Annotated in this window: 113 protein-coding genes, 1 tRNA gene and 2 pseudogenes (2 of these 116 running past the window's edge); 53 read left to right on the top strand and 63 right to left on the bottom strand. The window is 63.3% G+C overall.

Annotated features, from left to right (window positions below; all coding sequences use genetic code 11):
* On the bottom strand, positions 1 to 36 hold the 5' end (the start) of the coding sequence (locus ACVIN2_RS24415) for a PaaI family thioesterase (RefSeq protein WP_456767511.1). It extends 441 nt beyond the left edge of the window; 36 of the gene's 477 nt are visible here — the first part of the coding sequence; it begins with the start codon at positions 34 to 36; its stop codon lies off the left edge, out of view.
* A gap of 3 nt (positions 37 to 39) precedes the next feature.
* Positions 40 to 468 carry an acyl-CoA thioesterase gene (locus tag ACVIN2_RS24410; RefSeq protein ID WP_456767510.1) on the bottom strand — a complete coding sequence of 143 codons (429 nt, stop codon included), beginning with the start codon at positions 466 to 468 and terminating at the stop codon, positions 40 to 42.
* Between the two features lie 109 nt (positions 469 to 577).
* Between ACVIN2_RS24410 and ACVIN2_RS24405 the strand changes: the two genes are divergently transcribed.
* Entirely contained in the window at positions 578 to 1,126 is a 549-nt protein-coding gene (locus ACVIN2_RS24405; RefSeq protein ID WP_027565649.1) for a TetR/AcrR family transcriptional regulator, read from the top strand.
* Between the two features lie 47 nt (positions 1,127 to 1,173).
* Here ACVIN2_RS24405 and ACVIN2_RS24400 read toward each other — a convergent pair whose 3' ends face one another.
* Positions 1,174 to 1,665 (bottom strand): hypothetical protein, encoded by a 492-nt coding sequence (locus tag ACVIN2_RS24400; protein WP_007615347.1) that lies wholly within the window; start codon positions 1,663 to 1,665, stop codon positions 1,174 to 1,176.
* A gap of 202 nt (positions 1,666 to 1,867) precedes the next feature.
* On the opposite strand from ACVIN2_RS24400, the gene ACVIN2_RS24395 reads away from it, so the two are divergent.
* Complete coding sequence (locus ACVIN2_RS24395; protein WP_456767509.1) at positions 1,868 to 2,149, top strand: PsiF family protein; 282 nt, start codon at positions 1,868 to 1,870, stop codon at positions 2,147 to 2,149.
* A gap of 97 nt (positions 2,150 to 2,246) precedes the next feature.
* Positions 2,247 to 3,332 (top strand): AbrB family transcriptional regulator, encoded by a 1,086-nt coding sequence (locus ACVIN2_RS24390; protein ID WP_456767508.1) that lies wholly within the window; start codon positions 2,247 to 2,249, stop codon positions 3,330 to 3,332.
* Positions 3,333 to 3,335: 3 nt separating this feature from the next.
* Here the strand turns inward: ACVIN2_RS24390 and ACVIN2_RS24385 are convergent, their stop codons facing one another.
* Positions 3,336 to 3,875: a disulfide bond formation protein B gene (locus ACVIN2_RS24385; RefSeq protein ID WP_456767507.1), complete on the bottom strand. Its 540-nt coding sequence runs from the start codon at positions 3,873 to 3,875 to the stop codon at positions 3,336 to 3,338.
* A gap of 155 nt (positions 3,876 to 4,030) precedes the next feature.
* Between ACVIN2_RS24385 and ACVIN2_RS24380 the strand changes: the two genes are divergently transcribed.
* From ACVIN2_RS24380 to ACVIN2_RS24370, 3 genes are all read left to right on the top strand, one after another.
* Positions 4,031 to 4,115 (top strand) — tRNA-Leu (locus ACVIN2_RS24380).
* Between the two features lie 192 nt (positions 4,116 to 4,307).
* On the top strand, positions 4,308 to 4,610 hold the full coding sequence (locus ACVIN2_RS24375; RefSeq protein ID WP_456767506.1) for a hypothetical protein: 303 nt from the start codon (positions 4,308 to 4,310) through the stop codon (positions 4,608 to 4,610).
* A 161-nt stretch (positions 4,611 to 4,771) separates the two neighbouring features.
* A complete protein-coding gene (locus tag ACVIN2_RS24370) occupies positions 4,772 to 5,005 on the top strand; it encodes a hypothetical protein (RefSeq protein ID WP_456767505.1) in 234 nt (77 codons plus the stop codon).
* 62 nt (positions 5,006 to 5,067) lie between these two features.
* On the opposite strand, the gene ACVIN2_RS24365 is transcribed toward ACVIN2_RS24370, so the two are convergent.
* Positions 5,068 to 6,822: a caspase family protein gene (locus ACVIN2_RS24365; RefSeq protein WP_456767504.1), complete on the bottom strand. Its 1,755-nt coding sequence runs from the start codon at positions 6,820 to 6,822 to the stop codon at positions 5,068 to 5,070.
* A 400-nt stretch (positions 6,823 to 7,222) separates the two neighbouring features.
* On the opposite strand from ACVIN2_RS24365, the gene ACVIN2_RS24360 reads away from it, so the two are divergent.
* Entirely contained in the window at positions 7,223 to 7,651 is a 429-nt protein-coding gene (locus ACVIN2_RS24360; protein ID WP_456767503.1) for an Ig-like domain-containing protein, read from the top strand.
* A gap of 32 nt (positions 7,652 to 7,683) precedes the next feature.
* Here the strand turns inward: ACVIN2_RS24360 and ACVIN2_RS24355 are convergent, their stop codons facing one another.
* Together ACVIN2_RS24355 and ACVIN2_RS24350 are read right to left on the bottom strand one after the other, a co-directional pair.
* Positions 7,684 to 8,526: a hypothetical protein gene (locus tag ACVIN2_RS24355; protein WP_456767502.1), complete on the bottom strand. Its 843-nt coding sequence runs from the start codon at positions 8,524 to 8,526 to the stop codon at positions 7,684 to 7,686.
* 76 nt (positions 8,527 to 8,602) lie between these two features.
* Entirely contained in the window at positions 8,603 to 9,517 is a 915-nt protein-coding gene (locus ACVIN2_RS24350) for a caspase family protein (protein WP_456767501.1), read from the bottom strand.
* A 135-nt stretch (positions 9,518 to 9,652) separates the two neighbouring features.
* Between ACVIN2_RS24350 and ACVIN2_RS24345 the strand changes: the two genes are divergently transcribed.
* The 3 genes from ACVIN2_RS24345 to ACVIN2_RS24335 all read left to right on the top strand — a co-directional run bounded on the left by ACVIN2_RS24345 (position 9,653) and on the right by ACVIN2_RS24335 (position 12,558).
* Complete coding sequence (locus tag ACVIN2_RS24345) at positions 9,653 to 9,802, top strand: hypothetical protein (protein ID WP_456767500.1); 150 nt, start codon at positions 9,653 to 9,655, stop codon at positions 9,800 to 9,802.
* A 138-nt stretch (positions 9,803 to 9,940) separates the two neighbouring features.
* Positions 9,941 to 10,624, top strand: a complete 684-nt coding sequence (locus ACVIN2_RS24340; protein WP_456767499.1) for a response regulator — start codon at positions 9,941 to 9,943, stop codon at positions 10,622 to 10,624.
* On the top strand, positions 10,621 to 12,558 hold the full coding sequence (locus tag ACVIN2_RS24335; protein WP_456767498.1) for an ATP-binding protein: 1,938 nt from the start codon (positions 10,621 to 10,623) through the stop codon (positions 12,556 to 12,558). The genes ACVIN2_RS24340 and ACVIN2_RS24335 overlap by 4 nt, the downstream gene beginning before the upstream one ends.
* Positions 12,559 to 12,675: 117 nt before the next feature.
* On the opposite strand, the gene ACVIN2_RS24330 is transcribed toward ACVIN2_RS24335, so the two are convergent.
* Positions 12,676 to 12,957, bottom strand: a complete 282-nt coding sequence (locus ACVIN2_RS24330; protein WP_027565657.1) for a hypothetical protein — start codon at positions 12,955 to 12,957, stop codon at positions 12,676 to 12,678.
* A gap of 235 nt (positions 12,958 to 13,192) precedes the next feature.
* Here ACVIN2_RS24330 and ACVIN2_RS24325 point away from each other — a divergent pair, with 235 nt between their 5' ends.
* The gene (locus ACVIN2_RS24325; protein ID WP_007597470.1) at positions 13,193 to 13,417 is read left to right on the top strand and encodes a cysteine rich repeat-containing protein; all 225 of its coding nucleotides are present in this window, start codon (positions 13,193 to 13,195) and stop codon (positions 13,415 to 13,417) included.
* Between the two features lie 96 nt (positions 13,418 to 13,513).
* Here ACVIN2_RS24325 and ACVIN2_RS24320 read toward each other — a convergent pair whose 3' ends face one another.
* The 4 genes from ACVIN2_RS24320 to ACVIN2_RS24305 form a co-directional block, all read right to left on the bottom strand.
* A complete protein-coding gene (locus ACVIN2_RS24320) occupies positions 13,514 to 14,230 on the bottom strand; it encodes a hypothetical protein (RefSeq protein WP_456767497.1) in 717 nt (238 codons plus the stop codon).
* An 86-nt stretch (positions 14,231 to 14,316) separates the two neighbouring features.
* On the bottom strand, positions 14,317 to 15,027 hold the full coding sequence (locus ACVIN2_RS24315) for a hypothetical protein (RefSeq protein WP_456767496.1): 711 nt from the start codon (positions 15,025 to 15,027) through the stop codon (positions 14,317 to 14,319).
* Between the two features lie 132 nt (positions 15,028 to 15,159).
* Positions 15,160 to 15,408 carry a hypothetical protein gene (locus tag ACVIN2_RS24310; RefSeq protein WP_027514201.1) on the bottom strand — a complete coding sequence of 83 codons (249 nt, stop codon included), beginning with the start codon at positions 15,406 to 15,408 and terminating at the stop codon, positions 15,160 to 15,162.
* Between the two features lie 140 nt (positions 15,409 to 15,548).
* A complete protein-coding gene (locus ACVIN2_RS24305; protein WP_456767495.1) occupies positions 15,549 to 16,523 on the bottom strand; it encodes an NAD(P)H-dependent flavin oxidoreductase in 975 nt (324 codons plus the stop codon).
* Between the two features lie 109 nt (positions 16,524 to 16,632).
* On the opposite strand from ACVIN2_RS24305, the gene ACVIN2_RS24300 reads away from it, so the two are divergent.
* Entirely contained in the window at positions 16,633 to 18,195 is a 1,563-nt protein-coding gene (locus ACVIN2_RS24300) for an AMP-binding protein (protein WP_456767494.1), read from the top strand.
* Positions 18,196 to 18,205: 10 nt separating this feature from the next.
* Here the strand turns inward: ACVIN2_RS24300 and ACVIN2_RS24295 are convergent, their stop codons facing one another.
* From ACVIN2_RS24295 to ACVIN2_RS24265, 7 genes are all read right to left on the bottom strand, one after another.
* Positions 18,206 to 18,979: a thioesterase family protein gene (locus ACVIN2_RS24295; RefSeq protein ID WP_456767493.1), complete on the bottom strand. Its 774-nt coding sequence runs from the start codon at positions 18,977 to 18,979 to the stop codon at positions 18,206 to 18,208.
* A gap of 90 nt (positions 18,980 to 19,069) precedes the next feature.
* A complete protein-coding gene (locus tag ACVIN2_RS24290; RefSeq protein WP_007615379.1) occupies positions 19,070 to 20,038 on the bottom strand; it encodes an NAD(P)H-dependent flavin oxidoreductase in 969 nt (322 codons plus the stop codon).
* A gap of 150 nt (positions 20,039 to 20,188) precedes the next feature.
* Positions 20,189 to 21,589, bottom strand: a complete 1,401-nt coding sequence (locus ACVIN2_RS24285) for an aspartate ammonia-lyase (RefSeq protein WP_211398962.1) — start codon at positions 21,587 to 21,589, stop codon at positions 20,189 to 20,191.
* A gap of 31 nt (positions 21,590 to 21,620) precedes the next feature.
* Positions 21,621 to 22,157 carry a hypothetical protein gene (locus ACVIN2_RS24280; RefSeq protein ID WP_456767492.1) on the bottom strand — a complete coding sequence of 179 codons (537 nt, stop codon included), beginning with the start codon at positions 22,155 to 22,157 and terminating at the stop codon, positions 21,621 to 21,623.
* Positions 22,158 to 22,205: 48 nt separating this feature from the next.
* Positions 22,206 to 22,808, bottom strand: a complete 603-nt coding sequence (locus tag ACVIN2_RS24275) for a YqaA family protein (protein WP_456767491.1) — start codon at positions 22,806 to 22,808, stop codon at positions 22,206 to 22,208.
* Positions 22,809 to 22,853: 45 nt separating this feature from the next.
* A complete protein-coding gene (hisE, locus tag ACVIN2_RS24270) occupies positions 22,854 to 23,255 on the bottom strand; it encodes a phosphoribosyl-ATP diphosphatase (RefSeq protein ID WP_456767490.1) in 402 nt (133 codons plus the stop codon).
* Between the two features lie 115 nt (positions 23,256 to 23,370).
* On the bottom strand, positions 23,371 to 23,742 hold the full coding sequence (locus ACVIN2_RS24265) for a hypothetical protein (RefSeq protein WP_027514210.1): 372 nt from the start codon (positions 23,740 to 23,742) through the stop codon (positions 23,371 to 23,373).
* A 227-nt stretch (positions 23,743 to 23,969) separates the two neighbouring features.
* Here ACVIN2_RS24265 and ACVIN2_RS24260 point away from each other — a divergent pair, with 227 nt between their 5' ends.
* From ACVIN2_RS24260 to ACVIN2_RS24235, 6 genes are all read left to right on the top strand, one after another.
* Positions 23,970 to 25,016, top strand: coding sequence for an ABC transporter substrate-binding protein (locus ACVIN2_RS24260; RefSeq protein WP_456767489.1), 1,047 nt, complete (start codon positions 23,970 to 23,972; stop codon positions 25,014 to 25,016).
* Between the two features lie 89 nt (positions 25,017 to 25,105).
* The gene (locus ACVIN2_RS24255; protein WP_456767488.1) at positions 25,106 to 26,902 is read left to right on the top strand and encodes a glucan ABC transporter ATP-binding protein/ permease; all 1,797 of its coding nucleotides are present in this window, start codon (positions 25,106 to 25,108) and stop codon (positions 26,900 to 26,902) included.
* 202 nt (positions 26,903 to 27,104) lie between these two features.
* A complete protein-coding gene (locus ACVIN2_RS24250) occupies positions 27,105 to 28,553 on the top strand; it encodes a D-alanyl-D-alanine carboxypeptidase family protein (protein ID WP_456767487.1) in 1,449 nt (482 codons plus the stop codon).
* 190 nt (positions 28,554 to 28,743) lie between these two features.
* On the top strand, positions 28,744 to 30,429 hold the full coding sequence (locus ACVIN2_RS24245) for a long-chain-fatty-acid--CoA ligase (protein WP_456767486.1): 1,686 nt from the start codon (positions 28,744 to 28,746) through the stop codon (positions 30,427 to 30,429).
* Positions 30,430 to 30,444: 15 nt separating this feature from the next.
* A complete protein-coding gene (locus tag ACVIN2_RS24240; protein ID WP_456767485.1) occupies positions 30,445 to 30,999 on the top strand; it encodes a DUF924 family protein in 555 nt (184 codons plus the stop codon).
* Between the two features lie 107 nt (positions 31,000 to 31,106).
* Complete coding sequence (locus ACVIN2_RS24235; RefSeq protein WP_456767484.1) at positions 31,107 to 31,592, top strand: redoxin family protein; 486 nt, start codon at positions 31,107 to 31,109, stop codon at positions 31,590 to 31,592.
* Between the two features lie 126 nt (positions 31,593 to 31,718).
* Here the strand turns inward: ACVIN2_RS24235 and rnhA are convergent, their stop codons facing one another.
* Genes rnhA through ispH form a run of 3 tightly spaced genes read right to left on the bottom strand, consistent with a single transcriptional unit; the run spans position 31,719 to position 34,138 of the window.
* Positions 31,719 to 32,183 carry a ribonuclease HI gene (rnhA, locus tag ACVIN2_RS24230; protein ID WP_456767483.1) on the bottom strand — a complete coding sequence of 155 codons (465 nt, stop codon included), beginning with the start codon at positions 32,181 to 32,183 and terminating at the stop codon, positions 31,719 to 31,721.
* On the bottom strand, positions 32,180 to 33,163 hold the full coding sequence (locus ACVIN2_RS24225; RefSeq protein ID WP_456767482.1) for a homoserine kinase: 984 nt from the start codon (positions 33,161 to 33,163) through the stop codon (positions 32,180 to 32,182). Before ACVIN2_RS24225 ends, rnhA begins: the two co-directional genes overlap by 4 nt.
* A gap of 6 nt (positions 33,164 to 33,169) precedes the next feature.
* Positions 33,170 to 34,138 (bottom strand): 4-hydroxy-3-methylbut-2-enyl diphosphate reductase, encoded by a 969-nt coding sequence (ispH, locus tag ACVIN2_RS24220; protein WP_007597506.1) that lies wholly within the window; start codon positions 34,136 to 34,138, stop codon positions 33,170 to 33,172.
* Between the two features lie 253 nt (positions 34,139 to 34,391).
* On the opposite strand from ispH, the gene ACVIN2_RS24215 reads away from it, so the two are divergent.
* The gene (locus ACVIN2_RS24215) at positions 34,392 to 35,087 is read left to right on the top strand and encodes a DUF1013 domain-containing protein (protein ID WP_007597507.1); all 696 of its coding nucleotides are present in this window, start codon (positions 34,392 to 34,394) and stop codon (positions 35,085 to 35,087) included.
* Between the two features lie 187 nt (positions 35,088 to 35,274).
* Here ACVIN2_RS24215 and ACVIN2_RS24210 read toward each other — a convergent pair whose 3' ends face one another.
* From ACVIN2_RS24210 to ACVIN2_RS24195, 4 genes are all read right to left on the bottom strand, one after another.
* Positions 35,275 to 35,535 carry a hypothetical protein gene (locus ACVIN2_RS24210; RefSeq protein WP_007597509.1) on the bottom strand — a complete coding sequence of 87 codons (261 nt, stop codon included), beginning with the start codon at positions 35,533 to 35,535 and terminating at the stop codon, positions 35,275 to 35,277.
* Between the two features lie 112 nt (positions 35,536 to 35,647).
* On the bottom strand, positions 35,648 to 37,582 hold the full coding sequence (locus ACVIN2_RS24205; RefSeq protein ID WP_456767481.1) for a propionyl-CoA synthetase: 1,935 nt from the start codon (positions 37,580 to 37,582) through the stop codon (positions 35,648 to 35,650).
* A 144-nt stretch (positions 37,583 to 37,726) separates the two neighbouring features.
* Positions 37,727 to 39,112, bottom strand: a complete 1,386-nt coding sequence (locus ACVIN2_RS24200; protein WP_456767480.1) for a tetratricopeptide repeat protein — start codon at positions 39,110 to 39,112, stop codon at positions 37,727 to 37,729.
* A 146-nt stretch (positions 39,113 to 39,258) separates the two neighbouring features.
* Positions 39,259 to 40,017: a tetratricopeptide repeat protein gene (locus tag ACVIN2_RS24195; protein WP_456767479.1), complete on the bottom strand. Its 759-nt coding sequence runs from the start codon at positions 40,015 to 40,017 to the stop codon at positions 39,259 to 39,261.
* Positions 40,018 to 40,125: 108 nt separating this feature from the next.
* Between ACVIN2_RS24195 and ACVIN2_RS24190 the strand changes: the two genes are divergently transcribed.
* Complete coding sequence (locus ACVIN2_RS24190) at positions 40,126 to 41,703, top strand: cation:proton antiporter (RefSeq protein ID WP_456767478.1); 1,578 nt, start codon at positions 40,126 to 40,128, stop codon at positions 41,701 to 41,703.
* A gap of 79 nt (positions 41,704 to 41,782) precedes the next feature.
* Positions 41,783 to 42,553, top strand: a complete 771-nt coding sequence (locus tag ACVIN2_RS24185; protein ID WP_456767477.1) for a hypothetical protein — start codon at positions 41,783 to 41,785, stop codon at positions 42,551 to 42,553.
* 159 nt (positions 42,554 to 42,712) lie between these two features.
* Here ACVIN2_RS24185 and ACVIN2_RS24180 read toward each other — a convergent pair whose 3' ends face one another.
* The 5 genes from ACVIN2_RS24180 to ACVIN2_RS24160 form a co-directional block, all read right to left on the bottom strand.
* Positions 42,713 to 43,519 (bottom strand): SDR family NAD(P)-dependent oxidoreductase, encoded by an 807-nt coding sequence (locus tag ACVIN2_RS24180; protein ID WP_456767476.1) that lies wholly within the window; start codon positions 43,517 to 43,519, stop codon positions 42,713 to 42,715.
* A 94-nt stretch (positions 43,520 to 43,613) separates the two neighbouring features.
* Positions 43,614 to 44,027: a DUF1850 domain-containing protein gene (locus ACVIN2_RS24175; RefSeq protein ID WP_456767475.1), complete on the bottom strand. Its 414-nt coding sequence runs from the start codon at positions 44,025 to 44,027 to the stop codon at positions 43,614 to 43,616.
* The gene (locus ACVIN2_RS24170; protein ID WP_456767474.1) at positions 43,988 to 46,099 is read right to left on the bottom strand and encodes a TRAP transporter permease; all 2,112 of its coding nucleotides are present in this window, start codon (positions 46,097 to 46,099) and stop codon (positions 43,988 to 43,990) included. Before ACVIN2_RS24170 ends, ACVIN2_RS24175 begins: the two co-directional genes overlap by 40 nt.
* A 162-nt stretch (positions 46,100 to 46,261) precedes the next feature.
* Entirely contained in the window at positions 46,262 to 47,209 is a 948-nt protein-coding gene (locus ACVIN2_RS24165) for a TAXI family TRAP transporter solute-binding subunit (protein ID WP_456767473.1), read from the bottom strand.
* A 163-nt stretch (positions 47,210 to 47,372) separates the two neighbouring features.
* Positions 47,373 to 47,852, bottom strand: a complete 480-nt coding sequence (locus tag ACVIN2_RS24160; RefSeq protein WP_456767472.1) for a hypothetical protein — start codon at positions 47,850 to 47,852, stop codon at positions 47,373 to 47,375.
* 195 nt (positions 47,853 to 48,047) lie between these two features.
* On the opposite strand from ACVIN2_RS24160, the gene ACVIN2_RS24155 reads away from it, so the two are divergent.
* Positions 48,048 to 48,350: a hypothetical protein gene (locus ACVIN2_RS24155; protein WP_456767471.1), complete on the top strand. Its 303-nt coding sequence runs from the start codon at positions 48,048 to 48,050 to the stop codon at positions 48,348 to 48,350.
* A gap of 152 nt (positions 48,351 to 48,502) precedes the next feature.
* On the opposite strand, the gene ACVIN2_RS24150 is transcribed toward ACVIN2_RS24155, so the two are convergent.
* Both ACVIN2_RS24150 and ACVIN2_RS24145 read right to left on the bottom strand, forming a co-directional pair.
* The gene (locus ACVIN2_RS24150; RefSeq protein WP_456767470.1) at positions 48,503 to 49,717 is read right to left on the bottom strand and encodes a hypothetical protein; all 1,215 of its coding nucleotides are present in this window, start codon (positions 49,715 to 49,717) and stop codon (positions 48,503 to 48,505) included.
* A 56-nt stretch (positions 49,718 to 49,773) separates the two neighbouring features.
* The gene (locus ACVIN2_RS24145; protein ID WP_456769797.1) at positions 49,774 to 50,403 is read right to left on the bottom strand and encodes an NUDIX hydrolase; all 630 of its coding nucleotides are present in this window, start codon (positions 50,401 to 50,403) and stop codon (positions 49,774 to 49,776) included.
* A 64-nt stretch (positions 50,404 to 50,467) separates the two neighbouring features.
* Between ACVIN2_RS24145 and ACVIN2_RS24140 the strand changes: the two genes are divergently transcribed.
* The 7 genes from ACVIN2_RS24140 (at position 50,468) to ACVIN2_RS24110 (ending at position 57,290) form a co-directional block, all read left to right on the top strand.
* Positions 50,468 to 50,893 (top strand): PaaI family thioesterase, encoded by a 426-nt coding sequence (locus tag ACVIN2_RS24140; RefSeq protein WP_456767469.1) that lies wholly within the window; start codon positions 50,468 to 50,470, stop codon positions 50,891 to 50,893.
* A 258-nt stretch (positions 50,894 to 51,151) separates the two neighbouring features.
* Positions 51,152 to 52,162: an aldo/keto reductase gene (locus ACVIN2_RS24135; protein ID WP_456767468.1), complete on the top strand. Its 1,011-nt coding sequence runs from the start codon at positions 51,152 to 51,154 to the stop codon at positions 52,160 to 52,162.
* A gap of 13 nt (positions 52,163 to 52,175) precedes the next feature.
* Complete coding sequence (locus ACVIN2_RS24130; protein ID WP_456767467.1) at positions 52,176 to 53,489, top strand: tetratricopeptide repeat protein; 1,314 nt, start codon at positions 52,176 to 52,178, stop codon at positions 53,487 to 53,489.
* Positions 53,490 to 53,686: 197 nt separating this feature from the next.
* Positions 53,687 to 54,277 carry a hypothetical protein gene (locus ACVIN2_RS24125; RefSeq protein WP_456767466.1) on the top strand — a complete coding sequence of 197 codons (591 nt, stop codon included), beginning with the start codon at positions 53,687 to 53,689 and terminating at the stop codon, positions 54,275 to 54,277.
* A 161-nt stretch (positions 54,278 to 54,438) separates the two neighbouring features.
* Entirely contained in the window at positions 54,439 to 56,295 is a 1,857-nt protein-coding gene (locus ACVIN2_RS24120) for a sensor histidine kinase (RefSeq protein ID WP_456767465.1), read from the top strand.
* A 67-nt stretch (positions 56,296 to 56,362) separates the two neighbouring features.
* Positions 56,363 to 56,710, top strand: a complete 348-nt coding sequence (locus tag ACVIN2_RS24115) for a DUF3088 domain-containing protein (protein WP_456767464.1) — start codon at positions 56,363 to 56,365, stop codon at positions 56,708 to 56,710.
* A 265-nt stretch (positions 56,711 to 56,975) separates the two neighbouring features.
* The gene (locus ACVIN2_RS24110) at positions 56,976 to 57,290 is read left to right on the top strand and encodes a hypothetical protein (protein WP_456767463.1); all 315 of its coding nucleotides are present in this window, start codon (positions 56,976 to 56,978) and stop codon (positions 57,288 to 57,290) included.
* Between the two features lie 58 nt (positions 57,291 to 57,348).
* On the opposite strand, the gene ACVIN2_RS24105 is transcribed toward ACVIN2_RS24110, so the two are convergent.
* From ACVIN2_RS24105 to ACVIN2_RS24090, 4 genes are all read right to left on the bottom strand, one after another.
* Entirely contained in the window at positions 57,349 to 58,620 is a 1,272-nt protein-coding gene (locus ACVIN2_RS24105; RefSeq protein ID WP_456767462.1) for a flavin monoamine oxidase family protein, read from the bottom strand.
* Positions 58,621 to 58,630: 10 nt separating this feature from the next.
* A complete protein-coding gene (locus ACVIN2_RS24100) occupies positions 58,631 to 59,341 on the bottom strand; it encodes a RibD family protein (protein ID WP_456769796.1) in 711 nt (236 codons plus the stop codon).
* 19 nt (positions 59,342 to 59,360) lie between these two features.
* The gene (locus tag ACVIN2_RS24095) at positions 59,361 to 60,035 is read right to left on the bottom strand and encodes an FABP family protein (RefSeq protein WP_456767461.1); all 675 of its coding nucleotides are present in this window, start codon (positions 60,033 to 60,035) and stop codon (positions 59,361 to 59,363) included.
* Positions 60,036 to 60,194: 159 nt separating this feature from the next.
* On the bottom strand, positions 60,195 to 60,401 hold the full coding sequence (locus ACVIN2_RS24090) for a hypothetical protein (RefSeq protein ID WP_456767460.1): 207 nt from the start codon (positions 60,399 to 60,401) through the stop codon (positions 60,195 to 60,197).
* Positions 60,402 to 60,775: 374 nt separating this feature from the next.
* On the opposite strand from ACVIN2_RS24090, the gene ACVIN2_RS24085 reads away from it, so the two are divergent.
* From ACVIN2_RS24085 to ACVIN2_RS24060, 6 genes are all read left to right on the top strand, one after another.
* A complete protein-coding gene (locus tag ACVIN2_RS24085; protein ID WP_456767459.1) occupies positions 60,776 to 61,921 on the top strand; it encodes a helix-turn-helix transcriptional regulator in 1,146 nt (381 codons plus the stop codon).
* 59 nt (positions 61,922 to 61,980) lie between these two features.
* The gene (locus ACVIN2_RS24080) at positions 61,981 to 63,123 is read left to right on the top strand and encodes a helix-turn-helix transcriptional regulator (protein WP_456767458.1); all 1,143 of its coding nucleotides are present in this window, start codon (positions 61,981 to 61,983) and stop codon (positions 63,121 to 63,123) included.
* A 247-nt stretch (positions 63,124 to 63,370) separates the two neighbouring features.
* Positions 63,371 to 63,916, top strand: coding sequence for a sigma-70 family RNA polymerase sigma factor (locus tag ACVIN2_RS24075; protein ID WP_456769795.1), 546 nt, complete (start codon positions 63,371 to 63,373; stop codon positions 63,914 to 63,916).
* The gene (locus tag ACVIN2_RS24070; RefSeq protein ID WP_456767457.1) at positions 63,913 to 64,560 is read left to right on the top strand and encodes a ChrR family anti-sigma-E factor; all 648 of its coding nucleotides are present in this window, start codon (positions 63,913 to 63,915) and stop codon (positions 64,558 to 64,560) included. The genes ACVIN2_RS24075 and ACVIN2_RS24070 overlap by 4 nt, the downstream gene beginning before the upstream one ends.
* Before the next feature lie 80 nt (positions 64,561 to 64,640).
* Positions 64,641 to 65,225, top strand: coding sequence for an RNA polymerase sigma factor (locus ACVIN2_RS24065; RefSeq protein WP_456767456.1), 585 nt, complete (start codon positions 64,641 to 64,643; stop codon positions 65,223 to 65,225).
* Positions 65,226 to 65,245: 20 nt separating this feature from the next.
* Positions 65,246 to 65,548: a hypothetical protein gene (locus ACVIN2_RS24060; protein WP_456767455.1), complete on the top strand. Its 303-nt coding sequence runs from the start codon at positions 65,246 to 65,248 to the stop codon at positions 65,546 to 65,548.
* Between the two features lie 54 nt (positions 65,549 to 65,602).
* Here ACVIN2_RS24060 and ACVIN2_RS24055 read toward each other — a convergent pair whose 3' ends face one another.
* Both ACVIN2_RS24055 and ACVIN2_RS24050 read right to left on the bottom strand, forming a co-directional pair.
* Positions 65,603 to 66,103 carry a TspO/MBR family protein gene (locus ACVIN2_RS24055; protein ID WP_456767454.1) on the bottom strand — a complete coding sequence of 167 codons (501 nt, stop codon included), beginning with the start codon at positions 66,101 to 66,103 and terminating at the stop codon, positions 65,603 to 65,605.
* Between the two features lie 2 nt (positions 66,104 to 66,105).
* Complete coding sequence (locus ACVIN2_RS24050; protein ID WP_456767453.1) at positions 66,106 to 66,507, bottom strand: DUF2177 family protein; 402 nt, start codon at positions 66,505 to 66,507, stop codon at positions 66,106 to 66,108.
* Between the two features lie 318 nt (positions 66,508 to 66,825).
* Between ACVIN2_RS24050 and ACVIN2_RS24045 the strand changes: the two genes are divergently transcribed.
* The 3 genes from ACVIN2_RS24045 to ACVIN2_RS24035 are packed head-to-tail and all read left to right on the top strand — an operon-like array spanning position 66,826 to position 70,153.
* Complete coding sequence (locus ACVIN2_RS24045; RefSeq protein ID WP_456767452.1) at positions 66,826 to 68,139, top strand: NAD(P)/FAD-dependent oxidoreductase; 1,314 nt, start codon at positions 66,826 to 66,828, stop codon at positions 68,137 to 68,139.
* Positions 68,140 to 68,142: 3 nt separating this feature from the next.
* Complete coding sequence (locus ACVIN2_RS24040; protein WP_456767451.1) at positions 68,143 to 68,925, top strand: DUF1365 domain-containing protein; 783 nt, start codon at positions 68,143 to 68,145, stop codon at positions 68,923 to 68,925.
* A gap of 10 nt (positions 68,926 to 68,935) precedes the next feature.
* Positions 68,936 to 70,153, top strand: a complete 1,218-nt coding sequence (locus ACVIN2_RS24035; RefSeq protein WP_456767450.1) for a class I SAM-dependent methyltransferase — start codon at positions 68,936 to 68,938, stop codon at positions 70,151 to 70,153.
* A 31-nt stretch (positions 70,154 to 70,184) separates the two neighbouring features.
* Here the strand turns inward: ACVIN2_RS24035 and ACVIN2_RS24030 are convergent, their stop codons facing one another.
* Positions 70,185 to 70,433, bottom strand: coding sequence for a hypothetical protein (locus tag ACVIN2_RS24030; protein WP_456767449.1), 249 nt, complete (start codon positions 70,431 to 70,433; stop codon positions 70,185 to 70,187).
* Positions 70,434 to 71,378: 945 nt separating this feature from the next.
* On the opposite strand from ACVIN2_RS24030, the gene ACVIN2_RS24025 reads away from it, so the two are divergent.
* The 3 genes from ACVIN2_RS24025 to ACVIN2_RS24015 all read left to right on the top strand — a co-directional run bounded on the left by ACVIN2_RS24025 (position 71,379) and on the right by ACVIN2_RS24015 (position 74,334).
* The gene (locus ACVIN2_RS24025; RefSeq protein ID WP_456769794.1) at positions 71,379 to 71,723 is read left to right on the top strand and encodes a hypothetical protein; all 345 of its coding nucleotides are present in this window, start codon (positions 71,379 to 71,381) and stop codon (positions 71,721 to 71,723) included.
* Positions 71,724 to 72,090: 367 nt separating this feature from the next.
* Positions 72,091 to 73,623, top strand: coding sequence for an outer membrane protein assembly factor BamB family protein (locus ACVIN2_RS24020; RefSeq protein WP_456767448.1), 1,533 nt, complete (start codon positions 72,091 to 72,093; stop codon positions 73,621 to 73,623).
* Between the two features lie 84 nt (positions 73,624 to 73,707).
* A complete protein-coding gene (locus ACVIN2_RS24015; protein WP_456767447.1) occupies positions 73,708 to 74,334 on the top strand; it encodes a c-type cytochrome in 627 nt (208 codons plus the stop codon).
* Positions 74,335 to 74,349: 15 nt separating this feature from the next.
* Here ACVIN2_RS24015 and ACVIN2_RS24010 read toward each other — a convergent pair whose 3' ends face one another.
* Both ACVIN2_RS24010 and ACVIN2_RS24005 read right to left on the bottom strand, forming a co-directional pair.
* Positions 74,350 to 75,156 carry an ankyrin repeat domain-containing protein gene (locus ACVIN2_RS24010; protein ID WP_456767446.1) on the bottom strand — a complete coding sequence of 269 codons (807 nt, stop codon included), beginning with the start codon at positions 75,154 to 75,156 and terminating at the stop codon, positions 74,350 to 74,352.
* Positions 75,157 to 76,034: 878 nt separating this feature from the next.
* Entirely contained in the window at positions 76,035 to 76,598 is a 564-nt protein-coding gene (locus ACVIN2_RS24005; RefSeq protein WP_456767445.1) for a hemerythrin domain-containing protein, read from the bottom strand.
* 1,120 nt (positions 76,599 to 77,718) lie between these two features.
* Between ACVIN2_RS24005 and ACVIN2_RS24000 the strand changes: the two genes are divergently transcribed.
* Positions 77,719 to 78,078: a PRC-barrel domain-containing protein gene (locus tag ACVIN2_RS24000; RefSeq protein ID WP_456767444.1), complete on the top strand. Its 360-nt coding sequence runs from the start codon at positions 77,719 to 77,721 to the stop codon at positions 78,076 to 78,078.
* 325 nt (positions 78,079 to 78,403) lie between these two features.
* Here ACVIN2_RS24000 and ACVIN2_RS23995 read toward each other — a convergent pair whose 3' ends face one another.
* Together ACVIN2_RS23995 and ACVIN2_RS23990 are read right to left on the bottom strand one after the other, a co-directional pair.
* A complete protein-coding gene (locus ACVIN2_RS23995; protein ID WP_456767443.1) occupies positions 78,404 to 81,493 on the bottom strand; it encodes an EAL domain-containing protein in 3,090 nt (1,029 codons plus the stop codon).
* A gap of 147 nt (positions 81,494 to 81,640) precedes the next feature.
* Positions 81,641 to 83,005 (bottom strand): carbohydrate porin, encoded by a 1,365-nt coding sequence (locus ACVIN2_RS23990; RefSeq protein ID WP_456767442.1) that lies wholly within the window; start codon positions 83,003 to 83,005, stop codon positions 81,641 to 81,643.
* A 719-nt stretch (positions 83,006 to 83,724) separates the two neighbouring features.
* Between ACVIN2_RS23990 and ACVIN2_RS23985 the strand changes: the two genes are divergently transcribed.
* The gene (locus tag ACVIN2_RS23985) at positions 83,725 to 83,901 is read left to right on the top strand and encodes a hypothetical protein (RefSeq protein WP_456767441.1); all 177 of its coding nucleotides are present in this window, start codon (positions 83,725 to 83,727) and stop codon (positions 83,899 to 83,901) included.
* Positions 83,902 to 84,093: 192 nt separating this feature from the next.
* Here the strand turns inward: ACVIN2_RS23985 and ACVIN2_RS23980 are convergent, their stop codons facing one another.
* Entirely contained in the window at positions 84,094 to 85,158 is a 1,065-nt protein-coding gene (locus ACVIN2_RS23980) for a glycosyltransferase family 4 protein (protein ID WP_456767440.1), read from the bottom strand.
* 594 nt (positions 85,159 to 85,752) lie between these two features.
* Here ACVIN2_RS23980 and ACVIN2_RS23975 point away from each other — a divergent pair.
* Positions 85,753 to 85,950 (top strand): hypothetical protein, encoded by a 198-nt coding sequence (locus ACVIN2_RS23975; protein ID WP_456769793.1) that lies wholly within the window; start codon positions 85,753 to 85,755, stop codon positions 85,948 to 85,950.
* Between the two features lie 269 nt (positions 85,951 to 86,219).
* Here ACVIN2_RS23975 and ACVIN2_RS23970 read toward each other — a convergent pair whose 3' ends face one another.
* The 7 genes and pseudogenes from ACVIN2_RS23970 to ACVIN2_RS23940 all read right to left on the bottom strand — a co-directional run bounded on the left by ACVIN2_RS23970 (position 86,220) and on the right by ACVIN2_RS23940 (position 90,549).
* Positions 86,220 to 86,951 (bottom strand): hypothetical protein, encoded by a 732-nt coding sequence (locus ACVIN2_RS23970; protein WP_456767439.1) that lies wholly within the window; start codon positions 86,949 to 86,951, stop codon positions 86,220 to 86,222.
* On the bottom strand, positions 86,948 to 87,364 hold the full coding sequence (locus tag ACVIN2_RS23965) for a phage holin family protein (RefSeq protein WP_456767438.1): 417 nt from the start codon (positions 87,362 to 87,364) through the stop codon (positions 86,948 to 86,950). The genes ACVIN2_RS23970 and ACVIN2_RS23965 overlap by 4 nt, the downstream gene beginning before the upstream one ends.
* The gene (locus ACVIN2_RS23960) at positions 87,361 to 88,008 is read right to left on the bottom strand and encodes a hypothetical protein (protein ID WP_456767437.1); all 648 of its coding nucleotides are present in this window, start codon (positions 88,006 to 88,008) and stop codon (positions 87,361 to 87,363) included. The genes ACVIN2_RS23965 and ACVIN2_RS23960 overlap by 4 nt, the downstream gene beginning before the upstream one ends.
* Positions 88,009 to 88,019: 11 nt before the next feature.
* Complete coding sequence (locus ACVIN2_RS23955) at positions 88,020 to 89,015, bottom strand: DUF3618 domain-containing protein (RefSeq protein WP_456767436.1); 996 nt, start codon at positions 89,013 to 89,015, stop codon at positions 88,020 to 88,022.
* Positions 89,016 to 89,550: 535 nt separating this feature from the next.
* Positions 89,551 to 90,015, bottom strand: a pseudogene (locus tag ACVIN2_RS23950) (hypothetical protein); the annotation flags it as partial.
* Between the two features lie 105 nt (positions 90,016 to 90,120).
* Positions 90,121 to 90,306 carry a hypothetical protein gene (locus ACVIN2_RS23945; RefSeq protein ID WP_456767435.1) on the bottom strand — a complete coding sequence of 62 codons (186 nt, stop codon included), beginning with the start codon at positions 90,304 to 90,306 and terminating at the stop codon, positions 90,121 to 90,123.
* Between the two features lie 21 nt (positions 90,307 to 90,327).
* The gene (locus ACVIN2_RS23940) at positions 90,328 to 90,549 is read right to left on the bottom strand and encodes a hypothetical protein (protein ID WP_456767434.1); all 222 of its coding nucleotides are present in this window, start codon (positions 90,547 to 90,549) and stop codon (positions 90,328 to 90,330) included.
* 303 nt (positions 90,550 to 90,852) lie between these two features.
* Between ACVIN2_RS23940 and ACVIN2_RS23935 the strand changes: the two genes are divergently transcribed.
* Positions 90,853 to 91,062: a hypothetical protein gene (locus ACVIN2_RS23935; protein ID WP_456767433.1), complete on the top strand. Its 210-nt coding sequence runs from the start codon at positions 90,853 to 90,855 to the stop codon at positions 91,060 to 91,062.
* Positions 91,063 to 91,194: 132 nt separating this feature from the next.
* On the opposite strand, the gene ACVIN2_RS23930 is transcribed toward ACVIN2_RS23935, so the two are convergent.
* From ACVIN2_RS23930 to ACVIN2_RS23920, 3 genes are all read right to left on the bottom strand, one after another.
* A complete protein-coding gene (locus ACVIN2_RS23930; protein WP_456767432.1) occupies positions 91,195 to 92,382 on the bottom strand; it encodes an extracellular catalytic domain type 1 short-chain-length polyhydroxyalkanoate depolymerase in 1,188 nt (395 codons plus the stop codon).
* Positions 92,383 to 92,386: 4 nt separating this feature from the next.
* A complete protein-coding gene (locus tag ACVIN2_RS23925) occupies positions 92,387 to 92,806 on the bottom strand; it encodes a CopG family transcriptional regulator (RefSeq protein ID WP_456767431.1) in 420 nt (139 codons plus the stop codon).
* Positions 92,807 to 93,067: 261 nt separating this feature from the next.
* Positions 93,068 to 93,274, bottom strand: a complete 207-nt coding sequence (locus tag ACVIN2_RS23920) for a hypothetical protein (protein ID WP_456767430.1) — start codon at positions 93,272 to 93,274, stop codon at positions 93,068 to 93,070.
* Positions 93,275 to 93,502: 228 nt separating this feature from the next.
* On the opposite strand from ACVIN2_RS23920, the gene ACVIN2_RS23915 reads away from it, so the two are divergent.
* Positions 93,503 to 94,711, top strand: coding sequence for a sensor histidine kinase (locus ACVIN2_RS23915; RefSeq protein WP_456767429.1), 1,209 nt, complete (start codon positions 93,503 to 93,505; stop codon positions 94,709 to 94,711).
* Positions 94,712 to 94,856: 145 nt separating this feature from the next.
* Here the strand turns inward: ACVIN2_RS23915 and ACVIN2_RS23910 are convergent.
* The 6 genes and pseudogenes from ACVIN2_RS23910 to ACVIN2_RS23885 form a co-directional block, all read right to left on the bottom strand.
* Positions 94,857 to 95,168, bottom strand: a pseudogene (locus ACVIN2_RS23910) (transposase); the annotation flags it as partial.
* 226 nt (positions 95,169 to 95,394) lie between these two features.
* Positions 95,395 to 95,748 carry a hypothetical protein gene (locus ACVIN2_RS23905; protein WP_456767428.1) on the bottom strand — a complete coding sequence of 118 codons (354 nt, stop codon included), beginning with the start codon at positions 95,746 to 95,748 and terminating at the stop codon, positions 95,395 to 95,397.
* 182 nt (positions 95,749 to 95,930) lie between these two features.
* Entirely contained in the window at positions 95,931 to 96,668 is a 738-nt protein-coding gene (locus tag ACVIN2_RS23900; protein ID WP_456767427.1) for a transporter, read from the bottom strand.
* 83 nt (positions 96,669 to 96,751) lie between these two features.
* The gene (locus ACVIN2_RS23895) at positions 96,752 to 97,555 is read right to left on the bottom strand and encodes a COG4705 family protein (RefSeq protein ID WP_456767426.1); all 804 of its coding nucleotides are present in this window, start codon (positions 97,553 to 97,555) and stop codon (positions 96,752 to 96,754) included.
* A gap of 231 nt (positions 97,556 to 97,786) precedes the next feature.
* Positions 97,787 to 98,188: a hypothetical protein gene (locus ACVIN2_RS23890; RefSeq protein ID WP_456767425.1), complete on the bottom strand. Its 402-nt coding sequence runs from the start codon at positions 98,186 to 98,188 to the stop codon at positions 97,787 to 97,789.
* Between the two features lie 57 nt (positions 98,189 to 98,245).
* A complete protein-coding gene (locus ACVIN2_RS23885) occupies positions 98,246 to 99,034 on the bottom strand; it encodes a COG4705 family protein (RefSeq protein ID WP_456769792.1) in 789 nt (262 codons plus the stop codon).
* Positions 99,035 to 99,248: 214 nt separating this feature from the next.
* On the opposite strand from ACVIN2_RS23885, the gene ACVIN2_RS23880 reads away from it, so the two are divergent.
* From ACVIN2_RS23880 to ACVIN2_RS23850, 7 genes are all read left to right on the top strand, one after another.
* A complete protein-coding gene (locus ACVIN2_RS23880) occupies positions 99,249 to 99,911 on the top strand; it encodes a response regulator transcription factor (RefSeq protein ID WP_456767424.1) in 663 nt (220 codons plus the stop codon).
* Positions 99,908 to 101,251: an ATP-binding protein gene (locus ACVIN2_RS23875; protein ID WP_456767423.1), complete on the top strand. Its 1,344-nt coding sequence runs from the start codon at positions 99,908 to 99,910 to the stop codon at positions 101,249 to 101,251. Before ACVIN2_RS23880 ends, ACVIN2_RS23875 begins: the two co-directional genes overlap by 4 nt.
* 62 nt (positions 101,252 to 101,313) lie before the next feature.
* The gene (locus ACVIN2_RS23870) at positions 101,314 to 102,006 is read left to right on the top strand and encodes a hypothetical protein (protein ID WP_456767422.1); all 693 of its coding nucleotides are present in this window, start codon (positions 101,314 to 101,316) and stop codon (positions 102,004 to 102,006) included.
* 1 nt (position 102,007) lies between these two features.
* Complete coding sequence (locus ACVIN2_RS23865) at positions 102,008 to 102,670, top strand: ABC transporter ATP-binding protein (RefSeq protein ID WP_456767421.1); 663 nt, start codon at positions 102,008 to 102,010, stop codon at positions 102,668 to 102,670.
* Complete coding sequence (locus tag ACVIN2_RS23860) at positions 102,663 to 103,337, top strand: ABC transporter ATP-binding protein (protein WP_456767420.1); 675 nt, start codon at positions 102,663 to 102,665, stop codon at positions 103,335 to 103,337. The genes ACVIN2_RS23865 and ACVIN2_RS23860 overlap by 8 nt, the downstream gene beginning before the upstream one ends.
* Entirely contained in the window at positions 103,334 to 105,985 is a 2,652-nt protein-coding gene (locus ACVIN2_RS23855; protein ID WP_456767419.1) for an ABC transporter permease, read from the top strand. Before ACVIN2_RS23860 ends, ACVIN2_RS23855 begins: the two co-directional genes overlap by 4 nt.
* A gap of 5 nt (positions 105,986 to 105,990) precedes the next feature.
* Complete coding sequence (locus ACVIN2_RS23850) at positions 105,991 to 106,626, top strand: DedA family protein (protein WP_456767418.1); 636 nt, start codon at positions 105,991 to 105,993, stop codon at positions 106,624 to 106,626.
* Positions 106,627 to 107,069: 443 nt separating this feature from the next.
* Here the strand turns inward: ACVIN2_RS23850 and mdoH are convergent, their stop codons facing one another.
* On the bottom strand, positions 107,070 to 109,211 hold the full coding sequence (gene mdoH / locus ACVIN2_RS23845; RefSeq protein WP_456767417.1) for a glucans biosynthesis glucosyltransferase MdoH: 2,142 nt from the start codon (positions 109,209 to 109,211) through the stop codon (positions 107,070 to 107,072).
* Positions 109,199 to 109,797: the final stretch of a glucan biosynthesis protein G gene (locus ACVIN2_RS23840; RefSeq protein WP_456767416.1), read on the bottom strand. The gene runs 913 nt beyond the window's last position; 599 of the gene's 1,512 nt are visible here — the last part of the coding sequence; its start codon lies off the right edge, out of view — the gene reads right to left on this strand; its stop codon occupies positions 109,199 to 109,201. The genes mdoH and ACVIN2_RS23840 overlap by 13 nt, the downstream gene beginning before the upstream one ends.

Raw genomic sequence — 109,797 nt, 5'->3', positions numbered from 1 at the left:
GCGATAGCCCGGGTTCTTCGGCTCGTATGCGGCCATGGCTCAGACCTCCGCCGGCTCGGCGAGATGTCTCAAGGCGATCTCGCGAATGGCGTCCGTGAACGGCACCGATTTGCGCTGGCTGCGGTCCATGTGCACGCCCGTGATCTCGCAGAACGCTGCGATCTCGCCGGTCTCGGCATTGGTCATGTCGTGCCGGAAGCGGATCGATTTGTCGCGGATCTCCAGCAGATGACTGCGGATCTCGACGATATCACCGGCGAGCAGCTCGCGCTTGTAGGTGATGTTCTGCTGCACGGCGGCCATGCCGCGGCCGGATCCGCGCAGATAGCTCGGCGTCAGCCCGAGCCGGGCGAACAGATTCCAGTTGGCCTCGTCGAATTTGCCGACATACCACATGATGTTCATGTGCCCGACGTGATCGCACTGCCACGGATAGACCGTGCCGCGATAGGTCGCCTCCTGCTCCATCGCAATTCTCCCTGGCCTTTTCTGGCTTTAATTGTTGATACGGTAGCGTATCAACCTCCTACCGCGTTAGCAATACGGTACCGTATCAAGAATCGGCGAGGCTTCCTGCATGAGTGACGGCAAAGGCGATGTCTGGGTCGAGGCAGGGTTCACCGAGCTCGCCCGATCTGGGGTCGAGGGGGTTCGGGTCGAGGTGCTCGCCAAGAATTTGGGCGTCACCAAGGGCGGCTTCTACCGCCGCTTCGCCGACCGTGCCGCGCTGCTCGGTGCCATGCTGGAGCGCTGGCGCGAGGGGCGCTCCACGGCGATCGCGCAGCAGACGAGTCTCGATGGCCAGGAGCCCCGTGAGCGGCTGAGGGCGGTGATCCAGCTCTATTCGGAGCGGCTCAATCCGGACGGGATGGCAATCGAGCTTGCGATCCGGCAATGGGCCCGCTCGGACGAGGGCGCCGCAGCAGCGGTGGCGAACGTGGACGCGGCGCGGCTGAAGCACGTCGCCGAACTCTATCGCGCGACCGGCCTCGAGACCGAGGCAGCCGAAGCGCAGGCCTTCCTGTTCTACTGCTTCATCTTCGGCCAGAGCCTGCTGTTCGTCGAGCGCGGCCCGCGCAAGCGATCGCAGCTCGTGGCGAAATCGGCCGAGAAGCTACTGGATTAAAGCAAGAGGCCGGAGCCAGGCTCCGGCCTCTGCGTCGTCTTGAAGCCTCAGGCGGCGCCCTTCAGCTTCTTGTTGCATTCGCTGTAATAGCCGCCGCCCTTCTCGATCCACTTCATGCCGCCATTGCCGTTGGTGGTCTTGTTGGCGTTGTACTGGTCGACGCAGGTGTGCAGGCGTCCCTTGCCGGGGGTCTCCTTGGCGTATTTCGGATCGACCGCGTTCGGATAGATCGCGGGGCCGGCCGGCAGGGTCGGCGCGGCAGCCGGGGCGGCCTCCTTCTTCGCCTGCTTCGGCTCGGCGGGAGCGGCGGGCGCAGCAGGAGCGGCCGCGGTCGGTGCAGCCGCTGGCGTCGCATCCGCGCCGCACTGGGCCTTGCGGAAGTCATTCCACTTCGTGGTGCCGAGCGAGCCGTCCTTCTTGGCGGCCTGGTATTTCGCGCTGCACTCCTGCGAGGTCAGCGCCTGCGCCGGCGCACTCGCCACCAGCGCGGCAAAGCCCGACAGCGCAACTGCACACAGCAACTTTGATTGAATGGTCATCCTTGGTCTCCTCCTTGATCTTCCCCGAGGGAAGTGAACCGAGGATTGCTATCCTAGCGTGCCGCCCGCTCGCGACAAGGAAGCGATGGCTGCTGCCGCCAAAATATAGTGATCCCCCACGTTCGAATTATTCATGTCGCGTTCAGCAACGCCAGCCGACTTTCGCGCCCTTCGCAATTCCCGCAAGATAGAGTGCAGCACAATGACCTTCACCTCCCGCCTCGCCGTCGTCGCTCTCGCCTCGCTGCTCGCCACCGGCACCGCCTTCGCACAGACCGCCGCGCCGGCAGCAAAGACCGACACCAAGACCACTACCGCCCCCGCCGACAAAAAAGCGCCGAAGGAGCACTCGGCCGAGTCACTCGAATGCTCCAAGCAGGCGGATGCCAAGGCATTGAAGGGTAAGGAGCGCAAGAAATTCCGCCGCGAATGCATGAAGGAAGCCAAGGCCGGCGCGACCGCTGCCCCTGCTGATAAGAAGTAAACCCGTCACGATTTTCGCCGGCTTCGGGAGAGGCGCGCGCATTGCGGCATGACGTGGCCGCAATTGTGCGCCTCTCGCTGATTTGCGATAAGGCGGTGTGAAGCAAATCACCGCCTCCCTGCCGTTCGAATGGCCGAGCCGTGCCAAGATCTTGAGCACGGTGGAAACGCTTGTCATCGGCACCGCCGGGGGGCTCGTGTTTCTGCTCGCGGGCCTTCCGGGGGGATTGATCTCGGGCTCCATGATCGCGGTCGGGATCGCTGCGATCGCCGGTCGCCAGCTGACGCTGCCGCCGATCCTGACCCAGACCGTGCTGGTGCTGCTTGGCATTTCGTTAGGGTCGGTCGTCTCGCGCCACCTGCTTCAACAAGTCAGCGCCTATCCGCTCACCATCGGGCTGCTCGCGCTCGCGACCTTCTGCTCGACTTTCGGCTCCAGCTATTATCTCCAGCGCATCCATGGCTGGGACCGCACCTCGGCCTTCCTCGCCGGCAGCCCCGGCGCGCTGTCGCAGATCACGATTTTGGCGGTCGAGCGCGGCGCCGACCTGCCGGGCATCGCGGTGGTGCAGACCATGCGCGTGATCATCCTCACCGCGGCGCTGCCGATGGTGCTGGCGTTCGCCGGCGTCGCGCCCTCTGTCGCGCCATCGCTGACGACGACCATCGCCTCGCCGCTCGACCTCGTCGAGCTGATCGCGGCCTCGCTGGCCGCGGCGCTCGTCCTGCGGCTGATCAAGTTTCCGGCGAGCTGGATGTTCGGTGCGATGATCGGCTCAAGCGTGCTGCATGGCGCAGGCTGGGTCGAGGGCGGCCTGCCGGACTGGGTACGCGGCGTGGCGCTGGTCGGCATCGGCGCCCTGATCGGCAGCCGCTTCGCGCGGATGCGGATCAAGACGCTCGCCGGCCACATCAACGCGGCGCTGGGCTCGTTCGCCGTCGCCATCGCCGTCTCCGCGATCTTCGTCGGCATCGTGGCGCTCACCACACAGGTGAAATTCTCCGACGTCGTGGTCGCCTACGCACCGGGCGCGATGGACGCCATGCTGGCGCTGGCCCTGACCCTGCACATCGATCCGATATTCGTCGGCGCCCATCACCTCTCGCGTTTCGTCTTCGTGACGATCGCGACGCCCGGCATCGTGCACCTGTTCGGCCGGACGCAGGACGACGTGGATGATTGAGCCTCAGCGCTTCGCCGTTGCAACGCATCCCCACGCGGCGATCGCAGCCATCAGGAGCGAGATCAGCAAATTGTAGCCGGCCAGCGAGAGGCCGAGGAAGCGCCACTGCACCTCGTCGCAGCGAACCACCTTCACGGTGTCGAGCCGCGACAGCAGGTCGGTGGCGCTGCCGAGATTGACGACGGGACCGGAGCAGTCGGTCGGTCCCTTCCAAAAACCCCATTCGACGCCGGCGTGATAGGTGCCGAGCCCGGCATTGGCGAGGCTCGCCAGCACAAGGATCGCAAGGCCCGCGAACAGCAGCGGCCTCGGCGCACCGCTCCGCGCCGCGAATGCGATGAGCAGGCCGAGCGGGATCGCGAGGTAATAGGCGTAGCGCTGCTCAAGGCAGAGCGGACAGGGCACGATCCCGAGCACCAGCTGGAAGAACCAGGCGCCCGCGATGGTCGCGGCTGCAATCAGCGTGACCGCGAGCGAAGCGACCAGCGCGGGGCTCGTGGCCGCCGGTTTGAATGCAGGTATTGCGGCACTCTGGGTCGTCACGGCAGCCTCTTTTCGATGGGTCGCTTTCCAAGGCTGTAACCCCGCCCCATGCGGCTGTCGAGAACGGGCGGGATCACTTTGGCGCGGGTTGACCCCGTCCGGTCCATGGCTATAGTCCGCCGGCTTCGCGACGCCCTGTTTAGGGCTGACCGAAGGCCCCTGTGGCGGAACTGGTAGACGCGCTCGACTCAAAATCGAGTTCCGCAAGGAGTGCTGGTTCGATTCCGGCCAGGGGCACCAGCCTTCGCTGCTTCGCAGCTACGGCTTGGCAAGCCGGGCTAAATCCTAGCCATGCGAAGCAGCGAAGGCTGTCCCGCCGAAGCCTTGGCGAAGGCGGACTGGTTCAACGAGTCCAGTACCTCCCCTCCCTAGCAATCGTCACATCCCACCTGTATAAACCGGTAGCTTCTTCCGCAATTCGAAGGAGCTCATATGAACGACCTGCATACGTGGCTTTCGCAACAGCACCACGGTCTGCGCACCTTCCGGATCTTTCAGCAAAAGCTCGAGACGCTCGGCCGCGACGACCCCGAACAGCGCGGCCTGTGCCGTCTGTTGAGCGGTCTCGTCGGCAGCTATGTCGAGGCCTTTGACGAGGCCCCGCTGCCGGTCGAGATCGCCGATGGCGCCTATCAGCGCCTGCTCACGCTGGTCGCGAGCCTCGACCTCGAGGGCGACACCAGCCGGCGGCTCGCGGACATCAACCGGGTTGCGACCTGCGAACTCTGGCAGTGACGAGAGCGGGTAGCCGTACGGCCCGCATCCGCATCCCTGGGGACACTTCGCCAGGAGAGGGCCGCGTGCTTCCCTGCACGAGCCTCCCTCGACGGGTTCGACTTCGCAGAGCCAGTCCCTATATCGTGCGGCAATGTATGTTGATGCAGCGAGCAGCTTCGATGGCCAGGAGACGCGCGACGGAAATGGAAGCCAACGACCTCCCCCGCTTCTTCGTCTGGGTCCGGGGCCTCGAAGGTCCCGAACCGCAGAAATGGATGGCGATGGATTTCGGCGTCGGTGACTGGAAACGGCCGCTCGTGCTCGCCTATCTGGCGCTGCCGGAGGGCGAGCGACACTTGCCGTTGTCGGCGCTGGCCCGGCGCTACCCGCCGCCGCGGGGAGAGCCTTCGTAGAGGAGCCATCCTGGACGGACGCGAGGATCTCGCCGGCCCTCAACCCAGGGCGAGCAACCGTATCACTGGCAATACTGCTTTCCGCCATAGGTATAACATTTGCCGCCTTCGTTGCTGGCCGGAGCAGACGGCGCGCGCGGGCTCGGTTCGTGGCGGGATACCGGCTTTGGTTTCTGGGGCGGCGGATCGGGACGCCGCTGGCATACCCCCTGGGCGTCCAGCACGAAATTGTTGTCACAGACGATCTGGACGCAGCGCTCGCCGACCGCCTTTTGTCCCCTCGCGCAAACCAGCGGACAGATGCGATCGGGCCGGGCGCGCACCGCATCGAGCGCATCGAGGCTTGCGACCTTCACATCGAACTTGGTGCCGGCATAACTGTTGAAGCTGTCGAGCGCCTTTTGCGACGGGGTCGTCCAGGCGCCATCGGCCGCCCCGGGATCGCAGCCGACGCGCTTCAGGTGCGCCTGGAGCAGGCGGGCGACGTCCGCAGGATCCATCGCCGGCACGCTAGTCGGCGCCACGGCGAGAGCAGGAGCTGGCGCGGCGGGCGGGGTCAGAGCGGCAAGCGTAGCCTGGCGCTCCTTCTCGCGCCGCTCCGCTTCGCGCTTCGCCGCCTCGATCTGTTGCTGCGCATCGAGCGCGGCCTGCCTCTTCGCCTGCTCGACCTGAACTGCCGCGTCCTCGGCCTGCCGGCGCGCCTCCGCAACCTGCCGCCGGGCATCATCGAGCTCGCGCTTGGCCTGGTCTGCGATGCGTTGGCGCTCCTTCTCCAGATCGCGCCGGGCTTGCTCGGAGATCTGCTGCGTGGCCCGTTCGGTCTCGCGCGCCGCCTGCTCCTCGATCTGTTTCCTGAAATCGTCGCTCTTCTGCCGGACCTGCTGCTCAGCCTGCCGCTGTACGGCATCGGCGTTCTCGCTGATTTTTTCGGCGGCATCGAGCTTGTCGAGCGCCGCATGCGCAAAGTTGGCATAGATGCCGCTGGCATGAACGGCGAGAAAGGAAAGCCAAGCCTGCTTGGTACCGGCCTGCGCTGCAAGCTCATAATCCCGCCGGGCTCCCGCGTTCGGATCGACCGGCGGCGCAACCGGCGGCACCAGCGCCACGGTATCGCCGCCGAGCGATCCGTAGACGAACGGCTCCTGCCGCCGCCCCGTGCTCTTCAGCACCTCGTCGCGAACCCGGCCAAGCGTCAGGCGAAGGTCGAGGCCCGGCGTCGCCAAATGATTGAGGAGCGCGGTCGCAAACGGGCTATGCGCACCGTCGCCATCGCCAGCGACCGCGCCGGCCTTGGCGGCGAACGCAATCAGCGTATCCGCCGTCGCGGGCTCGATCTTGGCAAGGCCGCGGTTCATCGAACGCGTGGCGACACTGCGTGTCATCCGCTCCGCAAATGGATTGTCGCGGCAGGCATCGAGGATGACGAGCCGCAGCCGCTTCGCAGGGTTGATCGCCTGGAGAATCCGGTCCAGCGGGACCGCCTCGTCCTCGACGTCGAAATCGCTCTGCAGCCTGGCGTCAGCCGGAATCAGGAAATTCGCGCCGTTCACCTCGATGCCGTGACCGGCGTAATAGACCACGGCCATGTCGGAATCTGCGGCAACCGCAGCAAAATCGCGCACCGCCCGCCGCATCTCGATGACGCCGAGATCCCGGCGCAGCTCCACGATATCGAACCCCATGCGCTTGAAGACGTCGCTGATGGCGGCCGCGTCGTTGTCGGGATTGGCCAGCCGCGCGACGCTTTGGTAGTTGGACACGCCAAGGACCAACGCCACCCGCTTGTCGGCCTGCGCGGTCGACGCAGCGACCAGCATCCACAAGACCGATAGCGCCAGCCGGCAGGCCAACCGGCTCGAGCGCAACGTTGGGACTGAAGGGCTCAATCGGACCATGATGCGGGCTTCGTTCCACGCTTCGGCAATGGGCTGCAATCTGTATGAATACTATTTCGGTAGCGGTCCGCCCTCAGGTCTGTGCCATCGGTCACATATCAGCCCGACCTTCAGGCGGGTCGCCGCCGCGCCGCGTCCTGCCGGCGACTCCCTGCCCGAAATGATAGTGGAAGGGGCATAGCATTGGGAAGCCGTCCTGCAACCTTCCGGGGATACTTGCCTCCCCCGGGCGCTTAAGCTTCTATATCGGCATAAATCGCTTTGCTTCATTGGCCGCCAAGGGGTTTTCAGACAAGGGGTGTTCAGAATGATCCGTCCTTTCATGACAATTGTGTTGTCGCTCGCAACCTCCGCCTCGTTGCTGCTTTCCGACACTGCGAGCGCCGACAAGATGCGCCCGGGCTACAAGAGCTACCAAAACGCTCACGGTTTGAATGCCAACACCGCTTGCCGTCGCCCGCATTTCAACATCTGCCAGGGTTGTAATGTCGTCATCCCGATGCGGGTCGCGCAGGATCGCGGTTGCGGATTCAATTTCCAGTCGCTGGGTCCGTTCGTGGGCCAGGACGTCGTCGTCGCTCCGGCGAACGGGTCTTACAGCCTGGTCAACTCGACAAAGGCTGTGTACCGGCCGAACTCCGGCTTTACCGGCAGCGACCGCTTCGAGAGCCGTCTCTACTTCGAGGACGGTGCCGGCAAGCGCACGTTCCTGAATCTGAAAGTCAACGTCAACGTCGTTCCCAGCCTGTGAGCTGCCGAGGCACCGTGCCCTCGGCACCGGTCTCAATCGCCCTCACAGCTGCCTCCGCATGAATCGGCTCCGCCGGACGGACGTGCGCGACCGCGCGGGCTCGGCTCGTGGCGTGATACCGCCTTCGGCTCCTGGCGCGATACCGCCTTTGGCTTCTGCGGCGGCGGATCGGGACGCCGGCGGCACACGCCCTGAGCACCCAGCACGTCATTGCCGTCGCAGACGATCTGGACGCAACGATCGCCTTCTGCCTTTTGTCCCTTGGCGCACACCAGCGGACAGACACGATCGGGCCGGCCGCGCACCGCATCGAGCACGTCGAGGCTTGCAACTTTGACGTCGAATTTGGTGCCGGCGTTTCGGTTGAAATTGTCGAGCGCCTTTTGCGACGGCGCCGTCCAGGCACCGTCGGTAGTCCCGGGATCGCAGCCGACGCGCTTCAGATGGGCCTGGAGCAGGCGTGCAATATCCGCTGGATCCATTGCCGGTACGACAACCGGCGCAGGGGCGGGCGCAGCCGGCGGAGTTAGCGCGGCGAGTGTGGCCTGTCGCTCCCGCTCGCGCTGTTCCTGTTCGCGCCTTGCGGCCTCGATCTGCTGCTGCGCGTCCAGCGCGGCCTGCTTCTTCGCCTGCTCGACCTGAAGGGCCGCGTCCTCGGCCTGCCGGCGCGCCTCCGCAACCTGCCGCCGGGCATCGTCGAGCTCGCGCTTGGCCTGGTCGGCGATGCGTTGGCGCTCCTTCTCCAGATCGCGCCGGGCTTGCTCGGAGATCTGAAGCTTGGCCTGTTCGGCCTGGCGCGCAGCCTGCTCCTCGATCTGCTTCTTGGCGTCCTCGTTCTTCTGCCTCGCCTGCTGTTCGGCTTGCCGCCTCAGCAAGTCTGCGTTTTCACGGGCCTTCTCCGCCGCATTCAGCTTGTCGAGGGCCGTATGAGCAGACGTAGCGTAGGGGCCGCTACCGTGAACGCCGAGAAACGAGGTCCATGCCTCCCTTGTGCCGATCTGCGCTGCAAATTCGTAGTCCCGCTGGGACTCCGCGTCCGGATCGACCTTTGGGGCAATTTGCGGCACCAGACGCCACGGTATCGCCGCCGAGCGATCCGTAGACGAAGGGCTCCTGCCGCCGCCCCGTGCTCTTCAGCACCTCGTCGCGAACGCGGCCAAGCGTCAGGCGAAGATCGAGGCCCGGCGTCGCGAGATGATTGAGAAGCGCGGTCGCAAACGGGCTGTGCGCACCGTCGCCGTCGCCAGCGCCCGCGCCGGCCTTGGCGGCGAACGCAATCAGCGTATCCGCCGTCGCAGGCTCGATCTTGGCAAGGCCGCGGTTCATCGAACGCGTGGCGACACTGCGTGTCATCCGCTCCGCAAACGGGTTGTCGCGGCAGGCATCGAGGATGACGAGCCGCAGCCGCTTCGCCGGATTTATCGCCTGGAGAATCCGGTCCAGCGGGACCGCCTCGTCCTCGACGTCGAAATCGCTCTGCAGCCTGGCATCTGCCGGAATCAGGAAATTCGCGCCGTTCACCTCGATGCCGTGACCGGCGTAATAGACCACGGCCATGTCGGAATCCGCGGCAACCCCAGCAAAATCGCGCACCGCCCGCCGCATCTCGATGACGCCGAGATCCCGGCGCAGATCGACGACCTCGAACCCCATGCGCTTGAAGACGTCGCTGATCGCAGCCGCATCGTTGTCGGGATTGGCCAGCCGCGCAACGCTCTGGTAGTTGGACACGCCAAGGACCAACGCCACCCGCTTGTCGGCCTGCGCGGTCGGCGCCGCGACCAGGGTCAGAGCAATCGTCAGCGCAACGCGGCCGGCGAGACGCTGCAGGCGGGACATCGGAGCCGGTGGGATCAATCCGACCATGGTGCAAGGCTTCAATCCGTAAGGAGTCCTTAGGCAGGCTCCGGGAAGATTTCGAGGGTCTCCTCCCCTAAGTCAACCCGTCTGTGGCCTATCTCACTTCCCCCGTGCCGCCGTCGGCGTCAGGCCGAACCGCCGGTGACATGGCAGCTGCCGGCGACGCTCGACGTGATCCAGGGGCCGTATCAGCAGTTCTACAAGAACAATCCCGGTACCGCGCGCACTGTCATGCAGCGACTGCCGAGCCCGCCTATGCCGCCGGACAAGCCGGCTGCGACGAAGCAGTAGGCATCGCGTCGGGAACGCCAGAGCGATGCCTTGCGCCCCCAAGATCTTGCGCCCCCATGATTATGGGTGTCGCGGCGCCCGCACCGCGGCTAAACTTGGCCCTGCGCCGCGGGGGACACGCGGTGCAGGGCGATGATCATGACCGAACAGGGCGAGACGGGTGAAGCCATCACCATCCTCCTCGTCGAGGACGACGCGCCGACCTGCTGGCGGCTCCACGATGCGCTGGTCAAGGCCGGCTACGAGGTGCGCAGCGCCGGCACGCTCGCAGAGGCCCGCGCCGGACTCGGCGAGCGGGCGCCGCGCGTGCTGCTCACCGATCTGCGGCTGCCCGACGGCCACGGCGTCGAGCTGATCCGCGAGACAAGGCAGCGCTTTCCCGACACCGAGATCATGGTGATCTCGGCGCTCGGCGACGAGGAGAGTGTGATCTCCGCGATCACGGTCGGCGCCACCGGCTATCTCCTGAAGGATGCGTTCCCCACCGATATCGCCACCACCGTGCGGGATCTGGTCGCCGGCCATTCGCCGATCTCGGCCTCGATCGCCCGTTTCATCGTGCGCAGAACGCAAGGTACCGCGCAGAATGCGGCCGAGCCTCCGCCGGGTCCCGCCCTCAACACCGCAAGGCTCACCCCACGCGAGATCGACATCCTCTGGGGCATCGCGAAAGGTTTCAGCTACGCCGAGATCGCGAGCCATCTCGGCCTGTCCCGGCAGACCGTGCCCGGCCACATCAAGAACATCTATCGCAAGCTCGAAGTGCACACCCGCAGCGAAGCGGTGTTCGAAGCGGTGCAGCAGGGCCTGATCAAGCTGTGAGCGAGATCGCGGCGAAGGCACCGGTCAAACCCGCGCGACGCCGGCTGCTGGTCTCGCGACTCGTGCCCTATCTGCTGCTCCAGGCGCTGATATTGGTCGCGACCGTCCTCGGGCTGCGGCTGCTCCAGCCCAGCGACCCCGACGACTTTGCCCTGAGCGAATTCTCGCTGCGCGAGGACGGCGTGGCGCGTCCCGTGACTTTGCCGCATTTCACGTCGTCACGCTATTCCCTGGCCGACCCGCCGCTCTACACCGGCGCCTTCACGTTCCGCCGCGGCGATGCGGCGTCGGGCTGGTCGGTATTCCTGCCGCGCTTCAGCAACGCGGTGGAGGTCTCAATCAACGGCGTCGTCATCCTGGATTCCCGACGCGATGCCAACGCCAACCGGCCCGACCGCAACACTCCGCAGATCGGGTCGATCCCGTCCTCGCTGCTGCGCGAGGGCGCGAACGAGATCACGGTGCAGCTGTTGGTTTGGGGACCGCTCAAGGGCTTTCTCGACACCGTCTATGTCGGGCCGGATGCGGCCTTGCGCCCGGCCTACGAGACACGCACGCTGATGTTCGTCACGTTGCCCGTGGTGTTCTCCGCCTGGCAATCGATCCTCGCCGTCATCCTGGCGATCATGTGGCTGATGCGCCGCCGCGAGCCGGTTTACGGCGTCCTGGCCGTGGCGATGGTGCTCGGCGTGGTGCAGGCCTTCGCGCCGCCGCCGGTGCCCCCCGTCAACACCTCCCGGCTCGCCGCAGTGTTGCTCGCGTCCGCACCGATCGAGAGCGCCCTGGTCGTCGTCTTCGGCGTGCTGTTCTTCGGCTGGCGCTGGCCGCGTTACGGCATGCTGCTGTTCGCGCCGGGGCTCGTCGTGTTCGGTGTCGGACTGATCGCCGGCCCGCCGCTGCCGCGCATTCTGTTTCTCCTGTTGGGGATTCCCACCGTCGGGCTCTGCCTGCTCCTGATGGCCTGCGTCACCGCTGCCGCAGTGGTGCGGCGGCAGGACGCGGCAAGCTTCACGCTCGGCTGCGCGGTGACCATCGTGCTGATATGCTGGGTCCACGACATGCTGTCGGTGTTCGAGATCGTGACCGACGAGCGCATCTTCCTCTCGCGTCTGTCCTATTCGGCGATGCTGGTCGCGATCGGCGCCGGCTTGACCTGGCGGTTCGCGCGCGCGCTGAACCAGGTCGACAGCTTTGCCGGCCAGCTCGTAACGCGCGTACGTGAGGCCGAGGAGCGGCTGAAGGCGAGCTTTGCCCGCGAGGAGGAGCGTGCACGGGCCGCCGCGCTTGCCAATGAGCGCACGCGGCTGATGCGCGACCTGCATGACGGCCTCGGCGGCCAGCTCATCAGCATCGTGGCACTGTCCGAGCGCGGGCACGAGGGCGCGACCATCACCGACGCCGCCCGTGCGGCGCTGAAAGACCTCCGCCTCGTCATCGACTCCATGGACGACATCGGCGGCGACCTGATGCTCGCACTCGGCTCCTGGCGCGAGCGCGCGACCGCACAATTGCGACCGCACGACATCGCACTCGACTGGCACGTGGCGACGCCGCAAGGGCTGCCGCTGCATCCCGAGCTCAGGCCATGGCATGTCATCCAGATCGTGCGCATCCTCGACGAGGCCGTGACCAATGCGGTCAAGCACGCAGAGGCCCGCCGCATCGCGGTCACCATCGAGACGGTCGACGGAGGTCAGGGACCGTACGGTGTGATCAGGGTCGCGGATGACGGCAAGGGCTTTGCGAACGGTTCTGCGCCGGTCGGCAGCGGCGGGGCCACCGACGCGAGCCAGACCGCGCGGGGCCTTCGCAACATGAGGAGCCGTGCCGCGCGCTGCGGGGCGATGCTCGATCTCGGTTCGGATTCCTCAGGCACGCGCGTGCGGCTGCAATTGCCGCAGATTTTCCCCGACAGCGATGCCGCCGTCGGCTGAAAAGCCCCCTCTCCGAACGTGTGGGACGCGCGGAGAGAGGGACGGGCCGGATGATTTGCCTGCGGAGGACGGGGGGTTCGTCCGCACGGCTCCTTCGCCCGAACTCTTTCGTTGTTCTCAGCGCACGCCCACGCGATTGACCGGACCACCGCGATTCATCGGCGTGCCCGCGCGCACGCCGACACCGGGCGCACCGACCCCGGGTGTCGCCACGGCGACCGCGGCGGCCGGCGCTACCCTCACCGCTGCCGCCGGTCGTACCACGCAGCCTTTGGGTATGCCGACCGTCTTGCAATAGACCACCGCTTGCGCCGGGCTCGTGCCCAGCGACACCATCGCCGAACCTGCCAGCGCCAAAATCGTCAACCCGGCGCTCAGCGCTCCCGCTCTTTTCGACATCTTGCTCTCCTGCTTGCCGTTCGGCGTCCCGATGCAATCACCGGGTCTCGCAGCCGACGTGCAGCCTGAATGACAAAAGACGGCGCGCTGATACATGCCATGAAAATGGGGGTACGGCGGCGGGACGGGCTGGCCGATGCCATGAACATGGCATGGACCCGCGCCCGGCGGTCGCGAGATGGTCCGGCCCGCTTGATCCCAGGCGGGACCAACGACATTCCCAAGGAGGTGTTTTATGAAGATTTCGGTTCTTGCCGTACTGCTGCTCGCCGCTACCGCCCAGACCGCCGCTGCGCAATCCGGTCCGACCCCGCAGGAGCAGATGACCTGCCGAAGCGACGCGAGCAAATTCTGCGCCGAACACATCGGCAAGCCGCCGCAGATGAATGCCTGCCTGCGCGAGAACAAGTCGAAGCTTTCGGACGGCTGCCGCAAGGTCGTGGAGTCGCACGGCGGGTGAGTGGTCGCCGTCCACAGCACAAATCTCGCCGGTGTTGCGTCAGACCATAGCCGTCGATGCGCCCGTCATAGATCGCGCGCGACGGCGAGGACGGACCTAATCGTCGTCGCCGAATAGCCTGATCTGCGGAAAGCCGCCGCGCGGCCGGCTCGGGACCTCGCGCGCATCCGCATCTTCGCGGATGTTGCGCGCGACGTCGTCCCAATCGGTCCGGTCGCGCATCCCACGCGGCTCGCGGGAATCGTAATGACGTCGCTCGGCCCAGCGCTCACGGCGCTCCGTCCGGCGCCGTTCAGACGTGGCCCCCCGCTTGACGTCAGAATCCCTGGCCTTGGCAAAGGCGTTGTCGGGTGGGGATGACGGCTCTGTCGACGCCTGCTGTGCAGCAGGCTTCGCGAGTTGCGGAGGCGATGCCGGCGCTGGCTTGGGCGGCTCTACCGCAGCCGCTTGCAAGGGCTGTTGCGCTGGCTGTTCAGCGTTGGCCTGAGTGGTCTGCGTGCCGGGCTTCGCAGCTTCGGATTTTGCTTCAGGCGTGGATTCGGGTTTAGCGTCGGATTTGGCTTCGGCCTGCGCTGGCGCGGCGACCATGGCGCCGAAGGCTTGCGAGCCGGTGAGATATTGCAAGCGCTCGGATGGCGCGTCCGTCGTGGCGGGCTTGGCGTCAGCGCGTTGCGCCATCTTGCTGGTATCAGGCCCCTGCTTGGGCGAGACCGGATTCATGATATTGCCGGCGACAATGCCGCCGCCGAGACCAATGGCGATGGCTGCGACGATGGTTCCTGCACCGACGAAATAGGCTGTCGAGGCGCGCATTGGTCCACTCCCTCTTTGGAGCGGGCAACGCTTGTCAATTGCCGGATGTTCCCGATATAGCCGCAATTCCGGAAGGAACTTGCGGGTTAGATCTGCTGCGCGACCTTCTCGAGCCCGATGATGCGGGCGAGCTTGCGGACTTCCTCTTTCTGGTCGTCACGCAGCTGGAACAGCAGCGGCATCGCCGCCGACTTCAACTGCTGGACCTCGTCGCAATTGGGATCGATCGGAACACCCTGCACGTTCGGATTGGACAGCTTGTTTGCCGAGATCTTGCGGACAACATTGCGCAGCGCGGTTTCGACCGAGGGCCAGTAATATTCTTGCGACGACGACAACTTCAGACGATCCCTGATGCCCGCGATCTGCACATCGGAGAGCAGCGAATAGGATTTCTGCGGCTGCGGCTTGGCGACGACCTTCGGCTTGGCCGGGACTTCGACGGCAGGAATCTCTGCAGCGGCCGGAGCCTCGTTCACGCTCGCCTTGGGCATCGGGAAATCGGATGGCGTGGCGGCGGCAAACGCTTGGCGCAGCGGCTCGGTCAGCACGGGCATTTGCGAGAGCTTGTCGGCAGGAACCTGGACCGGGTCGAACGCGGCCGAGGCCAGGGCCAGCGTCGGAACCAGACGATCGGCCTTGGCGGCCCGATTGGTTGCAAGCGGCTTGGGTGCCGGCGCCTGCGTGATCATGTCGGCGCTGACGCTGGGCACGCTGTCGCGGCCGAGAATGGCGGTGGTGGCGGCGCCGAGGACGAGGAAGCAGGTCAGCACGACGATGGTGATGGCTTTCGACAAACGTCTCTCCGCAACCGGCTTCAAGTCCACGTGATCACTGCCCGGAAACTGGGCGAAAATTAAGGCTTAACCGTGCCATTGCGACGGCAATCGCGCGGACTACGGCGACATTGCCTAGAAAGCTCAACAAAATCAGGCAGCTATCGCCAGATCGTAGGCGTCCTGGATGTCGGCCACGATCTCCGAGGCCTCCCAGACTCCGCGCGGCTCGACCGATTGCAGCGCCACCGTCCAATTGCCGCCCCGGCGGGTGCGGGGGACGCTGACGATGTCGAAGCGCACATTGCGACACAGCGGGTGGCGGGCCAGCGCATGGGCTACGCGAACACGAATCTCGTCCAGCGAAGCCGCGGTCTTGGCGTTCAGAAAGTCGAAGTCCATCGCCTGTCCCTCTCGGTCCTGATTGGCGGCCGTGAGAGGGATTCTTGCCGGGCGTTGGTTAATCTGCCGTTAAGTGCGGGCCTCTAAGGAGCGCTCGATTAACCGTGAGGGGGCGACGGGCCCTGTCGGTCTCCGCATTTTTACGGGGAGAGGCGGCCACCCGCCTCCCGATACTCCGCGACCGTCCGCGCGACGAGACCGTTGACTTCCATCACTTCGGTCACACCCGATATCGAGTGCCCGCCGCTCCAGATATCGCGCCAGCGCTTTGGGCGGCTCTCGCGTGCGTTGACGTCGATGTCCTTGCCGATGTCGATCGCGCCGCGCGCCGGCAGATCGTCGGGGTCGAGACCGGCCGCGACGATCGACGGTTTGAGCATGCTGGTCTGCAGGCCCGTGAACGCGGTGGTCAGCAAAATGTCGTCCGCGCTGCCGTCGACCAGCATGCGCTTGTGACGCTCGTCCGCCATGCTCTCATGGGTCGCGATGAACTTCGTGCCCATGTAGCCGAGATCGCAGCCGAGCACTTCGGCGGCGCGCAATGCGTGGCCGTCGCTGATGCCGCCCGCGAGCACGATGATGCCATCGTAGAACGCGCGCACCGCGCGGACGAAGGCGAACGGATTGAGCCAGCCGGTTTGCCCGCCCGCGCCGGCGGTAAGCAGCACGAGCCCGTCGGCACCTGCTTCCGCCGCGCGTTCGGCGTGGCGGATCGAGGCAACGTCCGCAAGCACCAATGCACCGGCGTCGTGCAGCGGCTTGAGCACCGGCGTGGGCGAGCCGACCGAGGTGATGACGATCTCAGGCCTGTGGTGCAGCAACACGGCGAGATCCTGCTCCAGCCGTGCATTGGAGCGGTGCACGATCAGGTTTGGGCAAAGCGGCGCGGCCTTGCGGCCGGTTTGATCTTCGTGCCGCAGCAGCCGCGTTTCGATGTCGGTGAGCCATTCATCGAGTTGTTCGGTGCTACGGCAATTCGCGCTGGGGAAGCTGCCGATCACGCCGTTGCGGCAGGCCGCGACCATAAGCTCGACGCCCGACACCAGAAACATCGGCGCGGCAATCAGTGGCAGGGCGAGGCGACCGTGGAAACGTTGCAGCCGATCCGACGTCACGCATGCCTCCCCTCGCGCGGGCTTTGTCGTTCCATCCCGCATTCCCTATGCTAGCGTCGCGGCAAACATTGGCACGCCAGAAGCCGATGACAAAGCAGCGAGGAAACATATGTCCGATCCGCTCCACGCATCGTCGCCGACTTGCGCGCAGGCGCTGCGGGCACTGTCGCGCTATCCGGGCCGAACTGCTTTCGCCTGGCCCGGCGGATCGCTGAGCTATCAGGGCACCATCGACCTGATCGGACGAATCCAGGGCGTGTTCATGCGGCTTGGATTGCAGCCCGGCGCGCGGGTCGCCTTCCTCACCGCGAACCGCGCCGACACCTGGTGCGCCGGCGTCGCCGCGCAATTGTCGCGGCTCTGCGTCACCGGGCTGCATCCGTTGGGATCGCGGGGAGACCAGCTGTTTCAGCTCGAGGATTCCGGGGCCGAAATGCTGGTGGTCGATGCGGCCGCCTTCCGCGATCGCGGCGGCGAGCTCGCCGCGCAGGCGCCCTGGCTCAAGGCGGTCTTCACCATGGGACCGGCCGACTATGGCGTCGACCTGTTGCAGGCGATCGAGAACGAAGGCCATGCCAGCGCGCATTGCCTCGCCGGCCCCGACGATCTCTCGACGCTGAATTACACCGGTGGCACGACCGGCAAATCAAAGGGCGCGTTGCGCTACCACCGCGAAAATGCCGGGGCCGCGGCCGCTATCCTCGCCGATTTCGAGATCCCCGATGGCGCGCGCTATCTCGCCGTCGCCCCGATCAGCCATGTCGCCGGCACGAAGGTGCTGCCGACCCTGATGCGTGGCGGCACCGTGCACATGCTGAAGGGTTTTGATCCCGAGGCCGTGCTGGCGACGATCGCACGCGAGCGCATCAACTTCACATTGTTCGTGCCGACCATGATCTATGTGCTGCTCGATCATCCCGCGCTAGACAAAACCGACCTCTCCTCGCTTGAGCTCGTGCTCTATGGCGCCTCCGCGATGTCACCGAGCCGGCTGATCGAGGGGATCGAGCGCATCGGGCCAGTGTTTTCGCAACTCTACGGCCAGACCGAATGCTATCCCATCTCGGTGTTGCGCAAGGCGGATCACGATCCCAACAGGCCGGAGCTGTTCCTGTCATGCGGTTTCCCGATCGCGGCGTGCGAGGTCAACATCCTCGACGACAACGATCAGGAAGTGAAGACGGGCGAAGCCGGCGAAATCTGCGTCCGCGCTCCACACGTCATGGCGGAATACTGGAAGCGGCCGGACATCACCGCCGAGACGCTGAAGAACGGCTGGGTGCACACCGGCGACATCGCTCGCAAGGACGATCGCGGCTACATGTTCATCCTCGACCGCAAGAAGGACATGATCGTCTCCGGCGGCTTCAACATCTTTCCGCGCGAGGTCGAGGACGTGCTGTCGCAGCATGCGGACGTAGCCATGGTCGCGGTCGTTGGCATCCCCGACGAGAAATGGGGCGAAGCCGTCACCGCTGTCGTCGTCCTGCGCGAAGGCGCAAAACCTGACGCCGATGAACTGATCAATCTGGTGAAGACGCGAAAAGGCTCGGCCCATGCGCCGAAGCAGATCCAGTTCGTCAAGCAACTTCCGATGACCGGCGTCGGCAAGGTCGACAAGAAGGTGCTGCGCGCGAGCTTTTGGAGCGGGCGGGGCCGGATGGTGGGATAGATAGGGTGCCTTACCGCTTCTCGATCACAAGGCTTTGCACGGCGCGGCCGAAATAGCCCTGCCGGTCGGCGAGCCGCGACATCGCAAGCCCGGCGCCATCGGGACCGATCCAGGAATCGCCGTCGAGCAGGATCCATTCGCCGACCGGCTGGCGCGAAAAGCTCACGGTGAGGTCGGCGTTAATATAGGTCCAGGCGCGGAAATCGAGCGACGAGGCGGTGCCGTTGGAAAAATCAGCCGCGACCACGGCGCGCATCGCCTGCGAGAGCGCTTCGCCTGCGATCAGGGGATGGTCGACGCGAAACCAGATCGCGCCGGCGCCGGCCTGGCCGAAGCGGCCGCGCGCGGCGCGCATCGACACCGATCGCACGAACGGACTGGTGGCGGCATGACCGTCCTCGAGCAGCGAGTCCTCCGGCGACGGCAGCGTAACCGGCAGCGCCTTGACGTCCTCGGGCAGCGTCAACGCCTGGCGCTTGATCTTGAGCACGGTGGCGCCAACCACCTGGACGCCGTCGGCGAGCAGCTTGACCCCGCAGAGCTGGATCTTGCGGCCCTCGCGCAAGATCTCGGTCGCGATCGTGAGCGGCGCCACCGGCACCGGGCGCATCAGGTCGATGGTGACGCGCGCGATGTCCATCGCGACAGCCGTCGGAATGCGCTCAGCCGCCCACGTCACCAGCGCGGCCGGCGCCGAACCGTGCTGCATACGCCGGTCCCACGGGCCCGCGGCATCCGGGCTGGTGACGACGCTGTCGCCGTCGACGCGGTAGATGGGGGTCATCGGTTCTCCGTGATGCACATCCGGCGCTCAGCGAGAGCTGTCGTCCCGGCCCCCCATGCGCAATTGCGCACTAGGCCGGGACGACTAAGATCACAACGGCGGATCGACCGCCTCGTCGTATTCCTTCTTGAAGCGCGCGATCATTTCGGCGGCGGGCACGATGCCGTCGATGCTGCCGACGCCCTGGCCTGAACCCCAGATTTCCTTCCAGGCTTTTGGCTTGGCACGCTCGCCGGAGGCATCAGTGCCGAAGTTCATCTTGGAGGGATCGGACGTCGGCAGGTTCTCCGGATCCATGCCGGCGGCGAGAATCGACGGCTTCAGATAGTTGCCGTGCACGCCGGTGAAGAGGTTGGAATAGACGATGTCGTCGGCCGTCGCGCCCGCGATCATCTCCTTGTACTTCTCGACCGCATTGGCTTCCTTGGTGGCGATGAAGGCCGAGCCGATATAGGCAAAGTCGGCGCCGAGAATGCGCGCGGCGCGGATCGCCTTGCCGTTGCCGATCGCGCCCGACAGCGCGATCGGGCCGTCGAACCATTTTCGAGTTTCGGCGACGAACGCCAACGGCGAGATCGTGCCGGCATGGCCGCCCGCGCCCGCCGCGACCAGGATCAGGCCGTCGGCACCCTTCTCGATCGCCTTGTGCGCGAATTTCTGGTTGATCACGTCGTGGAAAACGATGCCGCCCCAGCCGTGCACGGCCTGATTGAGCTCCTCGCGCGCGCCGAGCGACGAGATGATCATCGGCACCTTGTACTTGGCGCAGAGCTGCATGTCATGGTCGAGCCGGTTGTTCGACTTGTGCACGATCTGGTTGACCGCAAACGGCGCCGACGGCTTGTCGGGATGCGCGCGGTCATAGGCCGCGAGCTCTTCGGTGATGCGCGCCAGCCACTCGTCAAGCAGCTCCGGCGGCCGTGCGTTCAGCGACGGAAACGAGCCGACCACGCCCGCCTTGCACTGCGCGATCACGAGATCGGGCACCGAGATGATGAAGAGCGGCGAACCGATCACGGGGATCGACAGGCGTCCCCTAAACAAGGCAGGCATGGACATTGCGGAACGGTCCTCTGTTAGCAGACGCATTGAAGGTTGGGAGCCATACCAACAAGGCAATCTTTCCACTGTCAAGTATTGCGTTTTGGCGCCGTGGAGGACGGCGTTACCGCAATTCCAAGCGGCGGAATTCAGCGCGGGACGACGCCATCACGCAATCAGATCCGGATTGATCAGCCGCTCGAACGAGAACATCTCGTCCCATTTCTCCTGCGTCAGCAGCTTACGCTCGACCACGACGATCTGGTGCAGCGACTTGCCGCTCTTGTAGCCCTCGCGCGCGATCTCGGCGCATTGCTTGTAGCCGAGCAGCGGCTTCAGCACCGTGACGATACCCAGCGAGTTCAGCACCATGTTGCGGGTGTGTTCCTCGTTGGCAGTGATGCCCACGACGCAATTCTCGCGCAGGCTGTTGACCGCGCGCTCCATGGTGCGGATGGAGAAGAACAGCGCGAACGAGATCACCGGCTCCATCACATTGAGCTGGAGCTGGCCGGCGGACGCCGCGAGCGTCACGGTGGTGTCGAGCCCGATGACGAGGAAGCTGGTCTGGTTGACGACCTCGGGGATGACAGGATTGACCTTGCCCGGCATGATCGAGGAGCCCGGCTGAAGCTGCGGCAGGTTGATCTCGTTGAAGCCGGCACGCGGGCCCGAGGCGAGCAGGCGGATGTCGTTGCAGATCTTGGTCAGCTTGCTCGCGGTGCGCTTGAGCACGCCCGAGAGCTGCACATAGGCGCCGGTATCCGACGTCGCCTCGACGAGGTCGCCTGCAAGGATGAAGTCGACGCCGGTGAGCGCGCTCAGATGCCGGACCGCGAGCTTGGGATAGCCGTGCGCAGCGGTGACGGAGGTGCCGATCGCGGTGGCGCCGAGGTTGATCTCGCGCAGCAGCGCGCGGGCCTCGGAGATTCGATCGACCTCCTCGCCCATGGTGGTGCCCCAACCCCGGAATTCGGCGCCGAGCGACATCGGCACCGCGTCCTGCAAATGGGTGCGGCCCATCTTCAGCACGCGCTCGAACTCCCTGCCTTTGGCGAAGAACGCCTCCTGGAGCTGACGCAGCGCCGTCATGTAGCTCTCGAGCCGCAGGATCAGCGCCAGCCGAAAGGCGGTCGGATAGGTATCGTTGGTCGACTGGCCGTAATTGACGTGATCGTTGGGGCTGACGTGCTGGTAGTCGCCCTTCGCAAAGCCGAGCGATTCCAGCGCGAGATTGGCGATCACCTCGTTGGCGTTCATGTTGGTGGAGGTGCCGGCCCCGCCCTGGATGAAGTCGGTGACGAACTGGTCCATCATATCGCCGGCGATGACGCGATCGCAGCCCACGATGATGGCTTCCGCGACCTTGGTGTCCACCGCGCCGAGATCGCGGTTGGCCATGGCGGCGGCCTTCTTGACGTAACCGAGAGCCTTCACGAAGTAAGGCTCCTGGTTCATCGGAATGCCGGTGATGTGGAAGTTCTCCTTCCCGCGGATGGTCTGGACGCCGTAATAGATATCGTCGGCGATCTCACGCTGTCCGAGGAAGTCCTGCTCCGTGCGGCTCATGGGCGCTCCTTGCTTTGCTCGCGCGACGTCCTCAGTTCTGGCACAGCGCGCTGGTGACGAAGGTATCGGTGCGGCAGTCATCCGGTTTGCGTTGCCTGCCCGGAATCAGAACCTTGGCCGAGCACTTTTCCGCGGAATCGGCATTCAGGCTCTTGCCTTCCGTGTAGCCCTTGCTCTGGCAGAGTTTATCGGCGGCGAGCTTGCAGTCGGGCGCTCCATTCGACGAGGCCGGACAGGCCACGCGCCCCGACACCATGGTCGACGGCTTCGCCAGGCGCGACAAATCGTTCATGGTCTCGCTCGGGCTTTTGATCGGCGGCAGGATCGAGGGCAGCTTGTCGAACAGCTTGCCCATTTCGTTGATCAGCCCGGGATTTTCCTCATGCGCCGGCGGCGACGGAGGGGCTGTCGAGGGCGCCGGTGCGGCCTGCGGTCCTTGCTCCTGCAAGCCGAGCGCCGGAGGTGCGGATTGCGGCCATCCGGCACCGCCGGCAACGAGCAGGACCGAAAGCACCGCAAATGTCAGCGTCCCCAGTCGCCGGACCGGAATGCCGGATGAAAGCATCATGACGCCAACCGTAGCCGAACCTGACGCGGTGGCAAAGCGCCTTGGGTGTTAGATCAATTTGACTGCGACGACAAAGCCGAGCACGAGCACCGCGGCGCCGATTGCCACCACCAATCCGAGATGCTTCTCGATCTTGACCCGGATCCAGTCGCCGTAGCGGTTGAGCAGGATCGCCACGATAAAGAAGCGCCCGCCACGCGCCACGATCGAGCACAGGATGAAGAGCCCGATATTGTAGCCGGCAAAGCCGGACGTGATGGTCACGAGCTTGTAGGGGATCGGTGTCAGGCCCTTGAGCAGGATGATCACGGCGCCCCATTCGGCATAGGAGGCACGGAAGGCGTCGACCTTGCCGCCCAGGCCATAGACCTCGATCAGCCAATGGCCGACCGAGTCGAAGAGCAGCGCACCGATGGCGTAGCCCAACAGCCCACCCAGCACCGACGTCGCAGTGCAGATCCCCGCATAGACCCAGGCGCGTTGCGGGCGCGCCAGTGACATGGGGATCAGCATCACGTCCGGGGGGACGGGAAAGAAGGAGCTTTCAGCGAAAGCCACCGCGCCCATGATCCAGAGCGCGTAAGGCTTGTGAGCGGCGTCGATGCACCAATCGTAGATACGTTTCAGCATGGCGCCGCGATGAAGCACCATGGGACGGATTTGTCCATGCCGAGATGGGACCGATTTGTACCAATACTAGTGGCGCTTGCGCGCGGTGCGGCCTTCGAGCGCGACGATTGGCCGCCTGGCGACACGCGGTGACGCACCTTTGGGCAGTTTCATCGCCGACTTCGGCAGCTTCTCGGCGATGCCGAGCATGTCTTCACGCCGCGTCATCTCGCGCCAGACGTCCTCGGGGCGCACACCGGCCGAGGCCCAGAGCACGGTCAGATTGTAGAGCAGGTCGGCGCTTTCCCGGATCACGGCTTCGCTATCGCCGTTGACCGCGTCGATGACGACCTCGATAGCCTCTTCAGCCAGCTTTTTCGCCATTTTTGACGGGCCGCGCTGAAACAGCCGCGCGGTGCGCGATGTTGCCGGATCAAGGTCCCTGGCCGCGAGCACAGCCAGATATAGCCGCTCAAGCGAATCACTCATGTACGCAAAGCTACTCTAAACCCATAGCGGGGACGTTAACGCACGACAACAAAAGCAAAAAGCCGGCCGTCGCGGCAAGCGCGACGGCCGGCTGGTCAACACTTGCTAGCCAAAGCTAGTAGCAAGTCGAAAGGTTACCCTGGCCGCCTTGCGCGGACTGGTACGGGCCGCCGCAACGGTGATACGGGCGCGGACCGATATACGAGTCGCCGCCGTAATAGACCGGACCGTCGTCGTAGTAGACCGGGCCGCCGCCGTAATAGGCAGGAGCATCATAAGCGTAGGCGTCACGAGTCGCTGCGATTGCGAGGCCGGTGCCGATAGCACCGGCAATGGCCGCGCCGGCAAGGGCCGCACCGCCGCCGCCACCATGCCAATGACGGCCGCCCGCGTATGAAGCGGTCGGAGCCATTGCGGTCAGCGCCAGCACCGCGGCGGTAGCGAGAACGGCCTTACGGCCGACAAATCCCGAAAATCTATCAAACATGTCCTGGACCCTCCTTGGGACCTCGAATGGTGCCTGGTGACAGGCTCGTGTCTCTCAAACACCCGCATCCCATGTTGGGTTCCCCTACCCCAACACAAGCTGAACGGGGTTGCGTGATCGTGACGCAACCGCCGCTCATCCGCCGTTCATGTTGGCGCGGACAAGCTTATCGCCAGCCGGCGCTCCGAGCGTCACCAAGCCATAACAACACCGGACCGGCGCGACTGATGTTCGAATTCGCGACAATCGCTCTTCGCGGCCTGCTGGCCGCTGCAATTTCTCTTGCGGCGCTGACTGCGCGCGATGCTACCGCGACCGAAACCGCCGCGCCCTCCATTGCGATCCATTTCACCTTCGACCGCCCGATCGATGCGAGCATGGCGCCGTTCTTTCTTGCCGCAAAGGACGGCAGCTTCAGCGCCGAACGTCTCAACGTCTCCTTCAGCAGCGCGGCCGGATCGCCGGAGGCGCTTGCGCGCGTCGCCAAGGGCGACAGCGAGCTCGCGCTCGTCGACATCAACGAGCTGATCCGCTTCCGCGACAAGGATGCGACACTGGTCAAGGCGGTGTTCGTGCTGTTCAACCGCGCGCCCTACGCGATCATCGCCCGCAGGAGCCGTGGCATCCACCTCCTGTCCGACCTGGACGGCAAGACCGTCGGCGTTGCCGATAGCGATCTGTCGATGCGGCTGTGGCCGGCGCTGGCGCAGCAGAACGGCATCAACACGGCTCACGTGAAATTCCACAAGATCAGCGCCGCGGTGCGCGAGCCGATCCTCTCCGCGGGACAGGTCGATGCCGTCGCCGGCTTCAGCTATCTCTCGGCAGTGAACCTGCGCGACCGCGGCGTACCAGGCGGCGATCTCGTCGCGCTACGCTATGCCGATTATGGTTGCGAGGCCTATGGCTTTGCCGTCGTGGTCAACCCGGCTTTCGCCGCGGCCAAGCCGGACACCGTGAAGGGATTCGTTCGCGCATTGATCGCCGGCATCAACGCGACCGTCAAGGAGCCGGCGCGCGCGGCGGACGAGGCCGCGAGCCGCATTGAGGACGGCGACCGCGATCTTGAGCTGGAGCGCCTGCGCACCGTCCTCGTTGACAACATCCTGACCGACGAGGTCCGCCGCAACGGCCTCGGTGATATCGACCCGGCGCGCATGGATCGCGCGATCGACCAGATCGGGCAGGATTTCAAATTCCGCAAACGACCGGCGGCGGGCGACATCTTCGACGGCGGGTTCTTGCCGCCCGTTGCAGGGCGGTTGATCAACTGAGCAAAACCGGCAGCTTCCGCTATATCTCGCAGCCGATCCCTGATTAGAGTATGGGCTCACTCCGTTCTATCCGCCCGAGCTCCTCGCCCATGCCCATTCTCCGCCTCTACACCCGCGTTCTCGAGCTGCTCGGCAAGGAGGCACGGCTGGGCTGGCTGCTCGCGATCGTCAATCTCCTGCTTGCGGGCTCGCAATTCGCCGAACCGGTGCTGTTCGGCCGGATCGTCGATGTGCTCTCCGGCAAGACCGTCGCAGGCTCCAACTCGGCCTGGCCGTTCCTGGTTGCCTGGGTCGCGTTCGGGCTGTTCACCATCGCCTGCAGCGCGGTCGTAGCGTTGCAGGCCGACCGGCTCTCCCACCGCCAGCGGCAGGCGGTCCTGACGGACTATTTCGAGCACATCATGCAGCTGCCGCTGACCTTCCATTCCGGCACCCATTCGGGCCGGTTGATGAAGGTGATGCTGAACGGCACAGATGCGCTGTGGCGATTATGGGTCGGCTTCTTTCGAGAACATTTTGCCGCGATCCTCTCGGTCGTGGTGCTGCTGCCGCTGTCGCTCTACCTGAACTGGCGGCTTGCAATCCTGCTGTTCGTGCTTTGCATCGTCTTCACCGCGCTGACCACCTTCGTGGTGCGCAGAACTTTCGGCATGCAGATGGAGGTGGAGGAGCACTACAGCGAGCTCTCAGCGCGCGCGTCCGACGCCCTTGGCAATGTCGCGCTGGTGCAGAGTTTCGTGCGCATCGATTCCGAGGTGAAGGGCCTGCGCTCCGTCGCCGACGAGTTGCTAGCGGCGCAAATGCCGGTGCTGTCGTGGTGGGCGCTCGTCACCGTCATCACGCGCGCCTCCACCACGATCACGGTGCTCGCGATCTTCACTTTCGGCATCGCGCTGCACGACCAGGGACTGACCTCGGTCGGCGAGATCGTGATGTTCGTGAGCTTCGCGACGCTTCTGATCCAGAAGCTGGAGCAGGTCGTGAGCTTCATCAACAACGTGTTCATGGAAGCCCCGCGCCTGCGCGAGTTCTTCAACGTGCTCGATGCCGTGCCTGCGGTGCACGACCGGCATGACGCGATCGATGCGGGTCGGCTCTCCGGCCTCGTCGAATTCAACGACGTCACCTTCTCCTATGACGGCAAGCGGCCGGCTGTCGAGGATCTCTCCTTCACCGCGCTTCCCGGCCAGACCATCGCGCTGGTCGGCGCAACCGGCGCCGGCAAGTCGACGGCGATTGCGCTGCTGCATCGCGCCTTCGATCCGCAGTCCGGCTTCATCAGGATCGACGGCATGGACGTGCGCGGGGTGACGCTGACATCGCTGCGGCGGAACATCGGCGTGGTCTTTCAGGAGGCGCTGCTGTTCAACCGCTCGATCGCGGAGAATTTGCGCGTCGGCAAGCCTGATGCCACCGAGGTCGAGATGCGCAAGGCGGCGGAGCGCGCGCAGGCGCTCGAATTCATCGAGCGCAGCGGCGGCTTCGAGACCAATGCCGGCGAGCGCGGCCGCATGCTGTCCGGCGGCGAGCGCCAGCGGCTGTCGATCGCCCGTGCACTGCTGAAGGATCCGCCGATTCTGATCCTGGACGAGGCGACCAGCGCACTCGACGCCGTCACCGAGGCAAAGGTGAATACCGCTCTCGACGAAGTGATGAAGGGTCGCACCACCTTCGTGATCGCCCATCGCCTCTCCACCATCCGCAATGCCACGCGCATCCTGGTGTTCGAGAACGGACGTGTGATCGAAAGCGGAACTTTTGATGAACTCGTGGCCAAAGGCGGCCATTTCGCCGACCTCGCCAGGGCTCAGTTCATGGTTCAGGAGAACGCACGGGCCAGCGTGACAGCGGCTGAGGCTGCCGCGACGGCAGCCAAATCATCTTAGCAAGTCGCCTTGGCAAGTCCCCATCATACCGTCGAAATTCGGCCCATTTCATTGCGGAATACCCCGCTGATGCCCCTATTCCCGACGCACCAGCCGGTATAGGTTTGCGGCGCCGCAAGCGGCGGCGCTGGATTTCAGAACCGAACATCAGATCACGAGAGCCGACCGGAACCGTCGGGTCTCCAAGGACCGGAATCGGATAGTGCACGCTCTTCGCCCGCTGCTTCGTCAATCCCTGTTCAACCTGCTCGCCGCGGCACTCGCATGCGGCGCATTGCTGGCGCCGCGCGCGGCGAGCGCCGAAGCGCTGCTCCTGATCGAGGCCGACAGCGGCAAGGTGCTGCAGGCGGAAAACGCGACCATTCCCTGGTATCCGGCTTCCGTCACCAAGATCATGACCGCCTATGTGACGCTGAAGGCGGTCAAGGACGGCAAGCTCACACTCGACACGATCCTCACGGTGTCGCCGACCGCAGCCTCGCAGTCGCCCTCGAAGATGGGGTTCCGCCCAGGAACGCAGCTTACCGTCGACAACGCACTCAAGATGATGATGGTGAAGTCGGCGAACGACATGGCCGTCGTGCTCGCCGAAGGCGTCGGCGGTTCGATCGACGGCTTCTCGGCGCTGATGAACGACACTGCGCAGAAGCTCGGCATGACGCAGACGAGCTACGTCAATCCGAACGGCCTGCCCGCCGACGGACAGATCACCTCCGCGCGGGATCTCGGCATTCTCGCGCGCTCGTTCCTGCGCGATTTGCCCGAGTACGAGTATTTCGTGCACATTCCGGCTATCCGCTTCGGCAAGCGCGTCACCGGGAATTTCAACAAGCTGATCGGCCGCTATCCCGGCGCCGACGGTTTCAAGACCGGCTTCATCTGTGCCTCCGGTTACAACCTCGTCGCATCGGCCACCCGCAACGGCCGCCGGCTGATCGCCGTCGTGCTGGGCGCCAACTCCGGGACCGCGCGCGCGGTGAAGGCGGCGCAGCTGCTGGAGCGCGGCTTCTCGCAAGACAATCTCACCTGGCTCCGGCCCTCGCTCGGCACCGTGGACAAGCTGGTGCCGGTCGACGCCTCGCCGCCGAACCTGCGTGACGACATGTGCGGCGGCCATCGCAAGCGGCCGGCCAGCGACGATGACGACGCACTGATCGCGACCAATGGCGGCACGTCCGGGTCCGCCTCGGCCACGGGCGGCGAAGCCCAGGTCACCTTCTTCACGGCCGGGCTTCAGCCGCCGCTGATGAAGGCCTCCGAGCTGATGGCCTCGGCCCCGGCGGCGGCCGAGCCCGTGCTGGTCTATACCGGTCCGACCCGCACCGGGACCGCCCTGATCGCAGCGGTCGCGGCCGATGCCGACCAGCAGGCCACGCCAAAGCCGCGTGGCAAGAAGTCGCGCGTCGCCAAAAAGCCCGACGCGGCAGACAAGCCGAAGGATGCCAAGACGGCGGCGGCAAAGCCCGACGCCAAGCCGGTGGCGGCCGCCAAGCCGGCCGACGCCAAATCCGCAGCCAAGCCGGCCGGCACCAAGCATGTCGCAGCCAAGCCCGATGCGGCGGCAAAGCCTGCGGCAAGCGGTGAGCAGGCGGCCAAGCCCGCCAAGCCCAAGGCCGCGACCAAGCCCGCCAAGCCGGCCAACAACAGTTAACGGCCGACGCGAGGCGAGACCGCGCCGCACTTCGCACTTGCGGCAGCGCCGTTTGCGAGGATTCCGGTAGCCACTCCCTGACGTTTGTCTTAAGCCTCGACCGCTTGCCACCCGTTCCGGCAGGCTCGATACTGACGGCAATGAGGCAAGCCCGAGACACAACGGGCTCTGGTCAATGAGGGGAGTTTCCATGGAGCGCATCTGGCTTAAGCAATATCCGTCCGGCGTCCCCGCCGATATCGAGCCGACGCAATATTCATCGCTGGTAGACCTTCTGGAGGAGAGCTTCGCCAAGTTCGCCGACCGCAAGGCGTTCATCTGCATGGACAAGTCGATCAGCTATCGCGATCTCGACCAGATGTCGCTGGCGATGGCGTCCTACCTGCAAGGACGAGGCCTGCAACGCGGCGCCCGCGTCGCGATCATGATGCCGAACGTGCTGCAATATCCGGTCGCGACCGCGGCCGTGCTGCGCGCCGGTTTCGCCGTGGTCAATGTCAATCCGCTCTACACGCCACGCGAGCTCGAGCACCAGCTCAAGGATTCCGGTGCCGAAGCCATCATCGTGCTGGAGAATTTCGCCCACACCGTCGAGCAGGTGATTGCGAAGACGCAAGTCAAGCACGTCATCGTCGGCAGCATGGGCGACCTGCTCGGCTTCAAGGGCGTGATCGTCAATCTGGTCGTCCGCCGCGTCAAGAAGATGGTGCCGGCCTGGTCGCTGCCGGGCGCGGTGTCCTTCAACGACGCGATCTCCGCGGGCCGCTCTCTGGCCTTCAACAAGCCGAAGCTGTCGCCCGGCGACGTCGCCTTCCTGCAATATACCGGCGGCACCACCGGCGTGTCCAAGGGTGCCACCCTGCTTCATCGCAACATCGTCGCCAACGTCCTGCAGAACGACGCCTGGCTGCAGCCGGCGATGGCCGCGCCGCCGCATGTCGATCAACTCATGGTCGTCTGCGCGCTGCCGCTCTATCACATCTTCGCGCTGACGGCCTGCTACCTGCTCGCGGTGCGCGCCGGCGGCTGCAATCTCCTGATCCCCAATCCGCGCGACATCCCGGGCTTCATCAAGGAATTGGCGAAGTACCAGGTCAACAACTTCCCGGCCGTGAACACGCTCTACAACGGCCTGATGCACCATCCCGACTTCAAGAAGCTCGACTTCTCCAAGCTGAAGATCTCGAACGGTGGCGGCATGGCGGTGCAGCGCCCCGTCGCCGAGCAGTGGAAGGCGATCACGGGCTGCTCCATCGCCGAAGGCTACGGCCTGTCGGAGACGTCTCCGACGCTGACCTGCAACACCACGACCGATCCCGAGTTCAACGGCACCATCGGCATCCCCGTGCCCTCGACCTGGATCTCGATCCGCGACGACGACGGCAACGAGATGCCGCTCGGCCAGCCCGGCGAGATCTGCGCCAAGGGCCCGCAGGTGATGTCGGGCTACTGGAACAGGCCGGAGGAGACCGCCAAGGTGATGACCGCGGACGGCTATTTCCGCACCGGCGACATCGGCATCATGGACGAGAGGGGCTACACCAAGATCGTCGACCGCAAGAAGGACATGATCCTGGTCTCCGGCTTCAACGTCTATCCGAACGAGATCGAGGAAGTGATCGCGAGCAACCCGGGGGTGCTCGAATGCGCCGTCATCGGCATTCCCGATTCCAAGTCGGGAGAGGCGGTGAAGGCGTTCGTGGTCAAGAAGGACCCGAACCTCACGGCGGAGGCCCTGGTCAAGTTCTGCCAGGAGCAGTTGACGGGCTACAAGGTGCCCAAGCACATCGAATTCCGCACCGACCTGCCGAAGACCAATGTCGGCAAGATCCTGCGCCGGCAGCTCCGCGACGAGAAGAAGGCGGAGGCGGCGTAAGCGCCTCTTTCGTTCATGACCGACGACAGCAACATCAGTCCGGCCGGCATCCTCGCCTTCTGGCGCGAGGCCGGCCGCGATGCCTGGTACGAACGCAACGACGCATTCGACGCGGAGGTCAGGCGCCGCTTTCTCGCCCTGTGGCAGAAGGCGGTCGCCGGCGAGCTCTTGTCATGGGAGGCGACCGACGAGGGCGCACTCGCGCTCGTCATCGTGCTCGACCAGTTTCCGCGCAACATGTTTCGCGGCACGTCGCAGGCCTTCGCCAGCGACGCGTTGGCGCGCGACGTCGCCCGCGGCGCCATTGCGCGGGGTGCAGATCAAAGGATCGACCCGGTCCTGCTCGAATTCCTCTATCTGCCCTTCATGCATTCCGAGCACCTGCCCGACCAATTGCACTGCGTCGCGCTGTTTCAAAACACCGACAATACCGAAAACCTGAAATACGCGCGTGAGCACGCCGACATCATCCGGCGGTTTGGCCGCTTTCCCCACCGCAACCGTCTGCTCGGCCGCGACACCACACCGGACGAGCAGGCCTTCCTCGACGGCGGCGGGTTCGCCGGCTGATGACATAAAGGTGAAGGGTCCCGCCCTCACCGCCTGCCCTACCGGCAACATTGTGCAGCGCCGCCGCACGGTCTAAAAAGCGGGACCGATTTTCAGGGAGACTGACGATGGCGATCCAGACTGGCGACAAGCTGCCCGACGCGAAATTCCGAGTGATGACGGCCGAAGGCCCGCAGGTGAAGACCACCGACGATATCTTCAAGGGCAAGAAAGTGGCGCTGTTCGCGGTGCCCGGCGCCTATACCGGCACCTGCCACAAGATGCATCTGCCGAGCATCTTCCTCAATGCCTACGCCCTGAAGGACAAGGGCGTGGACACCATCGCCATCGTCTCCGTCAACGACGCCTTCGTCATGAACGCCTGGAAGCGCGACACCGACCAGCGCGACGAGGCCATCTTTCTGGCCGACGGCAATGCCGACTTCGCCAAGGCGATCGGCATGGAGCTGGACGCCTCCGGCAACGGTCTCGGCATCCGCTCCAAGCGCTATTCGATGCTGGTCGAGGACGGCGTGGTCAAGAAGCTGAACCTCGAGGCGATGCCGGGCAAGGTCGAGGTGTCCGGCGGCGATACTCTGCTCGGGCAGCTGTAAGTTTTAGACCCTGCCCTTTCCAAGGATGACGTCATGCCCGGGCTTGTCCCGGGCATCCACGTTCTTGGTCTTGCGCGGCAATGCGTGGATGGCCGGGTCAAGCCCGGCCATGACGAACGGAGAGACCTACTCCGCCACCCGCGCCTGCAACCGCGCCTTCACAATCCCGTCGCGCGCGAGCTGATCGGCGCGTTCGTTCTCGGGATGGCCTGCGTGACCTTTGACCCAGTGCCAGCGGATCTCGTGCTGCTTCAGCGCAGCATCGAGGCGCTGCCATAGTTCGACATTCTTCACCGGCTTCTTGTCGGCGGTGCGCCAGCCGTTGCGCTTCCAGCCGTGGATCCAGCCGGTGATGCCCTGACGGACATATTGGCTGTCGGTATAGAGATCGACGGTGCACGGCTTCTTCAGCGCTTCCAACGCGGAGATCGCCGCCATCAATTCCATCTGGTTGTTGGTGGTGTGGCACTCACCACCGTTCAGTTCTTTTTCCTTGTCGCCGAACTTCAGGATCGCGCCCCAGCCGCCGGGCCCCGGATTTCCCGAGCAGGCGCCGTCGGTGTAGATCGTGACAATCGGAAGCTCGCTCACGCCACCAGCCCTGACGGCAACAGCCCATAGTCGCGCACGCTGGAAACGCTCTGGTGGAAGCGCAGCTTGCGGACATATTCCAGCGGATCCTTCGGCCGAACCAGCGCGCCGGGCGGAACGTTGAGCCAGTCGACCAGCCGCGTCAGCAGGAAGCGCATCGCGGCGCCGCGCGCGAGCAGCGGCAGCGCGGCCTCTTCCGCCTCGGACAGCTTTCGCACACGGCCATAGGCGTTGAGGAAGGCCCGCGCCTTGGTGACGTTGAAGGAATGTTCCGGCTCGAAGCACCAGGCGTTGAGGCAGATCGCGACGTCATAAGCCAGCATATCATTGCAGGCGAAAGTGAAGTCGATGATCCCAGAGAGCTTGTCGCCCAGGAAGAAGACGTTGTCGTTGAAGAGGTCGGCGTGGATCACGCCTTCGGGCAGCTGCGTCGGCCAGACCCCGCTCTCGAGGTAGTCGAGCTCGTGGCTCAGGAAGGCGCGCAGGCCGGGCTGCACCTCGTCGGCCCGCTGTGACGCCGCATCGAACAGCGGCCGCCAGCCCGGGACCGACAGCGCGTTCGCACGCCTGATCGCGAAATTCGCGCCGGCCAGATGCATCCTGGCGAGCCCCTCGCCGACGCCGGCGCAATGGGCCGCGTTCGGCTTGCGCGGCCAGACGCCTTCGAGAAAGGTGATGATCGCGGCCGGCCGGCCCGACAGCTCGCGCAACGCCTCGCCGTCCGTTCCCTTCACCGGCAGCGGGCAGTTGACGCCGTGTTCGGCCAGATGCGTCATCAGCGCGAGGAAGAACGGCAGATCGTTCTTCGCCACGCGCTTCTCATAGAGCGTGAGGATGAACGACCCCTTGGTCGTATGCAGCAGGAAGTTGGAATTTTCGACGCCCTCGGCGATGCCCTTGTAGGAGAGCAACTCGCCGAGATCGTATTGGTTGAGAAAGTCCGCAAGCTCGTCGGCGGCAACGTCGGTGTAGACCGCCATGAAGGTCTACTCGGCGGCGGCTTCGGGGCGCACCTGGCGCGGCAGCGGGAAGAACTCGTTCTCTTCCGCGGCCGAGACCGTCTCCACATGCAACGTGAAGCGCTCGGCGAACGCGTCCATGATCTCCTCGACGATCACTTCCGGTGCCGAGGCGCCCGCGGTGATGCCGAGGCTGGTGATGTTCTCGAACCGCTTCCAGTCGATTTCGGTGGCGCGCTGCGCCAGCACGGCGATCGGGCAGCCCTCGCGTTCGGCGACCTCGCGCAGGCGCTGCGAGTTCGACGAGTTCGGCGCACCGACCACGATCAGGGCATCGACCACCGGCGCCACCTTCTTCACCGCGAGCTGGCGGTTGGTGGTGGCGTAGCAGATGTCTTCCTTGTGCGGCCCGTTGATGTTCGGGAAGCGTTCCTTCAGGAGCGCCACGATCTCCGCGGTGTCGTCGATCGACAGCGTGGTCTGGGTCACGAAGGCGAGGTTGTTGGGGTCCTTCGGGGCGATGGTCTTCGCGTCCTCGGCGGTCTCGATCAGGGTCACGGCGCCGGTCGGGAGCTGGCCGAGCGTGCCCACCACCTCCGGATGATGGGAATGGCCGATCAGGAAGATCTCGCGGCCGCGCTTGAAATGGATCGCGGCCTCGCGGTGGACCTTGGTGACCAGGGGGCAGGTCGCGTCCAGCGAGAACAAATTGCGGGACGTGGCGTCGGCCGGAACCGACTTGGGCACGCCATGAGCCGAGAATACCACCGGCGCGGTGGTGTTTTCCGGTATCTCGGCGAGTTCCTCGACGAAGATCGCGCCCTTCTTCTTCAACCCATCGACGACGTACTTATTGTGCACAATCTCGTGGCGAACATAGACGGGGGCACCGTATTTATCGAGCGCCCGTTCCACGGTGTCGATCGCCCGGACCACCCCGGCGCAGAAGCCACGGGGAGAACAAAGCACGATCTTGAGGTCTGGTTTGGCTGACATTGAGCGATCTCGGGACCGAATCACCTCGCCAAACGGGCGGGAAGCGGTCGATGAATGAATAGGGCTTGGGTACGGTCTTACAGGGACTTCAGAGGGAATTGGGCCCCCTTTCGGGCGCTGTCAAGGCACTATCTATAGCAGAACCATTGCGTGGCTACCCCCTCCGGGCTTATATAGCGCGAATTCCCAGTCATCGCTGATGACCACCGGTTTCGCCTCCAAAGGGGTGGGCGAAGCACAAAGGAGATTTGCCATGAGCAACGCACCTCTGATGCCCAAGGCGACCGCCGTCTGGCTGCTCGACAACACCGCGCTGACCTTCGATCAGGTCGCCGATTTCACCAAAATGCACCCTCTCGAGGTGCGCGCGATCGCCGATGGCGACGCCGCCCAGGGCATCAAGGGCATGGATCCCCTCTCCAACGGCCAGCTGACCCGCGAGGAGATTGAGAAGGGCGAGAACAACCCGGACTACCGGCTCCGCCTCCAGGAGAGCAAGGTCGTTCTGCCGCCGCAGCCCAAGCGCAAGGGCCCGCGCTACACCCCGGTCTCGCGCCGCCACGAGCGCCCGAGCGCCATCCTCTGGCTGCTCCGCAACCATCCCGAGCTCAAGGACGCCCAGATCATGCGCCTGGTCGGCACGACCAAGAGCACGATCGCCAGTGTCCGCGATCGCACCCACTGGAACACCTCCCAGCTGACGCCGATTGATCCCGTCACCCTCGGCCTCTGCTCGCAGATCGAACTCGATTTCGAGGTCGCGCGCGCGGCCAAGGAAAAGCCGATCGACGCAGCCTATGGCGGCGCCACCCTGCTGCCGGCCTCCGAAACCACCAAGAAGGACGAGTACGAACCCGCGGAGAGGTCCAGCGACGATCTCAACGTCGATGCCGTGTTCGCCAAGCTGAAGACGCTCGGCGGCAAGAAGCAGGACCAGGAGGAGGAGTAATCCTTCACTCTTCAGTCGTCATCGAATGCAAGCGCGGCGGGGAAACCCGCCGCTTTTTTTGGGTGACGCAAGAAGCTTCAGCAACCTCGTCATTGCGAGCGCAGCGAAGCAATCCAGATTGTCTTCGCGGAGAGATCCTGGATTGCTTCGCTGCGCTCGCAATGACGTAAAAGATGAAAAGCAGCCTCTACGGCCGGTCCGGATGGTTCAGCATGTATTCGCCGAGGTCGCGCTGGCGTCGGTCGGCGCGGGTGGTCGCGGCGCTGCGCTGGACGTCGCGGTCCTTGCGGCAGGCCACGTATTCGGGCGAGCCGGCCGCATAGCCGCGGCTCTGGCAGACCGCGTCGTCATCGTCGCCGCCCATTGCCACCGGCGTCTGGTAGCGCGCCGAGCAGGCGGAGAGAATGAGGCCCGCAAATGCAATCGCTAGAAACGGCTTCGAATTCATGGCAGGCCCTTCATGCTCATGGTGAGGAGCCCGCGCAGACGCGCGCCAGGCGCGCTCCTCAGGATGAGGATTGAGCGGAAAAATGCGGCCTATTCAAGCCCCATTGCAAACCTCACACCCGCCCCTTCAGCGCATCGCCGATCTCGTCCAGCACCTTGGGGTCCTCGATCGTCGCCGGCATGGTCCAGGCTTCACCATCCGCGATCTTCTTGATGGTGCCGCGCAAGATCTTTCCGGATCGCGTCTTGGGCAGGCGGCCGACGGTGATGGCGAGCTTGAACGCGGCAACGGGACCTAGCTTGTCGCGCACCAGCGCGATGATCTCCTTCTCGATCTCGGCGGGGGCCCGCTTCACACCCGCCTTGAGCACCAGGAAGCCGCAGGGTACCTCGCCCTTGATCGCGTCCTTGACGCCGAGCACGGCGCATTCGGCGACATCGGGATGCGAAGCCAGGATCTCCTCCATGCCGCCGGTGGAGAGCCGATGGCCGGCGACGTTGATGATGTCGTCGGTGCGGCCCATGACGAAGACATAGCCGTCGTCGTCCTTGTAGCCGGCATCCGACGTTTTGTAGTAGCCGGGGAATTCGGTGAGATAGGCTTCCTTGAAACGGTCGTCCTGATTCCACAGCGTCGGCAGGCAGCCCGGCGGCATCGGCAGCTTGATGACGATCGAACCCATGGTGTTCGGGCCGACCGGCTTTGCCGCTTCGTCGACCACGTCGACCTGATAGCCCGGCATCGGCACCGTCGGCGACCCGTGCTTCACCGGCAGCTGGCCTAAGCCGACCGGATTGCCGGCGATGCACCAGCCGGTTTCGGTCTGCCACCAATGGTCGATGACAGGCACTTTCAATTGCTGCTCCGCCCATTCCACCGTCGGCGGATCGGCGCGCTCGCCGGCCAGGAACAGCGTGCGGAACGTCGAGAGGTCGTATTGCCGGATGAATTTTCCTTCCGGATCTTCTTTCCGGATCGCGCGGAACGCGGTCGGCGCAGTGAAGAAAGCGACGGCTTTGTGCTCGCAGATCACGCGCCAGAACGCGCCGGCATCGGGCGTGCCGACCGGCTTGCCCTCATACATGATCGAGGTCGCGCCGTGCAGCAGCGGGCCGTAGACGATGTAGCTGTGGCCGACCACCCAGCCGATGTCGGAGCCGCACCACCAGACCTCGCCCGGCTTGACGCCATACAGGTTGAACATGGACCATTTCACCGCGACGAGATGGCCGCCATTGTCGCGCACGACGCCCTTGGGAATGCCGGTCGTGCCTGACGTATAGAGGATGTAGAGCGGATCGGTAGCGGCGACGGGCACGCAAGGCGCCTGCTTGCCGTCGTTCATCGCCTTGCGGCGCAGGCCCGCCCAATCATAGTCGCGGCCGGGCGTCAGGGCGCAGACGAGCTGTGGACGTTGCAGCACGATGCAGGCCTTCGGCTTTGCGGCCGCAAGCCTGATCGCCTCGTCGAGCAGCGGCTTGTACTGCACGATGCGGCCGGGCTCGATGCCGCAGCTCGCCGACAGGATCAACTTTGGCTGCGCATCGTCGATGCGGGTGGCGAGCTCTTTCGCGGCAAAGCCGCCGAACACCACGGAGTGCACCGCGCCAATGCGCGCGCAGGCGAGCATCGCGACGACGGCCTCCGGGACCATCGGCATATAGAGGATGACGCGATCGCCCTTGGCGACACCAAAATCCTGCATGATGGCGGCGAGCGCCTGCACTTCGGCCAGCAGTTCGGCGTAGGTGAATTTGGTGACGCTATTTGCCAGCGGCGAATCATGGATCAGCGCGATCTGGTCGGCGCGGCCGCGTTCGACATGGCGGTCGAGCGCGTTGTAGCAGGTGTTGACGACGCCACCGCTGAACCAGCGGCCGTAGACCCCCTGCGAGGAATCGAAGATCTTTTTCGGTGGCTCGATCCAGTCGATCTCCTTGGCCGCCTCGGCCCAAAAGCCCTCAGGGTCGGCCAGCGAGCGCGCATAAGCCTCGTGATAGAGGCTCCTTCCGTCGATGTTTCCTTGGACGTTTCCTCGGACGTTCATTCCCGCGCTCCCGTTCCCTTTTATCGCCTGGCATTGACCTTGTGGCAGGACAAACGTCCCGCCATGACAGGGATCAAGTACCGGCCATGTTTGAGGGGTATTTTCCCGGGAACGGGCCGCGGTTCAAGCTGAAAAGAACAACGCTCAGCTATCCATCGCATTCAGCCGCTGCAGCCGGTCCTGCATGACCTTCCTGAGATCATAGCCCGGGCGGCCGAAGCTGGTATTGCGGGTGGCGAGGAAATCGCGCTGGGTGCGGCGGAGGTCGCCGGCCGAGCGGGACCCGGCCGATTTCAGCACTCGCTCGTAGGTCTCGGCGATCTGGCGATCGAGCACGCCCAGCTGCGGATCGGCACAGATCACCTTCTCGACCTCGCGCTTCGCAGTGGCACAATCGAACGACGGGCCATTGCCGGAATTCGCAGCGAGCGGCCGCAACGGCTCGCCGCCGAATTTCGCGATCTCCGCGATCATGGCGCGGCGGCCGGCGGCGGCGTTGTCATTGCCGGGATCGAGCCGCAGCGCGGTCTCGTAGTCGGCCAGCGCCTTCTTGCGCTCGCCCATCTTTTTGTAGAGCACGGCGCGGTTATTGTAGGTCTGCGCGAAATTCGGATCGAGTTTCAGCGCGGCCTCGTAGTCGCTCAGCGCCGCGCCAAGCTCGCCCTTGAGGTGGTAGGAGTCGCCCCGGTTGGTGAAGAAGTTCGGCCGCGGTGCCAGCCGCAGCGCCTGATCGTAATCGGCAATCGCCTTGTCGTACTCGCCCATGGCTGCCAGCGACAGGCCGCGATTGTCGTAATATTCGGGCACCTTAGGATCGAGCCTGATCGCCTCGCCGTCGTCGGCAACCGCCTTATCGAGCTGGCCGAGCTTCTTGTAGGCGGCGCCACGATTGGTGTAGCTGCGCGGCCGGTTCGGATCGAGGCGCAACGCCTCGCTGAGATCGCGGATCGCCTTCTCGTTGTCGCCGCCGAGATAATAGGTCACGCCGCGGTCGGACCAGGCCTGTGCATTGTCAGGCTTCAGCTTGATCGCCTGGTCGTAATCGGCAAGCGCGCGGTCGAGCCGGCGCTGGTTGGTGTAGACGACGCCGCGCAGCTCGTAAGATTCCGAATCCTGCGGATCGAGCTCGATGGCCTTGCTGAGGTCCGCCGCGGCGCGGTTGAGATCGCCGCCGGCCTCGCGGAGGAGATCGCCGCGCAGGCGCCAGGCTTTTGCGTTCTTGGCATCGAGCGCAATGGCGCGATCGATATCCCGCAGCGCCTGCGTGAGGCCGCCCGAGGTCCGCGCATTGGCGTCAGCGCGCACCAGCAATGCCGCGGCGCGATCGGAGGATGGATTTGAGGCCTGGTCAATGATGACGCTGCAGGCCGGGATCAGCTCAGCCGGAGCGGCCTTGCTCCCCATCGCGCAATCGACGCCGGCCGAGGCAGGGGCGACGAGGACGACGCTCATTGCCGCGCTGAGCAGGAGCGAGCGAAACGAGATTTTTGCAAACGAGAGCATTTGCGCGGAAGGATGCGTGCCGCACATGGCATAGGGCTCCGGAACATCAGGCTTTCACCATTGTCGCGGCGGGGAAGCGATGGGTTCAAAATTGAGCCAGTCAGGGGCGCACCAGCGCCCTTCTCACGAGAAGTCGTCATGCCCGGGCTTGAGGTTGCGGAGGCCCTAAAGTTTCAATACCCGTCCACCCCGTTGAGCCGCTGCAGCCGCTCCTGCATTGCCTTCTTCAAATCGTACCCCGGCCGGCCGAACCCGGCGTTGCGGCGGGCGATGAAATCGTCCTGCTCGCGCTGAAGCGCCTTCGCTTCGCCTGCATTGCGGGCTTCGCGCAACACGCGCGCGTTGGCGGCAAAGACCTCACGGTCGAGATCAGCGAGCTCGCGGTTGGCGCAGATCGCCTTCTCGACGGGACGGCGCGCACCCTTGCAAATGAAGCTGGGCTTGCCCGCGACCGCCATCTGCGCGCCGATCCGCTCGATCTCGCGCGCCATCGCCTTGTGATTGGCCTTGGCCTTCTCGTGGTTCGGATCGATCTTCAATGCCGCGCCGAAATCCTGCACTGCCTTGGGCTTGTCGCCCTTCCTCAGCCAGAGCTCGCCCCGCGCGTTGAAGATATCGGCGAGACCGGAATCGAGCTCCAGGGCGCGGCTGTCGTCGGCGATCGCGCGGTCGACCTGATCATGCCGGGCAAACAGCACGCCGCGCGCGATCAGCGCCTTGATCAGGTCGGCCTTCGCCGTCTTCTCGTTGTCGATCACGGCGGCGCAGGCCGTGACTGCCTTGTTGATATCGTCGGCTGCGGCAGCCGCGAGGCACGGCGCGATGTCGACCTGCGGGACCGCGGCCGGTTCGCCGCCGGTCGCGGCATGAGCCACGACGAACGAGAGCGCGAAGAGCATCGCGGCGCCGGACCATTGAATGAGAAAACGCATGCTCGTCACAGTCGGCAAATCTTGGGTGTCAATCTTGAGTTAAGGTCCAGGTTGAGGTCTTGCCTTGGGGCTGCACTATCCATCATACGGCCGGATTGGTGCTAGCTTGTGGCGCCGCTCAAATCGGTTTCGGGGATCAACGTGTCGACATTCGAATGGATCATCGTGCTTCTGCTCGGCGCCGTTGGATTATCGGCGCTGGCGCGGCGGATCAAGGTCCCCTATCCGACCTTTCTCGCGATCGGGGGTGCACTGATCGCCTTTGTGCCGTCGAGCCCGTCCTGGACGCTGGAGCCCGACTTGGCACTGGCTCTTTTTGTCGCACCGGTCCTGCTCGATGCCGCCTTCGACACCTCGCTGCGCGATCTCCGCAACAATTGGGTTCCGGTCTCCACTCTGGTCGTCGCCGCCGTCGGCCTGACCACGGCCGCTGTGGCGTACGTCGCGCACCGGCTGATGCCTGGCATGCCCTGGGCCGCCGCGGTTGCGCTCGGCGCCATCGTGGCCCCGCCGGACGCGGCCGCCGCGGTCGCGATCCTGAGCCAGGTCAAGCTGCCTCACCGCATGGTCAAGGTCCTTGAGGGCGAGAGCCTGCTCAACGACGCGACCGCGCTCCTGATCTATCGCATCGCGGTCGGAGCGATCGCCACCGAGCATCTGGCATGGAGCCAGGTCGCGCCGACCATGGCGCTGGCCCTGGTCGGCAGCGTCGTCGCGGGCCTGGTCGCAGGCCGCATCATTCCGCTGTTCATGGAACGCGTGAAGGAGGCGCCGAGCGCGATCATCGTGCAGTTCGCCACCACCTTCATGGTCTGGATTGCCGCCGAGCATCTCGGTCTCTCCGGCATCCTCACCATCGTGGTCTACGCCATCACCATCGCGCGCACGGCGGGGGCACGCATGCCGGCGCGGCTGCGAGTACCTTCCTATGCGGTGTGGGAGACCATGGTGTTCGTGCTCAACGTGCTCGCCTTCATGCTGATCGGCATGCAGATGCGACCGATCTGGACGCGCCTCGATGCGGACGTGCGCTGGGACTATTGCGTGGCGGCCGCCTGGATCCTGCTCACTGTGGTCCTGGTGCGGCTGGCCTGGATCACGTTCTACCGCACGACGCTACGCACGCTGGTGGCGCACGGCATCTATCACCCCAAGGATCCGAAGCAGGTCGCTTCGGCCAAGGGCGGCCTCATCATCTCCTGGTGCGGCATGCGCGGCCTCGTCACGCTCGCCACCGCCTTTGCCCTGCCGGAGAGCTTTCCGCATCGTGACTTCATCGTCTTCTCGGCGTTTGCCGTCGTGCTCGGCACGCTGGTCGTGCAGGGCCTGACGTTGCGGCCGCTGATCCTGGCGTTCGGCCTCAAGGACGACGATCCCGTCGGCATCGAGGTCGCGCGCGCCCGGGCCGTTGCCTATCGCGCGGCGCTCGACGCAATCGAGGACGATCCGTCGGAGGAAGCGGAAATCCTGCGGCTCGAATATCGCGCCATCCTGATGCAGGCCGACGACGATCCCCATGGCGGCATCACCAACGGCGAACTGCCCGCCGACCCGCTGCGCCGCCGTGGCATCGCGGCCGCGCGAAAGTCGATCTTCGATCTCCGGGCCAGGGAAGTGATCGGCGACGATGCGTTCCATCGGATCGAGGAAGAGCTCGATCGCGCGGAATTGAGCGCGGGAGGTTAAATCTTCTTGACCCCGACAAGGTCCCTGCACAGGTGGCTAGGGGCTTGAACCAAACGCCGCCTCCCCAGACTCATCCCTCATGACGACCCTGATCGACGACCGTCGTGTGCGCGCGCGAGATGCGTCGCCCGCACGATATTTCTATCTCCACATGGCACTGGCCTGCGCAGCCACCGCTTTTCTCGGCTTCGTACCGACCTATTTTGTGCCGCTCGCCAACCGGACACTGTCCGCAAGCCCCGTCATTCATTTCCATGGTCTGTTGTTCTTCACCTGGTCTCTCTATTTCGTGATCCAGACCTGGCTCGCCGCCTCAGGCCGCTTGGTCAATCACCGTGCGCTCGGCATCGCCGGCGTTTCGCTCGCGACCGCGATGACGATCTTCGGCTTCCTCGCCTCCGTCCATGTGATGCAGCATTCCGCAGCGCTCGGACAGAAAGAGGCCGGCATCGCCTTCTCGATCGTGCCGATGAGCGGGATCGCGTTCTTCGCTGGTGTATTCGTGCTCGCGATCATGAACACGCGAAAGCCGGAGATTCACAAACGCCTGATGCTGCTCGCCGCGGTCTCCATCCTCGATGCGGCGATCGCGCGCTGGTTTCTCACCTTCCTCGCGCCTCCGGGACCGCCCGGGCCGCCGCCGGTGCCCGTCACCATCGCGCCAGCCATGGTCGCTTCGCTGCTGCTCGTCGTCGCCATGGTACGCGACTGGCGCACCGAAGGCCGGGTCCACCCGGTCTACATCACCGGCACGCTCGCGATGCTGGCGGTGAAGATCTTGAACTGGCCGGTCAGCGAGACCGCGGCGTGGCATTCGTTTGCCGGCGGGATTCTGGCGCTGGCGCAATAATGTCGTCCTGGCGAAAGCCAGGACCCATTACCCCGAATGCGAATTGTTGAAGAAGCTGGAGCCGGCAGCCTTCGCCAAACCTCTCCCTGTGGTTATGGGTCCTGGATCAGCGCTCGCTACGCTCGCTTGTCCAGGACGACGGCGAATATGGAGCGGCGCCTACGCCCCCGCCTTGCACGTGATCCCGCCGTCCACCACGAGCTCGATCCCCGTCACATATTTCGCTTCGTCCGAGGCCAGGAACAGCGCTGCGTTGGCGACGTCGAAGGCGTCGCCCATGTGGCCCATCGGCACTTGCGCATCGCGCGCGCGCCACATCGCTTCGACGTCACCCTTGGCATAGCTGTTCGCAAGACCTGCGGAATGTTCCACCATCGGCGTCTTCATCAGGCCGGGCAGGATCGCGTTGACGCGGACATGGTGGCGCGCGAATTCGATCGCGGTGGAACGCGTCAACTGGTTCATCCCCGCTTTGCTGACGTTGTAGCTGACATACGAAATCCCGACATGGCGGATCGAGGCGATCGAGGAGATGTTGATGATGGAGCCGCCACCCTGCTTCACCATCACGGGGATGACGTGCTTCATGGCGAAATAGGCGCTCTTGAGGTTGACGCTGAAGACGCGGTCCCAGCTCTCCTCGGTCACTTCGACAACGCTGCCCATCTCGGCGATGCCGACATTGTTGTCGAGCACGTCGACGCGGCCGTAGGCCTTCAGGCACGCCGCGACCATCGCCTCGACCTCGCGCGCGCGAGAGACGTCGGCCGTGAACGCGCTCGCCTGGCCGCCTTCGTCCGTGATGATCTTCGCGGTTTCCTCGGCGGCTGCGCCGTTGCGATCGACGCAAAACACCTGCGCGCCCTCGCGCGCAAAAGTGACCGCGGTGGCCTTGCCGTTACCCCAACCCGGCCCGATCGAGCCGGCGCCCACCACCATCGCAACCTTGCCCTTGAGCCGATCCATCGCGTTTCTCCCTTATTGTTGTTCTTTGTAGCCCGGATGGAGCGCAGCGTAATCCGGGGCCACTGTTCCCGGATTACGCTTCGCTCCATCCGGGCTACGGATCGTTGCAGACCTTCATCGTGGTGACGTTAGCACCAATGGGATGACCGACAATCTCGGACAACGTCCGGCACTTGCCGTCATGGCATAGCCGCCATTCGCCAGCCGCGCCCGAATTGCCCAGCACCACCTCCGGCATCGGCGCGGGCGCGGGCCTCCATTGAAACCAGCCGTCGACGAGGCGCGCCTCGGGCGGCGGCTCCATGCCGGGGCCCGTGCCCTTGACGCGTGCCTGCGTCAGTTCGAGCCCGGCGGAGGTGACGCGCCAGTCCTCCTGCCAATCGACTTTGGCGATCGAATGCGTCCACACCAGCGTGAACGCGGACAGCGCCAGCGCCTTCACGCCTGAGGCTGTGACGAAGCAGAGGCTCACACCGCCTCGACCGGCGCCGGCGGACGCCGACGCCACTGCCACAGCACGATGGCCGCGGCGAGCAGGAAGCCCGCGGTGTCGCTGAACGGGAAGTCGCCGAGCAGGCAGAGCGCGGCGCCGAGCGCGACCAGACGCTCGAGGAACGTCAGCCGCGTGAACAAAAAGCCAATCGCGACCATGCCGAACAGCGCGATCGCCACCAAGGCCTTCAAGCTCGCCAGCGCCACTGCGCCGTAAAAGCCGAGTTTTGCCGCCATGGGATCGCCGGCCTGCAGCATCAGGGCCGGCGAATAGACGAAGATGAAAGGAATGACGTAGCCGGCGAGCGCGATGCGCATCGCCTCCCAGCCGATCTTGTCCGGATTCTCCTTCGCGATCGGTGCTGCCGCTAACGCCGCCAGCGCCACCGGCGGCGAGAGGTCGGCCATGATGCCGTAATAGAACGCGAACATGTGGCTCGCGATCAGGGGCACGCCAAGTTTCGCCAGCGCGGGCGCCGCGAGCGCTGCCGTGATGATGTAGGTCGGGATGGTCGGGATGCCGGTGCCGAGCAGGATCGACAGCAGCATGGTCATGATCAGCGCCAGGAACAGGCTCTTCTCGCCGAGGCCGATCACCCAGCCGCCGAAGATGGTGCCGACGCCGGTCTGCGACATCATGCCGATGATGACGCCGACGATGGCGCAGGCCATGCCGACGGTGATGGCGGATTTCGCGCTTTCGGCCAGCGCATCGCGGCAGGCGCGCAAGGCGGCAAATCCACCGCGCACGAACGCAGTGATCACGATCAATGCGACGACGACGCAGGCGACCGGCACGATCTGAAGGCCGTCGCGCGAGAGCGCGGCAACGACGAGCGCGAGCCCGATCCAGAAGATATAGCGGATCGCCATCGAAGGCGCGCCGGTCGTGATGGCGGTGCCAAGGATCAGCGCCACGGTCAGCGCAAGGCCCATGCTGCCGGCATAGAGCGGCGTAAAACCCTCGAACAGCATGTAGACCAGCGCCGCGAGCGGCAGCACGAGATACCAGCGCGTCACCAGCGCCTTCCAGGCACTTGGAATCTCGGAGCGCTTCATGCCCGTGAGGCCGTGCTTGCCGGCTTCCAGATGCACCATCCAGAAGGCGGAGGCGAAATAGAGCATCGCGGGAATTGCGGCCGCTTTCACGACCTCCGAGTACTGGACGCCGAGCGTCTCCGCCATGATGAAGGCAACCGCGCCCATCACCGGCGGCATGATCTGTCCGCCCATCGAGGCTGTGGCCTCGACGCCGGCCGCGAACGCGCGGCGATAGCCGAACCTGATCATCAGCGGAATCGTGAACTGGCCGACGGTGACGACGTTGGCGACGCCGGAGCCCGAGATCGTGCCCATCATGCCCGAGGCGAACACCGCCACCTTGGCCGGGCCGCCGCGGGTCCTGCCGAATAATCCAAGAGAAACGTCGGTGAAGAGCTGGATCATGCCGGCGCGCTCCAGGAACGAGCCGAACAGGATGAACAGGAAGATGTAGGTCGCCGAGACGTAGATCGGCACGCCGTAGAAGCCCTCGGTGCCGAACGACAGATGCGTGACGATCTGGTCGAAATCATAACCGCGATGGTTGAGCGGCGACGGCAGATACTGGCCGAAGAACCAGTAGACGAGGCAGGCGCCGCACATCAGCGGGAGCGCCGCACCCATCAGCCGCCGCGTGCCCTCGAAGATCAGGATGGCCAGCGCCGTGCCGACCACGAGATCAAGGCGCGTCGGATCGCCGTCACGTGCGATCAAATCCGCATAGAAGATCCACTGATAGAGCCCGCACAGAAAGCCGGCGCCGCCGATCAGCCAGCCGATCGCGCGGCCGAAATCGCTTTTGGCGGTGAAGTTGCCGATCAGGCCGAAGGTGAGGAGAATGAGGAAGCCGACATGGACGCCGCGCACCACTTGGCTCGGCAGATAGTTGAAGGCCGCGACATAAAGCTGGAAGGTCGCGAAGGCGATGCCGATCCAGTACGCGAGCGTGCCCCACCAGCCCGGGCCAAAACCTTCCGGAAAACCGTGCTCGAAATTATCGAACTCGACCTTGATGGGCGCTTCGCTGCCCTCTGCCTTCTCCAGCATTTCAACCCATCCCCAATCGTCGAGCGCTTTTAGCATTGGCACGGTCCATCCGCGCCGTCATGCCCGGGCTTGTCCCGGGCATCCACGGACTTTCTCGCCTGGTCCTGGAACGTGGATGGCCGGGACAAGCCCGGCCATGACGTCCGATAACGAAGGCCGACCTTACTTGATCAGCCCCTTTTCCTTGTAATAGCGGATCGCGCCGGGGTGCAGCGGAACCGGGCTGCCGCTGGCGGCCGTCTCGAGCTTGATCTCCTTGCCGGCCGCATGCGCGTTGGCGAGCTCGGGCAGCGACTCGTAGACCAGCTTTGTCATCTGATAGGCGAGATCGTCCGACACCGCCGAGCTGGTGACGAGATAGTTGATCACGGCCGCGGTCGGTACGTCCTTGTCCTGCCCGGTGTAGGTGTTGGCGGGAATGGTCGCCGCGACGAAGGGCAGGCCGATCTTGTCGACGGTCTCCTTCGGCACCGACACCACCGTGATCGGGCTCGAGGTCGACAGATCCTTCAGCGAGGCCACGCCGAGGCCGGCCGATTGCAAGGTCGCGCCGAGCTGGCGGTTTTTCATGAGATCGACGGATTCGGCAAACGGCAGATACTCGACCTTGCCGAGATCCTTGTAGCTCATGCCGGCTGCCGCCAGGATCGCGCGCGAATTCAGCTCCGTGCCCGATTTCGGCGCGCCGACCGACAGGCTCTTGCCCTTGAGATCCGCCAGCGTCTTGATGCCGCTCTCGGCGGTCGCGACGATCTGGATGTAGTTCGGATAGATCGCGCCGATCGTGCGCAGCTTGTCGAGCTTGGTCTTGAAGCCCGCCTCCTCCTCGCCGTCCCAGGCCGCTTTCAGCGAGTCGCCCAGCGTGAACGCGATCTCGCCGCGGCCCTGCTGGAGCAGGATCAGATTCTCGACTGACGCCTTGGTGGCTTGCACCTGCGTCTTCACGTTCGGAATCTTGTCGCCGTAGATCTTCCCGATCGCGACCCCGAGCGGATAGTAGACGCCGGAGGTGCCGCCGGTCAGCACGTTGATGAAGGATTGCGCCTGCGCACAAGGTGCCGACGCAGCCAGAGCAACAGCCGCGGCCACGCCGAAAATCGTCCGTTTCATGATCTTTTCACTCCCCAAACCGGCCGGGAAGTTGGCCGGATGAGGGGTGCGGGTCAACCCATCCAAAAGTCAAAACAGGACTGCGGTAAATGGCTGTCCTGGCTCGATTTTTGGGGAACCCGGCGGGTGCGGCGAGGTGGCGCAGCCAGGTCGGGTCAGCCCCTCACTGGAAGGTCATGTCCAGGCATTTGGAGATGTCGGAGCCGAGGCCGGAGGAGATGATGATGCAGCCGCGGACTTTCTGCGCGCCGACGTCGGCGGCCCAGACCGAGTAGCCGCCGGGGCCGAAGAAGGAATTGGTGTTCGGTGGCTCGGTCTCGGTGGCGTCGAAATCGTAGTGGCCGTCGGTCTCGAAGATGCGCGGCTTCTTGGTGCAGGCGCCGTCGGTCTGGACGTTGATGACTTCCTTGTTGTCCCGGGTCAGCGCCAGCGAGACCTGGCAACGGAAATATTCCGAGGTCTTGGTGTTGAAGAGGTAAGTGTATGACTTGCAGGTCGCGGTGTTCAGCTTGCCCGGGGCCAGGCCGCGGCTGCACGAAATCCGCTGGTTGTGGCTGAGCTGGTAATCATCGGCCCGGGCGGCCGGCGCGAGCGCCGTCAGCAACAGGCCGGCGGCCCAGCAAGCTTTCATGACGAGGTTCATTCGAATCATCCCCTACCCAATGTTTTTGTCGAATTGCGTTCTAGACGGAAAGCGGAACATAGTCGCGCGGGGACGAAGGGAAAATCACAAACTGCTCGGCAAGACGTGATGCGCTGCGGCGCTTTCGCAAATTGACCCGGAAGCGCCGTTCGTGATTTGTTCAAGCCGGGGCGCCTCGATGGGGAGGATAGGGTGATGGCATTTTCGACAAGGATTTTTCTGGTGACGGCCGTGCTCGGCGCGTTGGCTGCACCCGCATTGGCGCAGACCGCTGCAACACCTTGGGAGCTCAAGCCCGACACCGGCTACGCCTATGACAAGGACGGCAAGACCTTTTCCTACAAGATGGGCACCAGCAACGCCGGCGAACTTCTGAAGGGCGCCAAGAAGGTACCGAAGGGCACGCTGTTCTTCCTCGGCCACAACGGCCAGCTCTACATGCGCAGCGGCCCGTATCTGGAAGGCGACGGCAAGTTCAAGTTCGGGTCGGATCAGTAGGGCGAGGCTGGCGGACGACAGCGCCGCCGCGCCCTCGGTGTCATCGTCCGCGAAGGCGGACGATCCAGTATTCCAGAGATGGTAGTGCTTGAACCGAGACGCCGCGGCGTACTGGATGCCCCGCCTGCGCGTGGCATGACAGCTACCGAGGACTAAAACGCCCCGGCCAGCTCCCGCGCGCCGGCGTTGTTGCTGTTGCTGTCCATCCTCGTGTCCGTCACCGCCAGCAGCTTCGCCACCGTGTTGTGGCGGATCGCGACCGGGTTGCGCTCGTAGCCGCCGCGCTGGAAGAAGTTCGAGGTCGGCACCTGCTCGCGCATCGCCTGCGGCATCGTCACCATGTCGAGGCCGGTGCCGTCGCCGGTGAGGTTCATCATCTCCAGCTCGGCCGCACTGAGCGGGCGGCTATAGCCCTTGGCGCGCGCGAACAGCACCGAGGTGAGCAGCTTGTGGGTCTGCAGCATCGGCCCGATATCGATGTCGAGCACCATGGCATGCATGGCCCAGCCCTGCGCGGTGTTGCCGATCTTCTCGTGCTCCGACCAGGTGTCGGGCACCGATTTGGCATGCGCCACCATTTTCTTCAGCACAGTGAGCTTGTGCTCGAGCGACTGGCGCGCCGGGCCCGAGGTCCTCGCCACCTTGTCAGAAAGCGCGCGGATGAATTCATGGCCTTGTTCGGCCAGCAGCTCGACGCTGTTGGTCGTCAGCAGCTGGTTGTAGCCCATCGCGGTCGAAATGGCGCGCTTGCCGCCATGCTCGATTCCCGCCTGCACGTCGTAACTGCCGGTGCCGCCGGTCTCGAACGCATAGACCCGCACCGCCTGTTCGCGCGTCAGCCCCGAGGCCAGCGCGTAGCGTGCATAGACGCGCTTGAATTCGACCTCGCTGGCCGGCCGCTGTGGCGTGAACTGGTAGAGTTCCTGCGCCGCGCGCAGCAGATCGGCGACCACGGGGATCGGCTTTCTCGTCGGACGGTCCGGGGTTTCCTCCGGCTCCGGATTCACCGGCCGTTTCGGCCCATTGTAGAGCGGCGGATGCTCCAGCACGTAGTCGTCGAGCGTGACCTGCTGGCCGCTGCGCCGCTTGGCGTTGCGACCTTTCCGCTTCTCGGAGATCTGGCTCCAATAGGCGCCGGCTTCCTCGTCGAACGCAGCACGCGCCGCCTGATACTCCTGCAGCTTGCGGCGATATTCGAGCAGGGCGGGCGACGCGCCGCCTTGCGCGAAAAATTGCGACAACAGCTGGGCTTTGGCATTGCGAACGGCCGGCGGCAGCGCGTCGGATTCGCCACCGCGCGCGGCAGGCGCGAGCAGGACGAGCGCGAGTGGAACCAGTCTCACCGCATTTCGAATCGATTGATGCATGCTGCCCTCTTAGCAGGCATCCGGTAACCGTCACGTTAACACGCCGTTTACCATCATCATTTCCAGGCAAACACCGGCTGTTCCAGCTCGGTGACGCGGGTGTGTCGTCCTGCCAGCACTTCGCGGAACTGGTAGATCAGCGCCGCCGTCGGTGCGTGGATCAAGCTCGACTGATGATGAAAGCGGATCACACGGCGCGTGCTCTCGGGGATCCCGACGAAATCGAAGGCGTCGGCGCGCTCGACCGTCGCGAGCGCGATGCGATGGACGGAGGCGACCTCGTCCGGGTTTGGTTTGATCGCGGCACTATCGGCGGCCCAGACCACGACCGGCGTAATCAGATAGCCCGAGCGGGTCGGATAATCATCCAGCGTGCCGAGCACCTCCGCGCCGGTGAGGTGGAGGCCTAGCTCCTCGTCGAGTTCGCGCAGCGCCGCCTCGACCGGCGTCTCGCCGGCATCGCAGCGTCCACCGGGCAAGGCCCATTGACCGCGATGGGCGCGCAAATGAGATGCGCGTAGCGTGAGCAGCAACGCCGTGTCATCGCTCTCGCTAGCCGCAGTCAGCGCAATTGCAACCGCCGCACGCTTCAACACCGCCGGCGCCTCGTCCTCCGGCAGCCGCGTGAAGGCCGCGCAGGCAGCCGCGATATTCCGCCGTGTGGCATCATCGAACGGTCTCATGATGCTTGACTACACCACGTCCGGCCCCGATGAAATGAGATCGCACGACCGCTCGGGAATGGACGACATGACCAATAAGACAGCCGCAAGGCTGAAGGCAGAAGGCTGGACCATTCTGGAGACCACGGGCTTCATGCATCTGATCGGCCCCCTGTGGGAGCGCAAGGTCGACGGCCAATACGAATTCGCACTCGCGACCGAGGACAAGCACCACAATCGCCGCGGCATGGTCCAGGGCGGCGTGATGATGACGTTCGCGGACCGCACCTGCGGCATGACCGCCCGCTACGTCTCCGGCAAGGAGTTCATGGCGACGGTGCAGCTCGACACCCATTTCGTCGAAGCCGGACAGATCGGCGACATCCTGATCTCCCGCCCGCGCGTGGTGCGCGCGACGCGCAGCCTGATCTTCATGAGCACCGAGGTGACGGTGGACGGCCGCTGCGTGGTGATGGCCAATGGTGTGTTCAAGATCTTGAAGGGGCCGGGGTAGCGGTGCTGCGTTCACTGCGCTCCACACATTCCGCCGTCGTCCCGGCCTAGTGCGCAATTGCGCACGGGGGGCCGGGACCCATACTCCGAGGCAAAAATTGCAGCGCGAAGCTGGTAACTCCGAATCTTCGCCAAACCACATCCTGTGGTTATGGGTCCCGGCCTTCGCCGGGACGACCCTGAGGGATTGCTTCACTGCGCTCGCAATGACGGAGTTAGCTGGATATGTTGGTCGCTCCAGTAAAGCAGAGGACAGCCCATGCAATACCGCCAACTCGGCCGCAGCGGCCTCAAGGTGTCGCCGATCTGCTTGGGCACCATGATGTTCGGCGGGCCGACCGATGAAGCCGCCTCAAAGCGCATCATCGCGAAGGCGCACGAGGCCGGGGTCAATTTCATCGACACCGCCGACGCCTATTCGAAGGGCGCATCCGAAGAGGTCGTGGGACGCGCCATCAGCAACAACCGTCACGCCTGGGTGCTCGCGACGAAACTTGCGAACCCTATGGGGGACGATCCAAATCGTGTCGGCCTGTCCCGCCGCTGGGTGTTGCAAGCGGCGGATGAGAGCCTGAAGCGGCTCGGCACCGACCACATCGACATCTATTATCTGCACAAGGAAGACCATTCGACGCCCCTGGAGGAGACAGTGCGCGCGATGGGCGACCTGATCCGCGCCGGCAAGGTGCGCTATTTCGGCGTCTCGAACTATCGCGCCTGGCGCGTCGCCGAGATCTGCAATATCTGCGACCGGCTCGGCATCGACCGGCCCGCGGTGAGCCAGCCCTATTACAACGCCATGAACCGCATGCCCGAAGTCGAGCACTTCCCGGCCTGTTCCTATTACGGCCTCGGTATCGTGCCCTATAGCCCGCTGGCGCGCGGCGTGCTGACCGGCAAATACAAGCCCGACGCGGCTCCCGACAAGGAGACGCGCGCAGGCCGCAACGACACGCGCATGATGCAGACCGAATGGCGCCCGGAATCGCTCCAGCTGGCGCAGGAGATCAAGGCTCACGCCGAGAAAAAGGGCATCACCGCAGGACAGTTCGCTGTCGCCTGGGTGCTGAACTCCGCTTTTGTCTCCTCGATCGTTGCCGGTCCGCGCACCGAGGAGCAATGGGACGGCTACACCGGCGCGCTCGACTATCGCTTCACTGCCGAGGACGAGGCGCTGATCGACAGACTGGTCGTGCCGGGTCATCCCTCGACGCCGGGCTACAACGACCCGGCCTATCCGATCGAAGGACGCCGCGCGCGGACGGCCTGAGCCGGAGACAGGAATGGCCCTCGAAGATCGCTACGGGCTGCCGCTCTCCACCTCTTCGCCCGAGGCGGCATCCGCTTATCGCGAGGGCATCGACCTCATGCTCGCGGGCTGGACCGGCACGGCGGAAACGCTGGAGCGCGCGATTGCGGCCGATCCGGATTTTGCGCTGGCCCATATCGCCCGCGCCCGCCTGCATGGCTTCTATCAGCAAGGCGATCTGGCACGGCAGAAGGCAGCACTCGCGCGCGAGCTCGTGGCGAAACGCGGCACGGAACGCGAGCGTTCGCATGTCGAGACGCTGGCGCTTTCAATCGAGGGCCGGCTGCCCGAGGCGATCGCGGCGACGATGACGCACGTCGAGGCGTGGCCGCGCGATGCATTGGTGCTGTCGCTACCGCTCGGCGCCTTCGGCCTGTTCGCGTTCTCAGGCATGGCGGATCACGACCGCGCGCGACAGGAGCTGTGCGAACGCGTCGCGCATCACTATGGCGAGGATTGGTGGTTCCTCACCATGTACGGCTGGGCGATGACCGAGAACGGCAATGTCAGTCGCGGCCGCGGCGTCACTGAGCGCGGCTTCGAGCTGCGCCGGCAGAATGCCCATGCCGCGCACGCCGTGCTGCATGCGATGTTCGAGGACGGCTCGATCGAAGCGGCCGACCGGTTCGTCGACGACTGGATCCCCTGTTACGACCGCGCCGGGATCTTGCACGGCCACATCCGTTGGCATCAGGCGCTCGGCGCGCTGGAGCATGGCGATGCCGCGCGGGCGCTCGCGATCTATGCCGACGTGCTACAGCCGCAGGCCACACAGGCGCCGCCGCTCAACGTCGTCACCGACGCCGCGTCCCTGCTCTGGCGCCTATCGGCTTACGGCCACGCCGTGCCGAGCGCGCTCTGGCTCGAAGCCGACGCCGCCGCGCAAAAACTGTTTCCGAAACCGAGCCTGCCCTTCGCCGATATCCACATGGCACTGTTGGCGGCAGCGACGCAAAATCGCGAGGCGCTCGCCGCGCGTCTTGCCGTGATCGAGCAGCGGCTCGCCGATGGCAAGCTGCCGGCCGGTCCCGTGGTGCCGGCGGTCTGCCGCGCACTGGCGGCCTTTGCCAACGAGGACTACGCGGCATGCGTGCAAACGCTCACGCCGATTCTCAGTGAGGTCGTGCGTCTCGGCGGCAGCCACGCCCAGCGCGAGTTGATCGAGGACACTTTTATCGTTGCCCTGATGCGCAGCGGCGAGCTGCCCCGCGCCCGCGCACTGCTCGATGCCCGCCTGCACCGTCGCCCGTCCTTGCGCGATACGCGCTGGCAGGCGGCGATGGGGTAGCCTTGCCACGAAAAAAACACCGCCCGGGCGGCAAGTGCCGGCCGGGAATGGGTTGGGCGATCTGGGCGAATCGCCGTTGGGGTGGCGCGGTGGTATTTCAGACGGACTTGGCTGAGCAAACGGGATCGCAACCAATTTGCCGTTCGCTGGTTGTCGGACGGAACTTTCCCGTGGTTCCCTGGCATGTGAGCCTCCCGATGCGCCTCTGCCGACCCATCCTCGCTGTCGCCCTCGTCCCCACCTTCGCCCTCTTGGCAAGCCCTTGTTTTGCCGAGTCTTCCGCGCCGATTCCCGTCAACAATCCACCCGGGCAGCAGACCGCCTTTATCGACTTGCTGGCGCTGATGTCCGGCCACTGCAAGACGTTGAAAGTCGCCGGGCGCACCTTCGCCTGCAAGACGGTGGCCTACGCCCACGGCGACAGGGGCCGGGTCAATTTCACGGTCGCGGTCGACGATCCCGCCGACGAGAATCACGTCGTGTCGTTCTCCGGCGAGAACGGCAAGCGCGCCGACGACAATTCCTATGAGCTGCCGATCGACCGCATGCTGCTCAATTCCAAGGACCGCCCCAAGGTCGACGGCCTGCCGGTGCCGGCCGAGCAGACCTCCACCGGCCTCTGCCGCCAGACCGGCAATTTCGCCGCCAAGAAGGTGACTGACGTCACCTGCTCTGCCACCGACAGCGAGGGCCGGCGCTACGAACTGCTGTTCGTCTCCGACGGCACGCCTGTAAGCGTGCGTCGTATCAGACAGTCGGCGCCGTCGATCCAGGATCCGTTCAAATAGCGAACCTTCTTCGCTCCGCATGCGGGCGAGGTGAACCGCCGCCTGCGCGGCACAGCCGGATCGAATCCTTTCGTTGAAACTTCGGAACCGGCAGGTATGCTCGGATGCGTCCTCATCGAGGAGGCGCCCGTTGCAAACACAGGCAGGCACAGAGTCCAGCAATGCGGATGGTCATCGCGATCAAGCGGCTCCTGATCGTCTTCCTGTTCGCAGCCCTGGCACATGAATGCCCCGCGGCCGACGGTCCGGGGCAGCGCTCGATCCTGGTGCTGGAAGACGCCGACTTTCGTTCGCCGTTCTATTCGGAGATTTTTGCCGGTATCCGCACCGCTGCGAAGGAAAATGGACAGATCCATACCGTGATCTACGGCGAAAGCCTCGATCTCGCCCGCTTCCCGGGGCCGGACTACGAGGAGAGCCTCGTCGGTCATCTCAAGACCAAATACGCGCACCGGTCGATCGACGTCATCGTCTCCATCGGCGTCGCGTCGGCGAAATTCCTTCAGGGGCGCAAGCACGACATCTGGCCGGCTGCACCCGTAGTTTACGGCTTCGTGCCCGATCTGCCCGAGACGCGCGCGCTGTTCCTGCCCGACACCACCGCTATCTTTGCCAAGGTCTCTCCGGCGCAGTTACTGACTGCGGCACGCGCGGTCGTTCCCGACTTAAGTCGCGTCGTCCTCGTTGGCGATGCATGGAAAAATCCACTGACATATGGCCACTGGAAACAGGAATTCGCGGCCACGATACCGGATATCGAGATTATCGATCTGTCCGGGATGGTGCTGCGGGAAGTGCGCGAACGGGTCGGCTCCTTGCCCCCTGGCTCTGCAATCCTGACATCGGCGATGTATTCCGACGGGGAAGGCACCTACTATTTGCCGGCTGCGGCGCTTGCGCGTGTCGCCGAGCGCGCGAACCGCCCGATCATCATCACCTCCGATACATTTCTCGGGCGGACGGGAGTTGGCGGCTTCCTGCTGCTGCCCGAAACCATCGGACGGGAAGCCGGCCAATTGGCAATGCGGATTCTCGGCGGCGAATCGCCGTCGGACATCCCGTCCGTTGCCGGGGACAACGTGAAGCCGATCTTCGACTGGAGACAGCTCAAACTCTGGAATGTGGACGAAACCCGTCTGCCTCCGGGCAGCGAGGTGCGTTTCCGAGAACCGAGCTTCTGGGAGCAGTATTACTGGCGTGTCATGATCAGTGTCGGCGTGGTGCTGGTGCAGGCGACGATGATCGTCATCCTCCTGCGCGAGCGCAGGCTGCGATTCTTGGCGGAGGTCGAGGCACGCCAGCGCATGTCGGAGCTTGCCCACATGAATCGCCTTGCGACCGCAGGCGAGATGTCTGCCACGATCGCGCATGAGCTGAGCCAGCCGCTCGCCGCCATTCTGATCAATGCTGAGACCGCCGAGCAGGTGTTGCAGACACCGGCACCTGACCTCGGCGTGATCAGGGACATACTGGGTGACATTCGCCGAGACGACAAGCGCGCGAACGAGATCGTCGTTCAGGTGCGCTCATTTCTGAAGAAGGCCCGCACAGAGCGGCGCGAGCTCGACCTCAACGCGACGGTCGGCGAGGTGTTTCGGTTCCTTTCCGTCCAGGCCCTGACCTACGACGTTGCGCTCGCGACGGACCGATCGTCCTCGGATATTCGCGTAACTGCCGACAAAGTGCAGCTCCAGCAGGCTATTCTGAACCTGGTCATGAATGCCATCGAAGCGGTGGCCGATCTGCCGGAGGATCGGCGACGGATCGTCGGTCGAACCAGCCTTGCGAACAATCAGGCCATGATCTCGATCGCAGATGCCGGCGACGGCATCCGCACGGAAAAGATAGCCGAAATCTTCAAGCCGTTTTTCACAACCAAGACGCAGGGGATGGGCATCGGCCTCTCGATTACGCGCACGATCATCGAGGCACATGGCGGGCGCATCTGGGCCGACAACGCGCCGACAGGAGGCGCGGTCTTTCATATCAGCCTGCCGCTGGTCGCGGCGCGATCGTGAGTCGAGGCCTTCCGCCCGCCAGACGTCAGCCATCGGATATGATGGTCAGCATGCTTCGGAGCGACCCATGATGCGCGACCGCCTGTTTCTGCTGCGTCCTGGGTTCGAGGACCCGGCCTTTCCTGGACGCCGTTTCTATTGCTGGCATTGCGCGCTGATCGAGGGCCTGCTGGTCTCGTTTCCGCAGCTCGCCGACAAGCTCGAGGTCGAGCGCATCGCGTGGCCACGCCCGCGGCACGCCGTGATCGCGCTGGCCGGCGAGGAGAACCAGTCGTTGCCGCTGCTCGTGCTGGCGTTTGGAGCGACCTCGCCGCACCAGACCGGCAGCCATCAGGGCCGCGCGTTCATTGCCGATAAGGACGCCATCCTGGCCGCCCTCTCCGAACGCCACGGCTTTCCCGATCCGCATCCATGAGGGGGAGAGCGGTCGCGCGATGACGCCGTCGAATCTGAACGGCGAATTTGCGCGCATCGTCGCCACCGATGACGTGATTGCGTCATTCGCGGCAGAGTGATGGCAGAGTTGCGATCGACGGTGGTGATGCGACAATAAATCTCACGAGACGCAGGCAGCCGCGCGAATCGAACGCCACTGAAACTGCGTCGTTTCGACGCCTGCACTGGCCGGAACGCGCCGGCTGACCATGTGTTGTCACACGACATTCAACTGGAGTGATGACATGAAGTATCTCTTTGTCGCGATGGCCGTCGGTGCTGCGGCGCTTGCCGGCGGATCCGCGGCGAACGCGGCCGATCATTCAAGCGCAAAACAGAACGCGCCGGCCGCCCAATCGACCGACATCAGCGCGCAGCACAGGCACCACCATCACGGCTATCGCCATCACTGGCGTCCTCACCACCATCACGGCTATTATCGTCCGCACTACTACGGCTATTATCCGCGGCACCACGGATATTACGGCGGCGGACCATACGGATATTATGGCGGCGGCGGCCCCAGCGTGACGTTCGGCTTCGGCGGCAGCCGCTGGTAAGACGAAAGGCAGCAACACGAAAGGCCCGCGAAATGCGGGCCTTTTTTTGCTCGTCAGCCTATCCCCGCAAGATCATGCCCGCCGTCTGCTGACCGCTCGCCAGCGCCGCTTCGACCGTGCCCATGTCGGCGCCGCGATAGAGCGCCTCGCCGGAGAACAGCACCGGACCGTCGGCGCGAGCGAGGATCGTTTGCGCCTCGCGCGTTCGCGGCGTCGCCCAGGAATAGGCGCCGCGGGCGTAGGGATCGTGCGCCCAGTTTGTCGCAACGGCCGCGATGAGCTCGCGCGCGAGGTCCTCGCGCGACAGGCCGAAGACGGTCGCAAGCGAATCGAGCCCGGCATCGATCAGCGCTTGCGGGTCGAGCTGCGCCAGCGCTGCCGTGCGCGGGCCGCCGAACCATCCGGTCAGCACGGGATGCCGGTTCGGATATTGCGTCCACCACACCGGGATGGCTTGGTCGGTCAAAAGGAAGCTCATGTCCGCGAGCTCTTCCTTGCGCTCGCGCCACCATGGCCGCCCGAAGCGCAGCAGGATTTTTATTACGTTTCCGAAGCCGATGTCGTCGGCAGCCGCCGCCTTCGCCCGCGCGCGGCTCGGCAGCCCGATCTCGCGCAGCAACGGCAACGGAACTGTGAGGATCACGCGATTGCAATTTTGCACGTCGCCGCCGACGCAGCGAACGGCGATCGCAGCGCCCTCCTCCTCGATCGCCGACACTACGCAGCCGAAGCGAAAAATCACGCCAAGCTTGCGGCACTCGGCCGTCAGGAACTCGATCATCGCACCATAGCCGCCCTTGACCCGCGCCTGCGGAGAGTGCCCGCCAGCCATCCATTCCTCGCGCAGCGCCAGCGTGGAGGCGCGCTCGGGATCGGCCGCATCGTAGCCCTCGACCATTCGCTCGATCGCATGGCGCAGCCGCGCGTGCTCATCCCCGGCAAAATGCCGGCGCAGGAAATCGGCGACGGTGAGGTCGTCGTTCAATTCCCGAACCACTGCGTGCAGCTCAGCCTCATGCGGATCGTGGCGATCCTCGCGCACGATGTCAGCGCCGTCAAAGCCCCACCGCTCGCCTTCGATCTCTTGAAGGGATAGCCCGGCCTCCCGCAGCAACGCGCGCGTGACCGGCGCCTCGCCGTGGACGAATTCGGCGCCGCCATCGGCGGGGTAGCCGAACTCCGAAGCGGGCAGCGGATGGATGCGGCCGCCGCAGCGCTCGCGCGCCTCCAGGATCGTCACTGTCCTGCCCGCGCGCGCCAGCTCGCGCGCCGCCATCATGCCGGCCGCGCCGGCACCGACGATGACGATATGCTCTGATGTTGCCGACATCTCGATGCTGCTACTTGCCCACGGCCTGCGGATCGTTCTGGATCAGATAGCGTAGCAGCAGGACGCCGCCGCCGAGATCCCGCGTGCTCTCCAGCGTCATCGCGCTCAGCGGCGCACGCCGGTCGCCGTCGGCGTCCGCGGAATCGAACACGAAGGGCGCGCCCCTGGCGCCGTCGACCGCGGGACTGAGGATCAGGTTGAACTCGTCGATCAGCCCGGCACGCAGGAACGTGCCGTTGGCGACGCCGCCACCCTCCACCAGCAGGCGCTTCACGCCGAGCTCGCGGTTGAGAATGTCCAGCATCAGTGCGAGGTCGATCTCGGGCTTGCCGGCAAAGATATAGGACACGCCCTCGCCACGGAGCCCGGCGAGATGCGAATCGGAGACGCTCTCGGTCAGCACGACGACGATCGGATCGCCGCCGATATCGGAGCGGCCCCAGCCGATCTTGCCCTTCGCATCGAGCACGACGCCATAGGTTTTCGCGTCACGTCGCGCGAACCAGCTTTCGCGCGGAAATTTCGCGTCCGTCGTCGCCGGATAGGGCTCGCCCTTGGCGAACTCCGAGCCGGTGACGCGGCCGATCACCCAGGCATCGCCGCCGAGTTCGTCGTGGATCTTCTCGAACCAGTCCGTCCCTGCCCCCTTCGGGCGCCAGCGGCTCGGATGGGTGCGGCCGTCCAGACTCGAATGCATCAGGCAGATGACGTAAGGCTTCATGCGCATCTCCGGGCCGCGCTCAGGCGACCGGCTCATTGCCCTTCTCACTCCCCGTGGCGCGATCGTTCACGATCACCGCGAGGGGATTGAGCTTTGGCGGCGCGACGAGTTTCAGCGTGTTGGTGTCGCGATGGTTGAACGGCGCGCCGCGCACGAACAACTCGGTCTGGATCAGATAGGTCCAACTGCCGTCGTCGTTGAAGGTGATGTCGCAGCGGTAAGCGTCGGTGCGGAACGCTTGTTCCAGAAAATCAGTCGAGCAGATGCCGTATGCGGTGTCGCCGCGCTTGGCGGTCACGGAGATCTCCTTGTCGTCCGGCCCGGCCTTGCCCGACGCCAGCAGCACCTGCCCGCGGGGGATCGCCAGCGTCTGCATGATCAACCCGGTCGCGGGCTCCCACAACCAGTAGCCGACCTGGTCGTGGAAGGTGATGTCTTCCTCGGGCGTGTTGATATGGATGTGATAGCGCAGCCCATAGAGCAGCTGCGGCCCGTTGGCCTGGGGATCGATCGGGTCCATCCGGATGCGCTCGATGAAGGTCCGCCGCTCCGGCCCCTCCGCCTTCGGATTGATGTCGATACCCTTGTCAGCCTGCCAGCTGCCTGCGAGACGGCGGAGCGGGCCGAGATTGGCAAGGCCGTCGGGCGAGACGTCCTCGGGCTCGGTGAAGATATCGGCGGGAAGGGGGAGCATGGGTGTCCTCGCGTCGTTGCGAGGCAGCCATAGCATGAGAGCGCGGGCGTGGCTCGTTCTCAAGCCTCACAATCGCGAATGGACGTCCGCGCCACGCGCAGACGATCCATGATGCGAAACGGAGCCGAACTCCTCAGTTCGGCTCCGCCGCCAGAATGCTTAGTGGCGGTGGTCGCGGACCTCGGGGTGAGTCCGATGATCCCGGACGATGGGTTGATCGCGATGGTCGCGCACGACGGGCGGGTCGCGATGGTCGCGGACGATGGTCGTCGCGTTCGAGGGTGTCACCACGTTCGCCAGTGCGATCGCTGCGAGAGCCACGAGGATGTAGTTGCGCATGAGTTTTGCCTTTGCTTGGTGGATCACTGCGAGCCACCTGACACAAAGCTAGATTGATCAGCTCGAATGATATGTGTCGTCGATCACCCGGTGATCGATGCGCTGGTCGGCCGAGCCATCGCCCTGCCGGTTTGCAATCGACGTCGCCTCTGCCGCAGTTTTAATCAGACACCCGAGCGTCGGGCTTATGCAGCCAAGGCGTTGACGTTCCGGAATTCGTGAAAATCATGGCCGCTGCCCAAGAGAGCGTCATAAGCATTTGTGTTCGGTGTTCCCGTTGCGCCACGGAATCCGGGTGATAAGATCACTGGCTCAGGATTGTGAAATACACCATAGGCGATGAAGCCACTCCTAAACTAGCGTTCACGTGACGTCCGTTATTTTCAAGTGAGTGGTTTGGAATGCAGCAGGCTTCGGTCGAGAAGTTCTCGGACCTTATCGGCGCGGTCTACGATTGCGTGATCGCGCCGGAACGCTGGACGGGCGTTCTAAATGAGATTCGCACGGAGCTCGGCTTCGCAACCGCCGTGCTCTCGGCATATAGCCTCACGAACATGAGGATCGGAGTCAATGCCGCCTCCGGGACCGACCCTGTCCAGACGATGGCCCAGACCAGCATCGAGTATGCGCCTGATATCGTCGAACTCTGGGGCGGCGTTGAGCGCATCCGGCAATATCCGCTTGGAGAACCGATCATTCGATCCCAGGCGGTCCCAGAGGAAACAGTCCTCAGCAATCGCTATCACCTGGAATGGGCTCTCCCCAAGGGCTTGTTCGACGCCGTCGGCGTCGCCCTCGTTCGCGAGAAAACAATGATCGGCAATGCGACATTCAGTCAGCATCAGTCGGACGGGGCCATTGACGATGCGCAGGTCAGCGGATTGCGCGTTCTCGCACCTCACATCCGCCGCGCCGTGATCATCAGCAATCTGTTCGACATGAAGACCGTGGAAGCCGCGACATTCGCCGCGACAGTGGAGGCCCTATCGGTCGGAGTCGTTCTGGCGGACGACGATTCGAAGATCCTTCACACCAATGCCGCAGCCACAGCCATGCTCGCGGCAAGCGATCCACTTCTGGCTCGAAACGGCCGGATCGCCGTTCAATCGGCGACCACCACCAACACGTTGCAATCGGCCATCGCGCAAGCGGCGAAGGACGAGGCGGCACTCGGCCAAAAGGGTATCGGCATCCCGATCCCCCGCCCGAGCGGAGATCCTCTCGTCATTCACGTTCTGCCGCTGCGACGCGGCCACATGCGGGCCGGCCTGGTCCAGCGCGCCTCCGCCGCTCTGTTCGTGGCATCGGCCTCCGGTCCGCCGCAGCTGCCTCACGATGCTCTCATCCAGCTCTACGATCTGACGCCGGCCGAAATTCGCATCTTCGAGCTCATCTGCGATGGACATACACGCGACGCGATCTCGTCGCAACTCGGAGTGTCCGTCAGCACCGTGAAAAGTCACCTCTTGCATGTCTTCGAAAAGACAGGTTGCCGGCGCCAGGTCGATCTGGTCCGGCTGGCAAGGTCGCTGACGTTTCCGGTGTAGGGAAGCTCGGGGTGATGGCACGCTCTGTCGTCCAGTGATTTTGAAGTGAGTGGTTTGGAATGCAGCAGGCTTCGGTCGAGAAGTTCTCGGACCTCATCGGCAGTATCTATGATTGTGTGATCGCGCCGGAACGCTGGACCGAAGTTCTGGATGAGATTTGCGCCGAATTCGGCTTTGCCACCGGCGCGCTCTCGGTCGCCAGCCTCACCAACATGAAGGCCGTCGTCAATGCGGTGTCCGGCTCCGACCTGGCCCAGATGGCCCAGAACGGCGTCGGCTACGGCCCCGATATCATCGAGCTCTGGGGCGGCGCCGAACGCATTCAGCAATACCCGCTCGGCGAACCGATCGTTCAATCCCAGGCGGTCCGGCCGGACGTCATTTCCAGCAACCGCTATTATCGCGAATGGGCTCTGCCCAAGGGCCTGTTCGACGCCGTTGCCGTCGGCCTCGTACGCGACAGGACGATGGTTGGAAATGCGATATTCAGCCAGCATGAGTCGGCGGGCCGCATTGACGATGCGCAGGTCGACGGATTGCGACTTCTGGCGCCTCACATCCGTCGCGCCGTGACGATCAGCAATCTGTTCGACATGAAGGCGGTGGAAGCCAACACATTCGCGGCGACGGTGGAGGCCCTGACGGTGGGTGTCGTCCTGGCTGACGAGGATTCGAAAATCGTTCACGCCAACGCCGCAGCCGCGGCGATGCTCGCGGCCGGCGATCCGATCGTGGCAAGGCATGGCAGGATCGCGGTTCAATCCGTGGCGACCACGGCCACATTGCAATCAGCCGTGGCGCAGGCGGCAAAGGACGAGGCGACGCTCGGGCAAAAAGGCATCGGCATCCCGATCCCGCGCCAAGGCGATGACCCTCTCGTCATCCACGTTCTGCCGTTGCGACGCAGCCACACGCGATCCGGTCTGATCCAGCGCGCCGCTGCCGCCGTGTTCGTGACGTCGGCCGCCGGCCCGCCGCGATTGCCTCACGATGCGCTCAACCAACTCTATGACCTGACGCCGGCCGAGATTCGCATCTTCGAGCTCATCTGCGAGGGACACACGCGAGACGCGATCTCGGCCTTGCTCGGCGTTTCCGTCAGCACCGTGAAGAGCCACCTCATTCACGTCTTCGAAAAGACGGGCTGCAGGCGCCAGGTCGATCTGGTCAGGCTCGCGAAATCGCTGACGTTCCCGGTGTGAGGCCCAGGGCGAGACGGCGCACGGTCAGCCGGGCCTCTGCGTGGACGGGCCGGAACCTGTCGAAATGATCATCCCGCGGTGATCCAGCGCCTGTCCTCGTTCGTTCCCAGACCCACAGGTCGCTTGTCGAGGCGCTATGATCGCTGCTATCCGAGCTTTAGATGCGCCCATCCGGGCGAAGGCTGGTTTTCCCCGGAGGATTGAAGCGCGGCTGTCGACGGGCACGAGCAAAGGGCCGGACACAAAGGTGGATTGGGCTGATCTGATCGGACGCGTCGCCTCGGCCGGAGACCGGGAGGCCTTCAAGCGCCTGTTCGAGCATTTCGCGCCGCGCATCAAGGGACTGATGCTGAAGGCCGGGTGCAGTTCGGACGAGGCGGAGGAGATTGCTCAAAATACCCTGATCGCCGTCTGGCGGAAGGCAGGCCAGTTCGATCCTGGGACGGCCGGGGCCGCGGCATGGATATTCACCATCGCGCGCAATTTGCGCATCGATCTGTTCCGCAGCAGAGCGCGGGCAGACCGCCTGCGGGGCACCTCTGAGCTTCCCGAGACGCCGGATCCCGCGGAACCCGCGGACGCCGTCATGTCCCGCGTGCAGGACGCCGCGCGGATCAATTCGGCCGTCAAGCAGCTCTCGATGGAGCAATCCATGGTGGTGAGGCTGTCGTTCATCGAGGAGAGGCCGCATCCGGAAATCGCGAGCCTGCTCGGCATTCCGCTCGGAACGGTGAAGTCGCGGATCAGGCTGGCAATGAACCGCCTGAGAGACATATTGGACGAAGAAGCATGACGATCAACCATCATCCACCGGAAGATCTTCTGGCCGACTTTGCGGTCGGCAGGTTGGAAGAAGCCCATCAATTGGTGGTGGGAGTGCATGTTGCAGGTTGCGCACGGTGCGGCCGGTTTGTGCAGGCCATCGAGCAACTTGGCGGTTTGACGCTTGAAGACATTGAGCCAGTGCTGGTCGCATCGGATGCGTTCGAGCAGGTGATGTCGCGCATTCACGATGCTCCCACAGAACGAGCGGCGCGGACTGCCGAGGTCGCTCGCGGCAGCGAGCAGGATGTTCCGGCGGCACTGCGAAACTATCGCATCGGCAAGCGCAGACGCATCGCTCCGGGTCTGAGCATGCGGCCGATCGAGTTATCCGGATCGGGGACGGCGCGGGCATTTCTGCTTCGCTCCGCGCCGGGGACGCGCATGCTCGAACACACACACACCGGCACCGAGCTGACCCTCGTGCTCGAGGGCAGCTTCAGCCACGAGGGCGGCCGGTTCGGTCCGGGTGATTTCGACTATGGCGACGACGAGGTCGACCATCGACCTGTGGTGGGCAACGAGGGCCCATGTGTTTGCCTGGTCGCAATGACGGGCGACCTGCGCATGAACGGCCTGCTCGGCAGGCTGATCGGGCCATTCGTGCGGCTTTGATCCACTCGCCTCCATCTTCCGCCGGGTGATCCGAACGCGAGCCCGGAGCGTTTCGAAGGAAACGCAAGGGGAGACAGGTCATGGCCGGCTTAAGCCTGACACGACAGGCGCAGAGCGAAACATTGCCCGAACTGCTGGCATGCGTTTCGGCGGGCGACACACGGGCCTTCGCAGCGCTGCACGTGCTGACGCGGAGCAGGCTGCGCAGGACTGCGCTCGCCGTCGGAACTCCGCCCCACGACATCGAGGACATTCTTCAGGAAGCCTATCTGAAGATCTGGCGCAACGCGGGTCGGTTCGACAGCGGCCGTGCTTCGGCGATGACCTGGATGTCCGCAATCGCACGGAACACTGCCATCGACCATCTGCGGGTCAGAAGACTGCCTACCTACGAGTTGGACGAGGCGCTGCTGGTTCCAACAAGTGCTGATCAGCCGGCGAGCGACGATTTCGACTACGCCCGCGCCGAACCGATCGCACGCAGCGTGCTGGCTCGTTTGCCGGAAGACCGCCGCAGGCTGGTTGCGCTGGCCTATCTCGAGGGTGAGAGCCGCGCCAGCTTGTCGCGGCGCTTCGGTGTGCCGGTCGGCACCATCAAGACCTGGCTGCACCGAACCCTTCTGGCGGTACGCAAGGACTGCCTTGCCGCATCGGCTGCAGCCTGAAGCAGGCGAGGAACCCGCGCGTGGCCGCAGAGATCATCGAATTCCCCAACCCTGGACACCAGGACCCGCTTGCGTCCTCCGTTGCGAGGCTCGAGCAGATGGTGAGAGAGGTCGACCGTCTGGCAGCCGAGCAGCCCCCGGACGGGCTCGATCAACTGCTCTTTGTCATGGCGCGCTTCGGTGATCGACTGGTCGATCTTGCGCAGCTCGTGCTTGACGACGATGCCAGGCTGAGTGTTCAGATCGCGTTCACCTCGCTCTCCGACAAGATCGCGGCGACCAGAGACGCGTTTGACGAGTGCGACGGAGCGAAGGATCTCTGAATTCGGCGCCACCCTGGCCCGTTCGACGCCATGGAGTCAGCTCTGCGGCCGATCCTAATTGAGACTGAGCAACGAGATGTTCAGCAAGGCCGCAAAACCCACCCAGCCGGCATAGGGAATGAAAAGGGCCGCTGCCAGCCGATCGTTCGCCCATTGACGCCAGATAAAGGCGAGAATCGCAGCGAGCAGCGCAACAATGACGCCGAGCGCCACGTCCATGCGATGAAGCGAAAAGAAGATGGGAGACCATGCAAAATTCAGGATCATCTGCAGGCCCCATAATCTCATCGTCGTTCCGCGCGGCTCCGCCTCGAAGGTGCGGAATCCCGCCACGGCGATCATCAGGAACAGGGCCGTCCAGACCGGTGCGAACACCGCATCCGGCGGATTGAAAGATGGCTTGTTGAGCGCCGCGTACCATGCTCCCGGACGGTTCAGGACCCCGATCAGAATCCCCGCAGCAGGAACCAGAAACAGGAAAGCGGCGCATCGGTACCATCTGCCGCGCTTACGGTCGCCATCGTGCCGCAGCGCCCCGTCGTGCGTCCCATCCATGATCAGTGTGCCATCCTTTGAGCAACGAGAAATCCCGTCCAGGCGCTGACACCGGCGAGGAAGGATCCCCAGCCCACGTCCGCAACAGTGAGCGCCGTGGACCAATTCCTCAGCGTGGCCTGGTTGGTCAGATCGTAGGTGGCATAGGTGAAGCAGCCCAGCATCACGCCGGACGTGAAGGCACGCAGCGCGCCGCCATCCTGCTGAGCCGGCAGCACCGCGAACCAGATCAAGCCGACGGGATACGCCAGATAAAACACTGCAGCAGCGGCGAGGTCGGGCTCCGAGCGCAACATGTCGCCCAGCACCGGCCGGTAAAGCCTCTCAACCATGGTCTTGAGCCAGATCATGTCGAGCGCAACGAAGGTCGCAGCCACCGACAGATATGTAAAAAACAGGCTCATGTCCGGTCTCCCCTCCGGTGTCGCAACCGGTTTAACAAAGGCATCGGCTGTAAACGACGTGAACCCCTCGCTGGATCACGCGGCGCGCTCGTTCCGCCTTGCCCCGCAACCCTGTCAGGCTTTTGAACCAGATCGTGCGACGCCGGAGTTCCGATCATTCCGGCGCCTTCTTGGCGGCGAACGGGTGATCCACGCCGTCCGTTCGAACGTTTCCTCAGTGCGCGTGTGGCCGGTCAGCTATCTGAGCCGGGCGACGGACGACATTGGCCCGAAACCGGATGTTCCGGCCGTCGCTGGTGGTATTGGGGGCGACAAAGCATGCGTTTGGCGGTGATCGGGACGGGAATTGCCGGCAATGCCGCCGCATGGCTCCTGTCAGAACGTCATGCCGTGACCGTCTACGAGCGCGAATTGCGACCGGGTGGACACAGTCATACAGTGCGCGTCGACTACGATGGCGAAGAGATCGACGTCGACATCGGCTTCATCGTGTTCAACGAGCCGAACTACCCGGAATTGACGTCTCTGTTCGCGCACCTGGGTGTAAAGACCGAGGAGACATGCATGAGCTTCGCGATGTCGGCCGACCATGGCCGATTCGAGTGGCGGGGCGGCGGCGAGACCTTCCTGCAGGTCGCCTCCGGCCTGTTTGCCCAGCCGCGCAATCTCTTCTCCCCGTCCTATTTTCGCATGCTGGCCGAGGTCCGACGCTTCAACAAGGAAAGCGTCTCCGACTTGCGGGCCGGCCGGCTCCAGAACCTCACACTCGGCGAATATCTGCGCAAGGGAGCGTTCAGCCCGCGCCTGTTCAGCGATTATCTGGGACCGATGGGGGCCGCCATCTGGTCGTCGCCCTCAGCCGATATCCTCGCCTTTCCCGCGGAAAACTTCATCGCCTTTTTCGACAATCACCGGCTGTTGCATCTGGATCGGCCGCTCTGGCGCACCGTCCAGGGCGGCAGCCGGCGCTATGTCGAGAAGCTCACGGCCAGGTTCAGGGCCAGCATCCGGCTCGGCTGCGCGGTGACGTCGATCCATCGGACCGAGCACGGTGTGACGATCGGCGACAGCCACGGCCATCAGGACTCCTACGACGCTGTCGTGATGGCCTGTCACAGCGATCAGGCCCTGGCGATGCTGTCGGATGCCGACCCACGCGAGAGATCCATTCTCGGCGCGATCCGTTACGCTCCAAACACGGCCTATCTGCACCGCGACCTCAACCTCATGCCGAAACGCCGAAACGCATGGGCATCCTGGAATTTCTTGCGCTGGCGACGCGAAACGCCGGCCCAGAACGACGTCGCCGTGACCTACTGGATGAACCGGCTGCAGGGCATCGACGAAAGCAAGCCGCTATTCGCCAGTCTCAATCCCCCTTACGAGCCGGCGCCTCATCTCACGTTCGGCAAGTTCACATTCGCGCATCCACAATATGACGCAAGCGCGTTTGCCGCGCAGAGGAACCTCCCCGAAATCCAGGGACGCCGCCGTACCTGGTTTTGCGGCGCGTGGACCGGCTACGGATTCCATGAGGACGGCTTGCGCTCCGGCATCGCCGTCGCCGAGGCACTTGGCAGTGCGGTGCCGTGGCGACGGTCCGGCGCGTTGCTGGCGCAGGCTGCTGAGTAGAACATGTTGCAACCGGGCGCTCCAGAACGAACAGCGACCTCGTCTGCAGCCGCGCTCTACCTGGGCCGGGTGATGCACGCACGCATGCGGCCCGTGCACCACAGGTTCGCTTACCGGGTCATGAGCCTGCTGATCGACCTCGACCGGCTTGATGAAGCGGACCGCCAGTCTCGCCTGTTCGGCGTCAATCGCGCGTCAGTCTTCAGCTTTCACGAATCCGATCACGGCAAGCGTGACGGCGCATCCTTGAGCAACCATGTGCGAGGCCTGGCCGAACAACGCGATATCGATCTGTCGGGCGGGCGCATCCTCCTTTTGTGCTATCCGCGGCTCTTCGGCTACGTGTTCAATCCGCTTTCGATCTACTTCTGCTATGGCAGCAGCGGCAATCTTGCGCTGCTGATCTACGAGGTCCGCAACACTTTTGGCGAAATCCATTCCTACATCCTTCCGGTGGAGGACGCTGCTGCCGGCGGTGCCATACGCCAATGCCAGGCGAAGGAGTTCTACGTCTCGCCATTCATGGAGATGCACACGAAGTATCGCTTCAGCATTGCCCCACCCGACCAGCAAGTGAAGGTCAGAATCGTGCAGACCGATGAGCATGGTGCGATATTTACGGCCGCGTTCTCCGGGCAACGTCGCTCGCTGACCAGCCGCTCGCTGTTGGCGATGCTCGTCACCCTGCCACTTCTCACCTTCAAGGTCGTCGCGGCCATTCATTGGGAAGCGATCCGGCTTTGGGTGAAAAATGTTCCTTACGTCCCCCGTCCGAACCAACGCTGAATGTGAAGCCATGGACCTCGCAGCCACTCACCAGACTGCTCGTTTCGATGACGTTCCCTTGCTCGCGCGGCTCGCGCTTCGGCTTGCCTCGCGGCTTAAGCTCGGCACCGTGGATGTTCGTCTTCCCGACGGCAGAACGGTGGTGTTGCGGGGAACGCATCCGGGGCCGTCGGCGACCATCGAGCTCAACAGCTACGCCTTCGCGCGAAGCCTGGTCCTTGGCGGCGATATCGGCATGGCTGAGGCTTACATTCGCGGCGATTGGAGCACACCGGATCTCTCCCAGCTGCTTTACGTGTTCTGTCTCAACCAGGACCTGGTCGACAGCGCCTTCGCCGGCAATGCACTGGTCCGGCTTTGCCGGCGCGCGCTGCATCGGTTGCGCCGAAACACGCGACTGGGATCGCGGCTGAATATCCACGCCCATTATGATCTCGGCAACGAATTCTTTGCGGCCTGGCTCGATCCGAGCATGACGTACTCGTCGGCGTTGTTCTCGCCCGAGGCGACCGACCTCCTCGCCGCTCAACGGCACAAATACGAACAGCTGGCGAAGGCGATCGAGCTGCGGCCCGGCCATACCCTGCTCGAGATCGGCTGCGGCTGGGGCGGCTTTGCTGAGTATGCCGCCAAAGCTTGCGGAGCCAAGGTCTTGGCGCTCACCATCAGCAAGGAGCAGCACGCATTCGCCAGCCGGCGTATCCATGAAGCCGGGCTCGGTGACAATGTCGAAGTCCGGCTACAGGACTATCGCGATCAGGACGGGCAGTTCGACCGGATCGCCTCGATCGAGATGATCGAGGCCGTCGGCGAGCCGTTCTGGCCGACATACTTCAATCAACTGCATCAACGGCTCAAGCCGGGCGGTCTTGCCGGAATCCAGGCCATCACCGTCCGCGACGAGCTCTTTGACAGCTACCGACGGCGCGTGGACTTCATCCAGAGATACATTTTTCCGGGCGGGATGCTGCCTTCGCCGAATGTCCTGCGCTCGCTCGGCGAACGCGTGCAGATGCCTCTGATCCGCGAGCGGGTCTTTGGACAGGATTACGCCAAGACGCTCGCGGTGTGGCGAACGAGCTTCGGCCATGCCTGGACGGACCTGACCTCGCTTGGGTTCGACGAGCCGTTCCGGCGGCTGTGGGAATATTATTTGTGCTATTGCGAGGCAGGTTTCAGGGCCGAAAAGATCGACGTCCGTCAGCTGGTATTCGCGCGCCGAAGCTGACGTCGCTGATGTTTCCGGTGTGAACGAATCCTCAGGCAGCTTCCGACGTTGATCGCGCACGCTGCTCGAGCACGCCGATCGTCGAGATCAAATTGTCGCGTCGCGCGCGAAGATTAAGCGCAAGAAGCGGGTATGTCGGCTGCAGCACGTCAAACACCCCTACTCTCGCTTCTTCCTCGAGAATGTCGGTGTTCATGAGCCGAACGCGCCACCACAAATCGGCGACCAACGCGTCGAGCCGGAGTTCGCCAGCAGCATCAGAACGGGACACTTCCTGCATCACTTGCCTCAACCTGAAACGGCCTCTCTTCCAAGGCCAGACTTTGGTCATGGCTGAGCAAGCAGAGTGCCAGCAGCGGGCGCGCGCGATCTGGTTCTGGAACGGATTGCTGCGCGAGCCGGCTGGTCAAGGCTGGCGCTAGGGAAGTGTTGCCCGTGGAGAGCGAAATGGTGCCCAGGGGCGGACTGGACATGCATCCCAGAACAATCCGCAAAAACAACAACTTACGACAGTGACGGATATGCTGTTTGTACCACTCAAATGTGCTTTTGTCGATCCTACTTGCCCGCAAGCGACCCTCGATCGCCCGTCCCGTACAACGGTCAAACGCTCTGATGCGCCGTAGAGCGCATAATAATTGCCGGTAGCGGGCAGCGCCTCAACGGCTCTGCCACTCAAAAGTGTACGGGCACTGGAGACCAAGCGGATACGGCAGGAAGGCGTCGGCAAAGCTGACAGCTTCGAAAGCTGAGATTTTCAAACTTGGAAACATGAGAGGGCCCCGGTCAATCTCGCCCCAGACCGGCTGCGCCGCGTGAAAGCCGATGTCGCTTCCGTCAATTCCGGATGCTGCGTCGTTTCCCCGGGCGGCATGGGTGGCAGGTCAGATTCGGCGGAGTTAGCCGGTGGAGAAGTGCGCCCTCAAGCTCCTGGACGGAAGCGCCACCGCGCCGATTAAAAGGCCCTCGGGCAAAGAGATCCGAATTTTTCCCACTGTATAGACAGGCCAACGCCAAGACCAAAGAGCGAATGAATTTACCACTCCCAATGCCGGTTGGATTCAGCGTGTCCTCATACCCAGCTGATTCAGCTAACCAGTGATAAGTCTTTGGTTCCTCAGTCGATTCGGCCGCGTGGATCGAAATATTTCCATCAGCGTTGCGTATTTGGCGCCGGCACGATTGCGGGGCTGGCGTGAACTTTTTGTTGTTTACGGGCCTCAGTATGTCTCTCACCAACCTGCTCGTCTCGGTGCTGATCGCGCTCGGTCCTATTGCGGTGCATGATGACGGCCGATACGCGAATTCGCCACTGAAATCATGGTTCGAAGGCCTGCACAGCAAGGACGGCGTTCAATGTTGCTCGGATGCCGATGGCATGGCACTCGCGGACGTCGATTGGGACACCGAGGATGGGCACTATCGCGTGCGCATTGACGGACAGTGGGTGATCGTTCCGAGTGATAGAGTGGTTACTGACGCCAATCGCACGGGCCGGACGATTGTTTGGCCGCAGTACCTCAACGGCAATCCAGTTGTCCGCTGTTTCATGCCGGGAAGCATGACCTGAGTGAATCCGTTGCGCATCTCGCAACGCAACCGCGCGCATATCGCGGTCGCGAACCGCTGAGGAGTCGAAAATAAACAGCACACGCCATCAACTTTGCTTGTCAAACCAGTCTCTCCGGAGTCACAGTTCGATTGCACCGCGCAGTATTTTGGCCGGTTAAAAGCAAGAATAGTTTGGGGCGGAACGGATGAATAGATTTTCGATCGGATACGCCGCGCTACTTGGGTTAGCCTGCACATTGCCAACCCTCTCCTATGCACAGCAGGAGGTAAAGCAAGACTCGATTGGCCCCGTGGGTCAGGCGAACGTCACACCCGTCACACAAGCTCTGCTCAATGGAGCGGACAAAAGCGCTAGCAACTTCCTTTTGACCAACGGCAATTACGCGCAGACGCGGTTTCATCCGGCGAAGCAGATCAACCGCAACAACGTGAAGAACCTTCACGTTGCATGGATCTTCCAAACGGACGTCAAGGAATCCCTGGAGACCTCACCGATCGTGGTGGACGGCGTGATGTTCGTGACGACATCCTACAGCCACGTCTACGCGCTCGATGCCAAGAGCGGCCGCGAGCTCTGGCACTACAATCACAAGATGGGACCCATCACGACCTATTGCTGCGGTCCCAACAATCGCGGCGTCCAGGTTCTCAATGACACGGTTTACCTGGCTACGCTGGATTCGAAGCTGGTGGCGCTGAATGCCAAGACCGGAGACGTCGTCTGGAAGACCGACATTGCCGATCCCGAGCTCGGCTACAGCGAGACGATGGCTCCGACCGTCGTGAAGGACAAGGTCCTGATCGGCACCAACGGCGGTGAATATGGCATTCGCGGCTTCGTCCGGGCCTACGACGCCAAGACCGGCAAGCAGCTGTGGAATTTCGACACCGTTCCGGAGAAGTCGGTCGGCGTCTGGGCAACCAAAGATGCCACCGGCCGCGACATGCATCGCGACATCGCGGCAGAAAAGGATGCGGTCGCCAAGAACGGCGATCCCTACGCAAAGCTCGGTGGCGGCGTCTGGCAAAATCCCGCCGTCGACCTCGAGACAAACCGGATCTACTTCGTGGTCGGCAATCCCTCGCCCGACCTCGACGGCGCTAGCCGGCCTGGCGACAATCTCTATACGGATTCGCTGGTGTCGCTCGATCTCGATACCGGGAAGTATGCATGTCACTTCCAGTACATCGCGCATGACGTCTGGGATCTCGACGCCGTCAGCCCGCCGGTGCTCGTAAACGTGGCGGACAAGAACGGCAAGACCATTCCCGGCGTGATCCATGCCGGCAAGACCGGGCACATCTACGTGCACGACCGCAAGAATTGTAGCCTGATCCGCTTCTCCGAAGCGATGGTGCCGCAGGAGAACATGTGGGTGCTGCCGACCAAGGAAGGTGCGCGCATGCTGCCGGGCGCCAACGGCGGCGTTGAGTGGTCGCCGATCGCGACCGACCCGGGTCAGGGGCTCGCCTACGCGATCAACTTGCATCAGCCCATGCACTACCGCGTCGAAAGCTCGCCGTATCCGAACGGAAAGCTGTGGCTGGGCGGCGCATTCACTGCCATCCCGGAGGAGAAGCAGTCCGGCAATATCACGGCGGTGAACTACAACACCGGCAAGATCAAATGGCAGGTGAAGACACCGGAGCCGATGATCGGGGGCATTCTCGCCACGGCTGGCGGCCTCGTGTTCAGCGGCGAAGGCAACGGCAAGTTCGCGGCCTATGATTCGTCTACCGGCAAGGAATTGTGGAGCTTCCGCGCCGGTGCCGGGGTCAATGCGCCGCCGTCCAGCTACATGGTGGGCGGCAGTCAGTACATCGTGGTCGGCGCCGGGGGCAACACCCAGGTTAACTTCAAACGCGGTAATAACATCATCGCCTTCTCTCTCGATTGAGTACGCAGGCGATATTGTCATGAATTTTGCGAAGCGGGGCCGATCGGGGCCCCGCTTCCATGTTGAGCCTCGATGGATCAGTGAATGAAGTGGTTGCTGAACAGGACGATCCCGGGCGCGATCATGCTGGGACTGGGCACTTGCGTCGCATCAACGATCGCCGCCGCCCAAATCAGGAACGGAGCCAGCGCGCAGCCTGCCCTCCCTTCTGCGATTGCCGAGAAGGTCGAAGTCTGCGCCGGCTGTCATGGGGCCGACGGCAAACCTGTCGACAAGAGCATTCCCATCATCTGGGGACAGCTTCAAGGCTACATCTACATCCAGCTTCGCGATTTCAAGCGAGGCGACCGCAAGAACGAGACCATGCAGCCGATCGCGTCCTCGCTCGAGAAGGATGAGATGATGGCGATTGCCGAATTCTTTTCGCAGAAACCGTGGCCCGATCTTGGCCAGCCGAGGGCCCCGAAAACCATCGCGCAGAAAGCGATCGAGGCCGAGCATTCAGTAGGCTGCACCGGCTGCCATCTGGAAGCGTTTCAGGGCACCGGTACCGTGCCGCGGCTCTCGGGGCAGAGCCGCGAATATCTCGCCAAGACGATTGGGGACTTCCGCACTCGGGAGCGAGGCAACAATCCCGGAATGTCCGACCTGATGATCGCCACGCCAAAGGATGGGCTCGCAGCGCTCGCCGAGTATCTCGCTGGCCGCTAGACGCGCGCGCAGGCCTCAATGTGTCGGCGTAAGGCGTTCGCGCAGCGACGTTAATGTTGTAAGGTCGGCGGCACGTTTGCCGCCATTGTCCCGCAGCGACGGATCTGCCCCTCGCGCGAGCAACAGAGCAGCGATCGCTCCGCGGCCTCCCTCCGCCGCGATCATCAGGGCCGTGCGGCCACGCGCATCCCGGTCATCGATATGAGCGCCGGTGTCCAACAAATAAGTCAGGACATTTGCTACCTTTGCATCCGGGACCTTCTCGTCCGCACCGGCGGCCCACATCAGGACAGTAAGCTCATTGGCATAGCGGGCATTGACGTCGATGTTGCGAGATAGCAACCGCTTCACAATGTCAACATGGCCGGCGGCGGCAGCATAGACGATTGGTGGTTTCCCGGTGTCATCCGGCAGGCGCTCGTCGGCTCCCTCTGCGATCAGTGCCTCAACGATCGCGTCATTGCCGGCATAGGCAGCCGCCGTGACCGGAGATATCCCGCTGCGGCCTGTAAGCCTGACACTGGCGCCATGTTCGATGAGACGACGGACCACCGCGGCATGGCCGCGCTCGGCCGCAAAATACAGAGCTGTCGCGCCGGAGAGATTACGTGCATCGATCGGAGCACCGCGCGAAAGCAACAGATCGATCATCTCCATGTGACCGAACCGCGCAGCATGACTTAAGGGCCTTGCGCCCAGCCGGTCACGGGCATCGACAGAGGCGCCCGAATCCAGCAGCGCCGTCGCCAGCCCGGTGCAATTCGTATCCGCTGCCGAAAACAACATCAGCGACACCTCAGTCGCGGAAATCTGCCGGTTCATAGCTTGAAGTTGGCGATCCAACTCCGCGCAGCGGTCGGGTTCTGCAGAGAACGCTGGTGTCGAGACGGACAACACGAGGGGCACGGCCCAGCAGAAAACTCCGAGACAACGGTACAATGCTTTACCTCCCACCGCTTTTCTCAAGAGTGGCATGCGCGCTTACTGATGCCAAGCTCTGAGCCGCCTTGGATCTACGCGAAAAGCTGGCATGTCCGTTCGGTTGAGCCATACTCGTGCAGTGCGGCGTAGGGGGACCTTATGAGAAATCATCGAAGCGCCCCGTAGTTACATACGTAGTTACATACGAAGGTACTGGTCGGCGGAACAACTCGCAACGGCCATCCTTACGCCTTGGCGTAACAGCAAAAACAAGTTGACAAAGGGCGCACGGGCCGGAATTGCCCGGCCCGCGACGTCACAGATTACGGCAGCTGATCGAACGTCAGCGTATTGTCGAGCGTATCGCCTTGAGCAATTGACTCTGGCACGTGGATTTTGGGCCTTGGTAATTCGGCAGCTTTGTCACGATCGAGATCTGGTTTCCGCCAGACACGCTTCCGAGTTCGTCAGTCAATTCGTCCGTTTCGTTGTTTGACCTGTTCATGATCAGTCTCCTCTTTGCCTCTCGGTGAAGATCATTCCTCAACCCGTCGGGTAGGGGTTCATCGGCCTGATCCGAACTTCTGTGACTAACTAGGCATGAGACTTGGAGGCGCCGTCACTAACCCTGATGGTCACCTCTGGATGGAACGGGCCGATCACAGTGCCGCGCCGGGCGAACTTTTTCGCCTGTCGCCTGGTTCTGGAATTCAATCACCCCTCTGTATTCGGCCGGCGCGAGTACTCGCCATTGTGACCCCATAACCAGGAAAACGCGTCTACTTTCGATCGGCTTCGGCTTCCTGCTCAAGCCGCAGAATATGCGCGCGCAGTGCGTTAAATCGACCTTCGGCAACATCGCTGAACAGCGGGTCTTTGTGACTCGTTGCGGCCGAAGCGATCTCGGTCCAATCTTGAAGCTTGAGAACCTTAAGTGCCGCAGGAAAGAAATCGCGATCTTCCATCATCATGTGACGGCGCTCGTGCGCAACAAAATCGCGAACGATAATATCTACATCCTCGCGAAGAATTTCACGATCTGCGAGCACGCTGTCGACGGCCTGAGCGACGCGGCGTAAAAGCTGGGCCCCTTTCTGATGTTCACGAGCTAGATCGCCGACTTTCGCGGCAGCAGCTGGATCTCGTACCCTCAGCTTGGCAAAGACCAGGTCCTCCTGGGGATGATGATAAACTTCAGGGTAGACTTCGAAATAACTGATCACTGCGTGGATGACCTCGTAATCAGGACGACCTCCGCGGTCGAATACCTCTAGCTCCCGCTCGAGGATGGCGAGCAATTTCTCGATGTTGCGATGCTCTTGGGACAAGCGCTCTATGATCATGGCAGCGCTCCACTGAGTGAACCATTTTAGAGAGTGGTCCTCTGGCCTGAATCCGCTTTGCGACAAATCAAATCTAGTCAGATTAAGGATGTAGCCACGCACTCTGAAATGAGTGTCCCCCAGAGCAACGGCAATCGGTCCCGCGACGCCCTGGATCTGGTGCCGCGATCGCCTCTGAATTCAGTCCAGATGCCGCGCGAACGGCGATTGCAGCCCAGAACTCATCGCTGCAGAGATCGTTTCGGCTTAGGTACTTCCTGAATTGATTTCATGTAGTTGAGGACTGCCTCCGCATCGCCCCTCTTGAAGCGGAAGGTCGGCATCGAGGGATGGATGCTGCTGTCAATCGGCGCCGAACTGGGCCCGTTGAACTAACAGCGGCAATTGCTTGTCGCTATTGACCGAATCTGCGTCGAGGTGGGGTCACGATCGGCGCCGATCGTGACCCCACCTTAATGAAGCTTTCTTCATTTCGTCAGGTGGATACTGCCAGTACTTCAAGCGACGTGACCGGCGCCGATTAACATGCTTCTGGCCGAGCACTGCGATCCGCTGCCCAGAGAAATTCAGATCCGACGTTGTCGTGCGCTTCCCCGGCAACCGCCTCTTGAAGGGATCGAGTTTTCGAGTTTAGGGAAAGACAAGGATAGATGCCAGCCCGAGCGAGCCATCTGCCAACCAGTTCCGAGCGAGGTACCTTGCAAAAACTACGCTCCGGCCGCGAGATGACGCTGAGGGCTCTTGAGCCCACTGGCCAACGTACCGTTCTGAACATGTTGGCGAAGGGTTGGGTCGAGCGCGGGAACGCGAGCGGGACGTTTCGGATCACGGCTGCAGGCGATGCAGCCCCTAGCGTCAAGATACCCTGACCGCTCCGCAGGCGACGCTTCTCGCACTCGCGTGCTTGCACCACGCCGCGCTTGCATTCACCACCGTGCGCGACGCGGCGTTCCCGACGTAGCGCTCGAGCCGCGGTGTTGGCCGGAACCATTACAAATGAGCAAGCCCGCTGTTCCAACCGAACTCAAGGGGTACAATTTCGTTCGACTACTGGGCCGACCGGTGACCAAGACACAAGAGAACGAACCAAGCCGGAGGCAATTCGAACAAGGAGGCAACCATGGGAATGCAAGATCGAGAAACCAGCAGCCTGATCGGCAGTGATAAGGTTGAGGGCACGACAGTTTACGGCGCCGACCGCCGAGAGATCGGCAGTGTTGAACGTGTTATGATAGACAAGGTCAGTGGTCAGGTGAAATACGCGGTGCTGAGCTTTGGCGGGTTTTTGGGCATGGGCAACGACTATTACCCACTGCCCTGGCAGTCCCTGAGGTACGATCAAGGTCTGGGCGGCTACGTCACGAACCTTACGGAAGCCAAGCTGAAGGGCGCCCCCAAGTACAGTGACGAGAGCAGTTGGGACTGGTCAGATCAGAGCGCGAGCAGGGTCAACAAGTATTACGAGAGTTCATTTATGTAGACCTCGTGTACACCTCCAGAGAGACCGCCTTCGGGCGGTCTTTTTTGTTGGCCCTGCCCAGCCACACAAGCCGAGCGCACAAGTTTTGCAGATCGAGCATGGAGGATCGTTCCGCTCACGCAGACGCAGGTAGAACCGGAAATTCCAGGTGCCGCACCCAGAGCGCCTGCTCGCAGCGGAGGGGCTTTAACGACGGAGGCCGCATCCTCGGTTTGTCATCGGAAAGGCTCGCGAGGACGCGAAGGCCAGGCCGACCGGGCACAACACATTCGACCGGAGGGATCCGCGCCGGCCCTCCAAGCCCCTGGCGCGGTGTCGCAATATGCTACGAGGCCGACAGCATGAGCGATGTGGAGCTGTGCCGAGATTGAGCTTTCTCAGCCGCAAGGCGCTGCGGGCGCCCAATCAGGTAGCCTTGCATCTCATCGCAGCCCTCCTTCGCGAGAAGCGCCATCTGGACGTTTGTTTCGATCCCCTCCGCTAGCACCGGTACGCCAAGACCGAGCGCGAGCCCGATGATCGCGCGAACGATCGCCAATGATCGCTCGCTCTGTCCGAGCGAGGCAACGAAGGACCGGTCGATCTTGATCCGGTCAAGAGGGAAGGCCTCGACATAAGACAAGGAAGAGTATCCCGTCCCGAAGTCATCCAGCGCAATCAGGATACCGAGGCTCTTGAGCGATTGCATCGCCTTTTTGGCGCGCGAGACGTCCTCGATCAGGACGCTTTCCGTGATTTCGAGCTCCAGTCGCGAAGGCTCAAGGCCAGTTTCGCGCAGCGCCATACGGACCTGCGCGTCGAGATTTTCCCTGCGGAATTGGGCGGCCGAGACATTGACGGCGATCCGGAAGGGCCGGTCCCACGATGCGGCCTCCCGGCAGGCTTCTATCAGCACCCAGTCGTCGATCTGAGCAATCGAGCCGCTTCGCTCCGCGACAGGGATGAATTCTCCAGGAGAAACGACACCGCGATCCGGATGACGCCACCGGACCAGCGCCTCGTAGCCAATGATGCGGCCATCGCGGTGCTGCTGCGGCTGATAATCGAGATAGAGTTCCCCACGCTCGACGGCGAACCGCAGATCATGTTCAAGCGCGCGGCGCTCCCGGAGCTGCTGGTCCATCGCGCTCGTGAACAGGCGGATCGCGCCCCGACCCTCGTGCTTGGCCCGATACAGCGCCGCGTCGGCGTTCGCGAGCAGAGAGGTGATCTTGTCCGCATCTCTGGGAAACAGCGCCGCGCCCACGCAGAGATCGAGCTTAAGAGCATGACCGTCGACTTCGATCGGATCCTCGAACGCGGCCCGCATCTTGGTCGCCAGCAGTTCCGCGCTTGCCGACAGAGGCACCTGGTCCGTGATGCCGATGAACTCGTCGCCGCCCACCCGTGCCACGTAGCAGCCTTGCGACGCTTCTTGGAGACGGCGGGAGGTTTCGCGCAGCACGGCGTCTCCGATCGCATGCCCGAACAGGTCGTTGATCTCCTTGAAGTGGTCCAGGTCGATGCAGAGCACGGCAAAGCCGGAGCCGGTGATCTCGTGCCGTTCGACCGCCGCAGAGAGATGCTGATCCAGGGCCGTCCGATTCGGCAGCTCGGTCAGAACATCGTGGGAGGCCAGATAGCTGATCCTCTCCTGGGCGCGATTGCGCTCGGTAACGTCGAACGCCACGCAAACGTGGGCTGAACGCCCCTCGTAGTGGAGCGGACGAGACTCGATGACGACCTGGATGAGATCACCGCAAGCGGTTCTATGCAATTCGAAATCGATGGAGCCATCAGATGGTCCGCACTCGAGCTGCTGCTCGCACATGCGGAGAAGATCCTCGCGGCGGTAGCCGTAGTGTCGGCACATCGCTGCGTTCACCGCGAGCAATTGCCGCGTTGAAGAATCGACCACCCACATCGGCAGCGGATTCTCCTCGAAAAGGAGACGGAACGAGGCCTCCCGACGCTTCAGGTCGGTGATATCGATCCGGACCCCGATGCTGCCTCCATCGGCGGTGCGCCGCTCCTCAACTCGGATCCAGCGATCGTCGGGCAGATGCTGCTCGTGGGAGTATCTCGGCAAGGCATGGCGAGCCAGGCGTTCGGCGAGCCATTCGTCCTCGCGGCCGATCGCCTCGGGATACTGTCCCCGTGAAAGCCCAGCCCGCAGGATGCTTTCGAACGGTGTTCCCGCCGCCAGCGCTTCCTGGCTGGCCGCATAGAATTCCCCGTACTGTCTATTCCAAAGGACCAGTCGATCATCCTTGTCAAACACGGCGAGGCCTTCAGGAACGACATCGAGCGCCTCGGTGAGATGCGTGTGAGCGGCGCGGGCAGCGGCTTCGGCCCGCTCGGCTGCCGCCTTGGCTTCGGCAAGAGCCATCTCGGTTCGGTAACGTTCCGTGATGTCTTCGTGCGTGGCAACCCAGCCTCTGCCCTCCATGGGGCGGTGCCGAATGCGCACCATCCGTCCGTTCGTCAATTCGACGGTCGTATCCGAACTTTGGTCGATCACCCGTGCGCTATTGCGCCAAATCAGATAGTCCTGCTTCGACATCTTCGGCGCACTGCCGGCTGAATACCGGAGATCGACAATGTCGTTCAGCTTCATGCCGGGCCGGATCGCGTCCGGATCGAGATCGTAGATCTCCAGATAGGTCCGATTGCAGACAATCAGCCGCTGGTCCTCGTCGAAGAAGCAGAGGCCCTGAGACATGTTGTTGAGGGCCCGGTCGAAGCGGTCGGCGACGGCGGTCGCAGTCTGCTCAGCGGCCCTGGCGCGCTCGCCTTCCTGGGTCAGGCTGCTATGGGCCTGAATCAATTGGACGAACGAGCGAAAGTTGGTGTTGATCATCCGCCCGAGCAGCACGAGCAGCAACAGCAGATTGATCCCGAGCGAGATCATGATGCCGTCGCCTGACAGGAGCAGCACAGTCCCGATCGGGGTGCCGGCAATCAACATCGTTAGCAGGGACGCCGGCGGAAAGCTTCCGAGGCAATAGGCAGTGCCGATGCAACCCATGAACACAAGCAAGGCGATCGGCGCGCGTAAGTCGGGATCGACGGTCGCGAACAGTCCTAGAATCCAGAGAACAAAACCCGCGTTGAGGACCACCGCGACAACGCGAGTCCGCCTGAGCTCACGGTGCGCCTGCTCTGGCGAGACATCGACCGCTTTCAAGCGGAGCCACTGAACCAAGCGGAGCAGGCACAGTGCCAAGAGAGCGGTTGGCAGGCCGAACCTGAGCCAGGCCGATACGGTTAGCGGGAGCACCAGCCCTACACTGATACTGTCGACCAGCAGCACAGCGTAGAGAACTGGGACCTGCTTTCGCAGAATCCGGAATTGCTCGACGACCAGCGCGCGCCCGAGCGGATCTGTGATATCGCCCAATGCGAAAGCGGCACGTAATCGCGCGAACAAGCCCATGGAAGCTGCCCTACCCCTTTCAGAGCTTAGGACATAGAGGCGAATGACGCGTAAAGGCGCTTGGTGTCTTGGGGCTTAACGGGGTTGCTACAATTGCGAACTCTTCAGCGGTGGTGGGCCCACAACTTGGTGCGGGTTCGCATCATCTTAGAATTTCAGAGTCGTTCTGAGACCGAATACCGAGGCTTTCTTGAGGGCCTTTCCGGCGAGAGGCCCCGCTGGCAGGGTAGCGCCGCCGCCCGGATGGACGATGTATTGGAAGTTCGGCTGCACCGTCCAGCCGTCCTTGATTTGATATTGATAAACCGCGGTCAGCAATCCTTCGAAGCTTCGCACGGGCCAATTCGGATCGACCAGCGCCCGATAATCCAAGTCGAGCGCCTGCGCCCGTTTAGAGACATGGGCGTAACCCGCGGCAAGGCCGAACTTGTCGTCCGGACGGTCATCGCGCAAGCCGATGAACTCGAGACCCGCGTCGGCGTATAGATCGATCAGATTGCGATCGGCAGGGCCGCCGGAGATCCTGGCGAACACGCCGATACCGCGATCGTCGCTATGACGCACGCGATAAATCTGCTGCTCGAGGACCGCCCAGCCGCCGACATCGCCCGACAGTAAAAGGGGCTCGCCGCTGCTGGCGGGAGCGGCAAGCGAGCCCCCGTTCGACGCCAGCCGCTGGTCCGCGAACGAGCCGAAGTGCCGCCAGCCTCCGAACTTGATCTGGCCGGTCAGGTTCGGGTCGCCCTTCTCGTTATTCCAGGCGTACTGGACCTGACCGAGCAGAAGGGGCGGATCGTTGACGCGGAAATTGACGCCATAGCGATTGCGCTCCTGCGGATCGCCCAGACCGGGTCCGGCCTGGTCGCCATCGAAAATTCCCCCTAGAACCGAAAGCTGGTCAGTCACGTTGACGAGCAGGCGGGCTCCCATTGCGGCCAAAGGTGGCGATGGTCCACCGCTGGGCAGGTCGAGCGAGGTGATCGCTGGCCATCCCATCGAGGCATTGGTGAACACATCCGTGTATTTGGTGTTGAAGAATTCGCTGTCGGCGGCGAGCTGCCCGAATTTAAGCGAGACCTTTTTCGCGCCCCACTGCTTCTCGAAATAGGCTTCGTACAGCCGCGTCGACGGCAAAGCCTCGATACCGCTGACGACGAAGAAGTTCTGCAGATTGCTGCGCGACAGCCCGTCGCCATGGATCTGGAACATGTTGGCATGAAAGGTGAGCTTGTCGATGCCGACGAGCTTCTGCAGATCGACGTCGACGGCGAGATTGAGGCGGCCTTCGTAGATCGCGCCCTCCTTCAATCCTCCGGACGCGTTGCCGAGCACCTCGCCGATGTAGGTCGCGGCAAATTTCACGCCGTACCTCTGAAGCGGATTGGGTAGAAGACCGAGCGTCTTCTCCTCAACCGTGCTCTCTCCCGTGTCGGGATCAGCGGGCTTGTCGTCGTCCGTCTTCTTGTCTTCCTGTGCCATGGCATTGGCTGCAAGAAGCAAAAGCACCGGCATCGAAAGAGCCGCTTGCCGGTATACCCTCCTTCGCCGCAGCACGGGAACTCCTCACAGTGGAAGTGGCTCAACGGACTTGCCTGATCCTGGAATGGAAGTCCACCGAGGCGTCACGCGGCCACGCTTGTACTCGGATGGGGTGACCTGCCGCTTTCATACACTGGCGCGGCCTGCGCCTTGATTCCGAAGTTTCCCTTTTTGCACGTGATTCCAAATCTTGATAACAGGCCTGTCCTTGTCCTCGCGCAACATGGGGAAATCATCACTGCCGATGTTCGGACGACGCGTTCACCTGTCTCCTCTGGAACAAATAACGTCCGTCCGCTCTTTACAGTGAGGAGGCAGCTATGCTGGGAAAAAAATCGGTACGCCCTATCCGCACGACGCTCAACCTTGCGGACGGGAGGCAGGTGAAGTCCGTCCGAAGGCGCCTCGGGATCTCCGATACTGATCTAGTCAGGATCGTTGAGAAGATCGGCAACTCGTTAGCAGCCATTCAGAAGGAGGTTGATCTCGAAAGGGTCGCGGCCCTTGAGCATTCCAACTCAACCGAGAAGCCGACGGTCCCCGCATAGTGATGTCCGAACCGCTCTATCAAGAGGAAGAAGTGAGATGAACGGCTTAATTTACTTGATCGGATTGATAGTTGTTATTGGGGCTATCCTCTCATTTTTTGGCTTACGATAGTAAGCCGAGACGAGGCCCTCGGGTGCAGCAAAATGGATGATCCGCACCAGGTGAATACAATTATTGCCACGGCAATCTGTGATTTCTTCAAGGACCATCCTGACGAACAAATTGGAACTGAAGAAGCTAAGCTTCTCGGAAAGCAGATTGTCGAAGCCCTCAATGAGGCTGGCCTGCGGATTACACCGTTCGATCCGTCCCAGCGGTAATGGCCAAAGAGAGAACGCGAGCTTGGTAACCAATTGCCTTTGTGTTCATTGGGATTCGACTCTAGTCGCCGCTTTGAGAATCTTCGAACCGCCAGAGGGCAATTGCCCCGCCGGCGTCGCTCACATTGGACTTCCCGATAAGCGCCAGAGGCACGTTTCGGCCGACGGCAGCGCCAATTTTCAATCATGCGATCAGACCACTGACGTCGCTTCAGCGCGGGCCGGCGCGTCGCGCCCCCCGACCAGCTTCCGGTATTGACTTTCGTATTCTCTCGCCATCCGGCTTGCGGCGAAACGCTCCTCGAAACGCGCACGGATCCTCCTTCTATCCAGCCGGCCCAATTCGCTTACTGCGCCGATCGCCTGCGCCTCGTTTTCGACGATGAATCCGGTCACGCCGTCTTCGACCACCTCGGGCACGGACCCGGCTCGATAGGCGATCACGGGCGTTCCGCAGGCCATCGCTTCGATCATGACCAGACCGAACGGCTCCGGCCACTTGATCGGAAACAACAAGGCGGCGGCGCCGGCGAGGAAAGGCTGCTTCCTAGCTTCGTTGACCTCGCCGACGAGCTGGACGGTGTCGCCGTCCACGTGAGGCTCAAGCCGCTTCTTGAAGTACGCAGTCTCGGCACGCGGTATCTTGGCCGCAATGCGCAAGGGCATCCCGGCGGCACGCGCGATACGGATCGCGTCCTCTGGGCCCTTGTCCACGGTCAAGCGACCGAGGAACGCAAGATATGATCCCAGTTCGTAAGACGGCCGAAACAGGCTGGCCGGCAGCCCATGCAGGATCGTTCCGATCCAGTTCGCCTCCTGAAGCGGGAGCCGCTGATGATCGGAAATCGACACGAAAGCCGCTTCCGCATACTCCCTGACGACGTCAGATAGCCCCGGCAGGTCGAGCCGGCCGTGCATGGTCGTGAGAAACGGCACGCCAGTCCGGCGCAGCAGGGGAAGAGGCAGCCATTCGACGTGGGAGTGGATCAGATCAAAGTCGCCCGCGTGCTTCGCGATCGCTTCGATCAGGAGAGCGCAGGCGGCGCTCGGATCCGCGCCCCTTCGCCCGAGGCGGAGCGCGCGAGGCCAAACGGCCTGAAGCTTGCCATTGGTTCGGGAGTCTCCGCTCGCGAAGAGGGTGACGTCGTGTCCGAGTTCCACTAGTTCGTCCACCAGCCAAGCAATCACCCGCTCGGTACCGCCATAAAGCTTTGGCGGGACGCTTTCGGCCAAGGGGGCGAGCTGAGCGATGCGCATCGGCCCTAGGCTCCCAACACGCATCGCAAGCCGAGCACGACGGTGGCTGAAATGAGGGACGAAATTGCCAGCAAGGTCCAGCTCGGCCTCGTGCTTCCGCGGGCCACCCGCCCAACGAGCAACTTGATGCGGGTCAACATTCGTCCGCCGGAAGGCGCTGCAGGTAGACCAGCCCGAAGCTTGCGAGTTCTTCGGCATCGACGCCCTGCTGCAGTCCCCTCGTTTGAAGGTGGCGCTCGAGCAGGCAGCGTCGGTTATCCGACGGATCGATTCCGGGACGCCTTGCGCGGAAGATCGACCAGGCCGTCGCTGCGGCCGCTCTCACCTTAACCTCATCTACCATTCTGGCACCGCCGATCCGAACCCGACCGCTGGCAACTCGAGGTGCTCAGGAAGGTTTCCGGATTTTCCCGAAACGTTTCGGCGGACTTTCGGCCGGCCCCCGCGAGCTTAGCGTCGGCCGACCTGCCGCCAGGAGAGCGTGACGCAAAATTACGGGGGACATGGACATCGGGCTGGTCTCCGCAATCCGCTTGACGGCGCGTCGCCGGCGTACTGAAATCCCTCTTGTCGGTGGTGTTGCAGGGTGGCGTGATGGAGGAGTTCTACAGAGGCTTCGCGCAGCGGGCGCGCGATTTGACGGAAAAGGCGGACCCGTTCACCAGACGGCGGCTGCTCGAATTGGCCAACCGATACGATGCGCAAAGTAAACCAGGCTCGAGCTACGGCCGTCCGCCAGTGCCGCGCGCCGCTCCCCCCGCGTCACTCTTCTCGGGTCCTGGCGAAGCCTGACGCGAGCTACTCTGGTCCCGGCTTGGCGGCGCAGCTTCTCATTCTGATTTCCTGCCCGTCCTGCGCTGCTCGGCGTGAGCCCGTTCGCCGCCTCGGGCGCTTGAGGACCAGATTCAATTCCGCAAGATCGGCGCCTCGCGAAGCGCACTCCTGCCGATCTGCTTCCGCCCGTCGACCGAGGTATCGCCCTCGCTGGCCGCTTCGAGGATCGCGGAGGCGACGTTCGTGCGAGCCGAGGTCTCAACCGCGATACGACGAGAGTTCGCGTCCTAGCTCGTTTTCAGCTTCTCCCGGGCTGCATCCGCGGCATCCGTTGCGGCCTGCTTCACCCGATCAACGGCTTCTTCGCCGCTGTCCCCGATTTCAGCTACGAGCGTATCCGCAGCTTCGCGCACGCTCTGCGATACCGCACCGGCGCGCGTGTTCAGGTCGGCTTTTATATCATCGCTGAGGTCTCCGACCCACTTGTTCTCGAGGTCCGACGTCCGGAATGCCCCTGCGATTGCGGCGCCGATCGCCAAGCCGACGGCTCCGACGACGAGCGGTTGCCGCTCAAGAACATCAGCAAGTGAGGATTGCGCTTGCGCGAATGTCTCCTTGCCGGGAAGCGAGCTGCCGGCCTTGCTGAAGGTCTCACGCGCATAAGCGACACCTTCATCGAACCGGTCTTTGACCTTGTCGGCCGCCCCGGACATGGATTGCGACGCCGCGGCACCGGCTTCGCGCAAGCTTTCACCAGCTCCGCGCGAGTCGTAGTGGTCCATCTCAGGTGCGGTGGGGGGCGCCGCTGAGGGCTGCAATCTCGACACGGCTTGCTGCACATTGCGTGCGCCCGCATCCGTAGCTGCGGAAGCCGCTGCCGTGGCCGAACTCGCTACGCCCTTCAGCTTCTCATCCCCGACCATTAGCCAGAGCGCGCCGCCGCCGATAAGCGCCGCGGCCAAGGGATTTTCCTGGACCGCCGCCTTCAAACTGTCAAAAAAACTTCGGTTGCTGCTCATCGCACCATTTCCTTCACGGTGTTCTTGTCCTTTTCCAGCTGCCGCATCGTTTCGTGAGGCGCGAGATTGCGCGCGTCCAACCGGTTAATGCCAATCGCGAACAGGGCCGCGGCAAGCACGAGACCAACGAGGGCGGACACCAGGTAAGAGACCGGCTGCGACCAACCTGCGGACACCAGCGCTGCAGACAGCGCAAGCAGCGCCAGGACGAGTGCCGGAATGACCAGGATAGCAGCTGCGGCCATAAATCCGACCGCCCCGCCGACCTTCTGGGCCTTTTCGCTTAATTCGGCCTTCGCCAGATCGACCTCGTTCTGGAACAGCTTGGCGGATTGCGACAGTACGTCGCCCACGAGCGAGGAAACGGCTCTCAGATCGCGCCGGCCGGTGTTGATATCGTTCTGGAAGCTCATGACATACCGCCGCGCCCGGAGGAGAACGTCGTGTTGGAGCTTCCGCCCGGACTCGAGGTGTCCTGGCGCCAGGTATCGCTGCCCGATGCGGAGGCCGTCCCGCTCGCTCGGTTGCCCCCTTCGGCGCGCGACGACCGCTCGCCAGAGGCCTTGAGGAAACGGACCGCGGCAAAGCCCGCCAGCACGGAGATCCCCAGGAATGCCGCCGGTTGCCGCTTTGCGAAATCCGTGGCGCTATCGACGAGATCGCTGAAGCTTCCGTTACGGATTTTATCGGCGGTGTCCTCGACATATTCGGCGGCAGTGCTGACGCCGCGGGCCACGAACGGGGCGTCGTTCTCGAAGGCGCGTCCGGCTTCGCGGATGTTGCCGGCAAAACGCTCGATGAAGTCGGCGCCGGCATGTTGCTGCTGGCGGGCTTTCTGCTGCACCTGGTCGGTGGCTCCGGATACTGCGTCGTTGGCGGCATCCGCGGCTTCCTTGAATTTGTCGCGCGCCATGTCCGTCGAGGCGCGCAATGCGTCCCCCGCGCGCTGCTTCATGTCCGCGCCGGCATCGGCCACCTGGTCCTTCAGGCTTTGCGATGAGCGGGTATTCTGGTTTTGGGTGAAGTTGGTTTTTTGGTTCAGGTCCAAATCGCTCATTTGACTATCTCTCAGGAGTTCGGGGTTCTCGAAGGATCGAAGGCTGCACTCACGACGTCCTCAGCAACCTCCTTGAGGGTGTCGGCCATATTCCTGGTCATCCGGCTCGCGTGCGCTCCGAGATCAGCGTCCCCGACGGTCTTCGTGGCCGCGTCGGCCGCGGACACGGCCGCGTCCCTGGCCGCCTCGAAACCATCTTGCGCCGCGTCACCTGCGGCCTGCTTCATTTTGTCGCTGGCCTGTCCCATGACATTCGCTTCAGCTTTAGTTGCGGGAAGGGCAGCGGCGATGAGTGCGCCGATCGCAACTCCAAGGCCGCCAATCAGCGCGGCGTTGTCGCCGATGACCTGCTTTGCTTTTTCCGGCGCGGCGGTTGCTGCGTCCGTTGCCGTGGAGCGCGCCCGGTCGAGGGCATCCTTCGCGCTATCCATGCCGCCTCTGAGAGTATCGGCGATCATGTCGGTGGCCCGAGCCGCCCGGTTGCGCACGTCTTCCGCCATCCCTGCCGCGGTACCTCCGGTATTATTGGCAGCGTCATTGATCTGGCTTCGCGCCGAAGACATGGCGTCTCCAACGCCGCTGCGGAGCGACTGCGCCTGCTCGCCCGCCTCGTTGATCATGCTGCGCGCGCTGTCCATGGCCGGAGCAACAGCTTCGGTGGCGCGCTCGCGCACCGTCTTCGAGGTCAGCGCAAGGCCGGCCCCGATCATCAACAGCGGCAGGGGCATACCGCGGGCTATCCGCAGCACTGGAACTGCGACCGCCGTACAGGCGGCCATCGTCTGAATCGGATTGTCGATCGCTTGTTGCTTCAGCGTGTCGACCCAGCCTTGAGTCTTTTGGCCGATGAAATCGGACACTTCCGATTTGATGTGTTGCGGCGACGCAATGTTGCGGATGTCCCCGGCGGTATCCGTCAGCCGAGCCCTCAACTGATCGACGCTCGCGGCCAGCTCGGCACGGCTGCGTTCGGACTCCTGCTTCAATTCCCTCACGGTTCGTGCCATGCGTCACCCTCTGTGATTATCTTTCAAACTGAATTCGCGCTGGCCTGGAATGGTTCCCACGCATTCGCGGTCGAACCTGAGATCGGCTCAGCCTACGCGGATAGCTCGCGCAATCGGGTATTCGGGCTCTAACTCTCATTTAGTACGAACAGACTTGGCGCCAGTGGTCAGCAGCGCGTCTTCGATCTTCTTCGGATCTTCACCGTGGAAATCCACCGAGACCTCAAGTGCGCCCTCGAGGTGCTGTTGCGGTTCTGGCTCCGGCGCACCCTTGGCGTCCGCGCCGGCCGCCAGCGTTCAAGCCGAGTTCTCGCCGCCGACGGGCTCTATGAAGACGTCGCTTCGCGGCACGCCCTGCTCTTGAAAGATATGCTCCACCGCGAGCTTGGCGTCACGACGAGTGTCGAATTGTCAGACGATCGTGCTTTCCAAGGCGGTTCTCCGCAGAATGGGGATATGCGGCGGACAACCGGCCTGGAACGTCCGAGTTCCTAGCCGACAGTGCAGCCCTCTCCGCGAACGCTATGGCAGCCTTCTTGCCGCTGAGGGACAGGCTGATGCGGGTGACGACGCCGTCCCAGGCGTGCTCTTCCTCGGCGGGATAGTTGATCAGCACGCAATGGACCAGCTGCCCCGAGAAGTTGCAGCGGTCGTAAAAAACCTTGTCGCCCTTGTAGCTGGAAACCGCGAAGAAGCGCGGTGTCACTCGCTTGTACTGGATCCGGGAAGGCGGGTGCCTCTTCGCGAGAAAGGCAGCGGGTGAATCGTTCGCGACGTTCGGCGCGGCCTGGATCGTGAGGTCGGCGCGTCCGTCGGCGGTTCGGAAGCGTTGCCCGTACCCGTCCGGCTTGCCGGCTTCTTCGGTGAAGATCGAGGAAGGGAAATCCACCGAGGTGCCGGTCTGCGGAATAGTGTACCTGCTCCATCTCACCGGTTGCGCCGAGACAGTCGACGTCGAGGCAGCGAGTGCCAAGGCAAGAGCCACCACCGTTGCTTTCATCGCATGTCCTCCGGGCCGCGTTCCGCCGAACCGGCGGAGCCCGGTCCTACCCTTCCTTCAAGGCCGACTTGACCTCACGTACCGTCCAGCTTTCGTCGTCCGCGATCACGCGCACCTTTGCGCCTCCGCCGACCAGCACGTGAGAACTGAGATCGTCGTCAGCCGCATCACGACGATTTCCGTCTCCGGCTTCCAGTTCAGCGTCAGATCGAGATCGCCGGGGAAGATCTGCCAGCGCGAGCCATCGTCGAGCTCGACGATGTGGCTCTCGGAATGAGATCTGATCTTCACGACGCGGCCCGGGGGCGCTCGTTACTTCTGCCCCGACGGCGCCTGGGCGTTCGCGTTGTTCGGGTTCTGCTTGTTCGCTTCGTGATGTCCGACCGCGCACCCCGCCGCAGCGCCGAGCTTGCCATGGCCCGCCATGTGGCCGGCTACGCCGCCGACGATAGCGCCCTTGATGCATCCTTTGGCTTCCGCCGGTGACGCCAAGGCGAGTACGGACAGGCAGGTGATGGCCAGGATCGTTTTCATGATCGTTCTCCGAGATTGCTACGCTTCTGATCAAGTCGCCTGAAGAATTCCCGTTCCGTCCGAGCGCGGACGTTGACGGAATACATAGTTCGCAGAAGCCGAAGATCTGAGACGTGCTTCGCCCACCCCCGCCGCGAGCGCGCGCTCGCCCTGGACCACCGATCGCTAATGCGTTGGAGGCGTTCTTGGCCTATGCGTATGTTCCGTCGGACGTCGTCAGGGCCGTGAAAACGTTGGGCAGGCTCCTTGACTCCGCGACCGCAGGCTACTCAACTCTGGGCAGTGATGTTGTGGGGGTGCGTCATGGAGCAGGAATTCTATCAGGGTCTCGCGCAGCGGGTCCGGGCCATTGCCGAGAGGGCCGATCCGTTCACCCGACGTCGTCTGCTGGATCTTGCCAAGCGGTACGACGCCAAGGGCGGTACCGCGCGATCCGCAGCAACCGAACGACCGCTGCCGGTCCCGCGCACCACGCCGCCGGCTTCCGTCTTTTCCGGACCGGGCGAGGCCTGAGGGCGGCGGCGGCAGCCACCTCGAAGGAGGTTCGCGATGAGAGCTCAGGCCTCCGACCGGCCGCCCGCTCCGTCGGAGTTCAGTCAAACCGGACGTCCGGCAGCAGGCCGCCCGTCTCATGATGAAGCCCGCCTAATCAGCAAGCGAATGCTCGAGGAAGAAACGGAGCATCTCCCTGGTCGCGTCCGGCCCGCGCGGATCGGTGTAGGACCCGGCGGGACTGCCTCCAGACCAGGCATGGCCGGCGCCGTGGACGCTCCAGTGCTCGGACATCGCCAAGCCTCCTCCATCGGTGAGGATGGTGCGGGTATAGGCGTGCCCCTCGGGCACTCGCCCCCGAAGAATCTTCGTGCTCGGGCTCGCAGCTTCGCCCGGCTGACCGAGAATGCGGTCAGCATTGCTCGGATGCACCGTGCTATCGCGATCGCCATGGAAGACGATGGTCGGCACCGGCAAGCCGGGCGTCCCGATCGCTCCGGCGTTGCCCTGCCGCATCGCGGTCAGCGCAGAGGGAAGGTCGCTGGCAGCTCCGCAGGCGAGGCCAGAATGGACGCCGGCGGCGGCATACAGGTCGGGGTACGTCGCACCCATGATGGCGGCGGCGGCCCCGCCGGCTGACAGGCCTGCGACGTAGACGCGCTTGAGATTGATCGGGTAGTCCCCCATGATTTGGCGGGTGATGCCCGCGATCAGCGAAGGCTCGCCGCCATTCCGCTGCTGGTCGCCGGTAAGAAACCAGTTCCAGCATTTCGCATGATTGGCTCCACGTGGCTGCTCCGGATAGACGACGAAGCAGCTCTGCTCTTCCGCCAAAAAATTCATCCGAGTGCCGGCTGCGAAATCGTCAGGAGACTGGGTGCAGCCGTGAAGCATGACGATAAGAGGACGCGGTCCTCCGTCAGCGCGGCTCGGGATGAACAGCTTGTAGGTCCGGCTTCCCGCAGCGTTGGTGAAGCTGGCCGCGACGAACCTGGTGCCGTCCGGTGCGATATCCCCCTTGGACGGTGGAGCGCGTCCGACCGCGCCTGGCAGGCTGAATCCGGAAAGATCTTTCATGCCGGCGAATGGCGAGGGGCGTTTGCGCCGTTTGACAGACGTCGCCTGCGTGGACCGGCTGCTCTCCCTCTCATCGGCGATGTTGGCCTTCAGATCGAGTGTCGGCGGCTCAAGCCTCGCGGGCTCGACACGCACAACATCGCCTCTTGTCGCTGCGGGGCCGCCATCGCCGCGCAGCATTCGCTGCAGGAGGGCAGTGGCCTCGACGAGTTGGCCGGCACGCGTGAGGCGGGTCGCTTCGCGAACCATCTCTGGATTAAGCATCGTTTCACCTCGTTCTGTCGGCGAGAGCGGCCTTGACTGCGGGAGAGGCATGAAGGGCTCCGAGCACCGAGACCGAGGCAATCGTGGCGCGGGCCAGCTCGGGCGTGACGTCTTGGTCGATGCTCGCCAGACCGAGAACGTTGATATGCAGCATCTCGCCGGCGCGCCGCGCCGCTTCGAGATCTTGGCGGGTATAGTTTCGCAGCCCGAGATCCAGGCTCTTCCGGGCCGTCGAATTCTTGACGACCTCCGCGTGCCGCTCGAGCTGGTTGCGGATCGCTGTCCGGATGAAATCGGTGCGGTTCGAGTAAAACCCTTCCTGCACCATGAGATCGACTTGGCCGAGGTCGACATAACCCAGGTTGATCGTGATCTTCTCGCTATCGGAGGCCCTGGGTCGAAATTCGCGTACATTATCGGTCATGGATACCATCCATTTCACCATCCATTTGGATGGCGCTCGGATGGTAAATGGGTGCTGTACGCGTCTTTTCAAGGCCGCGGCAGACCGTCCCTACCCGCTGCTGCGGGATTCGAAAGAATGCGATCTGCCGGCGAACTTCCGCATGATGCGACGGAGCGGCCGGCTTGCACTGAGACCTGGCCCCGGCATCGGCCGCAATGGACGTCGTCAGTCCGTCATGGCTCCTGCTCAACGGTCGAACTGGTTGCGGGCGCGGCCACATTAGGCTCGCCCAGCTGCTGGGCCGCCGCGGCCATCACCGGCCGCAGCCGCGCCCCCCGATGCGGTCGCAGCCGGCTGACCCTCCGCCGCTTCGACAGCCTGCAATTCGTTTTGATAGTCCCTCGCCATCTTCCCGAAGCGCTCCCGGTCGGCATTGCTGTTCACTGCCTGCGCGAAGCGTTGCGCACGGGCGATCTGCTCGTCCAAGAACTGCTTATTCCTGGGCATGGTTCATCTTTTCGATTCATTGCCATCGTCCAATGCACGGCGCGCGATATTGTTGCCGCAGCGGCATCGACACGCGAACCGTCCTAACGGCGAACGGGACTTCTTCATCGTCCAAGAACCTTGGCTTGAAATCGCTGTTCTGTCGGCCGCGGCGTGCTACGTTTCCAAGCGGCCTGCGCCGCGATCTCATTTGACAGGACTTGGCCAATGCCCATCCCCCCGGGGAAGGAGTCGGTATCGGCTCCCAGCCCTGCCACCGAGGTCACCAGGCAGGAGCTGCCGTACCGACTGCGACAGCAGTCGCTGCTGGGCGAGTTCGGCCGCTCCGCCATGCAAACCCGCGACATCGGACAAATCCTGCAGCGCGCGACCGAACTCTGCGCCGAGGGCCTCGAAACACGATTTGCCAAGGTGCTGGAGTACATGCCAGAGGACAAGCGGCTGCTGGTGCGGGCCGGCGTCGGCTGGGGGCCGGGTACGATCGGCGAGGTGTCGCTGGGGATCGATATGGAATCCCCGGCCGGCTACGCCTTCCATACCGGCCAAATGGTCCTTTCAAACCACCTGCAGGAGGAGACACGGTTTCGAACGCCGAAGCTATTGTCGGATCACGGGATCAAGCGGGCGATCAACGTCCTGATCGCAAGGGGCGGCGAAGGTCATCTGCCTTTCGGTGTGCTCGAGGCCGACAGCCCGGATCCCGGACAGTTCGATCGCGCGGACGCCGATTTCCTGGCCGGCTTCGCGGGGTTGCTCGGCATCGCCATAGAGCGGCAACATGCCGACGCCGAGCTCAAGGAAGCGCTCGACCACCAGGCCATGCTGACGCGCGAAATGAGCCACCGCGTCAAGAACAGCCTGGCGTCGGTCGTGGGCCTCCTCCGCGTGCAGGGTCGCAACGCGGAGTCGGAAGACGTCCGGAATGCCCTGAAGGACGCAGCTTCCCGCATCACCACGATCGCCCAGGTCCACGACCATTTATGGCGCAGCACGCGGATCGGGTTTGTCGACATCGCGGACTTCGCGGGCGAGCTTTGCCGGAAGCTGCAAGAAACCGTGGCGCACAACGTAAGCTGTGCTTTCGATCCTCTGATGATTTCAGCCGACAAGGCCATTCCGCTGGGTCTTCTGATCAACGAGATCGTGACGAACTCCGCCAAGCATGCTTACCCGGACGGATCCGGCGATATCCGCGTTTCGGGCGCACGGCACGGCACCGACTTGCGGGTGGAAATATCGGATCAGGGTGTCGGTCTGCCGACAGAGTTCGATATCGACCAGCCACGGGCGAGTCTCGGCTTCAAGGTGATCAAAAGCCTGATCGCCCAACTCGAGGGACGCATTGCAGTGACGTCCAACTCGCCAAGAGGCGTCATGATCCAGCTTGACGTGCCCTTGGATGAGAAAACGGGTTGAGCCGCAGCATCGCCCTAATCCTGCGCGCCCGAAACACGGCCCAAACGCACCGACATCCCCGAAAACGTCGTGAATCTCACGTGTTTCAGATACCCCATGGTCGGCGCCCCAGCTAATGTGCGACCAGGCTACTGGCTAGAGCGTTTCATTTTTTGATGGAAGCGTATCCGGCATTAACGAAGTAGTTGCTGCATTCGCCGGGCAGAATGCTTCTGACGATCTGGCCGATGTGGTCGCAAGCGTCGTTGATCGTGCGTTTTTGTGCGATGCGCATCCAGTGCTTGATCTTGGCGAAGACTTGCTCGATCGGGTTGAGGTCGGGTGAGTAGGGCGGCAGATACCACAGCCTTGCGCCAGCTTTCCGGATCATCTGCCGGACGGTCGGCGACTTGTGGCTACCAAGATTATCCATGACGACGATGTCGCCCGGTTTGAGCACTTTGACGAGTTGAGTACGAGATAGCGTGATCTCCCCGTGCTCCGCTTGAACGCGACAGAATCTCGCCACTCGAGCAGACACAGTGAGGCGCGCCTCGTCATAGACGAAATGTCTTGATCGCAATGTCCTGCTGGATCGTCCACCTTACGCCCCGGGTGGCGGTTTAGCTGGCCTGCTACATCAAGACCAGAGATCAACGTAGCCAAATTGAGCGAACGAGCCATAGATCGGAGACTGCCCGTAACTATTGATCCAGGTCACCTTCAAACTGATTGGCATAGCCCCACATCGGGGCGCTCACGGTGTGCTCCGAAATCAACTGAATTTCCCAGGGCCCGTATACAGTTGCAGGCATGGAAACGACGCGCACTCTCTTGCCGGCTCCAGGTCGCGTACAAGCGAGACGGCGAATGCGGACTCCATCGTCCTGAGCCATCGCAACAATTGCCTTTCGGACTTGGAATGGTGTTTCGCAGACGACAGTGTCAGCCTTGGTCCGATAAACGGACGTCTTGACGTCTGCCGATCCAAGCGATTCCCAGCGGAGCCATACGGCCCCAGCAACCGTAACGGCGAAGCCAATATTGAGGAGGCGCATGAATAACCTCCTTTACCGGCCCTGGCGCGGCTCCGGCTGCGGGTATCCGGCCTCAACATCTACATTACCGGACAGAGCTGGCGGGCACCAGAGCCGGCATGAAAGATCAGTCCAGGACAGAGACTTGCATTGATGTGCACTGCAAGAAATTTGTCGGCGGTCGCAGTGCGCGCGACGCAGCCTCAGAACGTGAACAGAACGGATGCGTACCAGGAGAAGCGATCCGTTTGCTCCGCCTTCTCAACTCCTCGCCTCACATAGCCGAGCAGATGGAAATTGCTGCTGAGATCATAGCGCCATCCTACCCCGAGGCTGGTTGTCGCGGGCGTGCCCGCAGAGTTGGCGGTCTGATGAAAGAGCTCCGCACCGATCTGAAGCTTGGGCATTAGTTGATATGTGAGAACACCACCCGCCAAACAGAAATTTGCTCTGCGAAGAGCGCCGAACACGCATCCACCGCCCCCGAAGGCGGACCATCCGCCGTTCCAATCCTTTTGCACCCAAACCGGCAGAAGCAACGAGGCATGGTTGTCGCCAATCGTATTCGAACCGCTGGGGAGAAAAACGCGAGGAAACACGGCGACGTCGAGACCGAAGTTGTCTTGATGCAGGAACCGGTATTTTGCGGCAAGCTCTATGTTGCTCAACCCAAAATTCGTGCCGCCGGCCGCAGATTGACTGAAGCCCGCGGGCAAGGTCGCTGTGAGCTGAAGGTCAGGCGCTGCACCGTAGTTAAAATCTATGCCCGCCCCGCCATCTATGCCGTCGCGTGTATTCGTCCCGTTGTTGAATGTGTATATCTCGAAGTGATGATATTCGGTCGGTTCCGGATCGTCGGACACGAAGGGAGGACCCGCGACCGCCGGCCGCGCCAGCAGGACCAGCACTGTAGCGCCCAGCCAACCCGACAGAACTCGCATTGAACGACTTCCTCTGCCAAACGTTCTGCTCGGGGTGTGGAACGCGAGCGTCCTCAGCAAAATGAGCCTACTCCATCTCAGAATCAGCGCACCTGCGCTGCGACGCCGGATCCGGGATGCCGTCCGGGCCTCTGTGGCAAGACCAGAATGAGCATGACGATGACGGCGAGGATCACCCCAGATGCGAGAGGACGACTGAGCGCCAAGCCGCCGTGGCTCGTCGGCTTGTCCAGAAAGTCGCCGACCGTGGCACCGAGAGGTCGCGTCAAGATGAAAGCCGCCCAGAACAGGAACACGCGCGAGATTGTCGTCCAATAGTACAGGGCCGCCAGCACGACCAGTCCCGCGCAGAACACGAGCGCGCCCCCGTCATATCCCAATCCGGTGCTGTCCGCGGTCCAGTCTCCGAGCGCGGTGCCCAGAGTCTGCGAAAACGTAATCGTGACCCAATAGAAGATTTCCACTTTCGGCGTTGCAACCGTCTGAACGTTTATCGAACCGAGAGTGAGGTACCAGGCCCCGAGCGAGCACAAGACGCAGGCCAACAAAATCAACGAGCCTCCCGTGTAGCCGATGCCCAACGAGCGATCGAAAAAATCAGCCATGGCGGTGCCCACCGTCGTGGAGGCCACGATGGCGATCCAGTAAATCCAGGCGTTGAACCTTCTCGTCGAGACTTGAGCGATCACCGCCGCAACGAACACGGCAAGGAATATGCCAGTGCCAATCAAATAGCCCCCGTTATGGGCATTTTGGTCGGCGTGCAGCCAGCTCATTGTCACAGTATCGCCGCCGGTTTCGCCGAGCGTCGTGGCGAGGATCTTGATTATCCAGAAGCCGAGCGTCACCTCAGGGATCTTGCTCACGAAATTGTCTTCGTTCGGCATTGTACCTCCAGCAAACGTCCACGGTTTTGGTTTTGCCTTGTAAGCGGCACTCTTTCGCTGAGCCTCAACGCCGGACGCGCGAGAAGGTCACTCTATCAAATATGTATTTTCTGCAATTCTGCCGCTCGGCAACAGCAGCAAATTGCGTTCTGGATATCGCATCGCGGCTCGCTTGCCGCAACACCACCGGAACATTTGTGCGCCGCAGCCGAAAGAGCATCGCAGCCGTCCTCAGTTGTTTCCGACCGAATCCATGACGGACAGCAGGTCAGCGATCGTCTGCTTGCATTTGGTCGTATCGGGCGACGCTGCCCGCAACGCCTCGAGCGCACGGTCGATCGCCTTGTCGAGCGTGTGCCAGTCGGCGGCGGCGCGGGGCTTCAGCGCAGCTTCCGCATCGTCCCATTGCGCCTCAAGATCCTTGATCCGGTTCTTGGCGCCGGCGAGGTCGCCCTTGTCGATCAGCGCGGAAACATCCACGACGATGGTGCGGAACGGCGACAGGTCACCGAGCTTCGAGGATACTCCGGCTTCGGCGGTCGGCAGGAACGAGGCGCCGCCGCCTGGAGAAATCGGCTCGCCGAGGGCCCACGTGAGCAGGCCGACAGCTGCTGCCAGAAGAACTCTTTTCATGAACAATCTCCTCATGGCTCGCCCGCGCATCATCCACGCGCGCTTTTAAGTGGAAGCTCAAGATCTCTTCGCCGGATCCGTGCTGTCGCTGTAGTCACCTTCGAAGGTCACCCAGGCGACCAGCGCGATGATCACGGTCAGGAATACCAGGCTGGTCTGGATCGTGCCGAGACCGAATCCGCCGTAATGACGCGACTGCGACAGCAAGTCACCGAGCGACGCGCCGAGTGGGCGCGTCAGAATGTAAGCAAGCCAGAAGGTCAGTACCGGGTTGACACCGAGCGAGTAGAATACGGCGATGAGCGCGATCAGCACGCCGAACGCGAGAACGCCGAGCTGGAAACCGAGCCCGAGCGCCTCGGTAGCGAGGTCGCCCGCCGCGGTGCCGAGCGCAAAGGTGAAGAGAATGGCTGCCCAGTAAAACAGCTCGCGGCGGGTGGTCACGATGGTGCGGATCGAGAGCGTGTGCTCGATGCGGTACCAGATCGCGAAGGTTCCGGCGAGCGCACAGGCGAAGACCGCCGTGCTAACGTAAAGGCTGATCTCGAGCTGGTCGCTCATGAAGTCTGTAATTTGGGTTCCGACAATGCTGACCAGAACCACGGTGAGCCAATAGATCCAGGGAATATAGCGGCGTGCGCGCAGCTGCAACACAAGCGCAGCGATCAGGAGACTTGCCATGAAGGCCATGGTCAGGGTTGCGCCGAGACCAACATGTACGGCGAGATAGTCTGCGCCGGTCTCACCGACGGTGGTCGAGAGGATCTTGATGGTCCAGAAGATGAGCGTGACCTCCGGAACCTTGTTCAGCATCGGCGATAAGCGCAGTTCCCCGGTTATGGACATGTGGCTTTCCCGAATCGAGTTGCACTCAAGCGGCGTTGGAAGCTTGGCCACGACCAACTTAGGCGCGCCTTAGGATCAGGATTTTTCTGTGCGACCGAAGCTAACTTTTTTGTCAGCTCGCGGCGGCGCGCGACGCCGGCCTAAGTCTGCGCTAAGTCTTGAGCACAAGAATTAGGCAGCTCCGATTCTGGACTCCCGAGTGAGGAAAGGAACGATGCGAGTTCTGCTGATCGAGGACGACAGAATGATCGGCACAGCCATCGAGCAGGCGCTCAAGGACGCTGCCTATGCGGTCGATTGGGTCACCGATGGCGAGACGGCGGTCCACGCGGCGGAAAATGAATCTTACGAGTTGGGCCTGCTCGATCTTGGGCTGCCGAAGGCGGACGGCCGCGAGGTGCTTCGGCGCCTGCGCACACTGGGCCGGAGATTCCCCGTGATCATCGTAACCGCACGGGACGCGGTCGATGACCGTATCGACGGCCTCGATCTCGGCGCGGACGACTACCTGGTAAAACCGTTCGAAATTCGCGAACTGCTGGCGCGTATGCGCGCCGTGCTCCGCCGCGAGGGCAGCGGCTCCCCGCCGCTCTTGACCAACGGCAAGCTCAACCTTGACCCGGCAACGCGGGAGGCCTCGTTTCTCGGCGAGAGCGCACGGCTCACCGCACGCGAATTTGCTCTCCTGCAGGCGCTGCTTGCGCGGCCGGGCAGAGTCCTGTCGCGCAGCGAGCTCGAACGGCAGATTTACGGTTGGAATGAAGAGGTCGAGAGCAATGCCATTGAATACCTCATCCACACCCTTCGCAAGAAGCTCGGAGCCGCAGCGATCCGCAACGTGCGCGGAGTCGGCTGGATGGTGGACCGCTCATCATGATCAGGTCCCTGCGCGCGCGCCTGTTCGTCGGCCTGACCGCAATCATACTGGTGAGCGGTGCAATCGGCGGAATGTTCGCCTATAGCTGGGCGTTCGGCGAGGCCATCGAACTGCAGGACTCGATCCTGATCCAACTTGCGAGCCTGGCCCAAAATGCCGGTTTCAGCGGCGGCCAGCCTCTTCACGGCGTCGAGGAAGACACAGAGGTCTGGCTCGTCGAGTTGGGAAAGACGCCGCGAGGCTTGGCAGAGGATCGCCAGCTCTTCAACCTGCCCGATGGTCTGCAGGTCGCGACCTGGAAGAAACAACCAGTCCGGGTGCTACTGCGAACGCGATCCGACGGCAGTCGGTTCGCCGTGGCGCAGCCGACCACTGTTCGAGACGAAACCGCGCGCGATGTGGCGTTTCGTACGTTGCTTCCGATCGCCGCGCTGATTCCCTGCCTGATGCTGGTCACGGCGCTTGTCATTGCGCACTCGCTCCGCCCGATAGTCCAGCTGGCCGGAGATCTCGATTCAAGGCGAGCCGATGACATGACTCCGCTGCCGCTAAAGCGTACGCCCAGCGAGCTGCATCCGTTCATCACCTCGATCAACGGATTGTTGGCGCGTATGCGGCTCTTGATGGATCAGCACCGGCGCTTCGTTGCCGATGCAGCGCATGAGCTGCGGACGCCGATCACCGCGCTCAGCCTGCAGGCGGAAAATCTTGATTCGGTTGCGCTCCCCGAGGTCGCGCGGGAGCGCGTCGCCGCGCTCAAGCAGGGTATGCATCGCACCAAGCATCTCCTTGAGCAATTGCTCGCGCTGGCGCGGCATGAGGCTACCCCCTCCGACCCTGCCGAAATGCCGCTTGCAGCGCTAGACAGTGTGGCGAAAGAGGTCGTGGCCGATCTGCTGCAGGAGGCGCTTGACCGCGGCATCGATCTCGGCTTCGCGCTTGTCGAACCTCTCACGGTGCGCAGCGAGCCGGTGATGCTCGCGGCGATCATCCGCAATTTGCTCGATAACGCGCTTCGTTTCACGCCCCGGGGCGGAACGATCGATATCGGGATCTATCCACAGGACGACGTGGCGATCCTGCAGGTTGAGGATACCGGTCCCGGCATTGCTTCCGGCGACATGGATCAAATCTTCGACCCGTTTTTCCGGGGCTCTCGCCCGGAGGGAGAAGGAACCGGTCTTGGCTTGTCCATCGTGAAGCGCATTGTCGACAGCCTGGGCGGTGGAATCGCGCTGGAGAACATCGCGGGCGCCGGCCGGTCCGGGCTCCGTGTCACGGTACGGCTGCCGATTGCTGGCGTTCCGGATGCATTACCCAGTAAAGACGCGGGCGAGTAGAGAAGCCCAGCGGGCTCCGGAACGGGCGTGCTCCTAAGTCGCAGCTAATTCTCATCGGAGAAATGATCTTGCTCAAACCAAGAGGCGAAGGGGGAAGATACAGGAAGATAACCAACGAGCTTTGGGCATCTTCAAAATCGCAATTCGCAAGGGGGGGCAACAGGAGGTCAACTATGAACAGAATGAGCGCCGTTGCTATCGCCGCCGCTCTGGCGAGCCTCGTTGGATTCGCGCCCGCGTCTGCCTTTGCGCAAGCAAGCAGCGCCGAAAAGCCGGTTGCCGCGGAAAAGAACCCGCCCGGCGACATTCCCGACAATCAGGTCTTCATCGACTACCGCTCGCCGCTCGGCTTCAACATCAAGGTCCCGGAAGGATGGGCTCGCCGCGAGACATCCGACGGCGTCACCTTCAGGGACAAGTACAACACGATTGCACTGGCTGTGTCGCAACGTTCCGATGCCATAAGCGTGGTCAACGCCAAACAACAGGAAGTCGCCGACCTTGAAAAGACTGGCAGGGCGGTTCGCGTGACAGGCGTCAAATCCGTCAAGCTCCCTTCCGGACCGGCCGTGGTCGTCAGCTACAGCTCGAATTCCGAGCCAAACCCGGTGACCGAGAAAGACATCCGCGAGGAGAACGACCGCTATTTCTTCTGGCAGAATGGCAAGCTGGTCACGTTGACCATGTCGGCGCCCTTGGGAGCGGACAATGCCGACCAATGGGATCTGATGGCGAAGAGCTTCAGGTGGCAGTGACATGGCCGTCGTTGAGGCTTTCGATCTCTACAGGTTCTTTCACACGCGCGAATCCGAAACGCTTGCGCTTCGTGGCGTCAGCCTGCGGCTCGACGAGGGCGAACTGGTCGCGCTGGAGGGCCCGTCCGGTAGCGGCAAGTCGACATTGCTTGCCTGCCTGTCGGGTCTGGATGAGCCCGATGGAGGATATGTCGAATTGCTCGGCGAGCGCCTGACCCGCCGGTCGGAAGCCGAGCGCGCACGCCGCCGCGGCGCGAACATCGGCATCCTGATGCAATCCAGGAACCTGTTTCCCTCGCTTTCAGTTGCGGACAACATCAAGCTCGCGATGCTGATCGCTGGCAAAATCAACGACGAGCGGGCAAAGAACCTGTTGGCGGGTGTCGGGCTTGAGGAGCGCGCTGTGGCGCGGCCAGGTCAGCTGTCGGGAGGCGAATTGGCGCGGGCGGGTCTTGCCGTCGCCCTGGCTGCGGCTCCTCGGATCCTTCTCGCGGATGAGCCGACGGGAGAGGTCGATGCCGTCACGGAACGGTCCATCCTCGACATACTGAACGAGCAATGCCGGGCCGGAGTTGCCGTCCTCGTGGCAACCCATAGTCAGGCGCTTGCCGCGCGCGCCGATCGGATTATTCATCTTCGCGACGGGAGAATCGGCGATGCCTGACATCCTTGTCGAGGGCAAGGAGGTGACGCGCCGCTTCAGCCAGGGCGGCAGCGACATCTACGCCCTTCAGCCGGCATGGTTCGAGATCCGGGCCGGCGACCGAATAGCCCTGCTCGGCCGCTCTGGGAGCGGCAAATCGACATTGCTTCATCTGATCGCCGGGCTCGATACGCCGACCGGCGGTCTGCTGAGGTGGCCTGCGCTCGGCCCGCATGATGCGCTTCGGCCGGGATATGTCGGGATCGTATTCCAGGCGCCGAGCCTGATCCCGACGTTGAGCGTCGTCGAAAACATCGAGGTCCCGCTGCGAATAGCCGGAAAGGTCTCCTCGCCGCAGACCCGGGCACTAGCGGCGCTGGAGTCGCTTGGGCTGGCAGACATAGCCGACAAGGTTCCGGACGAGCTGTCGGGCGGGCAGGCGCAACGCGTCGCCCTCGCGAGGGCGATCGCGCTAAAGCCCCGGCTGATTCTGGCCGACGAGCCGACCGGCCAACTGGATCAGTCGATCGCCCGGCAAACCGTCGATGCATTGCTCAACTCCCTCGAGGGGAGCGACGCCGCCCTTCTCGTTGCCACCCACGATCCCTCGGTGGCCAGGCGCATGAAGACCACATGGCTCATGGATCACGGACGCCTCCAGCTAACGGCGATGGCGGAGAGCACATGATACGGCTTTGGCTCAAGGGCTTTTTCGCCGCACATTTTGGCCGCCTCGTTGCTGCTGTTGTCGGGCTCGCATTGCCTGTGGCGCTGTTGGGGTCTCTGGGCGCATTTGTCATCGCATCCTCCGAAAGCATGGCCCGACGCGCGGTGGCGAGCCTGCCCGCGGACTGGCAGGTTCTTCTCGTCCCCGGAGCCGATGCGGCAACGGTGATCGACGCGATCGGCAATGCCGCTCGCTATGAAAACTTGCAGTCCGCAGGTTATGCGGACACGGAGGGATTTTCCGCTATCACGGGCGGGACGACGCAGACGACCGGACCGGGCAAGGTGCTCGGCCTGGAGACGAATTATCTTCAGCTCTTTCCCGGTCAGATTGAGCTCAACCTGGGATCATGGGACGGCGTGCTGATTGCCGCGCAAACGGCCGCCAATCTTCACGTCGCCCCCGGCGACACGGTGACGATCCGTCTCGTGAGCGGCAGCCCGGTCGACGTCAGGATTGCCGGTGTGGTGGCGCTGCCGAATGCCGACTCCATGTTCCAGGCAATCGGGGTGTCCAAGAACATTGCGCCCCAGGGTCCGCCGGACAACGTGCTTCTGATGCCAATGTCGGAGTGGCGGACCGTGTTCGCACAACAAGCATCCGCGCGGCCGGACACGGTCCGCACACAGATCCATGTCCGGCTCGATCATGCCGTCTTGCCGCCGGATCCGAGTGCGGCCTTCGTGCAGGCGCAGCGCGCGGCCAACAATTTCGAGGCACGCGTCGCAGGCAGCGCCGCGCTTGCCGACAATCTTGCCGCGCGCCTCGACGCGGTGCGCGCCGACTCGCTTTATGCGCGCGTCCTGTTCCTCTTCCTCGGCATTCCCGGAGTCATTTTGGCGCTCCTGGTTACGCTCGCGGTCGCCTCGTCCGGTTCGGAGCGTCGCCGGCGGGAGCAGGCGCTGCTGCGGCTTCGCGGCGCGTCGCTTCTGCAACTGTTGCGTCTTGCCGCGATCGAGGCCACTGCGGTTGCAGGACTCGGCACCGTGATCGGCCTGCTTCTCGCGGCAGTCGTGGCCCTGACCTGGTGGCGGTTGCAAAATCTCGGGCTGGTGATGCCCTGGCTCGTCCTTGTCGGTGCCGTCGGGCTTGGCTTCGGCATTGCGGCCTCGCTCGTTCCCGCCTGGATGGACGCGACGGGCACGTCGATCGCGGCTGCGCGCGCGGAGATGGATCGACCGGTGCCTTCGCTATGGCAGCGACTTTGTCTGGACGTCGTCTTTCTCGGAGCCGGCGGCGTCGTATTCTGGATGGTCGCAAGGACCGGTTACGAAATTGTTCTGGCTCCCGAGGGCATCGCCCAGACCTCGGTGCACTACGAAGCTTTTCTGGCGCCTCTGTGCTTCTGGGTCGGTGGCGGCCTGTTATGGCTCCGCCTGAGCCGATGGGCGCTGGGACGGGGCCAGGGTGCGGTCGCGGTGCTGCTTGCGCCGCTATCGGCGACTCTCGGGCCGATCATCGTGGCCTCGCTGTCGCGTCAGCAACGCCGGATGGCGAGGGGCGTTGCGCTGGTCGCGCTTGCGTTCGCCTTTGCGACGGCAACGGCCATCTTCAACAGCACCTACAATGCACAATCACGCGTGGACGCTGAACTCACGAACGGCGCCGATGTCACGTTGACCGGGACCACGGCGCATCCTGCCAGCGAGCTTCTGGCGGAGCTGAGAGCAATTCCAGGCGTAGCTGCAGCGGAGCCGATGATGCATCGCTTTGCCTACGTCGGAGCGGATCTGCAGGATATGTTCGGGATCAATCCCACAATGATCGGCAAGCTGACCACGATTTCGAACGCCTATTTTGCCAATCATGATGCCGGCAAGTCTCTCGCGTTGTTAGCCGAGACCCCGGATGGTGTTCTGGTCTCGCAGGAGACGGTGGACGACTTCCAGCTGCAGCCCGGCGACCGCCTGAACCTGCGGCTTCAGAACGCAAGCGACCATCAATATCACGTTGTTCCGTTCAAGTTCGTCGGCATCGTCCGCGAGTTTCCAACAGCTCCAAAGGACTCCTTCCTTGTAGCCAACGCGGACTACATCGCAAAACTGGCTAGCTCCGATGCCAGCGAGGTAGTTCTGTTGCGAACGTCGGGGGACGCAGAAGCCGTCGCGGCTGACGCGCGCAAGCTGGCAGCGAAACGCGGCGGCACCAAGGTCACGACGCTCGGTGAGACACAGGCGCTCATCAGCTCCAGTCTGACCGCGGTCGACCTGCGTGGTTTGACCGCCTTGGAGCTTGGCTTTGCAGTGTTGATGATCGCGGGCGTCACCGGCCTTGTCCTGGCGCTGGGGCTCTCGGCGCGTCGGCGCAGCTTCACCATTCTCTCAGCGCTCGGCGCCACGCCAAGACAACTCGGCGCGTTTCTCTGGAGCGAGGGGCTCATCATCGTGGTCGGAGGCGCGGTGATGGGCATCGCGGTCGGCTTTGGAATAGCGTACGTCCTCGTCACGCTCCTGTCCGGCGTGTTTGATCCGCCACCGGAGACGCTCACCGTGCCGTGGTTATATGTGACGGTCGCTCTGGCTACGGCGCTCCTTTGCGGCTCGATTGCAATAGCTGGAACGCTCACGCTTTCGAAGAAGCCGGATCTTGAGGCGTTGCGTGGTGGCTAAGCGACATGTTCGATCAAGTTCTTGCGGCAGTTACGAACTGGATTATCGGTTCAATATCGCATCTGGGCTACTTTGGACTCGTCATTTTGATGGCAGTCGAGTCTGCCTGCGTTCCTCTTCCTTCTGAAATAATCATGCCGTTTGCCGGCTATCTCGCTTTCGCAGGTCGGTTCAGCCTGCTCGGCGCCGCGACGATGGGTGCGATCGGGTGCAATCTCGGTTCGACTGTGGCATACCTTATGGCCGCCAAGGGTGGCAGGAAGGCGATCGAACGCTGGGGAGCTTACGTCCTACTTCGCCCCGCCGAACTCGCCAAGGCCGAACTGTTCTTCGCGCGCCACGGCAGCATGGCAGTCTTTGTCAGCCGCCTATTGCCGGTGATACGAACCTTCATCGCATTCCCGGCCGGGCTTGCGCGGATGCCAATGGTGAAATTTCAGGTTTATACGTTCCTCGGCTCATGGCCCTGGTGTTTTGCGCTCGCCTACATTGGATATTTGCTAGGGGAAAGGTGGCACAGTGACCCGACCTTCCGCAGGCTCTTTCATCGGTTTGATGCCGTGATCCTGTTGGCTCTTGTAGTCGCCTGCGGTTGGTTCGTTTGGTCGCGGGGACGCCAGAGATTTCGGCGACGTCAGTGATGGCGCCGTAGTCGGCGGGCTCGCCTCCTCGGCGCATGCCTGGGAGCCGGGCTATGGCTACTACGACGGTCCAGGGTACTACGGCGCCGGGTACTATGGCGGGCCATACGCTTACGACTATGGATACGATGCTCCCTATCGCTGGGGTGTGGGCTATGCGACGAGGACCTACTACACGGCGCCGGTTTCCTATGGCTATCGGTACCGTCGCGTCGTGAGGCCCGCGTATGCTTATTACGGGGGAGCCTATCCGGTCGCGCGTCACCGCTGGCATCATCACTGGTGAGACGAAATCAAAGATTGAGCCGATATCAGGCCGCGCTCCGGAAGGGCGCGGCCATCTCGCTTGTACGAGGCGCAAATGGTCGAGTTCACTACCACCCGCCGGCAGAGAAGTCGCGCCGCTCGAACGCCAGTCGTAGGTCGGGACGTTGCTCGGTGTTCTAGTGTTTGCCACGACGAGGCATTTCAATGACTTTCTGGAGCAGCGTCGGATTGCCAAGAACCGCGCGCAATTCCGCCTTGTCGAGCCAGACGGCGACGTCTTCAAAGGTCTCGCATTCCTCGACTTTGGCACATGCAGTCGCAAGAGGCACGTCTACAGGGCCGAACCTGCGGCGATTCGTAGGCGACAGCGACTCTAAATGGTCGCGTAGCAGTTCAGGGTCTTGGGTAAGCTGGTCGAGAGCTCCCGCCACCTCTATCGGCTGATATGCGGCGAGTTCGTTGGCATGGAACACCACAGGAGGCGGCCTGTAGTCTTCTGGCGTGGCAAAAACTCCCGTCCACTTCAACCGCGAGGAGGTTATCAATCCGAGCGGGATCGAAAGCAGTAGCCCTACGATAACGGGCGACATCCAGAGCAGCAACGGGAAAGAGACAGCATACGCGCTGACGGCCAGAGCCAGGCCGCAGAGCGTTGGCCCAGCAAGCTTGCGATATATCTCCTCCCGAACAGGCCGACCGTCGCTTCGGCGCTGCACCTCCCATCCCGCATCCCGACCAAGCAGTATTTCCACCACGGCCTTGGACTGGAAGATCATCATGCAGGGAGCGATCAGGGCCGCGAGAACCGTTTCGCAGAGGACCCCCGCCAGCACCCAAGAGCCTCCGGCTGAACCGGTGCGCTCCTCGCGATCATTGATCAGCACGAGATAGGCCAGCAGCTTCGGCAGGATCAGGAGCCCCATCGTCGCGGCGAAGACCCACGCCGCAAGAACGGGATCCTGTTGCGGCCACGAGGGAAACAAGCTGAAGCCCTTGGGAAAGTATTCGGGCCGGATGAAGTGCGCCTGCAGTGAAATGAGCAAGCCGAGAATTAGAAAGAGAAGCCACAGTGGAGCGGTAAGGTAAGAGCCGATCCCTGTCAGCAAATGCAGCCGTGACACCCAATAAAGGCCACGCGCCGGCAACACGGCGAGGTGCTGAAGGTTGCCCTGGCACCAGCGCCGGTCTCGCCCGGCAAAGTCCAGCACCGACGGAGGCACTTCCTCGAAACTGCCGCGAAGGTCCGGGGCCATATAGATTGCCCAGCCCGCGCGGCGCATCAGCGCGGCTTCGACAAAATCGTGGCTCAGGATATGGCCACCGAAAGGCTTACGACCGCGCAGCTCCGGCAGGCCAGCCTCCTCTGCGAACGCGGCCACCCGGATGATGGCGTTGTGTCCCCAATAGTTGCTGTCGCCGCCATGCCACCAGGCATTACCTGCTGCGATGATGGGGCCGTACACACGGCCGGAGAACTGCTGCAACCGGCTGAACAGGGTGCGCGCGTTGACAATGACCGGCTGCGTCTGGATGAGGCCGGCGGCGGGATGGGTTTCCATTGCGTGAACAAGCCGTACGACGGTGTCGCCTTCCATCAGACTGTCCGCGTCCAGGACGATCATGTGGGCGTAGCCGCCACCAAACCTTCTGACCCAGTCGGCGATGTTGCCGGATTTTCGCCCTGTATTCTCAGAACGATGTCGATAGTACAACCGACCTGCGCCGCAGGCGCCGCGCAGGCGAACGAAGGCCGTCTCTTCATAAATCCATGTATCCGGGTCGGACGTATCGCTCAGCAAGAACCAGTCGAACTTCTCTCCGTATCCGCTCGCCTCAACTGATTCATACATGGCCCGCAGTCTCGCCATCAGATGGTGAGGATCCTCGTTATAGGTCGGCAGCAGCATGGCGGTGCGCGAGGTAATCGCAGGCAACTCGCGCGTCCTATCGATGGGCAGACCCGGCGACTTCCGGGTCAGCAAAACGAAAAATCCGGCAAGCGCTGACATGAACGAGAACGCGACCCAGGCGAGGAGCACGAGGAAGAGACCAAGCAGCATCGCCTCGAGAACGGTCACGCCGCCAACCTTCACCACGTCGTACATCTCGTAGCCGCCCGCAAGCGTCAGAATGGCTGTACCGATGAAAATGATGAGACGCCGAAGAACGAGAGAGCTTCTGGAACGGGCCGCCCCTCTTCGGGCTTCTGCCGCGCGGTCCAGCCTGCACGGCACCATCGCGAGCGGCCTGTCTGGCGGCAGAAATCGACCGCTCTCCGCGCTCCCGGTCGGCGCCGGCGACTGGTTTAGGGCGTCCATCGATAGATCCACACCTCGGAGATCGGCGCCTCGCGCTCGGCCAGGAAAGCCCGCAGCTCGATGGCCGTCTGTCCCTTGACCGCGCATTGAAAGCTCAGGCGCCATCCGCCCGTAACTGGGTTTGGTTGCGTCACGATGTTGCTGATCTCAGCTTTTTCAGCGGTCACCACGCCCTTGATGGTGTTGGGGTCAACGCCTTTGAGCTTGTCGCCCATGAGCTCCAGGACGAACAGCTTGCTGTCCTCGCCGCGGCTGCCGATCCCCGTTCGAGTGAACCGCACGAGCGACTGCGGCTTCGGCGCATCTGGGCCCCAGTGCAGCCGATAGGTGAAGATATGCTCGCTTTTGGCTGCAAGCGGCTGCTTGGGCCGCCAGAACGCGGCGATGTTGTCGTGGATCTCCTCCTTAGTTGGGATCTCGAACAATATGACCGCCCCTTCGCCCCAATCTCCGATCGGCTCGAACCAGAGGCTTGGGCGAGTTTCGAACTTGGATTCGAGATCCTGGTAATCAAAGAAATTTCTGTCTCGCTGCATCAGGCCAAAACCGCGTGGATTGAGGTCGGCAAACGTGCTCACCTGCAGAT

Source organism: Bradyrhizobium sp. USDA 3650, assembly GCF_054057395.1.
This window is presented reverse-complemented; position numbering and strand designations above follow the sequence as displayed.

Coding starts and splice junctions, on each gene's coding strand:
- ACVIN2_RS24410 (WP_456767510.1), bottom strand. CDS start 468: ATGGAGCAGGAGGCGACCTATCGCGGCACGGTCTATCCGTGGCAGTGC.
- ACVIN2_RS24405 (WP_027565649.1), top strand. CDS start 578: ATGAGTGACGGCAAAGGCGATGTCTGGGTCGAGGCAGGGTTCACCGAG.
- ACVIN2_RS24400 (WP_007615347.1), bottom strand. CDS start 1,665: ATGACCATTCAATCAAAGTTGCTGTGTGCAGTTGCGCTGTCGGGCTTT.
- ACVIN2_RS24395 (WP_456767509.1), top strand. CDS start 1,868: ATGACCTTCACCTCCCGCCTCGCCGTCGTCGCTCTCGCCTCGCTGCTC.
- ACVIN2_RS24375 (WP_456767506.1), top strand. CDS start 4,308: ATGAACGACCTGCATACGTGGCTTTCGCAACAGCACCACGGTCTGCGC.
- ACVIN2_RS24370 (WP_456767505.1), top strand. CDS start 4,772: ATGGCCAGGAGACGCGCGACGGAAATGGAAGCCAACGACCTCCCCCGC.
- ACVIN2_RS24365 (WP_456767504.1), bottom strand. CDS start 6,822: ATGCTGGTCGCTGCGTCGACCGCGCAGGCCGACAAGCGGGTGGCGTTG.
- ACVIN2_RS24360 (WP_456767503.1), top strand. CDS start 7,223: ATGACAATTGTGTTGTCGCTCGCAACCTCCGCCTCGTTGCTGCTTTCC.
- ACVIN2_RS24350 (WP_456767501.1), bottom strand. CDS start 9,517: ATGGTCGGATTGATCCCACCGGCTCCGATGTCCCGCCTGCAGCGTCTC.
- ACVIN2_RS24340 (WP_456767499.1), top strand. CDS start 9,941: ATGACCGAACAGGGCGAGACGGGTGAAGCCATCACCATCCTCCTCGTC.
- ACVIN2_RS24330 (WP_027565657.1), bottom strand. CDS start 12,957: ATGTCGAAAAGAGCGGGAGCGCTGAGCGCCGGGTTGACGATTTTGGCG.
- ACVIN2_RS24325 (WP_007597470.1), top strand. CDS start 13,193: ATGAAGATTTCGGTTCTTGCCGTACTGCTGCTCGCCGCTACCGCCCAG.
- ACVIN2_RS24320 (WP_456767497.1), bottom strand. CDS start 14,230: ATGCGCGCCTCGACAGCCTATTTCGTCGGTGCAGGAACCATCGTCGCA.
- ACVIN2_RS24310 (WP_027514201.1), bottom strand. CDS start 15,408: ATGGACTTCGACTTTCTGAACGCCAAGACCGCGGCTTCGCTGGACGAG.
- ACVIN2_RS24300 (WP_456767494.1), top strand. CDS start 16,633: ATGTCCGATCCGCTCCACGCATCGTCGCCGACTTGCGCGCAGGCGCTG.
- ACVIN2_RS24295 (WP_456767493.1), bottom strand. CDS start 18,979: ATGACCCCCATCTACCGCGTCGACGGCGACAGCGTCGTCACCAGCCCG.
- ACVIN2_RS24290 (WP_007615379.1), bottom strand. CDS start 20,038: ATGTCCATGCCTGCCTTGTTTAGGGGACGCCTGTCGATCCCCGTGATC.
- ACVIN2_RS24285 (WP_211398962.1), bottom strand. CDS start 21,589: ATGAGCCGCACGGAGCAGGACTTCCTCGGACAGCGTGAGATCGCCGAC.
- ACVIN2_RS24280 (WP_456767492.1), bottom strand. CDS start 22,157: ATGATGCTTTCATCCGGCATTCCGGTCCGGCGACTGGGGACGCTGACA.
- ACVIN2_RS24275 (WP_456767491.1), bottom strand. CDS start 22,808: ATGGTGCTTCATCGCGGCGCCATGCTGAAACGTATCTACGATTGGTGC.
- hisE (WP_456767490.1), bottom strand. CDS start 23,255: ATGAGTGATTCGCTTGAGCGGCTATATCTGGCTGTGCTCGCGGCCAGG.
- ACVIN2_RS24265 (WP_027514210.1), bottom strand. CDS start 23,742: ATGTTTGATAGATTTTCGGGATTTGTCGGCCGTAAGGCCGTTCTCGCT.
- ACVIN2_RS24260 (WP_456767489.1), top strand. CDS start 23,970: ATGTTCGAATTCGCGACAATCGCTCTTCGCGGCCTGCTGGCCGCTGCA.
- ACVIN2_RS24255 (WP_456767488.1), top strand. CDS start 25,106: ATGCCCATTCTCCGCCTCTACACCCGCGTTCTCGAGCTGCTCGGCAAG.
- ACVIN2_RS24245 (WP_456767486.1), top strand. CDS start 28,744: ATGGAGCGCATCTGGCTTAAGCAATATCCGTCCGGCGTCCCCGCCGAT.
- ACVIN2_RS24240 (WP_456767485.1), top strand. CDS start 30,445: ATGACCGACGACAGCAACATCAGTCCGGCCGGCATCCTCGCCTTCTGG.
- ACVIN2_RS24235 (WP_456767484.1), top strand. CDS start 31,107: ATGGCGATCCAGACTGGCGACAAGCTGCCCGACGCGAAATTCCGAGTG.
- ACVIN2_RS24225 (WP_456767482.1), bottom strand. CDS start 33,163: ATGGCGGTCTACACCGACGTTGCCGCCGACGAGCTTGCGGACTTTCTC.
- ispH (WP_007597506.1), bottom strand. CDS start 34,138: ATGTCAGCCAAACCAGACCTCAAGATCGTGCTTTGTTCTCCCCGTGGC.
- ACVIN2_RS24215 (WP_007597507.1), top strand. CDS start 34,392: ATGAGCAACGCACCTCTGATGCCCAAGGCGACCGCCGTCTGGCTGCTC.
- ACVIN2_RS24210 (WP_007597509.1), bottom strand. CDS start 35,535: ATGAATTCGAAGCCGTTTCTAGCGATTGCATTTGCGGGCCTCATTCTC.
- ACVIN2_RS24205 (WP_456767481.1), bottom strand. CDS start 37,582: ATGAACGTCCGAGGAAACGTCCAAGGAAACATCGACGGAAGGAGCCTC.
- ACVIN2_RS24200 (WP_456767480.1), bottom strand. CDS start 39,112: ATGTGCGGCACGCATCCTTCCGCGCAAATGCTCTCGTTTGCAAAAATC.
- ACVIN2_RS24195 (WP_456767479.1), bottom strand. CDS start 40,017: ATGCGTTTTCTCATTCAATGGTCCGGCGCCGCGATGCTCTTCGCGCTC.
- ACVIN2_RS24185 (WP_456767477.1), top strand. CDS start 41,783: ATGACGACCCTGATCGACGACCGTCGTGTGCGCGCGCGAGATGCGTCG.
- ACVIN2_RS24180 (WP_456767476.1), bottom strand. CDS start 43,519: ATGGATCGGCTCAAGGGCAAGGTTGCGATGGTGGTGGGCGCCGGCTCG.
- ACVIN2_RS24170 (WP_456767474.1), bottom strand. CDS start 46,099: ATGCTGGAGAAGGCAGAGGGCAGCGAAGCGCCCATCAAGGTCGAGTTC.
- ACVIN2_RS24165 (WP_456767473.1), bottom strand. CDS start 47,209: ATGAAACGGACGATTTTCGGCGTGGCCGCGGCTGTTGCTCTGGCTGCG.
- ACVIN2_RS24160 (WP_456767472.1), bottom strand. CDS start 47,852: ATGAACCTCGTCATGAAAGCTTGCTGGGCCGCCGGCCTGTTGCTGACG.
- ACVIN2_RS24155 (WP_456767471.1), top strand. CDS start 48,048: ATGGCATTTTCGACAAGGATTTTTCTGGTGACGGCCGTGCTCGGCGCG.
- ACVIN2_RS24150 (WP_456767470.1), bottom strand. CDS start 49,717: ATGCATCAATCGATTCGAAATGCGGTGAGACTGGTTCCACTCGCGCTC.
- ACVIN2_RS24140 (WP_456767469.1), top strand. CDS start 50,468: ATGACCAATAAGACAGCCGCAAGGCTGAAGGCAGAAGGCTGGACCATT.
- ACVIN2_RS24135 (WP_456767468.1), top strand. CDS start 51,152: ATGCAATACCGCCAACTCGGCCGCAGCGGCCTCAAGGTGTCGCCGATC.
- ACVIN2_RS24130 (WP_456767467.1), top strand. CDS start 52,176: ATGGCCCTCGAAGATCGCTACGGGCTGCCGCTCTCCACCTCTTCGCCC.
- ACVIN2_RS24125 (WP_456767466.1), top strand. CDS start 53,687: ATGCGCCTCTGCCGACCCATCCTCGCTGTCGCCCTCGTCCCCACCTTC.
- ACVIN2_RS24120 (WP_456767465.1), top strand. CDS start 54,439: ATGCGGATGGTCATCGCGATCAAGCGGCTCCTGATCGTCTTCCTGTTC.
- ACVIN2_RS24115 (WP_456767464.1), top strand. CDS start 56,363: ATGATGCGCGACCGCCTGTTTCTGCTGCGTCCTGGGTTCGAGGACCCG.
- ACVIN2_RS24110 (WP_456767463.1), top strand. CDS start 56,976: ATGAAGTATCTCTTTGTCGCGATGGCCGTCGGTGCTGCGGCGCTTGCC.
- ACVIN2_RS24105 (WP_456767462.1), bottom strand. CDS start 58,620: ATGTCGGCAACATCAGAGCATATCGTCATCGTCGGTGCCGGCGCGGCC.
- ACVIN2_RS24100 (WP_456769796.1), bottom strand. CDS start 59,341: ATGAAGCCTTACGTCATCTGCCTGATGCATTCGAGTCTGGACGGCCGC.
- ACVIN2_RS24095 (WP_456767461.1), bottom strand. CDS start 60,035: ATGCTCCCCCTTCCCGCCGATATCTTCACCGAGCCCGAGGACGTCTCG.
- ACVIN2_RS24085 (WP_456767459.1), top strand. CDS start 60,776: ATGCAGCAGGCTTCGGTCGAGAAGTTCTCGGACCTTATCGGCGCGGTC.
- ACVIN2_RS24080 (WP_456767458.1), top strand. CDS start 61,981: ATGCAGCAGGCTTCGGTCGAGAAGTTCTCGGACCTCATCGGCAGTATC.
- ACVIN2_RS24070 (WP_456767457.1), top strand. CDS start 63,913: ATGACGATCAACCATCATCCACCGGAAGATCTTCTGGCCGACTTTGCG.
- ACVIN2_RS24065 (WP_456767456.1), top strand. CDS start 64,641: ATGGCCGGCTTAAGCCTGACACGACAGGCGCAGAGCGAAACATTGCCC.
- ACVIN2_RS24055 (WP_456767454.1), bottom strand. CDS start 66,103: ATGGATGGGACGCACGACGGGGCGCTGCGGCACGATGGCGACCGTAAG.
- ACVIN2_RS24050 (WP_456767453.1), bottom strand. CDS start 66,507: ATGAGCCTGTTTTTTACATATCTGTCGGTGGCTGCGACCTTCGTTGCG.
- ACVIN2_RS24045 (WP_456767452.1), top strand. CDS start 66,826: ATGCGTTTGGCGGTGATCGGGACGGGAATTGCCGGCAATGCCGCCGCA.
- ACVIN2_RS24040 (WP_456767451.1), top strand. CDS start 68,143: ATGTTGCAACCGGGCGCTCCAGAACGAACAGCGACCTCGTCTGCAGCC.
- ACVIN2_RS24035 (WP_456767450.1), top strand. CDS start 68,936: ATGGACCTCGCAGCCACTCACCAGACTGCTCGTTTCGATGACGTTCCC.
- ACVIN2_RS24030 (WP_456767449.1), bottom strand. CDS start 70,433: ATGCAGGAAGTGTCCCGTTCTGATGCTGCTGGCGAACTCCGGCTCGAC.
- ACVIN2_RS24025 (WP_456769794.1), top strand. CDS start 71,379: ATGTCTCTCACCAACCTGCTCGTCTCGGTGCTGATCGCGCTCGGTCCT.
- ACVIN2_RS24015 (WP_456767447.1), top strand. CDS start 73,708: ATGAAGTGGTTGCTGAACAGGACGATCCCGGGCGCGATCATGCTGGGA.
- ACVIN2_RS24010 (WP_456767446.1), bottom strand. CDS start 75,156: ATGAACCGGCAGATTTCCGCGACTGAGGTGTCGCTGATGTTGTTTTCG.
- ACVIN2_RS24005 (WP_456767445.1), bottom strand. CDS start 76,598: ATGATCATAGAGCGCTTGTCCCAAGAGCATCGCAACATCGAGAAATTG.
- ACVIN2_RS24000 (WP_456767444.1), top strand. CDS start 77,719: ATGGGAATGCAAGATCGAGAAACCAGCAGCCTGATCGGCAGTGATAAG.
- ACVIN2_RS23995 (WP_456767443.1), bottom strand. CDS start 81,493: ATGGGCTTGTTCGCGCGATTACGTGCCGCTTTCGCATTGGGCGATATC.
- ACVIN2_RS23990 (WP_456767442.1), bottom strand. CDS start 83,005: ATGCCGGTGCTTTTGCTTCTTGCAGCCAATGCCATGGCACAGGAAGAC.
- ACVIN2_RS23985 (WP_456767441.1), top strand. CDS start 83,725: ATGGATGATCCGCACCAGGTGAATACAATTATTGCCACGGCAATCTGT.
- ACVIN2_RS23980 (WP_456767440.1), bottom strand. CDS start 85,158: ATGCGCATCGCTCAGCTCGCCCCCTTGGCCGAAAGCGTCCCGCCAAAG.
- ACVIN2_RS23975 (WP_456769793.1), top strand. CDS start 85,753: ATGGAGGAGTTCTACAGAGGCTTCGCGCAGCGGGCGCGCGATTTGACG.
- ACVIN2_RS23970 (WP_456767439.1), bottom strand. CDS start 86,951: ATGAGCAGCAACCGAAGTTTTTTTGACAGTTTGAAGGCGGCGGTCCAG.
- ACVIN2_RS23965 (WP_456767438.1), bottom strand. CDS start 87,364: ATGAGCTTCCAGAACGATATCAACACCGGCCGGCGCGATCTGAGAGCC.
- ACVIN2_RS23960 (WP_456767437.1), bottom strand. CDS start 88,008: ATGAGCGATTTGGACCTGAACCAAAAAACCAACTTCACCCAAAACCAG.
- ACVIN2_RS23955 (WP_456767436.1), bottom strand. CDS start 89,015: ATGGCACGAACCGTGAGGGAATTGAAGCAGGAGTCCGAACGCAGCCGT.
- ACVIN2_RS23940 (WP_456767434.1), bottom strand. CDS start 90,549: ATGAAAACGATCCTGGCCATCACCTGCCTGTCCGTACTCGCCTTGGCG.
- ACVIN2_RS23935 (WP_456767433.1), top strand. CDS start 90,853: ATGGAGCAGGAATTCTATCAGGGTCTCGCGCAGCGGGTCCGGGCCATT.
- ACVIN2_RS23930 (WP_456767432.1), bottom strand. CDS start 92,382: ATGCTTAATCCAGAGATGGTTCGCGAAGCGACCCGCCTCACGCGTGCC.
- ACVIN2_RS23925 (WP_456767431.1), bottom strand. CDS start 92,806: ATGACCGATAATGTACGCGAATTTCGACCCAGGGCCTCCGATAGCGAG.
- ACVIN2_RS23915 (WP_456767429.1), top strand. CDS start 93,503: ATGCCCATCCCCCCGGGGAAGGAGTCGGTATCGGCTCCCAGCCCTGCC.
- ACVIN2_RS23905 (WP_456767428.1), bottom strand. CDS start 95,748: ATGCGCCTCCTCAATATTGGCTTCGCCGTTACGGTTGCTGGGGCCGTA.
- ACVIN2_RS23900 (WP_456767427.1), bottom strand. CDS start 96,668: ATGCGAGTTCTGTCGGGTTGGCTGGGCGCTACAGTGCTGGTCCTGCTG.
- ACVIN2_RS23895 (WP_456767426.1), bottom strand. CDS start 97,555: ATGCCGAACGAAGACAATTTCGTGAGCAAGATCCCTGAGGTGACGCTC.
- ACVIN2_RS23890 (WP_456767425.1), bottom strand. CDS start 98,188: ATGAAAAGAGTTCTTCTGGCAGCAGCTGTCGGCCTGCTCACGTGGGCC.
- ACVIN2_RS23885 (WP_456769792.1), bottom strand. CDS start 99,034: ATGTCCATAACCGGGGAACTGCGCTTATCGCCGATGCTGAACAAGGTT.
- ACVIN2_RS23880 (WP_456767424.1), top strand. CDS start 99,249: ATGCGAGTTCTGCTGATCGAGGACGACAGAATGATCGGCACAGCCATC.
- ACVIN2_RS23875 (WP_456767423.1), top strand. CDS start 99,908: ATGATCAGGTCCCTGCGCGCGCGCCTGTTCGTCGGCCTGACCGCAATC.
- ACVIN2_RS23870 (WP_456767422.1), top strand. CDS start 101,314: ATGATCTTGCTCAAACCAAGAGGCGAAGGGGGAAGATACAGGAAGATA.
- ACVIN2_RS23865 (WP_456767421.1), top strand. CDS start 102,008: ATGGCCGTCGTTGAGGCTTTCGATCTCTACAGGTTCTTTCACACGCGC.
- ACVIN2_RS23860 (WP_456767420.1), top strand. CDS start 102,663: ATGCCTGACATCCTTGTCGAGGGCAAGGAGGTGACGCGCCGCTTCAGC.
- ACVIN2_RS23855 (WP_456767419.1), top strand. CDS start 103,334: ATGATACGGCTTTGGCTCAAGGGCTTTTTCGCCGCACATTTTGGCCGC.
- ACVIN2_RS23850 (WP_456767418.1), top strand. CDS start 105,991: ATGTTCGATCAAGTTCTTGCGGCAGTTACGAACTGGATTATCGGTTCA.
- mdoH (WP_456767417.1), bottom strand. CDS start 109,211: ATGGACGCCCTAAACCAGTCGCCGGCGCCGACCGGGAGCGCGGAGAGC.